The organism is Bradyrhizobium sp. LMG 9283, assembly GCF_045571415.1.
In the GTDB taxonomy this organism is placed as follows: Bacteria; Pseudomonadota; Alphaproteobacteria; order Rhizobiales; family Xanthobacteraceae; genus Bradyrhizobium.
In genome coordinates this window covers 5,710,946-5,826,288 of sequence record NZ_CP120691.1, presented here as the reverse complement: position 1 = coordinate 5,826,288, position 115,343 = coordinate 5,710,946, and the positions used below count along the sequence as shown (strand labels likewise).

At 63.3% G+C, this 115,343-nt stretch carries 96 protein-coding genes and 4 pseudogenes (1 of these 100 cut by a window edge); 68 read left to right on the top strand and 32 right to left on the bottom strand.

Annotation, left to right across the window (positions count from 1 at the left end):
* The 3 genes from P6U29_RS27600 to P6U29_RS27590 form a co-directional block, all read right to left on the bottom strand.
* Positions 1–207 carry the 5' portion of a tripartite tricarboxylate transporter TctB family protein gene (locus tag P6U29_RS27600; RefSeq protein WP_407113295.1) on the bottom strand. It extends 291 nt beyond the left edge of the window, so 207 of the gene's 498 nt are visible here — the first part of the coding sequence; the start codon lies at positions 205–207; its stop codon lies off the left edge, out of view.
* A 96-nt stretch (positions 208–303) separates the two neighbouring features.
* Positions 304–1,308, bottom strand: coding sequence for a Bug family tripartite tricarboxylate transporter substrate binding protein (locus P6U29_RS27595; protein ID WP_407113293.1), 1,005 nt, complete (start codon positions 1,306–1,308; stop codon positions 304–306).
* A 457-nt stretch (positions 1,309–1,765) separates the two neighbouring features.
* Positions 1,766–1,903 carry a hypothetical protein gene (locus tag P6U29_RS27590; RefSeq protein ID WP_407113292.1) on the bottom strand — a complete coding sequence of 46 codons (138 nt, stop codon included), beginning with the start codon at positions 1,901–1,903 and terminating at the stop codon, positions 1,766–1,768.
* A 349-nt stretch (positions 1,904–2,252) separates the two neighbouring features.
* Here P6U29_RS27590 and P6U29_RS27585 point away from each other — a divergent pair, with 349 nt between their 5' ends.
* The gene (locus tag P6U29_RS27585; RefSeq protein ID WP_407113291.1) at positions 2,253–3,584 is read left to right on the top strand and encodes an Hsp70 family protein; all 1,332 of its coding nucleotides are present in this window, start codon (positions 2,253–2,255) and stop codon (positions 3,582–3,584) included.
* A 386-nt stretch (positions 3,585–3,970) separates the two neighbouring features.
* Here the strand turns inward: P6U29_RS27585 and P6U29_RS27580 are convergent.
* Together P6U29_RS27580 and P6U29_RS27575 are read right to left on the bottom strand one after the other, a co-directional pair.
* A pseudogene (locus P6U29_RS27580) lies at positions 3,971–5,001 on the bottom strand (IS110 family transposase).
* A 248-nt stretch (positions 5,002–5,249) separates the two neighbouring features.
* Positions 5,250–5,693 (bottom strand): SRPBCC family protein, encoded by a 444-nt coding sequence (locus P6U29_RS27575; protein ID WP_407113289.1) that lies wholly within the window; start codon positions 5,691–5,693, stop codon positions 5,250–5,252.
* 675 nt (positions 5,694–6,368) lie between these two features.
* On the opposite strand from P6U29_RS27575, the gene P6U29_RS27570 reads away from it, so the two are divergent.
* The 6 genes and pseudogenes from P6U29_RS27570 to P6U29_RS27545 form a co-directional block, all read left to right on the top strand.
* Positions 6,369–7,343: an alpha/beta hydrolase family protein gene (locus tag P6U29_RS27570; RefSeq protein ID WP_407113287.1), complete on the top strand. Its 975-nt coding sequence runs from the start codon at positions 6,369–6,371 to the stop codon at positions 7,341–7,343.
* Between the two features lie 549 nt (positions 7,344–7,892).
* Entirely contained in the window at positions 7,893–9,815 is a 1,923-nt protein-coding gene (locus P6U29_RS27565) for a PQQ-dependent sugar dehydrogenase (RefSeq protein WP_407113285.1), read from the top strand.
* 138 nt (positions 9,816–9,953) lie between these two features.
* A complete protein-coding gene (locus P6U29_RS27560) occupies positions 9,954–11,633 on the top strand; it encodes a type I secretion system permease/ATPase (protein ID WP_407119434.1) in 1,680 nt (559 codons plus the stop codon).
* The gene (locus tag P6U29_RS27555) at positions 11,630–12,940 is read left to right on the top strand and encodes an HlyD family type I secretion periplasmic adaptor subunit (RefSeq protein WP_407113284.1); all 1,311 of its coding nucleotides are present in this window, start codon (positions 11,630–11,632) and stop codon (positions 12,938–12,940) included. Before P6U29_RS27560 ends, P6U29_RS27555 begins: the two co-directional genes overlap by 4 nt.
* A 380-nt stretch (positions 12,941–13,320) precedes the next feature.
* The gene (locus tag P6U29_RS27550; RefSeq protein ID WP_407113282.1) at positions 13,321–15,063 is read left to right on the top strand and encodes a peptidoglycan D,D-transpeptidase FtsI family protein; all 1,743 of its coding nucleotides are present in this window, start codon (positions 13,321–13,323) and stop codon (positions 15,061–15,063) included.
* A 78-nt stretch (positions 15,064–15,141) separates the two neighbouring features.
* Positions 15,142–15,543, top strand: a pseudogene (locus P6U29_RS27545) (IS5 family transposase); the annotation flags it as partial.
* Between the two features lie 70 nt (positions 15,544–15,613).
* Here P6U29_RS27545 and P6U29_RS27540 read toward each other — a convergent pair.
* Positions 15,614–17,122 (bottom strand): amidohydrolase family protein, encoded by a 1,509-nt coding sequence (locus P6U29_RS27540; RefSeq protein WP_407113280.1) that lies wholly within the window; start codon positions 17,120–17,122, stop codon positions 15,614–15,616.
* A 482-nt stretch (positions 17,123–17,604) separates the two neighbouring features.
* On the bottom strand, positions 17,605–18,195 hold the full coding sequence (locus P6U29_RS27535; RefSeq protein ID WP_407113278.1) for a GNAT family N-acetyltransferase: 591 nt from the start codon (positions 18,193–18,195) through the stop codon (positions 17,605–17,607).
* An 862-nt stretch (positions 18,196–19,057) separates the two neighbouring features.
* Here P6U29_RS27535 and ltrA point away from each other — a divergent pair.
* Positions 19,058–20,458 carry a group II intron reverse transcriptase/maturase gene (ltrA, locus tag P6U29_RS27530; protein WP_407112384.1) on the top strand — a complete coding sequence of 467 codons (1,401 nt, stop codon included), beginning with the start codon at positions 19,058–19,060 and terminating at the stop codon, positions 20,456–20,458.
* 88 nt (positions 20,459–20,546) lie between these two features.
* Here ltrA and frc read toward each other — a convergent pair whose 3' ends face one another.
* From frc to P6U29_RS27515, 3 genes are all read right to left on the bottom strand, one after another.
* On the bottom strand, positions 20,547–21,824 hold the full coding sequence (gene frc, locus P6U29_RS27525) for a formyl-CoA transferase (RefSeq protein ID WP_407113276.1): 1,278 nt from the start codon (positions 21,822–21,824) through the stop codon (positions 20,547–20,549).
* A gap of 63 nt (positions 21,825–21,887) precedes the next feature.
* A complete protein-coding gene (oxc, locus tag P6U29_RS27520) occupies positions 21,888–23,621 on the bottom strand; it encodes an oxalyl-CoA decarboxylase (RefSeq protein WP_407113274.1) in 1,734 nt (577 codons plus the stop codon).
* 63 nt (positions 23,622–23,684) lie between these two features.
* Entirely contained in the window at positions 23,685–24,380 is a 696-nt protein-coding gene (locus tag P6U29_RS27515; protein WP_407119433.1) for a GntR family transcriptional regulator, read from the bottom strand.
* A gap of 352 nt (positions 24,381–24,732) precedes the next feature.
* On the opposite strand from P6U29_RS27515, the gene P6U29_RS27510 reads away from it, so the two are divergent.
* The 6 genes from P6U29_RS27510 (at position 24,733) to P6U29_RS27485 (ending at position 31,868) form a co-directional block, all read left to right on the top strand.
* On the top strand, positions 24,733–26,862 hold the full coding sequence (locus tag P6U29_RS27510; protein WP_407113273.1) for an acetate--CoA ligase family protein: 2,130 nt from the start codon (positions 24,733–24,735) through the stop codon (positions 26,860–26,862).
* Positions 26,863–27,059: 197 nt separating this feature from the next.
* Positions 27,060–27,902: an IclR family transcriptional regulator gene (locus P6U29_RS27505; RefSeq protein WP_407119432.1), complete on the top strand. Its 843-nt coding sequence runs from the start codon at positions 27,060–27,062 to the stop codon at positions 27,900–27,902.
* Between the two features lie 106 nt (positions 27,903–28,008).
* Entirely contained in the window at positions 28,009–28,977 is a 969-nt protein-coding gene (locus P6U29_RS27500) for a Bug family tripartite tricarboxylate transporter substrate binding protein (protein WP_407113272.1), read from the top strand.
* On the top strand, positions 28,974–29,456 hold the full coding sequence (locus P6U29_RS27495) for a tripartite tricarboxylate transporter TctB family protein (protein WP_407113271.1): 483 nt from the start codon (positions 28,974–28,976) through the stop codon (positions 29,454–29,456). The genes P6U29_RS27500 and P6U29_RS27495 overlap by 4 nt, the downstream gene beginning before the upstream one ends.
* Positions 29,456–30,955 carry a tripartite tricarboxylate transporter permease gene (locus P6U29_RS27490; protein WP_407113269.1) on the top strand — a complete coding sequence of 500 codons (1,500 nt, stop codon included), beginning with the start codon at positions 29,456–29,458 and terminating at the stop codon, positions 30,953–30,955. Before P6U29_RS27495 ends, P6U29_RS27490 begins: the two co-directional genes overlap by 1 nt.
* A gap of 166 nt (positions 30,956–31,121) precedes the next feature.
* Positions 31,122–31,868 carry an alpha/beta hydrolase family protein gene (locus P6U29_RS27485; RefSeq protein WP_407113267.1) on the top strand — a complete coding sequence of 249 codons (747 nt, stop codon included), beginning with the start codon at positions 31,122–31,124 and terminating at the stop codon, positions 31,866–31,868.
* A gap of 534 nt (positions 31,869–32,402) precedes the next feature.
* Here P6U29_RS27485 and P6U29_RS27480 read toward each other — a convergent pair.
* Both P6U29_RS27480 and P6U29_RS27475 read right to left on the bottom strand, forming a co-directional pair.
* Positions 32,403–34,193 carry an adenylate/guanylate cyclase domain-containing protein gene (locus tag P6U29_RS27480; RefSeq protein ID WP_407113265.1) on the bottom strand — a complete coding sequence of 597 codons (1,791 nt, stop codon included), beginning with the start codon at positions 34,191–34,193 and terminating at the stop codon, positions 32,403–32,405.
* 717 nt (positions 34,194–34,910) lie between these two features.
* A complete protein-coding gene (locus P6U29_RS27475) occupies positions 34,911–35,600 on the bottom strand; it encodes a DUF1326 domain-containing protein (RefSeq protein WP_407113263.1) in 690 nt (229 codons plus the stop codon).
* A 687-nt stretch (positions 35,601–36,287) separates the two neighbouring features.
* Here P6U29_RS27475 and P6U29_RS27470 point away from each other — a divergent pair.
* The 6 genes and pseudogenes from P6U29_RS27470 (at position 36,288) to P6U29_RS27445 (ending at position 43,701) form a co-directional block, all read left to right on the top strand.
* Complete coding sequence (locus P6U29_RS27470) at positions 36,288–37,289, top strand: ABC transporter substrate-binding protein (RefSeq protein WP_407113262.1); 1,002 nt, start codon at positions 36,288–36,290, stop codon at positions 37,287–37,289.
* 267 nt (positions 37,290–37,556) lie between these two features.
* Positions 37,557–39,358 (top strand): annotated as a pseudogene (locus P6U29_RS27465) (adenine deaminase C-terminal domain-containing protein).
* 152 nt (positions 39,359–39,510) lie between these two features.
* Complete coding sequence (gcl, locus tag P6U29_RS27460; protein WP_407113260.1) at positions 39,511–41,301, top strand: glyoxylate carboligase; 1,791 nt, start codon at positions 39,511–39,513, stop codon at positions 41,299–41,301.
* An 11-nt stretch (positions 41,302–41,312) separates the two neighbouring features.
* Positions 41,313–42,098, top strand: coding sequence for a hydroxypyruvate isomerase (gene hyi, locus P6U29_RS27455; RefSeq protein ID WP_407113258.1), 786 nt, complete (start codon positions 41,313–41,315; stop codon positions 42,096–42,098).
* A 214-nt stretch (positions 42,099–42,312) separates the two neighbouring features.
* Positions 42,313–43,200, top strand: a complete 888-nt coding sequence (locus P6U29_RS27450; RefSeq protein WP_407113256.1) for a 2-hydroxy-3-oxopropionate reductase — start codon at positions 42,313–42,315, stop codon at positions 43,198–43,200.
* 117 nt (positions 43,201–43,317) lie between these two features.
* Complete coding sequence (locus P6U29_RS27445) at positions 43,318–43,701, top strand: DUF1236 domain-containing protein (RefSeq protein ID WP_164936828.1); 384 nt, start codon at positions 43,318–43,320, stop codon at positions 43,699–43,701.
* Between the two features lie 42 nt (positions 43,702–43,743).
* On the opposite strand, the gene P6U29_RS27440 is transcribed toward P6U29_RS27445, so the two are convergent.
* From P6U29_RS27440 to P6U29_RS27430, 3 genes are all read right to left on the bottom strand, one after another.
* Complete coding sequence (locus P6U29_RS27440) at positions 43,744–44,121, bottom strand: VanZ family protein (RefSeq protein WP_407113254.1); 378 nt, start codon at positions 44,119–44,121, stop codon at positions 43,744–43,746.
* Between the two features lie 76 nt (positions 44,122–44,197).
* Entirely contained in the window at positions 44,198–44,794 is a 597-nt protein-coding gene (locus P6U29_RS27435) for a thiamine pyrophosphate-dependent enzyme (protein ID WP_407113252.1), read from the bottom strand.
* Between the two features lie 8 nt (positions 44,795–44,802).
* A complete protein-coding gene (locus tag P6U29_RS27430) occupies positions 44,803–45,369 on the bottom strand; it encodes a thiamine pyrophosphate-binding protein (protein ID WP_407113250.1) in 567 nt (188 codons plus the stop codon).
* 239 nt (positions 45,370–45,608) lie between these two features.
* Here P6U29_RS27430 and P6U29_RS27425 point away from each other — a divergent pair, with 239 nt between their 5' ends.
* Together P6U29_RS27425 and P6U29_RS27420 are read left to right on the top strand one after the other, a co-directional pair.
* Positions 45,609–46,658 (top strand): hydroxyacid dehydrogenase, encoded by a 1,050-nt coding sequence (locus P6U29_RS27425; RefSeq protein ID WP_407113248.1) that lies wholly within the window; start codon positions 45,609–45,611, stop codon positions 46,656–46,658.
* A 180-nt stretch (positions 46,659–46,838) separates the two neighbouring features.
* Complete coding sequence (locus P6U29_RS27420) at positions 46,839–47,051, top strand: hypothetical protein (protein ID WP_122404053.1); 213 nt, start codon at positions 46,839–46,841, stop codon at positions 47,049–47,051.
* 3 nt (positions 47,052–47,054) lie between these two features.
* On the opposite strand, the gene P6U29_RS27415 is transcribed toward P6U29_RS27420, so the two are convergent.
* From P6U29_RS27415 to P6U29_RS27390, 6 genes are all read right to left on the bottom strand, one after another.
* Entirely contained in the window at positions 47,055–47,630 is a 576-nt protein-coding gene (locus P6U29_RS27415) for a GNAT family N-acetyltransferase (RefSeq protein WP_407113246.1), read from the bottom strand.
* 6 nt (positions 47,631–47,636) lie between these two features.
* Entirely contained in the window at positions 47,637–49,994 is a 2,358-nt protein-coding gene (locus P6U29_RS27410; protein ID WP_407113244.1) for an Orn/Lys/Arg decarboxylase N-terminal domain-containing protein, read from the bottom strand.
* A gap of 97 nt (positions 49,995–50,091) precedes the next feature.
* Positions 50,092–52,287: a xanthine dehydrogenase family protein molybdopterin-binding subunit gene (locus tag P6U29_RS27405; protein WP_407113243.1), complete on the bottom strand. Its 2,196-nt coding sequence runs from the start codon at positions 52,285–52,287 to the stop codon at positions 50,092–50,094.
* 7 nt (positions 52,288–52,294) lie between these two features.
* Positions 52,295–53,311: an FAD binding domain-containing protein gene (locus P6U29_RS27400; protein WP_407113241.1), complete on the bottom strand. Its 1,017-nt coding sequence runs from the start codon at positions 53,309–53,311 to the stop codon at positions 52,295–52,297.
* On the bottom strand, positions 53,308–53,799 hold the full coding sequence (locus P6U29_RS27395; RefSeq protein WP_407113240.1) for a (2Fe-2S)-binding protein: 492 nt from the start codon (positions 53,797–53,799) through the stop codon (positions 53,308–53,310). The genes P6U29_RS27400 and P6U29_RS27395 overlap by 4 nt, the downstream gene beginning before the upstream one ends.
* 132 nt (positions 53,800–53,931) lie before the next feature.
* A complete protein-coding gene (locus tag P6U29_RS27390; RefSeq protein WP_407113238.1) occupies positions 53,932–54,411 on the bottom strand; it encodes an Lrp/AsnC family transcriptional regulator in 480 nt (159 codons plus the stop codon).
* A 143-nt stretch (positions 54,412–54,554) separates the two neighbouring features.
* On the opposite strand from P6U29_RS27390, the gene ald reads away from it, so the two are divergent.
* A complete protein-coding gene (gene ald, locus P6U29_RS27385) occupies positions 54,555–55,670 on the top strand; it encodes an alanine dehydrogenase (RefSeq protein WP_407113236.1) in 1,116 nt (371 codons plus the stop codon).
* Positions 55,671–55,745: 75 nt separating this feature from the next.
* Here ald and P6U29_RS27380 read toward each other — a convergent pair whose 3' ends face one another.
* The 3 genes from P6U29_RS27380 to P6U29_RS27370 are packed head-to-tail and all read right to left on the bottom strand — an operon-like array spanning position 55,746 to position 59,784.
* The gene (locus P6U29_RS27380; protein ID WP_407113235.1) at positions 55,746–57,656 is read right to left on the bottom strand and encodes a flavin-containing monooxygenase; all 1,911 of its coding nucleotides are present in this window, start codon (positions 57,654–57,656) and stop codon (positions 55,746–55,748) included.
* Positions 57,653–58,294, bottom strand: a complete 642-nt coding sequence (locus tag P6U29_RS27375; RefSeq protein WP_407113233.1) for a TetR/AcrR family transcriptional regulator — start codon at positions 58,292–58,294, stop codon at positions 57,653–57,655. The genes P6U29_RS27380 and P6U29_RS27375 overlap by 4 nt, the downstream gene beginning before the upstream one ends.
* Positions 58,291–59,784 (bottom strand): AMP-binding protein, encoded by a 1,494-nt coding sequence (locus P6U29_RS27370; RefSeq protein ID WP_407113231.1) that lies wholly within the window; start codon positions 59,782–59,784, stop codon positions 58,291–58,293. Before P6U29_RS27370 ends, P6U29_RS27375 begins: the two co-directional genes overlap by 4 nt.
* A 171-nt stretch (positions 59,785–59,955) precedes the next feature.
* On the opposite strand from P6U29_RS27370, the gene P6U29_RS27365 reads away from it, so the two are divergent.
* The 7 genes from P6U29_RS27365 to P6U29_RS27335 all read left to right on the top strand — a co-directional run bounded on the left by P6U29_RS27365 (position 59,956) and on the right by P6U29_RS27335 (position 66,262).
* Positions 59,956–61,215, top strand: coding sequence for an ABC transporter substrate-binding protein (locus tag P6U29_RS27365; RefSeq protein ID WP_407113230.1), 1,260 nt, complete (start codon positions 59,956–59,958; stop codon positions 61,213–61,215).
* Positions 61,216–61,304: 89 nt separating this feature from the next.
* Positions 61,305–62,207, top strand: a complete 903-nt coding sequence (locus P6U29_RS27360; RefSeq protein WP_407113228.1) for a branched-chain amino acid ABC transporter permease — start codon at positions 61,305–61,307, stop codon at positions 62,205–62,207.
* Positions 62,204–63,223: a branched-chain amino acid ABC transporter permease gene (locus P6U29_RS27355; RefSeq protein ID WP_407113226.1), complete on the top strand. Its 1,020-nt coding sequence runs from the start codon at positions 62,204–62,206 to the stop codon at positions 63,221–63,223. The genes P6U29_RS27360 and P6U29_RS27355 overlap by 4 nt, the downstream gene beginning before the upstream one ends.
* Positions 63,224–63,225: 2 nt before the next feature.
* Positions 63,226–63,981, top strand: coding sequence for an ABC transporter ATP-binding protein (locus P6U29_RS27350; protein ID WP_407113225.1), 756 nt, complete (start codon positions 63,226–63,228; stop codon positions 63,979–63,981).
* Positions 63,978–64,691, top strand: coding sequence for an ABC transporter ATP-binding protein (locus P6U29_RS27345; protein ID WP_407113223.1), 714 nt, complete (start codon positions 63,978–63,980; stop codon positions 64,689–64,691). Before P6U29_RS27350 ends, P6U29_RS27345 begins: the two co-directional genes overlap by 4 nt.
* 163 nt (positions 64,692–64,854) lie before the next feature.
* Positions 64,855–65,073, top strand: a complete 219-nt coding sequence (locus tag P6U29_RS27340) for a hypothetical protein (protein WP_407113221.1) — start codon at positions 64,855–64,857, stop codon at positions 65,071–65,073.
* Between the two features lie 130 nt (positions 65,074–65,203).
* Positions 65,204–66,262: a YeiH family protein gene (locus tag P6U29_RS27335; RefSeq protein WP_407113220.1), complete on the top strand. Its 1,059-nt coding sequence runs from the start codon at positions 65,204–65,206 to the stop codon at positions 66,260–66,262.
* Positions 66,263–66,312: 50 nt separating this feature from the next.
* Here P6U29_RS27335 and P6U29_RS27330 read toward each other — a convergent pair whose 3' ends face one another.
* The 4 genes from P6U29_RS27330 to P6U29_RS27315 all read right to left on the bottom strand — a co-directional run bounded on the left by P6U29_RS27330 (position 66,313) and on the right by P6U29_RS27315 (position 70,457).
* Positions 66,313–67,185, bottom strand: a complete 873-nt coding sequence (locus P6U29_RS27330; protein ID WP_407113218.1) for an ABC transporter ATP-binding protein — start codon at positions 67,183–67,185, stop codon at positions 66,313–66,315.
* Entirely contained in the window at positions 67,182–68,084 is a 903-nt protein-coding gene (locus tag P6U29_RS27325; RefSeq protein WP_407113216.1) for an ABC transporter permease, read from the bottom strand. The genes P6U29_RS27330 and P6U29_RS27325 overlap by 4 nt, the downstream gene beginning before the upstream one ends.
* Positions 68,081–69,502, bottom strand: a complete 1,422-nt coding sequence (locus P6U29_RS27320) for an ABC transporter substrate-binding protein (protein ID WP_407113214.1) — start codon at positions 69,500–69,502, stop codon at positions 68,081–68,083. The genes P6U29_RS27325 and P6U29_RS27320 overlap by 4 nt, the downstream gene beginning before the upstream one ends.
* A 181-nt stretch (positions 69,503–69,683) precedes the next feature.
* Positions 69,684–70,457 (bottom strand): Crp/Fnr family transcriptional regulator, encoded by a 774-nt coding sequence (locus tag P6U29_RS27315; protein WP_407113213.1) that lies wholly within the window; start codon positions 70,455–70,457, stop codon positions 69,684–69,686.
* Positions 70,458–70,801: 344 nt separating this feature from the next.
* Between P6U29_RS27315 and P6U29_RS27310 the strand changes: the two genes are divergently transcribed.
* The 4 genes from P6U29_RS27310 to P6U29_RS27295 all read left to right on the top strand — a co-directional run bounded on the left by P6U29_RS27310 (position 70,802) and on the right by P6U29_RS27295 (position 73,799).
* Positions 70,802–70,945, top strand: coding sequence for a hypothetical protein (locus P6U29_RS27310; RefSeq protein WP_407113211.1), 144 nt, complete (start codon positions 70,802–70,804; stop codon positions 70,943–70,945).
* Between the two features lie 55 nt (positions 70,946–71,000).
* Entirely contained in the window at positions 71,001–72,188 is a 1,188-nt protein-coding gene (locus P6U29_RS27305) for a patatin-like phospholipase family protein (protein WP_407113209.1), read from the top strand.
* Between the two features lie 9 nt (positions 72,189–72,197).
* Positions 72,198–72,764 carry a hypothetical protein gene (locus P6U29_RS27300; RefSeq protein ID WP_407113207.1) on the top strand — a complete coding sequence of 189 codons (567 nt, stop codon included), beginning with the start codon at positions 72,198–72,200 and terminating at the stop codon, positions 72,762–72,764.
* 75 nt (positions 72,765–72,839) lie between these two features.
* Positions 72,840–73,799: a hypothetical protein gene (locus P6U29_RS27295; RefSeq protein ID WP_407113206.1), complete on the top strand. Its 960-nt coding sequence runs from the start codon at positions 72,840–72,842 to the stop codon at positions 73,797–73,799.
* A 33-nt stretch (positions 73,800–73,832) separates the two neighbouring features.
* On the opposite strand, the gene P6U29_RS27290 is transcribed toward P6U29_RS27295, so the two are convergent.
* Positions 73,833–74,138: a gamma-butyrobetaine hydroxylase-like domain-containing protein gene (locus P6U29_RS27290; protein WP_407113204.1), complete on the bottom strand. Its 306-nt coding sequence runs from the start codon at positions 74,136–74,138 to the stop codon at positions 73,833–73,835.
* Positions 74,139–74,346: 208 nt separating this feature from the next.
* Here P6U29_RS27290 and P6U29_RS27285 point away from each other — a divergent pair, with 208 nt between their 5' ends.
* The 16 genes from P6U29_RS27285 (at position 74,347) to mmsB (ending at position 92,333) form a co-directional block, all read left to right on the top strand.
* Positions 74,347–75,120, top strand: coding sequence for a ferredoxin--NADP reductase (locus P6U29_RS27285; protein WP_407113202.1), 774 nt, complete (start codon positions 74,347–74,349; stop codon positions 75,118–75,120).
* Positions 75,121–75,222: 102 nt separating this feature from the next.
* The gene (locus tag P6U29_RS27280) at positions 75,223–76,965 is read left to right on the top strand and encodes a fumarate reductase/succinate dehydrogenase flavoprotein subunit (protein ID WP_407113201.1); all 1,743 of its coding nucleotides are present in this window, start codon (positions 75,223–75,225) and stop codon (positions 76,963–76,965) included.
* Positions 76,966–76,996: 31 nt separating this feature from the next.
* Complete coding sequence (locus P6U29_RS27275) at positions 76,997–77,230, top strand: ferredoxin family protein (RefSeq protein WP_011085981.1); 234 nt, start codon at positions 76,997–76,999, stop codon at positions 77,228–77,230.
* Positions 77,231–77,232: 2 nt separating this feature from the next.
* Positions 77,233–78,210: a HEAT repeat domain-containing protein gene (locus tag P6U29_RS27270; RefSeq protein WP_407113199.1), complete on the top strand. Its 978-nt coding sequence runs from the start codon at positions 77,233–77,235 to the stop codon at positions 78,208–78,210.
* A 133-nt stretch (positions 78,211–78,343) separates the two neighbouring features.
* A complete protein-coding gene (locus P6U29_RS27265) occupies positions 78,344–79,516 on the top strand; it encodes a fumarylacetoacetate hydrolase family protein (RefSeq protein ID WP_407113197.1) in 1,173 nt (390 codons plus the stop codon).
* Positions 79,517–79,941: 425 nt separating this feature from the next.
* Entirely contained in the window at positions 79,942–80,907 is a 966-nt protein-coding gene (gene ytfQ / locus P6U29_RS27260) for a galactofuranose ABC transporter, galactofuranose-binding protein YtfQ (RefSeq protein ID WP_407113195.1), read from the top strand.
* Between the two features lie 113 nt (positions 80,908–81,020).
* Positions 81,021–82,562 (top strand): sugar ABC transporter ATP-binding protein, encoded by a 1,542-nt coding sequence (locus P6U29_RS27255; protein WP_407113193.1) that lies wholly within the window; start codon positions 81,021–81,023, stop codon positions 82,560–82,562.
* The gene (locus tag P6U29_RS27250; protein WP_018647699.1) at positions 82,559–83,551 is read left to right on the top strand and encodes an ABC transporter permease; all 993 of its coding nucleotides are present in this window, start codon (positions 82,559–82,561) and stop codon (positions 83,549–83,551) included. The genes P6U29_RS27255 and P6U29_RS27250 overlap by 4 nt, the downstream gene beginning before the upstream one ends.
* Entirely contained in the window at positions 83,548–84,528 is a 981-nt protein-coding gene (yjfF, locus tag P6U29_RS27245; protein WP_407113191.1) for a galactofuranose ABC transporter, permease protein YjfF, read from the top strand. Before P6U29_RS27250 ends, yjfF begins: the two co-directional genes overlap by 4 nt.
* Positions 84,525–85,301 carry a FadR/GntR family transcriptional regulator gene (locus P6U29_RS27240; protein ID WP_407113189.1) on the top strand — a complete coding sequence of 259 codons (777 nt, stop codon included), beginning with the start codon at positions 84,525–84,527 and terminating at the stop codon, positions 85,299–85,301. Before yjfF ends, P6U29_RS27240 begins: the two co-directional genes overlap by 4 nt.
* Positions 85,298–86,224: a Gfo/Idh/MocA family protein gene (locus P6U29_RS27235; RefSeq protein ID WP_407113187.1), complete on the top strand. Its 927-nt coding sequence runs from the start codon at positions 85,298–85,300 to the stop codon at positions 86,222–86,224. The genes P6U29_RS27240 and P6U29_RS27235 overlap by 4 nt, the downstream gene beginning before the upstream one ends.
* Before the next feature lie 2 nt (positions 86,225–86,226).
* Positions 86,227–87,303: an aldose epimerase family protein gene (locus tag P6U29_RS27230; protein ID WP_407113185.1), complete on the top strand. Its 1,077-nt coding sequence runs from the start codon at positions 86,227–86,229 to the stop codon at positions 87,301–87,303.
* Positions 87,303–88,181: an SMP-30/gluconolactonase/LRE family protein gene (locus P6U29_RS27225; protein ID WP_407119431.1), complete on the top strand. Its 879-nt coding sequence runs from the start codon at positions 87,303–87,305 to the stop codon at positions 88,179–88,181. The genes P6U29_RS27230 and P6U29_RS27225 overlap by 1 nt, the downstream gene beginning before the upstream one ends.
* 73 nt (positions 88,182–88,254) lie before the next feature.
* Positions 88,255–89,325, top strand: a complete 1,071-nt coding sequence (gene chvE, locus P6U29_RS27220) for a multiple monosaccharide ABC transporter substrate-binding protein (RefSeq protein WP_407113183.1) — start codon at positions 88,255–88,257, stop codon at positions 89,323–89,325.
* 243 nt (positions 89,326–89,568) lie between these two features.
* Positions 89,569–91,146 carry a multiple monosaccharide ABC transporter ATP-binding protein gene (gene mmsA / locus P6U29_RS27215; protein ID WP_407113182.1) on the top strand — a complete coding sequence of 526 codons (1,578 nt, stop codon included), beginning with the start codon at positions 89,569–89,571 and terminating at the stop codon, positions 91,144–91,146.
* The gene (gene mmsB, locus P6U29_RS27210; protein ID WP_407113180.1) at positions 91,143–92,333 is read left to right on the top strand and encodes a multiple monosaccharide ABC transporter permease; all 1,191 of its coding nucleotides are present in this window, start codon (positions 91,143–91,145) and stop codon (positions 92,331–92,333) included. Before mmsA ends, mmsB begins: the two co-directional genes overlap by 4 nt.
* A 72-nt stretch (positions 92,334–92,405) precedes the next feature.
* Here mmsB and P6U29_RS27205 read toward each other — a convergent pair whose 3' ends face one another.
* The gene (locus tag P6U29_RS27205; protein ID WP_407113178.1) at positions 92,406–92,831 is read right to left on the bottom strand and encodes a cupin domain-containing protein; all 426 of its coding nucleotides are present in this window, start codon (positions 92,829–92,831) and stop codon (positions 92,406–92,408) included.
* A gap of 210 nt (positions 92,832–93,041) precedes the next feature.
* On the opposite strand from P6U29_RS27205, the gene P6U29_RS27200 reads away from it, so the two are divergent.
* From P6U29_RS27200 to P6U29_RS27160, 9 genes are all read left to right on the top strand, one after another.
* Positions 93,042–93,704 (top strand): HAD family hydrolase, encoded by a 663-nt coding sequence (locus tag P6U29_RS27200; RefSeq protein WP_407113176.1) that lies wholly within the window; start codon positions 93,042–93,044, stop codon positions 93,702–93,704.
* Positions 93,705–93,710: 6 nt separating this feature from the next.
* The gene (locus P6U29_RS27195; protein WP_407113174.1) at positions 93,711–94,661 is read left to right on the top strand and encodes a sugar-binding transcriptional regulator; all 951 of its coding nucleotides are present in this window, start codon (positions 93,711–93,713) and stop codon (positions 94,659–94,661) included.
* A 335-nt stretch (positions 94,662–94,996) separates the two neighbouring features.
* Positions 94,997–96,310: an ABC transporter substrate-binding protein gene (locus P6U29_RS27190; RefSeq protein ID WP_407113172.1), complete on the top strand. Its 1,314-nt coding sequence runs from the start codon at positions 94,997–94,999 to the stop codon at positions 96,308–96,310.
* A gap of 89 nt (positions 96,311–96,399) precedes the next feature.
* Entirely contained in the window at positions 96,400–97,272 is an 873-nt protein-coding gene (locus P6U29_RS27185; RefSeq protein ID WP_128922629.1) for a carbohydrate ABC transporter permease, read from the top strand.
* 1 nt (position 97,273) lies between these two features.
* The gene (locus P6U29_RS27180) at positions 97,274–98,104 is read left to right on the top strand and encodes a carbohydrate ABC transporter permease (protein ID WP_407113171.1); all 831 of its coding nucleotides are present in this window, start codon (positions 97,274–97,276) and stop codon (positions 98,102–98,104) included.
* 8 nt (positions 98,105–98,112) lie between these two features.
* Entirely contained in the window at positions 98,113–99,120 is a 1,008-nt protein-coding gene (locus P6U29_RS27175; RefSeq protein WP_407113169.1) for an ABC transporter ATP-binding protein, read from the top strand.
* A 31-nt stretch (positions 99,121–99,151) separates the two neighbouring features.
* Positions 99,152–99,925 carry an SDR family NAD(P)-dependent oxidoreductase gene (locus P6U29_RS27170; RefSeq protein ID WP_407113167.1) on the top strand — a complete coding sequence of 258 codons (774 nt, stop codon included), beginning with the start codon at positions 99,152–99,154 and terminating at the stop codon, positions 99,923–99,925.
* Between the two features lie 37 nt (positions 99,926–99,962).
* A complete protein-coding gene (locus P6U29_RS27165; RefSeq protein WP_407113165.1) occupies positions 99,963–101,609 on the top strand; it encodes an FGGY-family carbohydrate kinase in 1,647 nt (548 codons plus the stop codon).
* A gap of 5 nt (positions 101,610–101,614) precedes the next feature.
* Positions 101,615–102,547: a carbohydrate kinase family protein gene (locus P6U29_RS27160; protein WP_407113163.1), complete on the top strand. Its 933-nt coding sequence runs from the start codon at positions 101,615–101,617 to the stop codon at positions 102,545–102,547.
* Positions 102,548–102,554: 7 nt separating this feature from the next.
* Here the strand turns inward: P6U29_RS27160 and P6U29_RS27155 are convergent, their stop codons facing one another.
* A complete protein-coding gene (locus P6U29_RS27155) occupies positions 102,555–103,442 on the bottom strand; it encodes a LysR family transcriptional regulator (protein WP_407113161.1) in 888 nt (295 codons plus the stop codon).
* Between the two features lie 126 nt (positions 103,443–103,568).
* Between P6U29_RS27155 and P6U29_RS27150 the strand changes: the two genes are divergently transcribed.
* The 9 genes and pseudogenes from P6U29_RS27150 (at position 103,569) to P6U29_RS27110 (ending at position 114,573) form a co-directional block, all read left to right on the top strand.
* Positions 103,569–104,990, top strand: coding sequence for an amidase (locus P6U29_RS27150; RefSeq protein ID WP_407113160.1), 1,422 nt, complete (start codon positions 103,569–103,571; stop codon positions 104,988–104,990).
* 84 nt (positions 104,991–105,074) lie between these two features.
* Entirely contained in the window at positions 105,075–106,025 is a 951-nt protein-coding gene (locus P6U29_RS27145) for an ABC transporter permease (RefSeq protein WP_407113158.1), read from the top strand.
* A complete protein-coding gene (locus P6U29_RS27140) occupies positions 106,022–106,918 on the top strand; it encodes an ABC transporter permease (protein ID WP_407113156.1) in 897 nt (298 codons plus the stop codon). Before P6U29_RS27145 ends, P6U29_RS27140 begins: the two co-directional genes overlap by 4 nt.
* A 2-nt stretch (positions 106,919–106,920) precedes the next feature.
* A complete protein-coding gene (locus P6U29_RS27135) occupies positions 106,921–107,934 on the top strand; it encodes an ABC transporter ATP-binding protein (protein ID WP_407113154.1) in 1,014 nt (337 codons plus the stop codon).
* Positions 107,931–108,932, top strand: a pseudogene (locus P6U29_RS27130) (ABC transporter ATP-binding protein). The gene P6U29_RS27135 and the pseudogene P6U29_RS27130 overlap by 4 nt, the downstream one beginning before the upstream one ends.
* 55 nt (positions 108,933–108,987) lie before the next feature.
* Positions 108,988–110,484 (top strand): ABC transporter substrate-binding protein, encoded by a 1,497-nt coding sequence (locus P6U29_RS27125; RefSeq protein ID WP_407113152.1) that lies wholly within the window; start codon positions 108,988–108,990, stop codon positions 110,482–110,484.
* A 211-nt stretch (positions 110,485–110,695) separates the two neighbouring features.
* Positions 110,696–112,354, top strand: a complete 1,659-nt coding sequence (locus P6U29_RS27120; RefSeq protein WP_407113150.1) for an IS1182 family transposase — start codon at positions 110,696–110,698, stop codon at positions 112,352–112,354.
* Between the two features lie 51 nt (positions 112,355–112,405).
* Positions 112,406–114,097 carry an amidase family protein gene (locus tag P6U29_RS27115; RefSeq protein WP_407113149.1) on the top strand — a complete coding sequence of 564 codons (1,692 nt, stop codon included), beginning with the start codon at positions 112,406–112,408 and terminating at the stop codon, positions 114,095–114,097.
* Positions 114,058–114,573, top strand: a complete 516-nt coding sequence (locus P6U29_RS27110) for a hypothetical protein (RefSeq protein WP_407113147.1) — start codon at positions 114,058–114,060, stop codon at positions 114,571–114,573. Before P6U29_RS27115 ends, P6U29_RS27110 begins: the two co-directional genes overlap by 40 nt.
* 416 nt (positions 114,574–114,989) lie before the next feature.
* Here P6U29_RS27110 and P6U29_RS27105 read toward each other — a convergent pair whose 3' ends face one another.
* Positions 114,990–115,289, bottom strand: coding sequence for a hypothetical protein (locus P6U29_RS27105; RefSeq protein ID WP_407113146.1), 300 nt, complete (start codon positions 115,287–115,289; stop codon positions 114,990–114,992).
* Positions 115,290–115,343 lie beyond the last annotated feature (54 nt).

Genomic DNA, 115,343 nt, shown 5'->3' with positions numbered 1-115,343 from the left:
CCAGAGGTTGATGGCGCTCGCGCCGACGATGGCGGTGCCGATGTAGAAGGGGAAGAAGCCGGCACGCGGGCCCTCCGCGCCCCAATTGATGCCGGCTTTCAGGCTGCCGAAGATCACGACAAGGCCGAAGACGCCGATCAATAACGCCACCCCGGTTTCGAGCGCCTTGTGTGCAGGGCCGGATTCGGATCCGGATTGTTCAGTCATGAGACCTCCAGGCGGAATCGCAGTATTGCGCGGTCGAAAAGACGGGAGGGCGATCAGCGTCCTCAGCCGTCATCGATGTCGCAGGGCAATCTCGGCTCAATTTCCCGCGAGGAAGCCGGCTTCCTTCATCAATCCTTCGTGGCGCTTCTCCTCGGCCTCGACCCACTTTGCGTATTCGGCTCCGGTCAGAAATGTTGTGTTGAAGGCGCCGCTCTTCATGAAATCCTGCCATTCCGGCGTGGCGCGCACCTTCTTGAACAGCTCGACGTAATATTCGACCTGGTCCTTCGTGGCCTTGGGCGACATGAAGATGCCGCGCAGCATGAGATATTCCATCGCAAGGCCCTGCGACTTGCAGGTCGGGATATCCTTCCAGGCCTTGCCGTCCGCGATCGGCTCGTTATAGGCCATCGGCTGGGCGTCGAAGACGCAGAGCGGACGGAGCTTGCCGCCGCGCCATTGCGCCACCGCCTCGATCGGATTGTTGACAGTCGAATCGACGTGATTGCCGACGAGCTGGACGGCGACTTCGCCGCCGCCCTTGTAGGGAATGTAGGTGAACTTCGTATCGATCGCCTTCTCGATGCCGACCGTGATGATCTGGTCTTCCTGCTTGGAGCCGGTCCCGCCCATCTTGAAGGAGCCGCTTGGCGACTTCTTCACGGCGTCGATGTAGTCCTTGACGGTGCTGTACGGCTTCTCGGCATTCACCCAGAGCACGAATTCATCGAGCGCCAGCATCGCGACCGGAGTCAAATCCTTCCAGTTGAACGGAATCCCGGTCGCCAGCGGCGTCGTGAACAGATTTGAGAGCGTGATGATGATCTTGTGGGGATTGCCCGACGACGTCTTCACATCCAGGAAGCCCTCGCCACCGGCGCCGCCGGCCTTGTTGATCACGACCAGCGGCTGCTTCATTAGATTGTGCTTGGTGACGATGCCCTGGATGGTGCGTGCCATTTGATCGGCGCCGCCACCGGTGCCCGCGGGCACGATGAACTCGACCGGACGGACCGGCTCCCAGGCGGCCCGGCTTGCGGTGCTGCTCGCGCACGACATCGCGATTGCCGCCAAAGCGACATTCAGGACGAATGGTTTCATCTTGTTTCTCTCCCTGTCGAACCTCGAACGCAGCCGCTCTTTGTCGGCTTGCGTCAGCCCATCTTGCGTCACATGCTTGGGGTCACCCTTGCGGTCGATTCTCCCATGGCAGTCCCGGTGGAAACTCTATGAGCAGGGACAACGCGCGACATCCGCTCCTTTCGGCTAAGGTTCCGCCAAGGTTCACAGCACACGTGCTCCCTCGGCTGTTCCCGTGCTGCGCTAGGCCCGCCAATCTTGATTGCGCAATTGTTGTCGGTTTGGCGAATGGTATGCGAGATGCCAGCGGGCAAACAATCGCATCGGCGGGTCACTTCCGCGGACCAATCGTCGCAGTTGTGGTCGCGAGCCGGGCAAGAACGCCAAAAGAAATGACCCCGACAAGCGGGGCCATTTCGAACAAACTTGCGTCTATTGGGACCTACCGGCCTGCCGTTCGGCCAGCGGGGTGCCTCCCTTACAGGCCGAAACGCGGCAGGTCGCCGTTGTGGTTCGAAATCTCGGCGCTCGCCATCAGAAGGCGATCGACCGCGGCCATGAACCGGGCGAACAGCGAGGAGGACGGGGCGAGAGCGACGGCAGCGATCTTGGACATCGGAAATCCCTTTCTTGAAACAGTCAGTCTTGCTGTCTCATTCCGAGGGCAAATTATGTATACCAGATGCCAGTGTCCACGCTGTTGTTTGCATAGCAGCATGCAATCTCTCGCATTGCAGCATAATGTAGATTTGGGGGTATTTCGGACATAAAATTGCCGGTGCGCAGCGACGGCGGATCTGTTCGTCGCTGAAGGGCGCGAAAAGCGGGCCGAATGGTCAGGTCGAGGCGGAATCTCATAGAAGGAACAACCTAAGTTCCGGTCGCAATGCGACGGTGGGCCTTGGCACCGCCAGGCAAAGCAGCTAGTGGTCCGCCCCCTTATCCATCAACCGTCAGAGTACTTCATGTCGAGCGCCTCGCCCGCCGTCTCGATCGGCATCGATTTTGGCACCAGCAACACGGTCGTCGCGCTTGCGGCGGACGACCGCCGGGTCGAAGCCATCCGCTTCGACCACGGCGGACGACGCCACAGCGTCTATGTGTCGGCCCTGTGCTTCTGGGAGGATCGGCCCGGCGCCGGCGCCCAGGCGGAAGGGGGCCCGTGGGCGATCGAGCAGTTCCTCGAAGGGCGCCACGTCTACCGCTTCCTGCAGTCGTTCAAGACGTTTGCGGCGAGCAGCAGCTTCAACACCACGCAGGTCTTCCGGCAACGCTACAAGTTCGAGGATGTTCTGGCGGCGTTCCTGCGCACGCTGGCGCGCCACGGCGGCGACAGGTTCGGCTTCGAGACCTCCAACATCACGGTCGGCCGTCCGGTGCGCTTTGCCGGCGGCAATCCCGACGAGGTGCTGGCGATGCAGCGCTACCGGGCCGCGTTCGAGCGGCTCGGTGCCGGCCACGCGCGCTATGTCTACGAGCCCGTGGGCGCGGCGTTCTCCTTCGCCCGCAGGCTGGAGCGCGATGCCACCGTGCTGGTTGCCGATTTCGGCGGCGGCACCAGCGACTTCTCGGTGATGCGGTTTTCCCGCGCGGGTGGCACGCTTCGCGCCGAGCCGCTGGGACACGCCGGTATCGGCATTGCCGGCGACACGTTCGACTATCGCATTGTCGACCACGTCGTCTCGCCGCGGCTCGGCAAGGGCTCGAGCTTCCGCTCGTTCGACAAGGTGCTGCCCGTGCCCAGCGGCCATTACACCAACCTCGCGCGCTGGCATCAGCTCGCGATGATGAAGAGCAACGGCGACCTCCGCGAGCTCCGCGAGCTCGCGCGCACCGCGCTGAAGCCGGAGCTGCTCGAGGATTTCATCACCATCGTCGATCTCGATCTCGGCTTTTCGCTCTATCGCGCGGTGTCCGACGCCAAGGTCGCGCTGTCGGCGCAGGATCAGACGGAATTCCGTTTCAAAGGCGGCGGCGTGGACATCGGCGCGACCATCACCCGCAAGAATTTCGAAGCCTGGATTGCCGACGATATCGCCCGGTTGGGTGCGACCGTCGACAAGGTGCTGACTGAAGCCGGCATCACCGCGCGCGAGGTGGAGAAGGTGTTCCTGACCGGCGGCACGTCCTTCGTGCCCGCCGTCCGGCGGTTGTTCGCCGAGCGCTTCGGCAACGAGCGGCTGATGTCCGGCGACCAATTCGAGTCGATCGCCTATGGCCTCGCACTGATCGGGCACAGTCCGGAACCGGACCGCTGGACTGCAAGCGGCGGACTCAAGTCGAAGACCAGCTCGTAACCCATTGTTCGGCATCGGCGGGGCGACCTGCTTCGGCGGCAGCCCCAGTTCAATGAGGTTCTGCAGCAAGCTGCAGACTCGATGTGAATTGTTCTCTTGGAGAGGTCCTCATTAACCGTCATGTATGGACGGCCCCCTCTCGGCAAGGGCTTTTTGGTGCTTCAGCAAATGAATCGGGGAGCGGTCATGTATACGGCCTCGAGAAGCGGCCATTGACCGCGGGCCCTGATGGAGATCGCTGATCGAATTCCAATCATTGCGGCGCGCTGTGACGCGCGATGACGATGCGGAGTGTTTCGATCCCGTTTTCCAGACCATTTGCCATCACACCTTTAGTGCCCTTCCGATAGGCGTGGAGCGCGAGCGCGGCGGCTGTTGCCCCTCAACTAGGCCGCAGCCGGCGCGCTCGCGCGGTCTCGGTAGGTTTCTCCTTTGACCAGCATGGCCCAGATGATCCGGGCGGTTTTGGCCGCGAAGGCCACCATGGCGACCTTATAAGGCCGCCGCGCCAGCAGATCACGCAGCCACGGATCGGTGACGCCGCGCGCCTTCTGTTGCCGCAGATAGGCGCTGGCACCGCTGATCAACAGCGCTCGCAGCACACGGTCTCCCTGTTTGGAGATCCTCCCGGGGCGATGCTTGCCTCCGGTGCCGTGGTCCTTGCCGGTGATCCCGATCCAGGCTGCGAAGTCGCGACCGGAGCGGAACACTTTTGCGTCGGGCACTTTGGCCAGGACCGTACTGGCGATGATCGGGCCGACGCTTGGGACCTCCATGAGCCGCTTGGCGTCGCGATCGCCACGGGCAGCCTTGGCGAGCTGCCGTTCAAGCACCCGTTCGTCGGCATCGAGTGCCTGCCAGTGCTTGGCCAGCATCAACAGGGCGCTGCGCATCATCTCCGGATCTCCTCACTCGGCTCTTCGAGCCGGGCCATCAGCCCGCGCAGCCCCTGATATCCTTGCGCTGCCACGATCCCGAGCTCACTCAGCGCTGCTCGCAAGGCGTTCGCCACCATGGTCCGCTGCCGAACCAGCAAGGCACGCGCGCTATGAACCGCCAGCGTTGCCTGTTGCGCGATGCTCTTCACCGGAACAAACCGCATCGTCGGTCGGGTCACAGCCTCGCAGACCCCTTCGGCATCGCGGCCATCGTTCTTGTTGCGCTTGACGTAGGGCTTCACATAAGCCGGCGGCATCAACCGCACCTGGTGGTCATACCGGCCGATCACGCGCGCCCAATGATGAGCGCTGCCGCAAGCCTCCATGCCCACCAGGCACGGCGGCAACTGCGCGAAAAACTTCTCGACCGAGGCTCGCTTGAGCTGGCGCCTCACCACCACAGCTCCCGACGCGTCAATCGCGTGGACTTGAAAAACGTTCTTCGCCAGATCAACCCCAATCGTGCTAATCTTCGTCATGGACGGCTCCCTTTGTCTGGTTCGACTCAACATCACCAGTCTGGCACACCGATGCCGTTCGGGGGCCGTCCACCCCATCATTGCGAGCGCAGCTAAGCAATCCAGGATCGTTCTGCGGAGGGACTCTGGATTGCTTCGCCACACTCGCAATGACGAGGTGGCTAGATCCGCGCATCTGATCGAACAGATCGACCCGCGAATGGCCGCTTTCAGCCGGATCGAACCTGATGGTGCGATCCGGCTTGCTGCTACTGGTTGATCTCCGGCTCGACCAGCCGTGCCAGATTGCGCAGCGATTCCTGCCAGCCGAGATAGCAGGCCTCGACGGGAATGACGTCGGGCAGGCCGGACTGCGTGATCTCGACCTCGGTGCCGACCGAGACCTTCTTCAAGATCACGGTCACCTCGATCACGCCCGGCAGATTGGGATCGTCGAACTTGTCGGTGTAGCGCAGGCGTTCGCCCGGCACGAGCTCGACATATTCGCCGCCGAACGAATGGCCGTTGCCCGTGGTGAAATTCCGGAACGACATCTTGAACGTGCCCCCGACCTTGGGCTCGAGATGATGCACAGTGCAGGTGAAGCCATTCGGCGGAAGCCATTTCGCCATCGCATCGGCCTCCAGGAAGGCGCGATAGATCTTCTCCGGGCTGGTGGCGAGAACGCGGTGCAGGCGGACGGTATTGGGCATGGTTGTTATCCCTTGATTGGTGGGCCCGAGTTTGGCGTCTATGGCCCATTCATGTCACGAGGACGACGGGGAAGCCGCCGATCCGACAGGCGTCTTGCTTTTTTTGTTCGAGCCTTCTTCGGCCGGGTTGCGATTGCATGATGGGGTAAGGCTTGATCGCCGCAACGACGGAGGTGCTTCGCCTCTCCCGCTTGCGGGAGAGGCTGACGCGCCCCGGGCGATGCGAAGCATCGTCCCGAGCGCGGCGGGTGAGGGCTCTCGCCACCCAGGGACAGCCTCCGCATTTCTCGACAATCCCGCCGCGGCGATACCCCCACCCGGCCCTCCCTCGCAAGCGCAGGGGCTATCGCATATGACTGATGGCGGCGGCCTGCACGCACGCCTCGTCCCTCGAGACGGCGCTTACACGCCTCCTCAGAGATGAGGCTAATCGGCATCATTGCTCGTTGAAACTGCTGCCGCGGACTCCGTCCTCATCCCGAGGAGCCCGCCAAAAGCGGGTGTCTCGAAGGATGGCCGCAGGGAAAAGCGCTCATATGCGATAGCCCTCCCTTCTTGCGGGCAGTTTGCCTCAACCCCAATGGGGCGGCAAGGTGTGCCCGCTTGACAAGCCGAAGCCACAATTCCGCTATCGTTTTCTCGTTCAACTCCTGCGGGAAATCAGGGGGGCTTCCGTTGCGCAGCACGCTTTGGGCTTTCGCCGTCACGCTGCTTTGTCTTGGCTCGCCGGCCGAGGCTGCCGGCATTCAGCTGCTCGATGCCGATCCGGCGCTGTCAGGCGCGATCTGGTATCCTTGCGCGGCGGAGCCGACGCATGTGGCGCTTGGTCGTCTTTCAGTCGGTGTCGATTTCGACCTGAAGGGCGCCAGGGATTGTCCCGTCACGGGCGCAAAGCTGCCGCTGGTGATCTTCTCGCACGGCCGGGGCGGGTGGTTCGGCCAGCACCATGACACAGTGGTGGCGCTGGCCGATGCCGGCTTCGTCGTCGCTGCCATCAATCATCCTGGTGACACATACAGCGACTCCTCGCGGCGCGATACGCTGTCGCTGTGGGGATCGCGTCCGGCTGACATAGTTCGTTTGCTCGATTTCCTGCTGAACGACTGGAAGGACAAGGCGGCGATCGATCCCGCCCGGGTCGGCTTCTTCGGCTTCTCGATCGGCGCTTCCACCGGCCTCGTGCTGATGGGGACCAAGCCGGACTTTGCGAGGGTCGCGAGCCTCTGCAAGGAGACGACCGGCGCTTGCGCTCAGCTTCACAGTGGCGAGACGCCGCCCAGTCCGACACAGGATGCGCGTATCCGTACTGCTGTGATCGTCGACCCGCCGCCGACTGTCCTGACGCGGGAGAATCTCGCTTCCGTTAAGGTGTCTTTCCAGTTCTGGCGGTCGCAGTTTGGCGGCCCTGGTGTCGGCGACGGTTCAGGCACGGCGCGCGTTGCGGAGGCATTGCCGGGCAAGCCCGATGTCCACGTCGTGCCGGCCGGCCACTATGCATTCCTGGCGCCGTGCTCGCCGGAGCTGGCGGCGGCCGTCCCGCGCATCTGCACTGACACGCCGGCGGGATTCGATCGGGCGGCCTTTCACCGCGAGTTCAACGCGGCCGTGGTGAAGTTCTTCAGTGAGCAGCTTGCCGGCGGTTTGCGGTGAGCGCTCGATAGCGCGGCATCCCGCGACACTCGCCGCCAATAGCTCCAGCTAGGCCGATCCAACTCGGCTCATCCTGCATGAGAATAGCGTCGACTGAGGCGAGGGGCAAACGGCCGCGATTGACCTTAGGGGACCTACGTGCTCGCGCGCGCGACGTGTGCGAGTGAGCCAACACGTACCTCTACATCCGTCAATCGGACCTGCACCGTACCGGCAGAACTTTTGCCCCTGACTTCGGTTGCCGGCATACCATTGCGCTCGGAGTGAGAGGCACTCGCGTTCACAGCGGAGTGTTCAGGCAATCGCGATGCATGGCAGCGATAAGGCCGGGCTGTAGGTCGGGCATTATCTCAGCTCACCGAGGAAACCATTGCGACAACCGCGCCCACAAGGGTCAGGACCTATGCCCGGCTTCTTTGAAAAATAAGCTGTAATTGAAAACATATGTGAAAGACTCTTGGCTCAGATGCCGATATCCAGCCACCTACTCTCGAGCGCGTTTGTTGCTTGTTTTTGGTTAGCCAAGTTCTGTTCGCGAAGGAGGCTACTATGCAAGCGATTAACGATGCCGGTTTTCATGCTGCCCTTGACGGAATTTTGGCGCGCTTTGGCGATCCTCAATTGAGCGCCCTCGAATTCGCCGCTTCCGTCCGATCTGAAATCGCCAATCACAACGGGTCCCATTTCACTCCTCCATTGCTTGCCCTACTGGATGGAATGGCAGAACGATTTGCTCAAAATCAATCGAATGGGGTCGTACCCGATAGGCAGATTACCAACAATAACGAGCCTCGCTCAGATGACCAAGCTTGCCCGCCAAACGGCAAGACCGACGATAACAACGAGGATCACGAGAACGACGGTCAATTGACCCCTGAGAACGTGGTCGTCCCAGACGGCTACTCGCTGCAGGCTTTTGCGACGGGGTTGACTTTTCCGACTGCGATCACGTTTTCCGATGGCCATGTCTGGGTGAGCGAGTCAGGTGCCACCCCAAATACGGTGCCCGAGATTGTGGAGATCGGACCGGATGGGCAGCCCATCCCGGTGCTCTCCAGCGACCAACTCCCCGCGGGGATGTTGGCGGGGCCGATCACAGACATCACTTTCCACGATGGCGAGATCTGGGTTGCACACCGGCAGGTCGGCGCCAACGATTGGCTGGTCGGCGCTATCTCGAAGTTCGACCCTACCGATCCGGTCGGCAGCTTTACGACCGTGTTGACGAACCTACCTTCAACTGGCGATCACTACGCTGAAGAGATCGCCTTCGACGCTTCAGGTCGCCTGTATTTCTCGCAGGGGAGCGCCACGAATTCGAGTGTTGTCGGACCGGACAACGAGCTCGTGGGCGGCTGGCTCACGCAATTTCCTGATTTCCACGATTTCGCGCCGCGCGACATCGTGTTGAACGGCACCGAATTTCACGCGCCCATTGCTGTGCCCGGGCTCAACCCAGAGAACCAGGTTACGGCGCCGTTCATGCCGTTTGGTTCGGGCCCGATCGCGCCAGGCACGGTGATACCCGCGGCCACGCCGGACTCGCCGCAGGAAGGAATGATTGCAGGTAACGCTGCAATCTATTCCTTTGATCCGACCGCGGATGACCCTGCGTCTACGCTGCGGCTCGAGGGTTGGGGATTCCGCAATCCGTTCGGCATCGGCTTTGACCCGCTCAACCCCGATTTGCTGTTTGCGACCAACAACGGCGCTGATATTCGGTCTGCTCCGCTGGATGGGCTGCAGGTGGTCGAGTCGCGGCCGATCGCGAACGATTTCGACGATCTGTTCGTCTTGAACCCGGGCGGGACAACGGAGTTTTTCGGATGGCCGGATTTCTTCCATGATCCGAATACGGGGGCTGTGCTGCCCGTCACCGATCCTCTGTTCGCGCAAGGCGAGCTTCCAATCCCGCCTCCTGGGTTTGTCCTGGATGAGGACTTCCGGAACACGCTGCAGGTCGAACCTGGCGTTGCCCAGTTCGAGTATCACTCATCGGCCAACAAATTCGACTTCTCGTCGAACGCTCAGTTCGGTTCGGTCGGAGATCTGTTCGTCGCCGAAACCGGTTCGTTCGTGCCGGTCACCGGGGCGCAGGACCTGGTCGGCTACAAGGTGGTCCAGGTGGATCCGACCACCGGATCCGTGACCGATTTCATCACGCACACGAGCAACACGGTGGAGGACATCTTCGACCCCAACGGATTCAATAAACCCATCGATGTGAAATTCCTGGACGGCACGATGTTCATCGTGGATTTCGGTGTGTTCGAGCCGGGGCTCAACCTGGCAGAACCCGGGACTGGAAAGGTGTGGATCCTCTCGCCGACCACCACCGATCCAAACGATCCGGCTCATCACCACGACGGTGCGAAGGTGCGCTGTTGGAACGGCGCCGCGAGGCAGCAGGCCATTGGCGGCGGAGCGACATTCTTGGACGGAATTGAGGCTGCAGCCGGCCCGTCGGAATAGAGACGGACGGGCTGACCGCAGGGTTGGCGATGGATAGCTAGCCAGAGGAGGTGGGAATTGCCCCGCTCGCTCTCCAGCTCCATTTCGCCCGATCTGGACGGGGACTCCGCGTCCGCATGGCGCGCGTGCCGCGGAGCCATGCTCGGGGTGGCGGTCATCAGCGCGTTGGTCAACGTGCTCTATCTCACCGGCTCCTTCTTCATGCTGCAGGTCTACGACCGAGTCCTGCCGAGTCGCAGCATTCCGACACTCCTCGGTCTCGCCGTACTGGCCCTTGGCCTCTACGCATTCCAGGGTATCCTGGACGTCGTGCGCGCCCGCGTGCTGGTCCGGCTCGGCGGTTGGCTGGACGAGGTGCTACGCTCGCGGGTTTACGACGTCATAATCCGATGGCCGCTCGAGGCCGTGTCATCAGGCGGGGATGGCTTGCAGCCGCTGCGCGATCTCGATCAGATGCGCGCCTTTCTCTCCGGCCCCGGTCTGATCGCGCTGTTCGACCTGCCATGGATACCTGTCTATCTCGGGATCTGCTACCTCTTTCACCCGTTAATCGGCGGGACGGCGCTCGCGGGCGCGCTGGTCCTAATTACCCTGACAGTTCTGGCCGACGTGCTGACGCGATCGCCCGCCCGGCAGGCTGAAACAAATACGGCCAAGCGCAACGCGCTCGCAGAAGCGAGCCGGCGCAATGCCGAGGTGCTGCGCGCGATGGGCATGGGCGTGCCTCTCTCACGATTGTGGGACCAAGCGAGCGCAGCCTGTTTGGCAAGCCAGCAACGCGCCGCCGACATCGGAAGCAGCCTCAGCGCGATCTCGAGGGTGCTCCGATTGATGCTGCAATCGGCGGTGCTCGGGGTGGGCGCCTATCTGGTGATCCATCAGGAGGCAACTGCCGGGATCATCATCGCAGGGTCGATCCTGACCGCACGAGCACTGGCGCCGGTCGAACTCGCGGTCGCGCATTGGAAAGGATTGGTGACGGCCCGACAAGGTCTGAAGCGGTTCAAACAATGGTCGACTTTTTTCACGGAGCGAGACCGGCCGACCGCACTTCCGCGGCCCTGCAAAGCGCTCGCGGTCGAGTCCGTTTCGGTGCTGCCCCCGGGCGAGCGTCGGTTCGTTGTTCAGGAGGTGTCATTTGCCCTGAAGGCGGGCCAGGCGCTCGGCATTATCGGCCCCAGCGCCTCCGGTAAGTCCTCGCTCGTGCGTGCGATTGTCGGTGTCTGGTCGCCTGCGCAAGGTACCGTACGGCTCGACGGTGCCGCGATCCAGCACTGGAGACCTGAATCGCTTGGTCGCCACGTCGGCTATCTGCCGCAGGATGTCGAGCTGTTTGCAGGTACCGTGGCCCAGAACATTGCTCGTTTCGAATCGGAGCCCGATCCCGCGGCCATTATCGAGGCAGCCGAGGCCGCCAACATCCATGAGCTCATTCTCCGCCTGCCCGACGGCTATGACACGCGGATCGGCGAGGGGGGCATATATCTGTCGGCCGGCCAGCGCCAGAGAGTGGCTTTGGCGCGAGCCCTGTACCGCAATCCGTTCTTGGTTGTGCTTGATGAGCCCAGCTCCAATCTTGACGGCGAAGGAGACCAGGCCCTCACTCGCGCAATCATGGCAGTTCGTGAGCGGGGTGGCATCGCCATTGTCGTCGCACACCGTGCGGGCGCGCTCGCAACCGTCGATCAACTGCTGGTCATGGCGGAAGGGCGCATGCGAGCGGTGGGAGCAAGGGACCAGATCGCACGAAGGCTCTTTGCGCCGAAGCCAGTACAGCCCGTATCTCTCGAAAGCCCCGCTGAGGAGGCCACTCAATGAGTGCTGCGCTCACAAGCCAGGCGCTGCCCGCGATCCGCCGTCAGCTTCGCATTGGGATCGCAGCGGCCATCGTTCTGGTTGGAGGCCTCGGTAGTTGGGCGGCGACAACCGAACTCGCGGGCGCCGTTGTTGCGCCTGGCAGCATTGTAGTCGACTCGAACGTAAAGAAGGTGCAACACCCGACTGGGGGCGTCGTCGGTGAGCTGCGTGTGCGTGAGGGGCATGCCGTCAAAGCCGGTGACATCCTGGTACGTCTTGATGAAACCGTCACGCGCGCTAACTTGGCTGTTGTCGTCAAGAACCTAACCGAACTCACGGCTCGTCGAGCCCGTTTCGAGGCGGAACGGGACGGCAGCGAAGCTGTGACATTCGCGGATGAGCTCGAAGAACGGTCTTCCGACCCGGTCGTCGCGGCCGTCCTGAAAGGGGAGCGCACCCAATTTGAAGTTCGCCGCGCTGCCCGCGCGGGGCAGAAGGCGCAGCTTCATGAGCGCGTTGGCCAAGTGCAGGAGCAGATCCGTGGGATGAGCGAGCAGGTCACCGCCAAGCACCGTGAGATCGAGCTCATCAACCAGGAGCTCGATGGCGTTCGACAGCTGTGGCGCAGCAAGCTTGTGCCCATCACCCGGGTCACGGCATTGGAACGCGACGCAGCACGGCTGCACGGCGAGCGAGGCGCGCTGATGTCCTCCATCGCGGAGGCGAAAGGCAAGATCAGTGAGACGGCGCTGCAGATACTCCAGATCGACCAGGACCTGCGCAGCGAGGTTGGAAAAGAACTCGGCGAGATCCGGGCCAAGATCTCGGAGCTGGTGGAAAAGCGGATCGCGGCCGAGGACCAGCTGATGCGCATCGATATTCGCGCGCCACAAGATGGCCGCGTGCACCAGCTTTCCGTGCACACGCTGGGCGGTGTGATCAACCCGGGCGATGCCATCATGTTGATCGTGCCCGAGAGCGAGCCGTTGCTCGTCGAAGCCAGAATTGCGCCGCAAGACATCGACCAGATTCGGGTCGGTCAGCGCGCGCTGCTCCGTTTCGCAGCATTCAATCTACGCAAGACGCCCGAGCTGAATGGTACGGTGGTTGAGGTTGCGGCCGACGTCACGCAGGACTCAAAAACTGGAGCGGGCTACTACACCATACGAGTCAGTCTGCCAAATGACGAGATGGCGGGGCTCTACGGCCTCAAGCTCGTGCCAGGAATGCCGGTCGAGGCGTTCATCCAGACCGGCGAGCGCACGGCGCTATCATACCTCGTCAAGCCGATTTCGGATCAGATCATGAAAGCATGGCGCGAGCGATAGGGCTCTGCCCGGAGGCTCACGATATCTCTCGCCCCGCTTTAGGTATCAGCACAGTAGTTCCGCTATGCACACTAGTTCCGCTGTTCGTTCCTAGCCGGCGCGAACGTAGCCGTAGCGCAGGTTCGAAGGTTGCTTCGAAGCTTGCGTGTACTCGTTCTTGAGCGCCGCGAGGCGGTCCTCGGAAAAGACCGGCATCATGAGCCAGCAGCGTTCCCCCGCGGACGGAGGAAGGGACAAAAGCGAAGACATCAAAAAAGATGTTCGGCGCAATATTTCTATCAAAGGTTTCTTAATCATACGCCCATTACTGAGTGGTAAACGGCCTGCCCACAGAAGCCTCCGATCGTGGCAGACCACCAATTTCCAGCAAACAAGCGGTAATGAGCGCCATACCCCGGCCAAAACAACCTGAACGGTGGCGGCACAAACTCATCCGCAATCTGCTCTACGGGCGCAATGTCGATCGCGCCGCGAAGGCACGCGCGCGTGTTGGCCTCGCAATGCTGGCCTTTGCTGCGGTCTACGCTATGATCGGCGGGCGGCTCGTGATGTTCGCGATCGGCGCCGACGCCCACAGTGCGCGTCGCGCGGCCTCGCAGGAGGTGGTTGCGACCGCGCGGCCCGACATCGTCGACCGCAACGGTGAGATCCTCGCCACCGACGTCAAGGCCGGCAGCTTGTTCGGCGAGCCGCGCCGCATCATCGACAAGGATGAGGCGATCGAGCTTTTGACCGGCACCGTGCCCGACCTCGACGAAGCCGAGGTGCGCGAGCGCCTGTCGTCGCGCAAGGGCTTCGTCTGGCTGAAGCGCGAGATCACGGCGAAGCAGCAGCAGGACATCCACAAGCTCGGCCTGCCCGGCATCGGATTCCTGCGCGAGAACAAGCGCGTTTACCCGACCGGCAACGAGGTCGCCCACCTCATTGGTCTGGTCAACATCGACAACCAGGGCATCGCCGGCATGGAGAAGTGGCTCGACAATCAGGGCCTCGCCGATCTCCACCGCGCCGGCTTTGCCATCGACCGGTTGCAGGAGCCGATCGAGCTGTCGGTCGATTTGCGCGTCGAGCACGCGCTGCGCGACGAGCTGCTCAAGGCCAAGGAGAAGTTCCACACCAAGGCGGCCTCCGGCCTCGTGACCAATGTGAACACCGGCGAAATCATTGCGATGGTGTCGGTGCCGGATTTCGACCCGAACAATCCGAAGGAAGCCCATGATCCCGATCGCATCAACCGCCTGACCACCGGCGTCTACGAGATGGGCTCGACCTTCAAGGCGTTCACGCTCGCGATGGCGCTCGACACCGGAAAATACGGCCTCGATTCGCTGTGGGATGCACGCGGACCGCTGCACTATGGCAAGTTCGCGATCCATGACGACGAGCCGAAGGGGCGCTTCCTCAACATGAAAGAGGTGTTCACCTTCTCCTCCAACGTCGGCGCGGCGCGCATCGCGCTGTCGCAGGGCGTGGAGGCGCACAAGGCGTTCCTCCGCAAGATGGGGCAGCTCGAGCGGCTACGCACCGAGCTGCCGGAAAGCGCCTCGCCGATCCTGCCGCGGCGTTGGAGCGAGCTGAATACCATCACCATCGCATTCGGTCACGGCATGGCGGTCGCGCCGTTGCAGGCCGTGATGGGCGTGAGCGCGCTCGCGAATGGCGGCCTTCTGATTCCTCCGACCTTCCTCAAGCGCTCCGAGGAGGAGGCGCGGGCGATCGCAAAGCGCGTGATCAAGTCCGAGACCTCGGACAAGATGCGGTTCCTGATGCGGCTAAACGCAGAGATCGGCACCGCCAAGAGGGCGAATGTTTCCGGTTACTACATTGGCGGCAAGACCGGCACTGCGGAAAAGGTGGTCAACGGCCGCTATGCCAAGAAGCGGGTGCTGACGGCGTTCACTGCCATCCTGCCGGCGGACAAGCCGAAATACCAGCTCCTGATCATGCTCGACGAGCCGCAGCCGCTGAAGGAGACTTACGGCCAGATCGCGTCGGGCTGGAACGCCGTTCCGACCGCGGGCAATGTCATCGCCCGTATCGGACCGCTTCTCGGAATCGAGCCACGGTTCGACCTACCGCCTGCGGACCGCCTTATTCTTGCAGCTTCAACAGCGCGCCAGTAGGAAAAGAACGCGGCAGCGGCGCATTGATGAGTCCGCAGTACTGGCGATTGTGCTCGCTAACAAGCTCGCCCGGATCGCCTGCGGCTGGCGCTGAGCCCTGGTGAGGCTCATGACGTTAGACTTGCTGAAAAACTACTATCTCGTTTGAAATCCGGGTCAATGCTGCTTGCCGACCGTGGCTATGACGCCGATTGGATTAGGGAGCTTGCCATGAAGAAGGGCGCGTGGGCCAGCATCCCGCCGAAAAGTAATCGCAGCGATCCGATCTGCTTCAGCCCGTATCTCTACCGCGCTCGCAACCGGGTCGAGCGGTTCTTCAACAGGATCAAACAATGCCGTCGGGTCGCAACGCGCTATGACAAACTGGCAGCGAACTATCTCGCTTTCGTTCAGCTTGCCTCGATCAGGCTATGGCTTCGTGTTAATGAGTCCACGTCCTCTAGACTAGAATTTCATTCTTCAGTTTGTCGTCTAAGTTGAGGGCGCTTGCGAGGCTCACGATACCTCTCGCCCCGCTTAGGTCCCAGCACACTAGTTCCGCTGTTCGTTCCTAGCCGGCGCGAACGTAGCCGTAGCGCAGGTTCGAAGGTTGCTTCGAAGCTTGCGTGTACTCGTTTTTGAGCGCCGCGAGGCGGTCCTCGGAAAAGGCCGGCATCCTGGTATTCTCGGCCGCCTTCAGCTTGATCTTGTAGAATCTGGTTGCGTTGCCCGCGAAGATCATCTGCTTGGTAGCGCTGTTGGCATCGCCAAGCGCCGCAAAGCCGTATTTCTTCTGCATATCCTCGGGGATTTCGAGCCGGCGCAGCGCCTCGATTTGCCACTGTGGTGAACCGTACCAGACCGAGTCGGTGCCCCACATGACGTGGTCAACACCCATCCCCTTTATCAGCGTGCCGATCAGTGCGGCGCAGAACTTCGGATGCGCCACCGCCGAGTTGGCAAAGGACGTGCCGAGCTCGGCATAGACGTTGGCGACGCCGAACTTCTGCGGGATTTCCGCGAGATCGGTGGCCCACTGGATACGGCCGGTCTGCTCGAAATCCGCCCACGCCTTGTCCGGCAGCTCGAGGAACGGCCGCAGCGCCGAGTGATAGATCACGAAGTTCATCTGCGGCCAATCCTTCGCGGCTTTTCCGATGTCCCACGCCGTTGCATATTCCCAGACGCCTGCGAACGACTTCTCATAATCGGGCGGCAGCAACCCCTTGTGGATGCACAGCGTGTTGATGCCGGCTTTCACTGCTTTCTCGTAGAACGGATACATCACCTGCTCGTCGTCGAGCCGCCACGGGAACTTCGAGGGCGCCAGCGGATCGCCAATCGTGTAGGATTTCCAGGAATCCGGTTTGTAGACCTCGATCGCTTTGTCCACCTCGTCCATCCAGCCGGGTTGCTTGGGCGTGATGACGCTATGCGCCAGCAGGCGGCGCGAACCGGCGAAGTCGTTGATCAGTTCTCGCGCTTTGACGATCTGCTCATTGGACAGCAACCACCAGCTCGGGTCGTCGAAGGGCGCGCCACTCAGGAGCGCCATGTTGGTATCGCTGTCGTAGTAGATCTCTTTCACATAATTCTGGAACTTGTAGCGGGCGAGCGAAGAGACGCCTTCCTCCTTCATCTTCGGATTCCAGTGCTGGCTCGCAAAGTCCGCCAGCCCCAACAGCTCCTTATGATCGAAGTCGTCCCGCACGAAATGAGTCTGGACGTCGAAAATGAATTGGCCTGCGAGGCTCTGCGCGCGGGCCAGCATCAGCTCGGGCTCCCGGGCTTCAGCGGGCGCGACCTGGAAAACATTGCCGTAGATGTCGTTCATGGCGAGGAACGCTGCCGCCATGCCGCAGCTCGTATGCAAGAACTGCCTGCGGCTCAAGCCGAGGTGCCTGCCGTTAACATCAGCGAGCTCGTTGATCCGTGCCTCGACTTTCTTTTGCGTATCGCTCTGCGGGGGCGGGAGATACTCGCCATTGGAGACAATCTGGGTCGGGATAGGCGTTGCCGCCGATGCCGCCTCCGCGCCTGCGACGAGACGCTGTTCTCGCTCACTAAGCCAGGTGCTCATTGTTCTCCTCCCGTTTGTTGGCCGTCGAACGTACTAAGCGCGCATGAGGCGCGTGTGGCTACTCCCAATCAGTTGGCAGGACCGACTAGCGTACCTCTCCGGTTCAGCTACGCATGAAGCCATCACGCGCCCCAAGCCTAGGCGAAACTCTGCATCGCTTCATCCTGCTAGAGCGGCAGGCATACCGATAAGCCATTTGCAGTTGTGGGTATCCGCGCTGATTCAATGCTCAAACTTCCATTCGCGCAAGCGATGTGATCCGACAGTCACGCTGTCCCAACGCCGCATCATCATTATTTCATCTGATCGATTTCAGCCGAAGGGAAAGGCTCGTTGCTCAAAATGGACTGCGTCGGCTCATGCCGTCGAGCCGAACACCGCAGCAGCGGCTGCCATCGCGATGCCAAGAGAGCTCAGTCCGCTTTCCCCTACGGCGACCAAGTTGGTGCGGCAGTCGGATGCGCCAAGAGCGGATGGGCGCATCAGAGCTGTTTGGTGAAATGATAACGCCGAATACCACCGCCCAGAGATTTGTTGCTGGTTGCCACGGCCATTTCTTCGCGAACCAATTGATATCCGGAGGCCCTGTAAAGTGATAGTGCGTCGCGCTGCAGCTCGGACGTGCTGAGATCCATCCGGGGACGATTGCGTTTGCGGCACTCGTCTTCCGCAAACCTCAACATCCGTCGTGCGATGCCGCGGCGTCGGGCATCCGGATGGACGTACATGCGACGCAATTCCATCGCCCCCGGCGATGAAGGTTCAAGTCCAAACATCCCAATGACTTTTTCGCCGCCAACCGCGACCCAAAAACCGCCTTGCCGACATTCGTAATACTGGCTGATCTGACCAATTTCCTCATTCAATGACGTTGCAATGTACGCTTCAAACGCTTCCGCCATGTGGGCAGGCGCGAGCAGTCGATTTACGATAACGAATAGGAGTCGGACCTGCTCCGCGTCCTCTTCAGTGAAAGGGCGAATGATGATCGAGGGCTCCAGCTGATTACCCCTCATGCTCGTCGTATTCGCGGGCAGGATCGGACCGCCGCTCGACACTATCAATTCAGCCAATCCCCGGCAATTTCTGCAAATCTGGCCGTTTAGCCGCCGAGCCCACCGCGTTCGAAGCCCGGCGGCAACCCGACGCGCGTCGCGGGTTCAGCCCCAAGATGCAGCAGCTGGTCGGCGGAGCCGTTCTGGACATTCGCAGTGTCGTTGCAGACAAGGACGAAAGGCTGGTGAGGGCGGCAAGCTCCTTGCCGAGCCCGACATCCGTATCTTTGGACGCTGGCATAATACCCCTGTTTTGCCCGACGCGTCAAACTAGCTTCGAAAAATACGAAGTGCATTTGGAGTCAAAGGGTTGGCTACTGTGCATGGGGTTGTTTTTCAGTTTTTTAGTTGGCGCCTGTGATTGCATGGCGTTCGCAAGCAAAAGGGCCGCCCTTTCGGGCGGCCCTTTCTTCTCTTGTGCGCCAGGCACGGCGCGGAGCGCCGTGACTGGCGCGATTTGATTGGAGTGGTGTCCGATCGATGACTTGGAGGTGAGAGTCCTCTACGGACCCTGGTGATGGGAACCGTTAGCCGAACAGCAAGGGCGTCGTCGCGAGGCGGGGTCTGAAGGAAGCTGTAAGCAAAGTGCCGGCCTGACGAACAGGAAGCGCATAGGAGGCGTCCGCATCCGGGCGAGGGAGCAAGAATTCCCGAAGCCCAATATCACCCGGAGGATGCGGCCGTAGATGCGACAGGTACATGGCACGAAGGTCACGCGACTAACCCTGGGAGATCTGTCGTCCTGCCCCCGGCAACGGGTGTGCTACCGGCGCCGCAAGGCGTCGGGATGGGGCGGCAGAAGTCAGCAGAGGCCGTAGTAGCCGGCAGACCAAGCCGGTGAAGGGCCGAACGTCGAGTACCGGAGGAGGCCGGTCTGTCGATGGTGGAAGCAGATGCAGACGATGGCGCTGAGATGCGTCATGCCCGCTCCGAGGGCAGCGGCCGGAAGCCGCCAGAGCAGGAGGCGGGTGCATCAAACATCGCGGCAAGATCGCAACCTTCCCCTCCGGAGGTGGAAGTGCGGCTGATAGAGAAGATCGTCAGCCGAGCGAACATGATGGCGGCTTACCATCGGGTGGTGGCGAACAAGGGCGCCGCGGGCATCGATCGGATGACTGTGGAGCAGTTGCAGCCGTATCTGAAGGAGCATTGGCTGCGCATCAAGGAAGAACTGCTGGAAGGCCGCTATCGGCCGCAGCCGGTGCGCGGGGTGGAAATCCCCAAGCCCGGTGGAGGGATGCGCCAATTGGGCATCCCGACGGTGGTGGATCGGTTGATCCAGCAGGCGATGCATCAGGTGCTGATGCCGCTGTTCGATCCAGGCTTCTCCAAGGCTTCGTACGGCTTCCGTCCGGGGCGCAGCGCGCACGATGCGGTGCGTGCCGCGCGAACGCACGTGGCCGAGGGCCGACGCTTCGTCGTCGACCTTGATCTGGAGAAGTTCTTCGACCGGGTGAACCATGATGTGCTGATGGCACGAGTGGCCCGCCGGGTCGCGGACAGGCGGGTGCTGCGGGTGATCCGCCGCTACCTGCAGGCTGGATTGATGACGGGTGGGATCACGACGGCACGGAGCGAAGGCACGCCGCAAGGCGGTCCTCTGTCACCGCTGCTGTCGAACATCCTGCTCGATGACCTGGACAAGGAGCTCGAGCGACGAGGCCACGCCTTCTGCCGTTACGCCGACGACTGCAACATCTATGTGCGGACGCGGCGGGCCGGCGAGCGGGTGATGGCGTCGATCACGCGCTTCCTGACCGAGCAGCTGCGGCTCAAGGTCAACGCAGCAAAGAGTGCTGTTGACCATCCCTGGGCGCGTACCTTCCTCGGTTACACCATGACCGCTCACAAGCAACCGCGCCTGCGGGTCGCGGCCAAGAGTGTGCAGCGGTTGCGGAGCAAGCTGAGGACGACGTTGCGCCAAGGGCGCGGACGAACCCTGGCATCGACTGTCAGAGCCCTAACCCCCATCCTGCGCGGCTGGCTGCAATACTTCCGGCTGGCGGAGGCCAAAGGGGTGTTCGAGGAGCTCGACGGCTGGATGCGGCGCAAATTGCGCTGCGTCCTCTGGCGCCAGTGGAAGCGACCGCGGACACGCCGCAAGCGCTTGATGCAACGCGGGCTCGATCCGGAGCGGGCATGGCGGTCGGCCTCCAACGGCCGAGGCCCCTGGTGGAACGCCGGGGCCAGCCACATGAACGATGCCTATCGCGCCGCCTTCTTCACGCAACTCGGCTTGCCGTCTCTCATCGAACTGCACCGCCATCTCAATCGTGCTTGACGAACCGCCGTATACGGAACCGTACGTACGGTGGTGTGGGAGGGGGAAGCCGCGAGGCTTCCTCCTACCCGATTCAAGGCGGCGTCGCTTACTCCGCGGCCTGCTTCTGCGGCGGATCGAGCGCGCCGGACTTGTGGATGTCGGCGACCTGATGATCGCTGAAGCCGAGCACCGAGCGCAGGATCTCGTCGGTGTGCTCGCCGAGCAGCGGCGAGCGGGTCACTTCGGCCGGGCTATCCGACAGCTTGATCGGGTTGCCGACGGAGATGTACTTGCCGCGGGTGGGGTGATCGACCTCGACGACGGTGCCGGTCGCGCGCAGCGACTGGTCTTCCGCGATCTCCTTCATCGACAGGATCGGACCGCAGGGGATGTCGTCCTTGTTGAGGATCTCCATCGCCTCGAACTTGGTCTTCGTCATCGTCCACTGTTCGATGCGGGCGAAGATCTCGTTGAGCCGCGGCAGGCGGGCGACAGGCTTGGCGTAGTTCGGATCGGTCTTCCAGGAGGGCTCGCCGATGACGTCGCAGATCTTCTCCCAGACCGGAGCCTGGGTGATGAAGTAGATGTAGGCATTGGGATCGGTCTCCCAGCCCTTGCACTTCAGGATGCGGCCGGGCTGGCCGCCGCCGGAATCGTTGCCGGCGCGCGGCACGGCATCGCCGAACGGCACGCCTTCGCCGAACTGGCTGTATTCCTTGAGCGGACCATGAGCGAGGCGCTGCTGGTCGCGCAGCTTGACGCGGCAGAGGTTGAGCACGCCGTCCTGCATCGCGGCGGTGACGCGCTGGCCCTTGCCCGAATGCGTGCGCTGATAGAGCGCGGTGACGATGCCGAGTGCGAGGTGCAGGCCGGTGCCGCTATCGCCGATCTGCGCGCCGGTGACGAGCGGCAGGCCGTCGCGGAAGCCGGTGGTGGAGGCGGCGCCGCCGGTGCACTGCGCGACGTTCTCGTAGACCTTGCAGTCTTCGTAAGGGCCAGGGCCAAAGCCCTTGATCGAGGCGACGATCATCTTCGGGTTGATCTGCTGGATCTTCTCCCAGGGGAAGCCCATGCGGTCGAGCACGCCGGGGCCGAAATTCTCGACCAGCACGTCGCACTTCTTGATCAACTCGGTGAGGACTTCCTTGCCCTTGGGGTTCTTGGTGTCGAGCGTGATCGAGCGCTTGTTGTGGTTGAGCATGGTGAAATACAGGCTGTCCACGTTCGGGATGTCCTGTAGCTGGCCGCGGGTGATGTCACCCACGCCCGGACGTTCCACCTTGATCACGTCGGCGCCGAACCAGGCCAGCAGCTGCGTGCAGGTCGGTCCGGACTGGACGTGGGTGAAGTCGAGAATGCGAACGCCCGTGAGCGCCTTGGTCATCGTGTTGCTCCGTACTCTGTCTGCCCCTGCTAACCACAGGGAATAAGGGTTGAAGGGGTGGACTTACTTCTTCTTCTGCAGAACGCTCTGCGGATTGAGGTTGCCGATGCGGCCGCTCTCGGAGCCCGCAGCGGGATCGATCACGGCGTTGATGAGTGTCGGCTTGCCGGATTTCATCGCCTCATTGACGGCGCGCTTGAGTTCATCCGGCGAGGTCGCGTTCACGCCGACGCCGCCGAAGGCTTCCATCATCTTGTCGTAGCGCGCGCCCTTCACGAACACGGTGGTCGCCGGATCGGAATTGGCGCCGTTGACATCGGTGCCGCGATAGATGCCGTCGTTATTGAAGATCACGACGCAGATCGGCAGGTTGTAGCGGCAGATCGTCTCGACCTCCATGCCGGAGAAGCCGAACGCCGAGTCGCCTTCCACCGCTAGCACGGGGTTGCCGGTCTCGAGCGCGGCCGCGATCGCCTGGCCCATGCCGATGCCCATCACGCCCCAGGTGCCGACGTCGAGACGCTTGCGCGGGCGGTACATGTCGATGACGCCACGGGCGAGGTCGAGCGTGTTGGCGCCTTCGTTGACGAGGATCGCCTCGGGGTACTCCTTGATGACGTTCTTCAAGACGCCGAGCGCGCCGTGATAGTCCATCGGCGACTTGTTGTTCATGAGCTTCGGCGCCATCTTGGCGACGTTCTCTTCGCGCTTGGTCGAGATGGCCTTGGTCCAGTCGGCCGGCGGCGCAGTCCAGCTCGAGCCCATCGCCTGGTTGAAGGCGGAGACCACCGAGCCGATGTCGCCGACGACGGGCGCGACGATCTCGACGTTGGAGTCCATTTCCTTCGGCTCGATGTCGACCTGGATGAATTTCTTCGGCGCTTCGCCCCAGCTCTTGCCCTTGCCGTGCGAGAGCAGCCAGTTCAGCCGCGCGCCGATCAGCATGACGACGTCGGACTCCTTCAGCACGGTCGAGCGGGCCGCACCGGCGCACTGCGGATGGGTGTCGGGGAGCAGGCCTTTGGCCATGCTCATCGGCAGGAAGGGCACGCCGCTCTTCTCGACGAAGTTTTTGATCTCTTCATCGGCCTGCGCGTAGGCGGCGCCCTTGCCGAGGATGATGAGCGGACGCTTCGCGCTCTTCAGAACATCAAGCGCACGCTTCACGGAAGCGGGCGAGGGGATTTGCGCGGGCGCCGCGTCGATCACCTTGACCAGCGACTTCTGGCCGGCTTCGGCGTTCATCACCTGGCCGAACAGCTTTGCCGGCAGGTCGAGATAGACGCCGCCCGGACGGCCCGAAACCGCGGCGCGAATGGCGCGGGCGAAGCCGATGCCGATGTCCTGGGCGTGCAGCACGCGATAGGCCGCCTTGCACAGCGGCTTCGCGATCGCGAGCTGGTCCATCTCCTCGTAGTCGCCCTGCTGGAGGTCGACGATCTCGCGCTCGGAGGAGCCCGAGATCAGGATCATCGGATAGCAGTTGGTGGTCGCGTGTGCGAGCGCGGTGAGACCGTTGAGGAAGCCCGGCGCGGAGACTGTGAGGCAGACGCCGGGTTTCTTGGTGAGATAGCCGGCGATGCCGGCGGCGTAGCCGGCGTTCTGCTCGTGGCGGAAGGAGATCACGCGAATACCTGCGGCCTGCGCCATGCGGCCCAAATCCGTGATCGGGATGCCCGGCACGTTATAGATGGTGTTGATGCCGTTCAGCTTGAGCGCGTCGATGACGAGATGGAAGCCATCCGTCAGTTCCTGCTCGGTGCCCGGTGCTTCGGACTTGGTCGCGGTATTCAGCATGGGCCTTGTCTCCCTGGTCTCAAGGTCGTTGGGGCGAATTGTTCGCCCTTCTGGTGAACGTTGCTAGGTAAAGAGTTCCTGGCCGTGCGCTTCGACGTAAGCGGCAAGGCCGAGGGTGTGATCGCGGGCGCGCTTCTCGGCGAGCTCGGTGTCGCGCGCTTCCAGCGCTTCGATGATGCCGAGATGTTCGGGCAGCGAGGTCGCGGTGCGGTCCTTGCGACCGATGGTCAGCTGGCGATAGCCGCGCACGTGCAAGAGGAGGTCGTTGGTGAGATCGACCAGCACGGGGGATTCCGACAGCGAGATCAGCGCCTGGTGGAAGGCGATGTTGGCCTTGGAGTATTCCTCGACATGATCCTCGGGCCGGCGGTCCTTGCCGAAATCCTTGAAGAAGTCGCGCAGCGCGGTGATGTCCTTCTTGCGTGCGGTGGTGGTGATGAGGCGAGCGGCCATGCTCTCCAGCGCCGCCCAGGCGCGGATCATGTCGACGATCTCGCTCTTGGTCCTGCGCACCACCATGATGCCGCGGCGCGGCACCGTCTTCACGAAACCGTCCTGCTCGAGCATCGCGATGGCTTCGCGGATCGGCGTGCGGCTGACGCCGAGGCGTTCGGACAGCGCGCGCTCGTCGAGCATCACCGGCTCGGGCGTCGAGTAGATGTCCATCTTGAGGATGGCTTCCTTCAAGGCGTCATACGCCTTGTTCTTGAAGCTGCTCTCCGGGGCAATACGAACGATTGCGATGTCTGCCTCGGCCATGTTCGGCAACGCCTTGGTTGGTTTCCGTAGTGACACGACGAATCTCCTCCAGTGGGAGTCGTCTTTTACAGGAATATTAACGGGAAAGTTTTTGGCATACCACATGCCAGAATGTCAAGCTGCCTATTTTTTGCGGCGTTCCAGGGCACGCACCAGCTTGACAAGTTGGCTTCTGGCATACCAAATGCCATCGCCAGCCATTTTTGATCCAAGCCGGCGGAGTAGTCTTGGGCTTTATGCCCCTCCGTTCCGTCGCATGGAACAGAGCGCGGCGAATGGCAAGCATCCACAGGCAGCCGCTAACCACGCGCGCGCTTTGCAACGAACGAACTCAGGTCAAGGGAGAAGCCACATGTCCAATTCCAAAGATGCCGTCCGCAAGGTGCTTGACCAGGTCAAGGCGGACAACCGCACCAGCCTGACGGCGCCGGAAGGCAAGCTGGTCTGCGACGCCTACGGCATTCCGGTGCCGAAGGAGGGCGTGGCGAAGTCGGCGGGCGAAGCCGGGAAGATGGCGGCCGCGATGGGCTTCCCCGTCGTGATGAAGATCGTCTCGCCGGACATTCTCCACAAGACCGAAGCCGGCGGCGTTATCGTCGGCCTCAAGACGGCCGAGGAAGCCGAGAAGGCCTACGAGACCATTCTCGGGAACGCGAAGAAATACAAGGCCGATGCCAAGATCGAGGGCGTCCAGGTGCAGCAGATGCTGGCCGGCGGCACCGAGGTCATCGTCGGTTCGATCACCGACGGTTCGTTCGGCAAGCTGGTGGCGTTCGGGCTCGGTGGGGTGCTGGTCGAAGTCTTGAAAGATATCACGTTCCGCCTCGCGCCTGCCACAAAGGACGACGCGCTCTCGATGCTCGACGGCATCCAGGCGCACGAGATCCTGAAGGGTGTGCGCGGCAGCGAGCCGGTGAACCGCAACGCTCTCGCCGACGTCATCGTCAAGGTCTCGCAGCTCGTCACCGATTTCCCTGAGATCGTCGAGCTCGACCTCAACCCTGTGTTCGCGACCCCGAAGGGCGCAACTGCCGCGGACGTGCGCATCGTCGTCGATTTCGCTTACAAGCCGAAGCCGAAACCGCGTCCGACCGAAGAGATCGTCGCGGCGATGAACCGCATCATGCAGCCGAAGGCGGTCGCCGTGGTCGGCGCCTCCGCCGAGGACGGCAAGATCGGCAACTCCGTGATGAAGAACCTCATCAACGGCGGCTACAAGGGCGAGATCTATCCGATCCATCCCAAGGCCGCCGAGATCCTCGGCTACAAGGCGTACAAGAGCGTCAAGGACGTGCCGGGCGTGATCGACGTCGCGGTGTTCGCGATCCCCGCGAAGTTTGTGGCGGCAGCTCTCACCGAATGCGGCGAGAAGAAGATTCCGGGCGCGGTGCTGATTCCCTCGGGCTTTGCCGAAGCCGGCGCGCCGGAGCTGCAGGCAGAGATCGTGGAGGTCGGCAAAAAGTACGACATCCGCTTGATGGGGCCGAACATCTACGGCTTCTACTACACCCCGGCCAATCTCTGCGCGACCTTCTGCACGGCCTATGACGTCAAGGGCCACGCGGCGCTGTCGTCGCAGTCGGGCGGCATCGGCATGGCCATCATCGGCTTCTCGCGCTCGGCCAAGATGGGCGTCTCGGCGATCGTCGGCCTCGGCAACAAGTCCGATATCGACGAGGACGATCTGCTCGCCTTCTTCGAGCAGGACCCGAACACTAATCTGATCGCGCAGCACTGCGAAGACCTCAAGGACGGCCGCGCCTTCGCGGAAGCCGCCAAGCGCGTCTCCAAGAAGAAGCCGGTCGTCGTGCTCAAGGCCGGCCGTACCTCGGCCGGTGCGAAAGCGGCGTCCTCGCACACCGGCGCGCTCGCCGGCAATGACCGCATCTATGAGGACGTGTTCAAGCAGTCCGGTGTGATCCGTGCGCGCTCCTTGCGTCAGCTGCTCGAATTCGCTCGCGGCGTGCCGGTGCTGCCGACGCCGAAGGGCGAGAACGTGCTGATCATCACCGGCGCCGGTGGCTCGGGCGTGCTGCTGTCGGACTCCTGCGTCGACAACGGTCTGTCGCTGATGTCGATGCCGCCGGATCTCGATGCGGCCTTCCGCAAGTTCATCCCGCCGTTTGGCGCGGCCGGAAATCCTGTGGATATCACCGGCGGCGAGCCGCCGATCACCTATGTCAACACGGTGAAGCTCGGCCTGTCGGATGAGCGTATCCACGCGCTGATCCTCGGCTACTGGCACACCATCGTCACCCCGCCGATGGTGTTCGCCCGCAACATGGTCGAGGTGAAGAAGGAGATGGAGGCCGAGGGCTTTGTGAAGCCGATGGTCGCCTCGCTCGCCGGCGACGTCGAGGTCGAGGAAGCCGCCGAATATCTCTACCAGCACGGCATCCCGGCCTACGCCTATTCGACCGAGCTGCCGGTCGAGGTCCTCGGCGCCAAGTACAAGTGGGCGCGCGGGGCAGGGCTGCTCTAACGCTGGTTTCGCCTCTCCCCGCCTGCGGGGAGAGGCCGGAATTTGCGCAGCAAATTCCGGGTGAGGGGGACTCTCCGCGAGTCCATCTCTCACCGTCTTTGCGGAGATGGCCCCTCACCCCGACCCTCTCCCCGTAAGAACGGGGAGAGGGAGAAGAGGCGGCGCGCGTCTTGTCTGATTGGCAAATGCAGGTCGCGATGAGCAAGAACGTGATCCGGCGCAAATCGCTCGAACCCAGATCGCCGGCGGAGGCTGATCAAGAGGGCCGCGACGGTGGCGTGCAGTCCGTCGACCGCGCGCTGTCGATCATCGAGACGCTGGCCGAGGACGACGAAGGTTATCGCCTCAGCGATCTCGCGATCCGTACCGGCCTGTCGGCTTCCACCGTGCACCGACTGCTCGCAACGCTCGAAAGTCGCCGCTTCGTGCAGTTCGACCGTGGCGAATCGAAATGGCATGTCGGCGTGCGCAGCTTCACAGTTGGCGCCAGCTTTGCCCGGAGGCGTAATTTCTCCGCGCAGGCGATCCCCTACTTGCGCAAGCTGCGCGATCTCACCCGCGAGACCGCCAATCTCGCCGTTGTCGACGATGAGTTCATCATCGTGCTGACCCGCATGGAGAGCCGTGAGATCATGCGCTCGCTGACCAAGGTCGGCGGCCGCGTCCCCATGGTGACCTCCGGCGTCGGCAAAGCGGTGCTCGCAACCTATTCGGACGAGGACGTCGGCGCCGTGATCCGCCATCACGGCATGCCGCGGCTGACCGAGAAGTCGATCGTGCGGCCGAGTGACCTGTTCAAGGAGCTCGAAAAAATCCGCAAGCAGGGCTTTGCGGTCGACGATGAGGAGGCGCAGATCGGCCTGCGCTGCGTAGCCGCGGTGGTATATAACGCTTTGGCCGAACCGCTTGCCGCGATTTCCGTATCCGGCATGACCAGCCGCGTCACTGACGAACGGTTGCCGGAGATTGGCCACATCGTCCGGGATGTCGCTGCCGAATTGACGGCCGCGCTTGGCGGGGTGATCCCGGCGCCCCGCTAGCCAAAAACCCTGGGGGGATCTCACTGGACAGCATCGGCCGTTTTGGTTGATATGCGACCAAACGACACAATGCGGCGAACGTCCGCAAGAGCCTGGAGATGCCCCCATGTTTCGATTTCCCGTGCGCCTTGTCGGCGCAGCCGTCGCGCTGACCCTGGCGGCAGCCAATCCGGCCTTTGCCCAGCAGCTCGAGCTCAAGCTGATGGCGCCGGCGGCGCCGGGCGGGGGATGGGACCAGACGGCGCGCTCGATGCAGCAGGCGCTGGTGGCCTCCGGCGTCGCCCGCAGCGTACAGGTCACCAACGTTCCCGGTGCAGGCGGCAGCGTCGGCATCGCGCAGTTCGTCAACGGCGCCAAGGGCGACGGCAACCAGATGATGGTCAACGGCTTCGTCATGGTGGGCGCGCTCGCCATGAACAAATCGCCGGTGACGCTCGAGCAGGTCACGCCGATCGCGCGTCTCACCGAGGAAATCCAGGTGATCGTGGTGCCCGCGAATTCGCCGATCAAGACGGCGCAGGACCTTGCCACCGCGGTGAAGGCGGATATCGCCAAGGTGACCTTCGCCGGCGGCTCGGCCGGTGGCGTCGACCACGTGATGGCCGCGCTGTTCGCCGGCGCCGTCGGCGCCGACGCCAAGAAGATCAATTACATCCCGTTCTCCGGTGGCGGCGAGTCGCTCGCCGCGATCCTCGGCGGCAAGGTCACCGCAGGCATTTCGGGGCTCAGCGAGTATGAGGGGCAGATCAAGTCCGGCAAGCTGCGCGCGATCGGCGTGACCTCGGAGAAGCGCATCGCAGGCAGCGACATCCCGACCTTCAAGGAGCAGGGCATCGACCTCGTGATCGCCAACTGGCGCTCGGTGGTCGCGCCTCCCGGCATCACGTCGGAGCAGCGCAAGACCTTGAGCGATGCGGTCGAGAAGATGGTGAAGTCGGACGCCTGGAAGGAAATCCTCAAACAGAAGGGCTGGGAGGATGCCTATCTCGGCGGCGACGCCTTCGCCGACTTCCTGAAGACGGAAACGGCCCGCGTCACCGACGTGCTGAAATCGGTCGGTCTCGTCAAGTCATGACGTCACATGATTCTGCCCAGCCGCGGCGTGTCGATCGCGCCGGCATCGTCATCGCTGCATTGCTGGCGGCGCTCGCCGTCGTGCTGGTCTGGGACGCGCGCGGCCTGCAATCCGCCGCGATGTACGGCATGGGACCGGAGGCGATGCCGGTCGTGGTCGCGAGCGGGCTCGCCTTGCTCGCGATCGGCAATTTCATCGATGCGCTGCGCGGCAATCTGCCGCCGCGTGAGAGCACCGATCCCGTGCCAGTCTTTCTGATCCTCGTCGGCCTCGCGCTGCTGATTGCGATCATCGGCTTCGGCGGCGGCTTCATCCTGGCGACCTCGGCGCTGTTCGTGACAACGTCGGCTGCCTTCGGGCGCCGCGCCATCCTCATCGACGCCATCATCGCTCTCGTGATGTCGACACTCATCTATCTCGCGTTCGACCGATTGTTGACGCTGAGCCTGCCTGCGGGCCCGCTGGAGCGATTGCTGTAATGGATACCTTTGCCGCGCTGGCGCATGGCATGGCGGTCGCCGTCCAGCCGATGAACCTGCTTTACGCGCTGATCGGCGTGTTCCTTGGCACGGCTGTGGGCGTGCTGCCCGGCATCGGCCCGGCCCTGACGGTCGCGCTGCTGCTGCCGGTGACGTACAAGCTCGATCCCGGCGGCTCGCTGATCATGTTCGCCGGGATCTATTATGGCGGCATGTATGGCGGGTCGACCACCGCGATCCTCATCAACACGCCCGGCGAAAGCGCCTCGATGGCGACCGCGCTCGAGGGCAACAAGATGGCCAAGGCCGGCCGCGGCGGGCCGGCGCTTGCGATCTCCGCGATCGGCTCCTTCGTCGCCGGCACCATCGCCACCATTGGTCTCGCGTTCCTCGCGCCATGGCTGGTCGATTTCGCCGTAGGCTTCGGCCCCGAGGATTATTTTGCGCTGATGTGCGTCGCTTTCGTCACGGTGTCGGCGACCTTCGGCGATTCCCCGGTGCGCGGCCTGACCAGCCTGTTCATCGGCCTTACGCTCGGCCTCGTCGGCATCGACAAGCTGACCGGGCAGGCGCGACTTGCGTTCGGCGTCCCTGAATTGCTCGATGGCGTCGAAGTGACGACGCTCGCCGTCGGCCTGTTCGCGGTGGGCGAGGCGCTCTACGTCGCATCGCGCCGCCACCACACCGAGGAGAAACTCGAGCCGGTCCGCGGCTCGCTCTGGATGACGAAGGAAGACTGGAAGCGCTCGTGGAAGCCGTGGTTGCGCGGCACCATGTTCGGCTTCCCGATCGGTGCACTGCCCGCCGGCGGCGCTGAGATCCCGACCTTTTTGTCCTATTCGACCGAGAAGCGGCTGACCAAACATCCCGAAGAATTTGGCAAGGGCGCGATCGAAGGGGTCGCCGGACCAGAGGCCGCCAACAACGCTTCGGCCGCCGGCACGCTGGTGCCGCTGTTGACGCTGGGACTGCCGACCTCGGCGACCGCAGCGATGATGCTGGCGGGCTTCCAGCAATACGGCCTCAACCCAGGCCCGCTGCTGTTCGCCGAGCGGCCTGACCTCGTCTGGGGCCTGATCGCGAGCTTGTTCATCGCCAACATGATGCTGCTTGTGCTCAACCTGCCGCTGGTCGGCCTGTGGGTGCGGCTGCTCGCCATCCCGCAGCCCTGGCTCTATGCCGGCATCCTCGTGTTCGCGACCATGGGCACCATCGCGGCCAAGCCGTCTGTCGTGGAATTGTCGATGCTGGCCGGTTTCGGTGTGCTCGGCTTCCTGATGCGCCGGTTCGATTTTCCGATCGCGCCGGTCGTCGTCGGCCTGATCCTCGGCCCGATCGCCGAGAGCCAGTTGCGCCGTGCACTCGCGATCAGTCTCGGCGATCCCATGACGCTGCTGCAGAGCCCGATCTCGGCGACGTTACTCGGTGTCGCGCTGATCGCGCTGTTGGCGCCCTTCGTGCTGAAGGGGCTCGGGCGGTTCAAGGCGAACGAGGACTAGGGCGTAGTGTCGGCTCCTGAGGGCCGAGCGGAAATCTTCTGATCGGCCAGAGCATTACCGCTAGTGGACCCATCTCCGACATCGGCGCTGCAAGAATACACGATAATTCCGTCACAATCTTATGGCGAGCCTGTTCTTAGCTTCATCTAACAGTTGGGAGGGATCTTTGGGGCCCAAGACATGGTTGGCTTATTCCCTATTACTTTGTTGTTTGGCATATCCCGCGCGGGGCGCGGGTATCCAGCTGCTTGAGACGCCAACGCTCGCGGGTGCTATTTGGTATCCATGCGCGGCGAAGCCTCAGAGTGTGCCGCTTGGCAGCCTCGCGGTGCCCTTCGATTCTTTTGACGGTGTGAAGGATTGCCCTGTCGCTGGCGCGAAGCTACCTCTGGTGGTCTTCTCCCACGGTCGCAGTGGCTCGTTCGGTCTCCATCATGACACCGCAGAGGCCTTGGCTGATGCAGGCTTTGTCGTTGCAGCCATCAATCACCCGGGTGACAACGGGAACGACAGCTCGCAGAGCGAAACCCTTTCGAATTGGGCTTCCCGGCCGGCCGATATGATTCACCTCATTGATTTCATGCTGAAGGATTGGAAGGACCGAGACGCAATCGACTCGTCCAAAATCGGGTTCTTCGGCTTTTCGAAAGGCGGTTACACTGGGCTGGTGCTCGCAGGTGCCACTCTCGATTTCCAGAGGACGGCGTCTTACTGCAAAAACAGCTCCAGCTTTTGCGAACAGGTACGGAGCGGCGATGTGCCAAAGAACCTGCCGCGAGACACCAGGATCAAGGCTGCCGTCATTGCCGATCCTGCGCTGACCGTGGCATTCACAAAGAGTACGTTGTCACCCATCGACATCCCATTGCAGGTCTGGCGATCTGAATCCGGAGCCAAAGACCGGGGGCGTTGATCCAGAGGGCGTCGCACGTGTGCTAAATGCTTTGCCGGGCCAACCCGAACTTCATATCGTGCCGGCTGGCCACTTCGCGTTTCTCCCGCCCTGCGCTACGGACCTCGCCGCCAACCTGCCGCGCTTCTGCACCGATGCGGAGGGCTTCGATAGGGCAGCCTTTCACCGCGACTTCGATGCAGCGGTCGTACGGTTCTTTAGGGAGCAACTGTGAGCGAGAACTTGCGAAGGCCCGGGGCGGCATCTTTACGAGGACCGCCTTCTGCCCCATCAGCGAAGTGGCGGGCCATCCAATTGAAGTCCGCTGAGCGAGGTATTCCGGACTAGCTTTGCTCGGATTGAGTTCTTCGCGCTTTGACCCTGGCTGTGTGAAAACGCGAAGGATCGAAACGCGACTAGAATTTCATTCTTCAGTTTGTCGTCTAAGTTGAGAGCGCTTGCGAACTTGCGCGCTAGAGCGGTCTTGGATGAATAACTTCTTCCATCGTGTTCAAGCGTCTTGGCGTTTTCATACAACCAAGACCGTAGCCGACATCACCCCTCCGGCACCCCGGCCATCAGCATGCCATCGCGGATACGGTTGCTTCCGGCACGAAATGTTGGATCGTTGCTTAGTATGAGCCCTCGCGTCCGGCGTATGGTGAAGGCCGGATCTAGCGCAAGTCCCGCGCGCACAGCGGCCCGCGCCTCATCCAGCGCCCCCACGAGCGCCAGGGCGGCAGCGAGCTGAAAATGTACGATGGGGTAATTCCGATTAGCTTCAAGGGACCGGCGCAGCCAATCGACCGCCTCGGCGTCGGCGCCGAGGATCAATTTGGTGACGCCAAGGCAGTGCATCCACCGGTACGCACTGCTGTCGCGGGGAGAAAGCCGGAACGCTTGCTGGAAGTGAGGTTCGCTTTCCGCGCCTCGACCAATAAAGACCTTCGCAAATCCGATCATCGCATGGGCAGTGGCGAGATTGCGATCATGCGCCAGCGCCTGCTCAAATTCTCCAATCGCTTGCTCTGCGCGCCTTGTGAACAATTGCACCAAGCCAAATAACCCATGAGCCCGTGCATGACGCGGAGCTATCGACAATATCTTGTTCAACGTCACCTCCGCCGCCGCAAAGCGCGCGTCGCGGTCATCGACCATGAAGGCGGTAGCGGTTGTTAGATCGATGACCGCTTTCCCAACCAGCGCTTCGACGTTCTCCGGATCGAGCGCTAAGGCTCGTTCAAAAAAACAGTGAGCTTGTGCCAAGTTTTCGGGCATACGTCCCTTGTTCAACGAATGGCGCCCTTGGAAACACAAATCCATGGCGTCTGGATGCGTTGAGCGCTCGGCTCGCCGTGCCTCGGCAGCAATGAGTTCGGCATCGAGCGCGTTGGCGAGCCTCGATACGATTTCGTCCTGCATGTCAAAAAGATCCGCAACGGGCTTATCAAATCGCTCGGCCCAAAGGTGGTTGCCGCTTTCGGCATCAATCAACTGCACGTTCACGCGCAGGCGGTTGCCAGCACGCTGTACCGAGCCCTCCAGCACGTAGCGGACATTCAGCTCACGTCCGAGCTTCTTTATGTCAACGGCTTTGCTCTCGAAGGTAAACGCGGTGTTGCGCGCGATCACGAACGCGCCATTGATGCGCGACAAGTCCGTGGTCAGGCTCTCGGTCACCCCATCCACGAAGTACTCTTGCTCGGGGTCGCCGCTGAGGTTGGCGAAAGGCAGCACAACGATGGAAAGACGAGAGGGTGAAAGCGAGCCTAGCCTCGCCCCGTCAGCCTGTGTTGCCGCGCTGGACCCATCCCGAACCACTGCATAGGCCCGCACGGGGCGGTCGATATTCTTGAGGGTCTGCTCGCCCAGATCAGCGAACTCAACGCCAACTTTGCCCAGGACATGATCGTAGGCGGAAGAAGAAATGCAGATACCGCCAGGTTCTGCAATGCCCTCAAGCCGCGCCGCAATATTTACGCCGTCGCCAAAGATGTCATGCGGCTCAACAATTACGTCGCCGATATTGATCCCCACGCGGAACGCAATGCGCCTGTCTTGCACATCGCCGGTACCAATTTCGTTGATGCGGCTCTGGAATTGTACGGCGGCGCGAACCGCTTCGACCGCGCTTGGAAACTCGGCTAAGAACCCGTCGCCGGTATATTTGACAATACGGCCGCCGTGTTCGGCTATTGCCGGGGCCACAGCATCCGTCAGGAGCGCTGTCACTTTGGAATGCGTAGCCTCTTCGTCATTGTGCATCAGCCGTGAGTAGCCAGCCACGTCGGCGGCCAATATGGCCGACAACCTGCGCTCGACCCGGACTGGCCGCTCCTGCACCATGGCCCGCAATCCAACCTGTCGCATATTCTGTACGATCAGACCAGGGGCCAACGGGTTTCGACGATGCCCAATCCTGATGTCGGTTATTGGTCCATCGCTGCCCAGCGGAATGCTCGTTGGGGCGTCGGCTGTCAGGTGTGGAGCGGAAACTGATTGCAGCGGTCTGGACCGCCGATTTTGACCCATTGCCTACATCATTCGTGTCCGACATATTGGCCGCATGCCCACGGATGAGAGATATCTTGAGAGAATTGCTGGTCTTGCACCTCAATTGAAAGAGGTGCTCGCTAAGCTAAAGGCCGAATGGTCGCCCGAAGTGGTGCCTGTAACCCTCGTGGGTACCGCATTAGCAGAGGCTCTTGTCGAGCATTTCAATCGACTACCAAACAGCACAATACACTCAGTCTTTGAACTCTGCGAACGAGCGCTCGAAAATGGCTCTGCTCGAGAACGTGCCGCTTTATCAACCGGCTTTCTTGAGTCCCTACAGCATGCAGATAGCACAAAGGCATTCGATTTCAGGTCGGTGATAGGCTTCCTGGGGCCGAAGTCCAGAGAGCATTGCTCAGCGATGGATAGGTTTTGGAGAGCCACCACGATCGGCTTGTAGAGATCCCCATTAGCGAAATAACGCCCCACCCGACGCAGGTCCGCTCGTTGGGGCCTGGCGGACTAAATTTGCTCATCCTGAGTTCTTCGCATTTTGACCCAAAGCCGTCATTCACGGGAACGCGGACTCATGCCTCCAAGCCATGCTGTGAGCCTCGATCTTTCTCGAACCAAGCCATCCTGATTGAAGTGGTGAACACAAAAGTGCGCCCATGAATCTTCGAACGCCATTTCCATGTCACCCGTGACCGATGTGGTACCTAGCCCGATTTCTGCGTAGGTAAATTCGAAACTGCCACTAGGACGCGCCAGCGCAATGTGGAATGGTTGACCAGTAAACTCGTTGATCATCGGCCCGCCGCTACTCCGCATGACGCCGGGTATTTCTACTCTTGCGGTTCTGAGTTCCAAGTCCGCTTCGAGATTGATCGGCAGGAACAACGTCTCGCAAAATTCTGAGCATGTGGACGCGAATACGGCGAAAAGATTGCTCAACGGTTCGCATGCCTGGCCTGAGATGATCGTTTCAAGCGCGATCCGTTGAGCTTCATCCGCACGCTCGTCGATAACGATCTGGCGCCGGCCTTTTCCATCCTTGATTTCGCCGGGCCACTTGTACAGCGCCGCCCAGTTCAAGCCTGAGAACGGCCTGTCGTTGAAGTGGCCTCCGACGATGGTGCCGACGAAGGCCGACTGACAATAGCCGTGGGTACTCGGCAAGTTGAACTGGCAACCACAATTCATAGCGCAATTGCAGTTATCATAAGTCTCGCTCTTGAATAGCCATTGATCAGCCATCGCGCCGATCCTCCCTTTAGCCTCTGTCATTCGCAATTGCGCTTAGGAGCGCCGATACTTTAGGGATGCCGCCATCCCAAGCAGCGCGAAGATGACGATGGCCAGGTGCTAAATCCCCGTCACCACCATCATCCTGGTCGACATTGTGCTCATGTCCATCAGCGGGATTGCTCTTGCTGGGCGAGGCCGACGAAGGCGAAGAAGGTCGATACCGCAATGATGGTAACGGCGCCCAACAGGATGTGCCTGATATTAGGCATAATTTCCTCCCTCCAGTGGACGTACGACTGATGTAAACGCAGCGTCGGTCGACGGAGTTCCTCCGAACCCGATCTTGGCGGCGGCAGCATTACCGTGCGATTGGAAACACGTCGTAGTAATTGGTGCGAAAACTGGAAGGCCGGCTTGCCGTTGGGCCTGCAAACTTGGCGCACGCAGGTGTTAGGAAACGAGCCGCGTGCCACTGTGCACGGCTCGATTGTCTGCTCTTGGCCCGACGCTGACCTTGGCGTGAGCGACCATGGCGTCCGGTCTGCGGGGTAGACCGGACCAGCCCCAATGCAGGTGCGAAGTCGCCGTTTGACCAACTGAGGCATCGAGCCTGATAAATGTCTAAAGCCAGTTGGGTGCCATTTCTCACTCGCGGCCAATTCTCAAAGTGCTAGGCTTTAAGCACTGGACGAGTTCATGTCTTCGCACATGCAGCGGCGCGAGTTCATCACGCTTCTAGGCGGCACGGTGGCGACGTGGCCGTTGGCCGTGCGTGCGCAGCAACCGGCAGGGCGGGTCTACCGGGTGGGTTTCCTCGGGATCGCTTCCCGTCAGCGAGCGCTCCCTTTCATCGAAGCATTCGAAGATGGCCTGCGAAGGTTGGGCTACCGCGTTGGCGAGAACGTCACCATCGAGTACCGCTTCGCCAACGGCGAGATGGACCGGCTGCCTGCGCTTGCAGCGGACCTGGTCCGGCTCGGCGTGGACGTCATCTTCGCTGCGTTCAATCCGGCCACGGTTGCTACCATGACGGCGACCAGGACCCTCCCGATCATCATGGTCGCCACAATCGAGCCTGTCGGTACCAGGCTGGTCGCCAGTCTGGCGCGTCCCGGAGGTAATGTCACCGGACTAGCCGCCGATGCGGGCGGCGAGATTTTGGGCAAGCGGTTTGAGTTGTTGAAGGAAGTGATACCGAACCTGTCGCGTCTAGGCATCATGTGGAATCCGGACGTTGCGGTCAATCGAAGCCGGCAGGCGGCGATGACGGAGACCGCTCGGACGCTCGGGCTGACCACAATTCCGGTTGAAGTACGTGGAGTGGACACACTTGAGCAGGCGTTCGCGACAATGACGAAGGAGGACGCGCAGGCGTTCGTCGTGCAGGGAGATAGCGTACTGCATGAGTACCGCGGCGAGATTGCAGAAATGGCTGCAAGGAATCGGCTGCCATCCGCAGCGGTCGCGAAAGATTTGGCGGCGGCGGGTTTCCTTCTAAGCTACGGAGCAGATCTTCTCGATCTATATCGTCGCGCCGCGAGCTTTGCTGATAAGATTTTCAAGGGTGCGAATCCTGCCGACCTGCCGGTCGAACAACCAATCAAGTTCGAACTGGTGGTGAACCTCAAGACCGCCAAGGCACTCGGCCTCACGGTGCCGCCGACGCTGCTCGCCCGCGCCGACGAGGTGATTGAATAGAGACGCTGTTTGCTGCGGTGCATGAGTCCGGAGATGGCCCGTCGGCGACCTTCATTGATGTCTGCGGTTTGTGCCATGTTGTGGGACGAGCGGACATCTGGAGCGCCCAAACTAAGCGCATGATTTATAAGGATATGCCTTAGCGGAAATTAGAAGGCGAGGCGCGTCTGCCCAATGCGTAAGCACGGGTGCCGTATTATTTGAATTGCCCCCGAGGCCATCGGCGGCAACCATCGACGGGCTGTCCATTCCCACGCGAGAGCCCCGATGACCAAGCTCAACCGTTTCTCCGTCGCGCCGCTGCACAGCATGACGCGACGTCTCGCCGATGTCGCATCCGCACGCGCCGCGCCGGATCTGGTCGTCACCGGCGCACGGGTGCTCTCGACCTATTCGGAGCGCATCCATCCGGGGCGAGAGGTCTGGATCACGGGCGGCCGCATCGCGGCGGTGAAGCCGTCCGGAACAGCCCGGAAGGCATGGAGCGAGGTCGCGACTTACGACGCCGCCGGCGGCATCATCGCGCCGGGGCTGGTCGATCCGCACATCCATATTGAGTCCTCGATGGTCACGGCCTGCGCCTATGCCGAGGCCGCGCTGCTGAACGGCACCACGACGATCTTCTGCGACAGCCACGAGATCGGCAACGTCATGGATGTCGCCGGCGTCGAGGCGATGCTGGAGGACGCGCGCGAGGCGCCGCTCTCGATTTTCCTGACGGTGCCGAGCACGGTGCCAGCCACGTCGGCCGAGCTGGAAACGGCGGGCGGCGATCTCACGCCGGACAAGATTGCCGGCCTGTTCGATCGCTGGCCCGAAGCGGTGGCACTTGGCGAGAAGATGGATTTCGTGCCTGTCACGATGGGCGACGAGCGCAGCCACGCCATCCTCGCGGCCGCCTTGAAGAGAGGACGTCCGGTGTCCGGTCACGTGTATGGCCGCGAATTCGTCGCGGCTTATGCGGCATCCGGCGTCACCGACACGCATGAGGCGATCGACCGCGACATTGCCGATGATCTGCTCGATGCCGGCGTCTGGGTGTTCTTGCGCGGCGGCCCGCCGACCACGCCCTGGCATTCACTACCGCAAGCGATCCGGACGATCACAGAACTCGGCGCCTCGCACAAGCGCACGGCGGTGTGCACCGACGACCGCGACGCCGACGATCTGCTGCTGTTCGGCCTCGACTGGGTGGTCCGCGAGGCGGTGAAGGCGGGGATGTCGCCGGAGCAGGCGTGGTCGATGGGCTCGCTGCATGGCGCGACGCGCTTCGGTATGGAGGGCGATATCGGCGGCCTCGGCGGCGGCCGCCGCGCCGATCTCGTGTTGATGGACGATCAGCTCAAGCCGCAATGCACCTGGTATGGCGGCGAGCTCGTGGTCGAGCATGGCAAGATCACGCCGCGTCTCGATCAAGCACTGTCGCAGCGCTATCAATATCCGAAAGCGGCTTATGCGACAGTGAAGCTGCCGGAGAAGATGAAGTTGACGCCGGAACTGCCCGCGAAGGCCTGCACCATCAACGCCATCAAGACGGCGTTGCCCGGCATCACCTTGATCCACGAGAAGGTGGCGATCGAACCCGCAAAGGATTGGCCGTCGCTGTTCGCGCGCTACGGCCTCTGCTTCGTCACGGTGGTCGAGCGCCATGGCAAATCGGCGGGCAACGTCGCCTATGGCCTGCTGAAGGATTTCGGCCTGAAGCGCGGCGCGGTTGCCTCCAGTGTCGGGCACGACAGCCACAACATCATCGTCGCCGGCACCAACGAGGGCGACATGCAGGTGGCCATCGCCGCGCTCAAGGAGCGGCAGGGTGGCGTCTGTGTCGTGGCCGACGGCAAGCTGAGGGCGCTCGTGCCGCTGCCGATCGCAGGGCTCCTGTCCGACAAGCGCGTCACGGAAGTTGCCGAGGAAGTCAAGGCGCTGAAGACGGAATGGGCCGAGGCCGGCTGCACCATCCCTTACATGGCTTCAATTTGATTCCCCTATCGGTCATTCCGGAAATTCGCATCACCGACAAGGGCCTCGTGCTGGTGCCGCAAATGGAACTGACCTCGCTGTTCGAGTGAAGCGGCTTTCACGCATATCTCGATCTAACCGATTGAGACACCCACGATTTTTCCACGGCTGCCACATCGTGGAAAATAAAATCGATCTCGTTGAGATCGGCTTCCGCGCATTTGATGATCTCGCTCACTAACGCAACCGAGCGAGGTCCGATATGGCGAAGATGCGAGCTGTCGATGCGGCCGTGCGTATCCTGGAGAAGGAAGGCATTTCGACCGCCTTCGGTGTTCCCGGGGCCGCGATCAATCCGCTCTATTCGGCGCTGAAGAAGCGCGGCTCGATCCGCCACATCCTGGCGCGGCATGTCGAGGGCGCCTCGCACATGGCCGAGGGCTATACGCGGGCGAAGGCCGGAAATATCGGCGTCTGTATCGGCACGTCGGGGCCGGCCGGCACCGACATGATCACCGGGCTCTATTCGGCGATCGCCGATTCCATTCCGATCCTTTGCATCACCGGTCAGGCGCCGCGCGCGCGGCTCTACAAGGAAGACTTCCAGGCCGTCGACATCGAGTCGATCGCAAAGCCCGTGACCAAATGGGCGGTGACGGTGCGTGAGCCGGCGCTGGTGCCGCGGGTGTTCAGCCAGGCCTTCCATGTCATGCGCTCTGGCCGCCCTGGCCCGGTGTTGATCGACATGCCGCTCGACGTGCAGCTTGCCGAGATCGAGTTCGACGACGAGACCTATGAGCCGCTGCCGGTCTACAAGCCGACCGCGACGCGCAAGCAGGTCGAGAAGGCGCTGGAGATGCTCAACGCCGCCGAGCGGCCGCTGATCGTTGCGGGCGGTGGCATCATCAACGCCGATGCCTCCGACCTTCTGGTCGAATTCGCCGAGATCGCCAACGTGCCTGTTGTCCCGACGCTGATGGGATGGGGCGCGATCCCCGACGACCACGTGCTGATGGCCGGCATGGTCGGGCTCCAGACCAGCCACCGCTACGGCAATGCCACGCTGCTCGAATCCGACTTCGTGCTCGGCATCGGCAACCGCTGGGCCAACCGTCACACCGGCTCGGTCGAGACCTACACCAAGGGCCGCAAATTCGTTCACGTGGACATCGAGCCAACCCAGATCGGGCGTGTGTTCAATCCCGATCTCGGCATCGTCTCGGATGCGAAGGCGGCGCTCGAGCTTTTCGTTGCCGTCGCCAGGGAGTGGCGCCGGTCAGGCAGGCTCCGCGAGCGCCAGGCGTGGCCCGCGGCCTGCCGCGATCGCAAGAAGACGATGCTGCGCAAGAGCCACTTCGACAACGTCCCGATCAAGCCGCAGCGCGTCTATGAGGAAATGAACAAGGCGTTCGGCCGCGACACGACCTATGTCACCGTGATCGGCCTGTCGCAAATCGCCGGCGCGCAATTCCTCGGCGTCTACAAGCCGCGCAACTGGATCAATGCGGGGCAGGCTGGCCCGCTCGGCTGGACGCTGCCGGCGGCGCTCGGCGTGCGTGCGGCGTGCCCGGAGCGCGAGATCGTCGCGCTCTCCGGCGACTATGACTTCCAGTTCCTGATCGAGGAGCTCGCGGTCGGCGCGCAGTTCAATCTGCCCTACATCCACGTCGTCGTGAACAATTCCTATCTCGGTCTGATCCGCCAGGCCCAGCGCGGCTTCGACATGGACTATCACGTCCAGCTCTCCTTCGAGAACATCAACGCGCCCGAGATCGGCGTTTACGGCGTCGACCACGTCGCGGTGGCCGAAGGTCTCGGCTGCAAGGCGATCCGCGTCACCGATCCCAAGGACACCCAGGCGGCCTTCGCCGCCGCGCGCGAATTGATGGCGAAGCACCGTGTGCCCGTGGTGGTCGAGTTCATCCTCGAGCGCGTCACCAATATCGCGATGGGCACCGAGATCGACAACATCGTCGAGTTCGAGGAGGTGCTGGACCTGCCGCTCGACGAGGTTGGGACCAAGCGGCCCGGCGTGCTGCAGCCGGCGGAATAGGGGAGAGCATCATGCTGAAATTCGCCGCCAACCTCACCATGCTCTTCAACGAGATGCCGTTCCTCGATCGCTTTGCAGCAGCGAAGGCGGCGGGCTTTGCCGGGGTCGAATATCTCTTCCCCTATGACTTCGACAAGGCCCAGCTGCGTGAGCAACTCGAGGCGCACGGGCTGACCCAGGTGCTCCACAATTTGCCGGCCGGCAATTGGGCCGGCGGCGAGCGCGGCATCGCGATCCTGCCCGATCGCACCGCCGAATTCCGCGATGGCGTGTTCCGCGCTATCGATTATGCCAAGGCGCTCGACTGCGACCAGCTCAACTGCCTCGTCGGCATCGCACCTGTCGACGCCGATCCGCGCGAGCTTCAGGAGACACTGGTCGGAAACCTGCGCTTCGCCGCCTCGACGCTGGCGCGGGAAAATATCAAGCTGCTGGTCGAGCCGATCAACACGCTCGACATTCCCAGCTTCTACCTCAATGGCACCCGGCAGGCGGTGCAGCTGATCTCGGAAGTGCGGTCGAATAACCTCTTCATCCAGTACGACATCTACCACATGCAGATCATGGAGGGCGATCTCGCCCGCACCATGCAGGAGTATCTGCCGCAGATTGCGCACATCCAACTCGCCGACAATCCCGGCCGGCATGAGCCGGGCACCGGCGAGATCAACTATCCCTTCCTGTTCCGCCATCTCGACGCGATCGGCTATCGTGGCTGGATCGGCTGCGAATACAAGCCGCGCACCACGACGCTGGAAGGCCTTTCGTGGCATGCGGCGCAGACGTTTGAGACGTAGCATCTAGCCCAGGCGAAGGTGCACTCCTTCTCCCGCTTGCGGGAGAGGGCTGGGGAGAGGGTTCTCTCCGCGATGGGACTCTTGCGGAGGCAATCCCAACGCTGAAAGAGCCCTCACCCGGCACTGCGTGCCGACCTCTCCCGCAAGCGGAAGAGGTGCACACCGAGCACGTGGATGGACTTACCCGGAACTGTTGCAGAGGAAAACGACTGACATGACCAACATCGGCTTCATCGGACTTGGCACCATGGGACGGCCGATGGCCGGCCATCTTCTGGCTGCGGGCCATCGCGTTCTCCTGCATGATGTCGCGCCGATCGCGCCGGAGCTGATTTCCGCCGGCGGCATCGCCTGTAAATCGGCCAAGCAGGTCGCCGAGGGGGCGGATGCCGTCATCATCATGGTGCCGGATACGCCACATGTCGAAGCCGTGCTGTTCGGCAAGGACGGGGTCGCGAGCGGTATTTCCAAGGACAAGATCGTGGTCGACATGAGCTCGATTTCGCCGCTGGCCACGAAGGAGTTCGCGAAGAAGATCGAGGCGCTCGGTGCGGACTATCTCGATGCGCCTGTCTCGGGCGGGGAGGTCGGGGCGAAAGCTGCGAGCCTCACTATCATGGTCGGCGGGCCGGAGCGGGCGTTTGGCACCATGAAGCCGATCTTCGACAAGATGGGCAAGAACGTCACGCATGTCGGTGCCAATGGCGACGGGCAGACGACGAAGGTCGCCAACCAGATCATCGTCGCGCTGACGATCGAGGCGGTGAGCGAAGCGCTTCTGTTCGCATCCAAGGCTGGTGCGAACCCCGCGCTGGTGCGCAAGGCGCTGATGGGCGGCTTCGCCTCGTCGCGGATTCTCGAAGTTCATGGCGAGCGCATGGTGAAGCGCAATTTCGATCCGGGATTTCGCATCGAGCTGCACCAGAAGGATCTCAACCTTGCGCTCGAAGGCGCGCGGACGCTCGGCCTCTCACTGCCGAGCACTGCAGTGGCGCAGCAATTGTTCTCGTCCTGCAGCGCCCATGGCGGCAAGGCCTGGGATCATTCGGCGATGGTGCGCGCGTTGGAACTGATGGCAGGCCACGAGATCGCTGCTATCTGATCTGTTACTCGGTAACGCTCTCCAGATGCGTGATGCATCTTTCGTCGCGGGGGAACCGGAACAATGCTCCGGCCCCGCGGGTTGAAGCTGCATAACAATCACTGGAGGCGTAAGAACATGAAAACCCGTCTTGCGATTACGTTGGCTGCTGCGTCGCTGCTGGCGTCGAGCGCAGCCTTTGCTCAATCGACCACCGCCCAAGGCGCTGCGGAAGGCGCGCGTGCGGGCGGCGACATCGGCGGCCCGGTCGGCGCGATGGTCGGCGGCACCGTCGGTGCGGCCGTTGGCGCAGGTTTGGAAATTCCGAATGCGATTCTGGGCGGAATCCCGCGCGATGATTCCGTGGTGATCCGCGAGCGCGTGGTGGTTGGCGAACCGTTGCCGCCCACCGTGGTGCTGCGCCCGGTGCCGAACTACACCCAGTATCGCTACGCGGTCGTGAACGATCGTCGCGTGATCGTCGAACCTCGCACGCGCCGCGTCGTCAGGATCATCGACTGATCTGCGCAAGCCAGACGCTGATAAATTGAGCCCTGCGGAGTGTCACTCCGCAGGGCCTTCGCTCGTCAGGACCGAATCGGCGCGAATCCAGGCGACGGCCCAATCTGCGGCGGCCGCGAGCACGAAGCCGAGGCAAGCGGTGAGCGCGTCGACCAGAAAATCCTCGAGCCGCGCATGGCGGCCGGGTGCCCAAAATTGCATCAGTTCGAGCACGCCGATCAGGACCACTGCAGCCGCTGCGGTCAGCAGGCGCCGCCGCCGGTAGGCAAGGCCGAAGGCCAGTCCCACCAGGATGAAGGCGAGCGCATGTTCACCGTCCTGACCGAGGTCGGAATGGGGCCGCAGGCCCGGTGGACCGAGGGTTGCGAATGTGACGGCGGCCGCGAGCAGCCAGGCAAAGGAACGAACCAAAAGGGACATGCGGCTCGCTTAGCACAGATTTGCAACGCGCCGAATAGTCCCGCCATCAGATCGATGTGTAGTTAATGACAAAATGTTAAAGTGGCTCGCGTACGCCGAGACCATGCATGAAGCGCTCCCGGATCTGCACGGGATCGCGGCGGGTGGTACCCACGCCCGGCTTATCGTCGATCCTGACGGCGATCAGGCTGGGCTCGGAGGCAGCCATCGCATCGTCGACCAGCCGCTCGAAATCCTCCTCGTCCGCGGCCCAGGCGCTGTTGGTGAGACCGGAGCCAATGGCGATCGCGACGATGTCAGCGACGTTCGCTGCTGGCGTCGGCTGCGCGCCGGTGATTTGGTAGATGCCATTGTCCATCACGATCATCGTGAGATTTTTCGGCTTCAGGGCTGCAATCGTCGAGAGTGCGCCGAGTTGCATCAGCAGTGAGCCGTCGCCTTCGAGCGCGAAGACGCGGCGGTCGGGCTGCGCCAGCGCCACGCCGAGTCCGATCGGGAAGGCGAGACCCATGCTGCCAAGCATGTAGAAATTCTGCGGGCGGTGACCGGCGGCCCAGAGATCGAAATTGGTGTTGCCGATGCCGCCAATGACGGCCTCTTCGTGCTGGAGCTTTGCGATCAGGCGCGAAGTCACATCGAAGCGGTTCATTATCTTGGTGTTGCGTGTGCTCATGGCCGGCCTCACTTGTCGAAGACCTTGCCGCCCGTGAGCAGCGGGTTGAGGATCAGCGCCACCGGCGCCTGCGTGGTGACGGCCTGCTTGATCGAGCGGTCGGCAATGAATTCGAGCTCGTCGAGCCGGGTGATGGTGTGGTGCTCCAGCGCCAGCGAGTCCAGCACCGGGCGCATGGTGCGGCAGACCAATGACTGGCCGTAATTGAACTCGCCGAGGGTGCCGCGCTCGGACACGAACATGATCAGCGGGATCTGGTAGGGCACTGCAAGGGAGGCGAGCACGTTGGCGAGCGTGGCAAAGCCGGAGGTCTGCATCAGCACCGCGCCGCGCCGTCCGCCCATCCAGGCGCCCGAGACGATGCCGACAGCCTCTTCCTCGCGGGCGGTAGCGAACGTGGTGAAGAAGGGATCGGCGTGCAGGCTCTTGATCAGCGGCGTCAGCACGCGATCGGGCACGTAGGGGATGAGGCTGACCGCGTTCCGCTTCAGCGTTTGCAGGACGATGCCGTGCCAGCTTCTGTCGTTGGCTCCCTGTGTCGCCTGGGGCGAGGTCTGTTGCTCCGCAATCGCCATTGCGTTCTCCCTAGGGCCGCGCATGCTTCTTGTTTGGCCGTCGCGGCAGTCTGCCGAACTTGACGCGGCGGGCGGGATTGTCAACATGTTCGGGCCGGTACCGTGATCTGCGCCAGATGGCCTGCCGCGACCGGCGCCGCCATGGCATAAGCGGTCTAACCAGAAAACGGGAGGGGCACGGACGGACGCGCGTCGCGCTGACCTTGCGGATCTCTCTCGAAAGAGCCGGAAGGGTCCTGATGTCCGTCAACAGCAAGCGCGTCGTCTACTCCAATTACTTGGCCAATCCGATCTATATCGAGATCCTGAAGGCGCGGCCTGACGTCCGGCTCGATCGCATCGAGAACAGCAGCCCCGAAGACGTCTATGCGCCGCTCCTCGGCGCCACTCATGTCTACCAAGTCGGCGCCGCCCGTGACGAGCTTGCCCCGCATTTCCACGTCGATGCCGCCTTCCTGAAGCGCACGCCGAATTTGCTGCTCGTTTCCAGCAACGGTGCCGGCTTCGACCCGGTCGACGTCGAGGCCTGCACGGCCGCCGGCATCGTGGTCGTCAACCAGTCCGGCGGCAACGCCCATTCCGTCGCCGAGCATGCGCTGGCGATGATGCTGACGCTGTCCAAGCGCATCATCCAGTCGGATCGCCGCCTGCGCCGCGAGCGCGACGTCAACCGTAACGAGCTCGTCGGCAACGAGGTCGAGCACAAGACCGTCGGCATTATCGGCCTCGGCAATGTCGGCCGCCGCATCGCCGCACTGTGCAAGGGCCTGCTCGGCATGAAGGTGCTGGCGTACGACCCGTATTTGTCGGCCGAGGTGATGGCCGAGCGGGGCGGGGAGAAGGTCGAGCTCGACGAGCTCCTGCGCCGCGCCGATTTCGTCTCGATCTCCTGCCCGCTGAACAAGAGCAGCCGCAACATGATCAGCGTGCGCGAATTTGCGCTGATGCAGCCGCATGCCTACTTCATCACGACGGCGCGCGGCTTCATTCACGATGAGGACGCGTTGCTCCAGGCGCTGCGCGACAAGCGCATTGCGGGGGCCGGCCTCGACGTCTGGTCCAAGGAGCCGCCGCCGCCGGAGCATCCTCTGCTCCAGTTCGATAACGTGCTGGCGAGCCCGCACACGGCAGGCGTCACCATCGAAGCGCGCCAGAACATGGGCCGCATCGCTGCCGAACAGGTGCTGGACGTGCTCGACGGCAAGCGCCCGCCGCGCATCATCAATCCCGAAGTCTGGCCGCGCTATGCGGAACGCTTCAAGCAGGCATTCGGGGTGACGCCGGGATAGGGAAGTGCGAAGAATCGAACCCGGAATCTCGAGATTCCGGGTTCGGCCCTGCGAGCCCCCGAAACGAGGGTGCGAAGAAAAACCGCGTCCCGACCTTGATCCGCGTCAAAATCTCCTTCCCCAGACCGGCCTAAATGGGATTAGAGTGCCGCCGGGGCTGACGGGGGCGTAGGAGGTCCCATGTCAACTTATGTCGTCAGGTTCATGAAGGACGTGCTCGGCGACTATGGCCGGCAGATCGAGGTGTGTCAGGGCACGCTCGAGATCGACGCCTCCGATGAGGACGAAGCCAGAGAGCGGGCCAAGGCGAAGTTTTGCAAGGATCAAGCCTTGCATCACTGGTCCCTGCATGCCGACCGCATCCAGGTGAGACCGGCTGACTTTCCGTCGTGAAGCCTATCGGCCGGGCGCCGTGATGGGCGGAGGCGCCGTCGTCCCCGCGCCGAGCGAGCGTTGCACCATGACCGTGTCGGCCCAGCGGCCGTGGCGATAGGCAACGCCGTAAAGCAGGCCGGCGCGCGCGAAGCCGAATTTCTCGTGCAGCGCCAGCGAGGGCGCGTTGTCGGCGTCGATGTAGCCGATCAACTGGCGGAAGCCGGCCGCCGCGCAGGCGTCAATCAATTCCTGGAGCAACAGCCGTCCGACTCCGCGGCCGAGATGGGCGTGGTGGACGTAGATCGAGTGCTTGGCCGTGTAGCGATAGGCCGGGCGCTTGCGGAACAGCACGGCATAGGCATAGCCGACGACCTCGCCGCGATAGGTCGCGACCAGATGCGGCAGCCGGGTCTGCTTCAGGTTCTTGCGCCGATCGCGCAGATCGTCCGGCTCCGGCGCACCGGTTCCCTCGATATCGCGCGGCACACCATTACGGACATGATGGCGATAGATCGCCAGCATCGCCTCGACATCGCTTTCGCGTGACGACCTGACCAGAACCGGTTCATCACTCGCGCGCGCAGCTGTTTCGTTCATCGGCACCTACTCTGCAACGACGTAAGTGTAGAGCCCGATGCGTCCGTTCGCATCGACCTCCTTGTAGACGCCCTGGATCTCGACGTCGAAGCCCGGGAACGTGTTGAAGCAGGTCTCGAACATCTTGAGATAGTCGATCATGGGCTTGGCCCGTTCCGTCAGCCGCTCGCCGGGCACAATGGTGGCGATGCCAGGCGGATAGACGACGAAGGGCGTGGTGGCGACGCGGCCGGCGATCGCCTCGATGGGCAGATAGTCGACATCATTCCGGAACAGATAGCGCGCGGCATCGCGGGGCGACATCGCGATCTCAGGCATGTGCTCGGGCATGAACTGCCGCGCCTGGAGTGCGCTGACATCGGCGGCACGGAAGAAGCGGTGCATGTCGCCGCAGAGGTCGCGCAGGCGCACACCGGCATAGCGCGCCTGCCGCCGCTGATAAAATTCCGGGATCGCGTCGGCCAGCAGCGCATTGTCGTCATGCAGCCGCTTGAACGCAACGAGGCCCGAGATCAGCGTGCCCGCCTTGCTCGCCTCGACGCCGGGCGTGAGCAGGAAGAGCAGGGAGTTGAGGTCGTTCTTCTCGGGGACAATGCGGTTTTCGCGCAGATATTGCGCGACGACCGGCGCGGGGATGCCGTGCTCGGCATAGGCGCCGGTCGCACGATCGAACCCGGGCGTGAGCAAGGTCAGCTTGTTCGGATCTGTCATGGCAAAGGCTTCCGCGAGATCGGGGAAGCCGTGCCAGTTGGCATCAGGAGAGAGCTGCCATAGCGCGGGATTGGTGGCGAGTTCGTCGGTGGACAGCGTTTCCCAAGCGACGTTGTGCGCGGCGCCGGGGCGGCTGACATCGGGAATGGCGATACGGTCGGGAACAAAGGGTTCGAAGAACCAGCGCCGGTCCGGATTCTGCTCCTTCTCCTCGAATTCCCGGCGCATCGCACGGACCTTCTTGCGCAGCTCGATTCCAAGCCGGATCGTGTCGTCCCACAGCACTTCGCCGGAGCGGCCCTTCATCATCTGCGCGCCGACGTCGAGCGAGGCGAACAGCGGATAGAAGGGGGACGTCGAGGCATGCTGCATGAAGCTCTCGTTGAAGCGGCGGTGCTCGACGCGTCGCTTCTGGCCGCGGATGTGACGGTCTTTGATGTGGATCTGGGAGGCCTGCGAGAAGCTCGCGAGTTGCTTGTGAGTCGACTGCGTCGCGATGATGCCAGGCGCCTCAGGGGCAAGGTTCGCAAGACCCATGGCGAAGCGGCCCGTATACAGCGGGTGAAACTTCATGAAGCCGGCCCAGGCTTCGTCGAACAGAATGTAGTCGCAGAGATGGCCGATGCGTTTGATGATCATATCGGCGCTATGGATCGAGCCATCATAGGTGCACTGCTCGATGACGGCGACGCGGAACGGCCGCTCCTTGCGCCAAGCATCGCGATCCTTCACGAGAGGATGGTTGCGGATCGCCTCGCGCAAGGCCTTTTCTTCGAGCGCATCCCAGCGCATCGGACCGATCAGGCCCCAGGCATTGCGGACCGTCGGGACGTAGACCGGAATGCCGCCATTTATCATCAGTGCGCCGTGATGGGCCGCCTTGTGGTTGTTGCGATCGAACAGCACGAGATCGCCGTCGGTGACCAGCGCCCCGAGCGCCACCTTGTTGGATGTCGATGTGCCGTCGAGGACGAAATAGGTTTTTTCCGCGCCGAAGATCTGGGCGGCCTCCTTCTGCGCCCTCAGCGCCGGACCCTCATGGGTGAGGAGGTCGCCGAGATCGAGCACGGAGTTGTCGAGGTCGTCGCGGAACACGGATTCGCCGAGATGCTCGACGAACACGCGCCCGATCGGGCTGCGGTTGTAGAACACGCCGCCATTGTGGCCCGGACAGGTCCAGAGCTGGTTGCCTTCCTCTGCGTAGTCGACCAGCGCGCCGAAGAACGGCGTCTTCAGCGTCTCGGCATATTGCTTCAGCCGGCTGATCAAGTTCTTGGCGATGAATGGAGGCGTCTCTTCGGACAGGAAGACATAGCCATCGATGAAATCGAGAACTTCGACCGGCAGATCCTCGAACCGCTTGCGCCGGATCAGCAGGATGATCGGGAAGTCGAGGCCCCGGCGGCGCATCAGATTGATCAGCGATGAGGTTTTGCCCTCCAGCCCCTTCTTGCCCCAGTCCACCACCATGCAGCCGATCGCGGCATCGGTCTGCACCGCCATCTCGGCATCCTCGAGCTTGCGGGCCCGGACCACCTCGAAGCCGGAGCGCTGGATCTCTTCGATGATCTGGTTGAAGCGGACGCCTTCGAGATCGTCGGCGTCGAACACAGGTGCGGCGAACAGGAAGTTGAAGCGCTTGAAATAGTCCATGTCGGATCCCGAATGTGCGAGAGGTACAGCTCTCGGCACATTCGATGACAGCTGGATGACAGGCCAGAGCCGCGGGAAGGTTCGCGTGCCTGCGGCTTCAGCCCAGCAGCTTGTCCAGCGTGATCGGGAAGCGACGGATGCGCTTGCCCGTGGCATGATAAACAGCGTTCGCTATCGCAGCAGGCACGCCGACGATGCCGATCTCGCCCAGCCCCTTGACGCCCAGCCTGTTGATCTGGTCGTCGGGCTCGTCGACGAAGATGACGTCGATGTCGTGCACGTCGGCATTCACGGGAATGTGGTACTCGGCGATGTTCGCGTTCATGATGCGGCCGAAGCGGTGATCCATCACCGTCTCCTCGTGCAGCGCCATTCCGATGCCCCAGACCACGCCGCCCATGATCTGGCTGCGGCCGGTCTTGGTGTTCAGGATGCGTCCGGCCGCGACCGCGCTCACGACCCGCGTGACGCGGATCACCCCGAGCTCCTCGTCGACCTTCACTTCGGCGAAGACGGCCGAATGCGTGTTGCGGGCGTGCGATTTGTCTTCTACGAACTGGTTGAGCTTCTGCTTTTCGATCCGCTCGAGCTTGCTCTGGCGCATGACATCCGCAATCGAGACGGCGGCTCCGTTGCCGGCGACCATGCCGTCGATCAGGGTGACGTTAGCGGCATCGACGTCAGCGAGTGGCGAGCCTGGCATCGCCTTGGCGAGCCGTGCCAGCTCCTGGCGAATGTCTTCGGCCGCTCCCAACACCGCGTGCGCGCTGGAGGCCGCCATCCAGGAGCCGCCCTCGACGGGTGCTTGCGGCAAGGTCGAATCGGCGAGCCGGACGCTGATGTTCTCGATTGGCAGCCCGAGGGCATCGGCCGCTACCTGTGCCACGATGGTGTAGGTGCCGGTGCCGATGTCGGATGCGGCGCAGGAAACCTCGGCATGGCCGTTGGCGGTCAGCACGATGCGGACGGCGACCGGCATCTGCAGCGCCTCCCACACCCCTGTCGCCATGCCCCAGCCGACCAGCTCCTTGCCGTCGCGCATGGAGCGCGGCGCGGGATTGCGTCGGTTCCAGCCGAAGGCTTCCGCGCCCTTGGCGTAGCATTGACGCAGCTGCTTGCTGGTGTAGGGCAGGTCTTCGCTTTGGTCGCGATCCGAGTAGCACTTCAGCCGCAGCTCGATCGGGTCGAGCTTGAGCGCGACGGCCAATTCGTCCATGGCGCATTCGAGCGCGCAGACGCCCGATGCCGCACCCGGCGCGCGCATGTCGCAGGGGGTGGCGAGGTCGAGGTGGACGAGCTTGTGGGAGAGGCGGCTGTTAGGGCTCTTGTACAGCTGCTCCCCCCAACCGGTATCGTTGCGCGCGAAATCCTCAAAGCGCGAGGTGACAGCAATGGCTTCGTGGGTGACGGCATCGAGCGTGCCGTCGGGCTTTGCGCCGAGCGCAACGTGCTCGATGGTCATTGGCCGGTAGCCCAGGCTGTACATCTGCTGTCGTGTCAGGACGACTCGGACAGACCGTTTCAGCGCAAGCGCGCCAAGCGTTGCCAAGACGACCTGGTGCTGCGGCCGCAAGCCTGAGCCGAACGCGCCTCCGACATAGGGCGAGAGCACGCGGATGTCGTCCGGCTTCTTTCCCAAGACGCTGCAGAGAAACTTCTGGACGTTCTGGACGCCCTGCGTCTTGTCATAGACGGTAAGCTTGCCGTTGCCGTCCCAGACGGCCGTCGTCGCATACAACTCCATCGGGTTGTGATGCTCGCTCGGAATGACATAGTCCGCCTCGTGATGGATGGCCGCCCGCGTCAGCGCTCCTGCCGCGTCACCGCGCGACTTGTGCGGCTGATCCACTTTGGCAGCTCTGCCGCGCTCGGATTCGAGATCGGTCGCAAACGCCTCCTGGTCGTATTCAACGCGAACACGGGTTGCGGCGAACTTGGCGGTTTCCCAATCCTCCGCCACCACCAGCGCGATCGGCTGGCCGTTGAACTTGATACTGTCGTCATAGAGCGGGCGGAACGGCGTGCCCTTCTCCGGCGCCACCTCGTCTTTCCAGGCTTCGTCCTTGTCGGCGAGGGGCGGGCGATGCGCGTGGGTGAGCACGTCGACCACGCCCTTCACCTTCAGCGCGTCGCTGGTGTCGAGGCGGGTGATGCGCCCGCGCGGAATGGTGGCCGCGACGACGAAGCCATGGAGGAGGTAGTCTGCTGCGAATTCGCCGGCATATTTGGCGGCCCCGGTGACTTTGGCCCGTCCGTCGACGCGCGACGTTGGTGTTCCGACATAGGCGTTCATCGGGCCCTCATGCGATCTTCTTGTGAGCTTGTGATTGTGGCGTGGCGCTTGTGGCCTGCATCAGCGTACGCACGACGGCGCGGCGCGCGAGCTCTATCTTGAAGCCGTTCTGCGAACGAGCGGTTGCTCCCTGCAGCAGCAGGTCGGCAGCGCGCCCAAAATGATCCGGCGTTGATGCCTGGCCGCGCAAAGCCGCTTCGGCCTCGAGGCTGCGCCAGGGCTTGTGAGCCACGCCGCCGAGCGCCAGGCGCGCTTCGCTGATTGCGTTGCCCTCCAGTTCGAGCGCGGCCGCGACCGAAACCAAGGCAAAGGCATAGGACAGCCGGTCGCGGATCTTCAGATAGCTGTAGTTCCGGGCAAAGCCGCGCGGCGGCAGCTCGATTGCGGTAATGATCTCGCCGCTACCGAGATTTGTATCGAGATGGGGCTTGTCGTCCGGCAGCCGATGGAAATCGGTCAGCGCGATGGTGCGCTGACCGTTGGCGCCTGCGATGTGCACGAGCGCTCCGAGCGCGGCCAGCGCCACGCTCATGTCGGACGGGTTGGTCGCGATGCAGGATTTGCTGGTGCCGAGGATTGCGTGGTTACGGTTGAGGCCATCGAGGGCCGAGCAGCCGGTGCCGGGGCTTCGCTTGTTGCAGGGCGTCGCCGTGTCATAGAAATAGGAGCAGCGCGTTCGTTGCATCAGGTTGCCGCCGACCGAGGCCATGTTGCGCAGTTGCGCGGAGGCGCCGGCCAGGATGGCGCTGGCGAGCAGGGGATAGCGCTGCTCGATTAGCGGATGGTAGGCGAGGTCCGAATTCGGCACCAAGGCTCCGATGCGCAGGCCGCCGTCCGCGGTCTCCTCGACGTCGCGGAGCGGCAGGCGGGAAATGTCGATCAGCCGGGAGGGCCGTTCGACATTCTCCTTCATCAGGTCGATCAGGTTGGTGCCGCCGGCAATCAGTTTTGCGCCTGGATCGGTGGCGAGCAGGCGGATGGCGTCGGGCACGTCGCTTGCGCGGGAATATTGGACGTTGTTCATGACCGGCTCATTGCCTGCTCGATCGCAGCCACGATGTTGGGGTAAGCGCCGCAGCGGCAGAGATTTCCGCTCATCAGCTCCCGGATCTCGTCGGCATCCCGCGCACGACCTTCGGCCAACAGGCCCGCGGCAGAGCAAATCTGTCCGGGCGTGCAATAGCCGCACTGAAAGGCATCATGCTCGATGAAGGCCTGTTGCAGGGGATGCAGCGTGCCGTCCTTGGCCAAACCTTCGATCGTCGTGATCTCAGCGCCATCCTTCATGACGGCGAGGGTCAGGCAGGAATTGACCCGTCTTCCGTCGACCAGCACGGTGCAGGCGCCGCATTGGCCGTGATCGCAGCCCTTCTTGGTGCCGGTCAACTCCAGACGGTCACGCAGGGCATCCAGCAGTGTGGTCCACGGCGCGACCTCGAGCGTGCGACTTGCGCCATTGACGACGAGACTGATCGGAATGCGTTCGGGGATTTGATCCGTGAGATCGGCCATGTTCTGTTCCCTGCAGAGAGGCCGAGCTGGGCAAGGATGCTGACGCGAGGATGGGTTGCCGCCGCTGGCCAATAGCGCCCAACGGATGACGGGATGCTTGGTTCCCGGCCGGGTCTCGCGGTCCCGACGAGGTCAGCGCTTCGCCTCGCCGAACACCACGGTCGGGACGGCACGGTTGACGATCTCGCGCAGCGCGAAGCTCGACTGCACCCGCGCGACGCGGGGCAGGCGGGACAGCTCGGTCCGGTGGATGCGCTCGAAATCCTGGATGTCGCGGGCGAGCACGATCAAGATGTAGTCGTCGGTCCCCGACATCAGGAAGCAGCGCACGACGGACGGACACTTCACCACCTCCGCCTCGAACGCCTTCAGTGCATCGTCGCTCTGGCTCTCCAGCGCAATGCGAACCAGCACGGTAGTGGTGAGACCAAACTGGGCGAGGTCGAGCGCGGCCTGGTAGGACTGGATGTAGCCGTCGTCCTCCAGCGCCTTCTGCCGCCGCGCTAGCGCCGTGCTCGACAGGCCGACCTTGTTGGCAAGGTCGGTGTGGCTGGCTCGCGCATTGGTCGTGAGTTCCGCGAGGATGGCAAGGTCTTTCCGGTCGAGGGCCAAGGTTTCGTTTCCAGCGTCAAAGGACGTTTCCGCGCCGGAAACCGGCGCGGGCGCAGCCAAACTAGCGGATATTTGCACGAAACCAAACCGACCCTCTCGCTACGATCAACAATGGAATCAACGCATTGGCGAGGGAGATCAAGATGCGCGTCGGTGTGCCCAAGGAGATCAAGGTGCAGGAATATCGCGTCGGGCTCACCCCGGGCGCCGTCCGCGAATATGTCGCCGCCGGGCACCAGGTGACGGTCGAGACCGGTGCCGGCAGTGGCATCGGCGCGTCTGACGAGGTGTATCGGCGGGCGGGGGCGTCCATCGCCGAGACCGCCCGCGAGATCTTTGCCAAGTCCGATATGATCGTAAAGGTGAAGGAGCCGCAGAAGAGCGAATGGGCCCAGCTCCGCGAAAACCAGATCCTGTTCACCTATCTTCATCTTGCGCCGGATCCGGACCAGGCCAAGGGCCTGATCGCTTCCGGTTGTACGGCGATTGCCTATGAAACCGTCACCGATGCGGCCGGCCACCTCCCCCTGCTCGCGCCGATGAGCGAAGTCGCCGGCCGCCTCGCCATCGAGGCCGCCGGCGCCGCGCTCAGGCGTTCGGCCGGAGGCCGCGGTGTGCTGCTTGGAGGCGTGCCCGGCGTGCAGCCGGCACGCGTCGTCGTGCTCGGCGGGGGCGTGGTCGGAACGCAGGCTGCGCGCATGGCCGCGGGCCTCGGTGCCGAAGTCACCGTGATCGACCGCTCGCTTCCGCGCTTGCGCGAGCTGGACGATCTCTTTGCCGGACGCGTGCGCACCCGTTTCTCGACCATCGAGTCGGTCGAGGAAGAGGTGTTCGCCGCCGACGTGGTGATCGGTGCAGTGCTGGTGCCCGGCGCCAGTGCGCCGAAGCTTGTCACGCGCGCCATGCTGAAATCGATGCGGCCGGGGGCCGTCCTGGTCGACGTCGCGATCGACCAGGGCGGCTGCTTCGAGACCTCTCATCCGACCACGCACGCTGAGCCAACCTACGAGGTTGACGGCGTCGTGCATTATTGCGTCGCCAACATGCCGGGCGCCGTGCCGGTGACCTCGAGCCAGGCGCTGAACAATGCGACGCTGCCGTTCGGCCTAATGCTCGCGAACAAGGGTTTTGCGGCGGTGCTGGAAAATCCTCACTTGCGCAACGGGCTCAACGTGCACCGCGGGCGGATTACGAACAAGGCGGTGGCGGAGAGTCTAGGGCTGGAGTTCGCACCGGTGGGGAGCGGGCTGGCGGCGTAAGAAAGACTGACCTTGGCGTCCGCGGAGCACGCTTTCTTCCCTTTCTCCCTTTGTCATCGCGGCGCCATCAATGCCTCACCCCTTCGTCAGCCTGTACTGCCCCAGATCCGGATCGTGCGTCATCCGCCAATAATCCACGAACCGCCACGGCATCGCCGAGAACACGCGGCCGCTTGAATTGCGGTAATACGTTGTCATGCCCGGATGGGTCCAGATCATGGCCTCGTGCTCGGCATCGACCTTGCGGACATAGTCATCGAGCACGTCCTGGCGGACGTCGATCGCGGCGACGTTCTGCTCGATCATGCTGGCGAGACACGCCGAGATGTAGCGGCTCTGGCATTCCGACTGGAAGATGACGCTGCCGCCATGCGCGGGCCCCGAGTTCGGGCCGAGCATGCAGAAGAAATTTGGAAAGCCCGGCACGGTGAGGCCGAGGAACGCGGTCGGGTTGTCGTTGCGCCAGGCTTGGCGCAAATCCTTGCCATCGCGGCCGCATATGTTGAGGCGCGCCGCCATCTCGGTGACCTTGAATCCGGTGGCGACAACGATAATGTCGGCCGGGCGCTGCTTGCCGTCGGCGGTGACGATGCCGCTTGCGTCGAAACGATCGATCGTGTCGGTGACGAGCTCGACGTTCGGCCGTGTCAAGGTCTTGAACCAGTTGTTGTCGAGCAGGATCCGTTTGCCATAAGGCGGATAGGTCGGCACGCATTTCTCGATCAGGTCCGGTCGGCCCTGCAGCTCCGAGAGGATGAAGTCCGTCAGCTCCTGCCGATGCCGGTCGTTGCCCTTGTTGACAGCGCGCTCCGGGTGCGGCCAGGCCGGGTCCTTGCGCAGGAACGGCAGCAGGCCGTCGCCATAGCGCCAGAACATGTTGAAGCGGTACCACTGCACATAGAACGGCAGATGCGCGAGCAGCCAACGCGCGCCCTCGCTGATCGGATCGGAATAGCCTTTCACCGGTCGTGCCCATTGCGCGCTGCGCTGATAGACCGTGACGGAGGCGACGCGACCGACGATCGAGGGCACCAGTTGCATCGAGGTCGCGCCGGTGCCGATCACGGCGACATGCTTGCCGTCGACGTTGATGCCGTCCGACCAAAGTGCCGAATGCAGTATCGTTCCTTCGAACTTCTCCTCGCCTTTAAAGCGCGCGCGGGAGGGATCGTTGAGCTGGCCGATGGCTGAGACCAGCGCGGTGGATTCGAAGGTCTCTTCGCCGTCCCCGGTCTTCAGCGTCGAAATCCAGCGCCGCTTGCCCTCGTCCCAGCGTGACGAGGTCAGCTCGGTGTTGACGCGCAGATGCTTGCGGATGCCGTATTCGTCCGCGACCTTCAGCAAATAGCCGAGCAGCTCCTCACGCTGGCAGAAGTAGCGCGTCCACGCATTGCGCGAGCCGAACGAATAGGAATAGGAATGGTTCGGCGTATCGACGCCGCAGCCGGGATAGCGGTTGATCCACCAGGTACCGCCGAGCTCGGCGTTCTTCTCGACGATGGTGTAGGGGATGCCGAGATGGCCGAGTGCCACGCCGAGCGCGATGGCGCAGACGCCGGCGCCGACGATCAGCACGTGCTGTTCTGCAACCTTCTCGTCGGAAGGGCGCGTCGTCCAGCGCGCCTCGCGCGGCACAAAGCCCATCTCCTCGCGCATCAGGGGCGCGTATTCAGGCGCGACGTTCTCGCCGAGGCAGGCGCGCATCATCTTGAGCAGCAATTCCGCGCCAGGGTCGGTGATGACAGGCTTTGGCGTGCCGTCGGCAAACAGCTCGACCACGGCGGCGCGGATTTCGTCCTGGATCGCCTTTGGCACGCCGGCCTCGGGATCGGGAATGAGGCGGATGTCGCGCTTGGGCAAATACGGCGGCTCGAGCCATTTTTCGTCACCCGTCATGTGCACCAGCACCATCAGCAGGCAGCGGATATCGCCCTCGGCGATAGCAGAGGCGAGGTCGAGCGGCTTGTGCGGAGATTCGATGTTCATGGCGTATCCTGATCTCCGGGTGAGCTGAAGAGGCCGCGCGTCATCAGCTTGCGATAGGCGGAGATGACGTGATCGGGGACGGCCGTGACGCCGCCTTGCGAATAGGAATAGCGGCGACTGAGATAGCCGCGCGCGCCCATCAGCATGTGGACGATCGCCTCGAATTCCTCATCGCTGTAATCCTCGATCGCGCCGGCAAGACGAGCCCGGCGCAGGATGCGGACATAGGCGACCGAGATGTTGTCGAGATGCTTCTGGTAACCGATCGGTGCAAAGAACTCGGCCTCGTTGAGGATGCGCAGGAATTCCGGAACCTCGCGGATGAAGTCGAAGAAGGCGGAGAAGCGCTCGATCTCCTGCCGCGCCGCGTGCGCATTGCCGGTGCGGGCGCGGATGAACGCGACCATGCCGAGGCCGATCTTGGGCAGCAGCTGATCGAGCAGCTCCTGGCGGTTCTCGAAATGATTGTAGAAGGTGCCTTGCGCGACACCGGCCTGCTCGGTGATGCGGGCCACGGAGGCTTCGGCATAGCCATATTTGCCGACGACTTTCGTCGCGGCGTCGAAGATCTTCTGCTTGGTCCAGGCGTTGCGCTCGACCCGGTTGAGCTTTGTCACCTTGGCGTTCACTTGCGTCATTCAGACGTCTCCAGCTCGGCGCGCAGCACGCGCTTGAGAATCTTTCCGCTTGGGTTGCGCGGCAGGCTGTCGCGAATGATCAGCTGTTTCGGCACCTTGAAGCTCGCCAGCCGCGTGCGGCAGTGCTCCGTGAGGGCAGGGAGCTCGAGGCTTGCGCCTTCGGCGAGCACAACGATCGCGACCGGGCGCTCGCCCCAGTACGCATCGGAGAGGCCAATCACCGCAACCTCGCGTACCTCAGGCAGATCGTAGATGACGCGTTCGACCTCGGAGGATGCGATGTTCTCGCCGCCGGAGATGATCATGTCCTTCTTGCGGTCGGTCAGGTAGAGAAAACCCTCGTCGTCGAGATAGCCGACGTCGCCGCTGCGAAACCAGTCGCCGAAGAACGCAGAAGCCGTCTTTTCCGGATCCTTCCAATAGCCGCGCGTGATCTTTGGTCCGCGCAGGCAGATCTCGCCATTGACGTTCGGCGGCAGCGTCCTGCCGTCCTCGTCGCGGATTTCGATTTCGACATGGGCAATGGCGCGGCCCGTGGAGCCGATCTTCTCGATCTCGCGGCCGGCCTCCATGAAAGTGTCGCCGCCGACGGTCTCGGTGAGGCCATAGGCGTCGATGTAACGCGCGTTGCGGAAGTATTCGGAGAAGGCGCGAATGCGTACCTCCGGTGTCTTCTCGCCGCCGCCGATCGCCCATTTCAGGCTGGAGACGTCGTAGCGATCGCGGGTGGGGCAGGTCAGCATCGCCGTGGTCATGACCGGAGCGAACCAGGCGGCGTTGAGCTTATCCTCGGCGATCGCCGCGAGCGCCGTCTCAGCCTCGAAATTGCGTTCGATGCGGATGAAGCCGCCTTGCCAGAGCACGGCGATGCCGGGCAGGTCGAGCGCGCCGACATGATAGAGGGGGCCGACGACGAGAAGCCGCGTCTCGGCAGTGAGGCCCAGCGCGATCGTCTGGTCGGCCGACTTCCAGTAGAAATTATCGTAAGAGAGCATCACGCCTTTGGGACGGTCGGTCGTGCCCGATGTGTACATCAGCCGCATCAGGTCTGCTGGCTGGCGCACATGCATCGGTGCGGGCGCAGCATTGCCCGCGAGACGCGTGACGCTTTGCTGCGCGGCTTCGTCGAGCACGACGATCCTCGCGCCCGCGGCATTTGCCGCCAATTCCTCATCGACGATCAGCAGGCGCGCGCCGGCATTGCCGACGATGTAGTCGACCTCGTCGCGCGAGAGGCGGAAGTTGATCGGCAGGAACACCGCGCCGAGATGGCTTGTCGCGAAGAGGAGCTCAAGAAAGGCCGCGCTGTTCTTCATCAGCACGGCCACGACATTACCGGCACCGATGTCTTGGGCGGCGAGCCGTCCGGCGACCTTGCGGACGCGTGCATCAAGGACGGCGTAGGGAATCTCCTCGCCGCGATATTTCAGCGCGGGCCGCGCCGGGGTGCGCCGGGCGTGAAAGGAGATGAAGCTCGACAGATTGATCATTTTCGCTGGTTTCGGGCCGATCGCCGCTTGTTTGCTCTGCTATGAATTCTGACTCATAATTCATTTTTGGCTTGACGTCACCCCCTGCGTCTGAAATCCTTGGGAATACGGAGACGGGACGATCTCCGGCAAGGGACCAGGAAAACGCCGACCCGAAAGAGGGAGGGGAAAATGAAGAGAACCCGCACGCCGGGCATCAGCCGCCGTTCAACACTGGCGCTGATGGGCGCCGGTGCGATGACATTTGCCGCGCCCTGGGTGGCGCGCGCCCAGGCCAAAACCATCAAGATCGGCATGCCGACGATTCTGTCGGGCCGCGTCGCGCAGCTCGGCACATCCTCGCGCAATGCGGTGATGCTCGAGGTCGAGAAGGTCAACGCCGCCGGCGGTCTCGCCGGCCGGCAGATCGAGATGGTGATCCGCGACTCCAAGGGCCAGCCGCAGGAAGCCGCCCGCGTCGCGCGCGAGCTCGTCAACACCGATGGCTGCGAGCTGATGATCGATGCCGAGGCCTCCTCCGGCGCCTTCGCGGTGCATGAGGTCGCGCGCGATCTCGGCGTATTCTGCATCCACACCAATTCGGAGACCTCGGCGCTGACCGCGGATCCCAAGCAGCACATCCCCAACGCGTTCCGTACCGCGCGACAGGGCGTGCACGACTCGATCGTCGGCGGCAGCTATGCCGCGGCGATCGCCAAGGCGAAGGGCCTAAAGAAATGGGCAACCTGCTCGCCCGACTATGCCTATGGGCGCGACACCACGGCGGAGTTCACGCTGTACCTCAAGCGTTTTGCGCCCGAGGTCGAGATCATCAGCGAGTCCTGGCCGAAGCTGTTTCAGCCTGACTACACCGAAGTGGTCACCAAGATCCTGCAGGCCAAACCGCAAGCGCTCTATTCCTGCCTGTGGGGCGGCGATCTCACGTCCTACATCGATCAGGCCAACATCTACGCGATGTTCGGCCAGATGGAAGTGTTCGCGGTCAATATGGCCGACTACACCGCGCTCACCGTGGTGAAGAACCTGCCCAAGGGCATCCACTCCGGCAACCGCTACATCAAGACCTTCCCCATGACGCCGGAGAATGCCGCCTGGGGCGATGCCTACAAGGCCAAGTATAATGAATATCCGACCAACTGGTCGTGGGAGAACGCCACCGCCATCATGCTGATGGCGGAAGCCGCGAAGAGGGCGAACTCAGCCGACGGCAAGAAGATCGCAGAGGCGCTGAAGGGCCTCACCATCAAGTGCCCGTTCGGCGCCGACGGCACCGTGACGATGCGCGGCGACGATCACACGCTGGTCGGCTACGCCATCGGCTGGGGCACCACGATCCCCCAGGAGCCTTATGTCCCCGAGGTCAAGGCCGGCGACTGGAAGACCATCTTCGAGCTCGAAGCCGAGTGGAAGAAGAGCAAGGGCTACACCTGATCTGATGCGCGGCGGAGGCGGACGACCGTTTCCGCCGTTTTCGTTTGGCCTTCGCGCCACATCAGGCGCGCTGCAATGAAAGTGCTCCCGTGGATCTCGACGCGCTCGCCGGCTGTCTTGCCAGTTCCGCCTGCCTGGTGACGCAGACCACCAGCGGCCTCATCATCGGCATGCTGCTGTTTCTGGTCGCGGTCGGGCTGACACTGATCTTCGGCGTGCTCAAGGTGGTCAATTTCAGCCACGGCGCCTTCTACATGTTCGGCGCCTATTTTGCGATGACCGCCTATCAGCTCACCGGCAGTTTTGCGCTGGCGATGCTCGTGGGCGCGGTCGGTACCGCGATCCTCGGCCTGGTTTTCGAACGTGTCTTCATGAGCCGCGTCTACGGTGCCGACGTGTTGATGCAGCTTCTCGTCTGCTACGCCTTCGTGCTGATCTTCGATGACCTGGTGCGCATCATCTGGGGACCCGAGTTCAAGGCGATGGGCATGCCGTCTGCGTTCCAGGTGATGCCGCTGTTCATCGCCGGCGGCGTGGTGCCGCCTTATTATCTGTTGCTGATCGGCGTCGCGCTGGTCGCGGCCATCGTGCTCGGCATCGGCCTGTCGCGCAGCCGGATCGGCAAGGTGATCCGTGCTGCCGCGCATAATCCCGGCATGGTGTCGGCGCTCGGCATCAACACCGGCCTGATCTATGGCGGCGTGTTTGCGCTCGGCGGCATGCTGGCGGGCCTGGCCGGCGCGCTCGCCGCCCCGGTGCGGTCGCTCACTCCCGGTATGGGATTTTCCGTGCTGATTGAATCCTTCATCGTCACCGTGATCGGCGGTATGGGCTCAATCCTGGGCGCGTTGATCGGCGCGCTGCTGCTCGGCCTCATCAGGTCGTTCGGCTCGCTCGGCTTTCCACTGTTCACGGAAGGGCTGATGTATCTGTTCATGGTGATCGTGCTGGTCTCCAAACCCACCGGCCTGTTCGGCAAGGAGGCGGCATGACCGAGCTTGAGGCCGGCCGCGCGCAAACCCTCGTGCCGGTGCGGAGCGGCGCCGTGCTGCAACGTTATCGCGACGTCCTGATCGCGCTGATCGCCTTCGCCGTGCTGGCGAGCCTGCCACTGTTCACAGGCAGCAAGGCTCTGCTGGATTTCGTTATTCGCTGCTCGGCCTACGGCCTGTTCGCGACCTCGCTCAACCTGCTGGTCGGCTACACCGGCCTGACCTCGTTCGGGCACGGCATGTTCTTTGGCCTTGGCGCCTACAGCTTCGGCCTGATCATGCAGAAGCTCGGTGTGCCGATTCCGGTGGCCTTCGTCGCGACGCTCGCGATCACGGCGGTGGTCGCGGCCGTCATCGGCGCGATCTGCGTGCGGCTCAAGGAGATCTATTTCGCTTTCGTCACGCTCGCCTTCCAGATGCTGATCCACTCGACCATTTTGTCTTGGGCCTCCTTCACCGGCGGAGACCAGGGCCTGCGCGGCGGCATTCCGCGCCCGGCGTTCCTCGGCATCGACCTGTCCAATCACGTCCATCTCTACGTCGCGAGTTGTGCGCTGCTGATCCTCGGTCTACTTGCGATGCGCCAGATCGCGCAATCGCCGTTCGGCTATACGCTGCGCATGATCCGCGACAACGCCGCGCGCGCGAGCTTCCTCGGCATCGATGTCTGGCGGGCAAAACTCACTTTGTTCGTGCTGGCGGCGCTGTTCGCGTCGATGGGCGGCATGGTGATGGCGCTGTTCGTCTCCGGCGCCTATCCGGAATTCGCCTATTGGACCATCTCGGGCGAAGCCATCTTCATCAATATGCTCGGCGGCGTCTCGACCTTCCTCGGCCCGATGGTCGGCACCGTGCTGCTGCTCCTGCTCAACGACACCGTGACGCGCTTTACCGAGTATCACGGTATCGTGCTCGGTGTCGTCATCCTGTTCTTCGCGCTGGGTCTGCGCAAAGGCCTGCTCGATTTCTTTGCCGAATGGTACGCGCACCGGCGCGAGACAGGCGAGGAGCGCTAGTCATGCTCGAGATCCGCAACCTCGCAAAATCCTTCGGCGGCGTGAAGGCGACCAACGACGTCACACTGGATTTTCCTGACGGCTCGCTCACGGCCGTGATCGGTCCGAATGGCGCCGGCAAGAGCACGTTCTTCAACCTGATCACCGGCGCCTTGAGGGCGGATTCCGGACAGGTGCTGCTCGATGGCGTCGATCTCGCCGGCCGCTCGCCGCCGGAGATCGTGCGTCACGGCATCGGCCGCGCCTTCCAGGTCGCCAGCATCTTCAAGTCGCTGACGGTGCAGGAGACCATGCTGGCCGCGGTGAGCGCGGACCAGCGCACCTCCGCGGTCCTGCACAAGCGCTTTCCATTGCCAGAGGCGCGCGATCGCGCCGAGCATGTGATGGAGCTGCTGGGCCTCGCCGGCAAGCGTCATCGCACCGCCGCCACTCTCTCCCATGGCGACCAAAAGCTGCTCGATATCGCGCTGGCACTCGTGCTCGAACCGAAGGTGCTGCTGCTGGACGAGCCGACCGCCGGCATGGGGCCGGAGGAGCGCTGGCGTATGATCGACAAGGTGCGCGAGCTCTGGGAGAGCCAGAGGATCACCGTCGTCTTCATCGAGCACGACATGGATATCGTGTTCAAGATCGCCCCGAAGATCGTCGTGCTTTGCTACGGCCGCATCCTCGCGACCGGCACGCCCGACGAGATCCGCAACAACAGCGCCGTGATCGACGCCTATCTCGGCACCGAACATGCGGGAGCCGCCGCATGAGCGCCGCCGTCATCGAAGTTGCCGATCTCGACGTCTATTACGGCACCAGCCAGATCCTGTTCGGCGTCGGCCTTTCGGTGCGGCAGGGCGAGACCATGGCGTTGCTCGGCCGCAATGGCGCCGGCAAGTCGACGACCATGAAGGCGATCATGGGCCTCGCGCCGCCGCGACGCGGCACAGTCAGCCTGCGCGGCGCGGTGATCTCCGGCCAGAAGCCGCACACCATCGCGCGCGCGGGTCTCGGCTTTGTGCCGGAGGATCGCCAGATCTTTCCGGAGCACACGGTCGAGGACAATCTCGTCATCGGTCGCAAGAAGGGACCGGAGGGCCAGGATGAATGGCCGGTCAAGCGCATCTATGAGGTCTTCCCGCTCTTGGAGCCGCTATGCTATCGCATTGCGGGGCGCCTCTCCGGCGGCGAGCAGCAGATGCTGGCGATCGCGCGCACGCTGATGGGCAATCCGGCGCTGCTACTGCTGGACGAGCCGAGTGAGGGGCTGGCGCCGATCATCGTGCAGCGGATCGGTGAACTGTTGCGGCAGCTCCGCCAGCTCGGCTCGACCGTGTTGATCGCCGAGCAGAACATGCATTTCTGCCTGGGCCTCGCCAGCCACGCCACCGTCATCGACAAGGGCCAAATTGTCTATGCCGCCGGGATCGACGAGCTGAAGGCCAACGACGCCATCCGCCGCCGTTATCTCGCCCTGTAAGCCGAGCGCCGGTGCCCAAATAGGGCTGAAGAAGAAAACTATTGCCGTGGCGCTGCCGCGAGGAAGGAGTTTCCCTTCCGGAGGGCAAAAACGCCAATCGCTTCCATTGCTGTTTGGGGCCGAAACGACGACATTTCTGCCAGAAATTGATGGATCGGCAGCTATGGAACGCACCGCATTTGAGCCCTTTGGCGAGCAGCTGGTGTCCGCAACGGACGCCCAGCCGAAATCGCGCGCCTCCAAGGTTCTGCTGCGGGCCGGTACCACGCTGTTCTGGTCGCTGGTCGCGGGCATCGTGCTGGCGCGTGCGGCCTTCTTCGAGCCGGGCATCTATGACGGCTTCAGCCGGGTCGCCTCGCTCGCCAAGAATCTGATCTTCTAAGGCCCGCCTGATCTTCCAAGCCTGATTATTCCAGGCCGAGGACAGAACTTCCCTCGGCCCTGATATGTCGAAAACATATTTCCCAATCGGGTCGCGCTGCGTATAAATCCTTCTCCTCCGGGAGAAATTTGTGTCGCAGAATCAAGCATCCAGCCCGGCCGATTCCAAGCCGGCCAGCGCCGTCAGCCGCATTGCGGCGCTGATTCCGGGCATCCTCCTCTGCATTCTCGTCGCCGGCGTCTCGGCCCTGCTGGAGCGGGCGGAACTGGGCGTGTTCGAGCATCCCTATGTCGAGGCGCTCGTGATGGCGATCCTGCTCGGCATGGCGCTGCGCAGCTTCTGGAAGCCGGCCCCGCGCTGGCAGGCCGGCATCGCTTTCAGCGCCAAGCAGCTCCTTGAAGTCGCGGTCATGCTGCTCGGCGCCTCTATCAGCTTTGCCGCCATCGCCGCCTCGGGCATCGCCCTGCTGGCTTCGATCGCGGCCGTCGTCGTGGTCGCGCTCTGCGTCTCCTTCGGCGTCAGCCGGCTGCTCGGCCTGTCGACGCGTCTCTCGATCCTGATCGCCTGTGGCAACTCGATCTGCGGCAATTCCGCGATTGCGGCCGTGGCGCCGATCATCGGCGCCAACAATGACGAGATCGCATCCTCGATTTCCTTCACGGCGATCCTCGGCGTGATGATGGTGCTGGGCCTGCCGCTGCTGATCCCGCTGCTGCAGCTGTCCGCCACGCAATACGGCATCCTCGCCGGTCTCACCGTTTACGCCGTGCCACAGGTGCTTGCGGCGACGGTGCCGGCCGGACTCGTCTCGACCCAGATCGGCACGCTGGTGAAGCTGATGCGTGTCCTGATGCTCGGCCCGGTCGTCGTCGGCCTCTCGCTGGTCGCCTCGCGCTGGCAGGCCGATGCCAAGAAGACCAATGTCGGCTTCTTTCGCTTAGTGCCGTGGTTCATCCTCGGCTTCCTCGCGCTCGCGACCTTGCGCTCGCTCGAGATCGTGCCGCCCACGGTGGTCGGACCGGTGACGAAGATCACAGGCTTCCTCACCGTGGTGTCGATGGCCGCCCTCGGACTCGGCGTCGACGTGCGCGTGCTGGCCAATGTTGGCGGGCGGGTGACCGCGGCCGTGACGCTGTCGCTGATGCTGCTGCTCGGGATCAGCATCGCATTGGTGCACTGGTTCAAGTGACGGAAACGAAGCTCGCGCACTCCCTCTCCCCGCAAGCGGGGCGCGGTAAGTCAAATCACATCCGCCAGCGAGTGTCCGTGCAGCTCGATGTTGAGCCCCTGCATGCCCATGTCGTTGATCTCGCCGCCCATCGCCTTGAGGCTTTCCTCGCGGATCAGCGACATCAGCCCGCGGCGCAGCGCCAGGAATTCCGACGACATCATCATGGATTGCTGCCGCGGCCGCTCCAGTGGAATCGGAATCTCCGCCTTGATCGAGCCGGGACGGGCGGTCATGCAGTAAACGCGGTCGGACAGGAAAATGGCTTCATCGATGTCGTGGGTGACGAACAGCACCGAGATCTTCAGCCGTTGCCACATATTGGTGAGGATCTGCTGCATGATGACCCGCGTCTGCGCGTCGAGCGCGCCGAAGGGCTCGTCCAGCAGCAGCACCTTCGGTCCCGTCGCCAGCGCGCGGACGATCCCGACACGCTGCTTCATGCCGCCGGAGAGTTTTTCCGGATAATGCTTCTCGAAGGCCTCCAGCCCCGCCAGCCCGAGCAGGGTGCGCGCGGCGCGCTCGCGCTGGGAGCGCGGCATGCCGCGCATCTTTAGGCCGAACTCGACATTCTCCCGCACGGTCTTCCAGGGAAACAGCGAAGATTGCTGGAACACCATGCCGCGCTCGGCGCTGGGGCCGTTGACACGTTCGCCATCGACGGTGACGATGCCCGTCGTCGGCTTGAGGAAGCCGGCGACGGCGTTGAGCAGCGTCGATTTTCCGCAACCGGAGGGGCCGACGATCGAGACGAACTCGCCGGGCTTCACATGGATTTGCGTATCGATGACGGCCTGAACCGATCCCTCGATGGTCTCGTAGGCGAGGGAGAAGTTCTTGACTTCGATATGGCCCTTCGACGTGTTCGCAAGCATCTCGCTCATGTCGACCTCCACGGCATCACCAATTGTCCGGCGCCGCGGATCAACAGGCTCGATCCGAGGCCGAGCACGCCGATCGCGATCATGCCGAGCGCGATGTCGGCGTATTGGACCAGCGAATAGGCCTCCCAGGTGAAATAGCCGATGCCGTACTGGCCCGAGATCATCTCGGCGGCGATCAGCGACACCCAGGCGACGCCCATGCCGACGGTGAGGCCGGTGAAGATGTGCGGCAGCGAGGCGGGGAAATACACCTCGCGGAAGATCGAGCGCTCGCGCGCGCCGAGACATTGCGCCGCGCGCACCAGCACCGGATCGACCAGCGACATGCCGTGCAGCGTGTTGACCAGGATCGGGAAGAACGAGCCGAGGAAGGTGATGAAGACGATGCTCTGCTCGTTGGTCGGCCACAGCATGATCGCCATCGGCACCCAGGCGATCGCCGGGATCGGCCGCAGCACCTCGGCGACCGGGAAGATCACCTCATGCACCAGCTTGAAGCGTCCCATGATGAGGCCAAGCGGCACCCCGATGATCGCGGCCAGCGAGAAACCGATGAGGATGCGCCGGCAGCTGAGCAGGATATGTATCAGGAATTTGGGATCGTGCATCGCCTTGGTGAAGCTCGCATAGACCGCGAGCGGCGAGGGCACGTTGGTGAAGCGCACGAAGAACACGACGCGATAGGTCGTGAGCAGATGCCAGACCAGGAGGAAGGCGAGCAGCGAAATCAGACCGATCGCGGTCGCGCGCAGCCGGCCCTGGTTCAGCCGGTACCAGCGCAACGCGAGCGTGCCGAAGGAGGGCGGTGTTGCGGGCGGCGTGACGACGCGCACAGGGCCTGCCTCTGCAATGGCTGGCATGCTGTCCTCGGGATGTCTGAGGATGGCGGGATTGCTCACGTCTTGCCTCCGCTGACTGCCGCCTTCACCGCTTCGTCGAAGCCGAGCACCTTGCCGCCGATTTTGGCCGCGTAGGCTTCGGCGTCCTTCTTCAGCAGGAACGGTGCGACATCGCCATTGCCGACCGCGAAGAAGGCCTGGTTGGCGAACAGCTTGATACCGCGGGTGGTGTCGAAGACGTAGGCGATGTTGATTTTCTTGCCCTTGGTCTTGAAGTCGGCGTACGCGCCGAGGGTGCAGGCGGCGGACGAGAAGGGCATGATGCCGGCGTCATCCACCCAGACCTCGCCGGCCTTGCGTGGATCGGCGATCGGCTTCTTGCAGAAGGCATCTTCGCCGGAGATCTCGTAATTCTTCGTGCTTGCAAGCTGCGCGTCGTAGTCGAGCTTCATCTCGGCATAGGCCTTGCGGATGTAGCTGTCGTCGACCCATTTCTTCGGATCGAACTCCTTCATACGGCCGAGATTTTGCAGCACCTTCACGTCGGCGGCGGCGGCATCGATCAGCGCCGGCTTGATCGTGGGATCGGTGGTCATGTTGCCGCTGGGGCCGAGGAAGATGTAGACCACTTCCTTGCTGATGCCGGTCCATTCCTGGATTTTTTCCGCAGCCAGCTTCGGATCGTCGCGCAGCCACTGGTTGGCGGCGATCAGCGCCTTGAAATAGGCGACGACGACCTCCGGGTATTTTTCGGCGAAATCGGTGCGGACCACAATGCCGTGGAAGGTCGGCAAGTTCGTCTCGACGCCGTCGAAGATCTTTCGCGCAAAGCCGCGGAACGGCAGCAGCTCGGCGAAGGGGACGAAGTCGGCGTGGGCATCGATCTTCTTCTCCTGGAGATTGGTCGAGCCGACCTCCGGGCTCTGGCTCACGAGCTGGAAAAAATCGGATGCATAGCCGCGGTCCTGCATCGCCTTCAGCACCATGCCGTGCGCGGCAGAGCCGAAGGGCACGCTGACGAGCTTGCCCTTGAGATCGGCGAGGTCGTAATAGGGCGAGTCCTTGTGGACGACGAGGCCGTTGCCGGAGCCTGCGAGGCTGTAGGCGGCGACGCCGATCAGACGGCTCTTGCTCTCCGGGTTGCTCTCGAAGGTGAAGCCGTTCACGATCAGCGGATAGTCGCCCATCATGCCGATCTGCAGCTTGTTCGCCATCATCGCGTTGGTGACGGGCGGCCCGGAGGTGAAATTCTGCCACTCCAGCTCGAACTTGATGTTGGCGTATTTGCCGTCCTTCGGCAGGTACTTTTCGAGCAGATGCAACTGGCGGATGACGACGCCCGCGGTCACCGTGTTGGTCGTGGTGTCCTGCGTTCCAATGCCGAGCGTGACGGTCTCCGCCGAAGCCGGCTGCGTGACGAGTAGCGCCAGCGACGTCACCGACATCGCGATCGAGAGCGTGGGAAGATGGCGGACCATTCTCATCCTCATTCGGTTGGATGTGCTGTGGTTGCCATGATTGGGTGAGGGCGCAGGCAGGGCAAATCCGGAGTGGCCGCCGCAGTCGATTAGTTGCCGGGAAAAGCTGATTGCATACTCCTTGAGCAGTCCTGCACTATAAAGCCGCTCGGCTGTGCATCGGCCATCGTCGCTGCCGTCCTTAGTCCGACGCCTGGCCGCGCATTTCCTCCAGAACGTCGGTCCGGCACACCACGATCTGCGACCGCTTGGTCAGGACGATTCCCTTCTCCTGCATCCGCTTCAGGCTGATCGTGACCCATTGCCTGGTCGCGCCGACCATGTGGGCGATGTCGGCATGGGTGAAGGCCGCCGCGATCACAGTGCCGTCGGCATCCTCGACGCCGTAGAGCTCGACGAGATGCAGCAAGAGATGCGCAAGGCGCTGTGTGATCGAGCGCGTTCCCAGCATCTGGGCCAGTGCCGAATAGCATTTGCCCTTGAAGGTTAGGCCTTCGATCAGGCCGATCGCAAGGTTCGGGATCTCTGCGGCAAGGATGCGCAGTTCCTTTCCGGGCAGGTGCACGACGCTGCAATTGCTGGACGCAACGCCGGACCATTGGTGCACGGTGCCCTCGAACACTTCGGGACCGCCGACGAAATTGCCGACATGCCAGTAGGCCAATGTGATCTCGCGCCCGAGCGGCGAGGTGTAGAACACGCGGATGCGGCCGCTCTCGATCAGCCAGATGCCGTCATGCTTGCCGCCCTGGCTGAACAGTGTCTGGCCGCGGTTAAGCACTTTTCGCCGGCCCTGCTTCAGCACCAACTCCCGCTCGCGCGGCGAGAGCTTGTCCATCAACGGTGGTGGACCGCCGATCCATTGCTGGTTCTCGGTGAGCAGCAGCGAGGAGCTGCCGGCAGGCCGCATCGCTGCTGGAACAGCCCCGCGAACCGCATTCGCCGCCTGCAACATCACCTGCCTCCGGAACGTTCAAATCGTTCTAAAGAGGAGCAATGTCCGTGCCAGATGGGGCATACCGTGAGGGTGGCGGGAAGGGCGGCCGGACGCCCGCCGAACCCGCGATCGTGACAGCGCGCGGCACATCTAGAGCTTGCGTTCACGTGGGATACACGTCAGCATGTTGGGTGTCGAACGCGATCCATATTTCAGTCGTTGGCCAGTCGTTTCTGATCAGGTTTTTGCTCTGAACCGAACGATTGGGAATGGCGCCAGGTCGGGCGCACAATTTTGATTGAAGCAGCCCTTCCTCGCGCGACCAGGATAGCCGTCAGATTGCTACCGCCGCGGAGATGGACATGGCGGAACCTTCGATTTTCATCGATCATCGTTACGAAGATCGCGTCGGCACGATCATTGAGGGGCCATCTGCAGTTTCTCGGCTCCAAACCACCGAACGTGCTGATGCTGGCGATTTAGGACGAATACAAAGAGCACGTTGAAAAGCTGCGGCCGAAGCAGAATTGAAGTTCAATTTTAAGGAAACGGAGGGAATTTATGGCCAATTTAGTCGAAACAAAATTGACGTCTGCCGGACCAAAACGAATCCTTGCCTGCGACGGCGGCGGCATTCTCGGGCTGATGAGCGTGGAAATTCTCGCCAAGCTCGAAAGAGACCTGCGATCAGCGTCCGGCAACGACAAGCTCGTTCTCGCCGACTATTTCGATTTCGTCTGCGGCACGAGCACCGGTGCGATCATCGCGACCTGCATCTCACTCGGCATGTCCACGGAGAAGATCCGCGAGTTCTATGTGGGCAGCGGTGAGCTGATGTTCGAGAAGGCCAGCATTCTCAAGCGCGCGCAGTACGCTTACAACGACGAACCGTTGGCAAAGATGCTTCGCGAGACGATCAACAAAGAGCTTGGATACGGCGCCGCTGACCCGCCTGCGGAGCTCGGCGACGCAAATCTGAAGACCCTCCTCATGGTCGTGATGCGCAATCACACGACAGATTCGCCCTGGCCGGTCAGTAACAACCCGCGCGCCCACTACAACGACCGCAGCCGTCCCGACTGCAATCTCGGTCTACCGCTGTGGCAGCTCGTCCGTGCCAGCACAGCTGCGCCGACCTTCTTTCCCCCCGAGGTGGTGGTATTCGCGCAGGGGACAGCCAAGGAATACAGCTTCATCTTCGTCGACGGCGGCGTGACCACCTACAATAATCCGGCGTTTCTGGCCTTTCAGATGGCGACCGCACGAGCTTACCAGATGAACTGGGCCACCGGGCGCGACCAGCTCCTGATCGTGTCCGTCGGTACCGGCAATGCGCCACGCGAGCGGCCGGACTTGAAGGCAGGTGATCTTTGGCTGCTCGACCACGCCCGTAACATTCCGTCCGCGCTGATGAATGCGGCCAGTGCCGGCTGGGACATGGCCTGTCGGACCGTCGGCGATTGCCGATATGGCGCGCCGATTGACCGCGAGTTCGGTCACGCGATGCATATCGACCCCAAAGATCCACTGCCTTCGACCCTTCCATCCCAGTTCACCTATGTCAGGTATGATCCGGACGTCACCGCGACGGGGTTGGCGGATCTGGGTCTCGCCAAGATTTCGCCCGCTGATGTGCAGGTGATGGACTCGGTCAAGCACATCAAACAGATCGGCGAGGTGGGTGCGGCTTACGCCGAAAAATACGTCCTTCCCTCTACGCATTTCCCAAACTTCGCACCCCCGCCTTAAGGAGCAGTGATGCCGCAGGACCAACAGCAGAAGGCCGTGATCGCCCTGGCGGGCCGCCGCATCGACGCACCGGACGCGGAGGCAAAGCGCTTTCCGCTGGGCGCGGTGCCGTTGGTCCGCCAGCGGCTCGCCGATGTATTTAGGCAGGAGCAGGCTGAGGCTTTGGTCTGCTCGGCGGCATGCGGGGCCGATCTCATTGCGCTTGAGGAGGCCGGGCGCATGGGTATCCGGCGCCGGATCGTGCTGCCTTTCGCGCCAGCCCGATTCCGCGAGACGTCGGTGACCGATCGCCCGGGCGACTGGGGCGGACTATTCGATCGCGTGATGGGCGAGGTGGGGCAGGCGGGCGACGTCGTCGTGCTCGATGCCGGAGACGGCGACGCGGCCTACGCGGCGGCGAATGATGCGATCGTGAGGGAAGCGCTCGCGCTGTGCCGTGCCGAGGCGCCGCCATGCCGGCCCGTTGCAGTCATCGTCAACGAAGGCAGCTCCCGCGGCGCGGGCGATGCCACCGAGCAATTTCGCGTCCTCGGATTGGCGGCGGGATTTGTGGAGCGGTCGGTCAGGACGAACTGAGATTTATATCATCCGGCCTGAACCAAGGCCGGCACGGAGGGGGAAGCATGACACGCGTCTTCGTGATCCGGCCATTTGGAAGAATGGGAAGCGTCGTTTCCGAGCAATGATGAGGCTTCATACTACCGCGAGAAGCTCCGTCAGTCCGTCGACCAGCTCAGCGCGCTCTTGCCGCTGGTCATCGATGCCGCCTTGGAGCGTTTGCCGGAAGGGCACAAGGATCGCGTTTGGGCTGAAATGGGCCCGGCCGATCTGGCTTTTTTGGTGGAGCCGAACGCCTCCCGTGTCGCTCGGCTTTATCGCGATAGCGTTTCGGAATCCCACCTCTTTGCCTGGGACGCTGCCAAGGGGCAGATGAAACTGTTTGACGGCCTTGGCTTCCGCCCGAAGCTGGCCGACGCGGTGATCGCGGCCGTCGAGGCGCATCTGTGCCGGCCCGCCGAGAAGGAAGAGTATGAGATGGTCATTTTCTCCGGGCACTTGATCGACGAGCCGGGCCGTCTCGAGCCTCGCTTCCCTCCCGACCGGGTCGATAAGGCCCGACAGCTCATCAAAGACCGACTTCTGAGCCTTCAAAAGGAGGGAAGGAAGCTTCGCGTATTAGCATCGGCTGCGCCGGGCAGCGATATCATCTGTCACGAGGTTTGCGGAGAGATCAATGTCGACAGCACGCTGTGCCTTCCGATGCCCCGGAACATCTATGCCAGCCAGGTTTTCACTGATGGATTTGATGCGTGGCGAACCCGGTATTTCAATCTGCTCGAGAAGCGGCCGGTGCTCGAACTGAGCGACCGTGCAGGGTTGCCGAATTGGCTGAGCAACAAGCCGGGAGTCGATGCCTGGGAGCGCGGCAACGAATGGGTGCTGAGAATGGCGTTGTCCAGCTCGGCGAAAAAAATCATGCTGCTTGCCCTGTGGAACCAGCATGAGGAACCCGGACGTGCCGGTGGGACCGGACACAGCGTACGAATCGCACGCGGTTCTGGCAGTGTCGATGTTCACATCATCGACGCGCAGGAGCTGCTCGCGAACTGAGCCGACCGGCAGGTTGAAGAGCGAGCGCCGGCTTCACTGCCCCGCCAAGCTCAGCAAATACGGCTTCGGGTAAATCCCCCTGTCATGCCCGTCCGAGAACGAGATATTCAGCCCGTAGCCGAGATCGCCGATCGCGGTGATCGCGATCCCCGGAAATGCTTCCGGGAAGCGGCCGTCGAAGCGGGCGCGGGTGCAGTGGGCGCATTTGCAGGAGAGGCGGAGTGTTTCGGCAGTGACGCTCAACGTATCGTCCTGCCTGGTGCGGACGAGGAGCGCCGCCAGATCGGCGCTGGCTTCATAGTCCCCTACGATCGGTGCCACCAATGCGGTCATGGTCATGACGAACCTCCGACTTCTCTCTACGTCAGCGCGGGCGCCCACGAATAGCAACTAATTGCCGGTGCGGACGCGTGGCGCTGACTTCGCTGCCTCGTCTTCGGTCATCGCTCGCGAAATGTGAAACTAATCGACCGGGAATTTCACTTCCGAATTGCCGGACTCTCCTCTCTCGGAAACCTTGGACGTCACCGATGGCGAAGGAGAGATCATGAGCGCATTTCAGAACGAAACGGTTTTGTCGGTCAGGCACTGGACCGATTCCCTGTTCAGCTTCACCGCGACGCGAGATCCCGGCTTCCGCTTCCAGAACGGCCAGTTCGCCATGATCGGGCTCGAGATCGAAGGCAAGCCGTTGATGCGGGCCTACAGCATGGCCAGTGCCAATCACGAGGAGGCGCTCGAATTCTTCTCGATCAAGGTGCAGGACGGACCGCTGACCTCGCGCCTGCAGAAGATCAGAGAAGGAGACGTCATCCTGGTCGGCCGCAAGGCGACGGGCACGCTGATCACCGGCAATCTCATTCCCGGCAAGCGCCTGTTACTGCTCTCGACCGGCACGGGACTCGCGCCCTTCGCCAGCCTGATCAAAGACCCCGACGTCTACGAGAATTACGAGTCCATCGTGCTCGCCCATGGCTGCCGCCAGATTTCGGAACTCGCCTATGGCGAGCATCTCGTCGCGGGCCTGCGCAGCCACGAATTCTTCGGCCCGTTGATCCACGACAAGCTGGTCTATTACCCGACCGTCACCCGCGAGCCGTTCCGGAACCGCGGCCGCATTACCGACCTGATCGCCTCAAACCAGTTGTTCGACGACATCGGGCAGGCAGGCCTTGATATCGAGACCGACCGCATCATGCTGTGCGGCAGCCCCGCGATGCTGGAGGAGCTGCACGCGATGTTCGCCGCACGCGGCTTCGTCGAGGGCAATCACAGCCAGCCCGGCCATTTCGTCATCGAAAAGGCCTTCGTCGAGCGCTGAGGCGCAAATCGCATCCCGGCGACAACTAATTGCTATCGCCGGACATCCACCTGAACAAATCTGATGCAAAGGCGCCGGGCATCGGCGAACCAGGAGCAAGTGATGGCACTAGATCAGATTGTCGATGGACTTTCGGAAGTTTCCTGCGATGTGCTGGTGATCGGCGGCGGCACGGCCGGGCCGATGGCGGCGCTGAAGGCGAAGCTGAAGAACCCGAAGGCCAATGTCGTCCTGCTCGAAAAGGCCAACGTCAAACGCTCCGGCGCGATCTCAATGGGCATGGATGGATTGAACAACGCCGTCATCCCCGGCTATGCGACGCCGGAGCAATACACCAAGGAAATCACCATCGCCAACGACGGCATCGTCGACCAGAAGGCGGTCTATAAATACGCGCAGAACTGTTACAAAATCATCGAAGAGCTCGACAGTTTCGGCATCCGCTTCCTCAAGAACGAGAACGGCGACTACGCCGTCAAGAAGGTGCACCATATCGGCACCTACGTCCTGCCGATGCCGAACGGCGAGACCGTGAAGAAGGCGCTGTATCGCCAGCTTCGCCGCGCCCGCATCTTGATCTCAAACCGCTACATGGCGACGCGGCTGCTGAAGTCATCTGATGGCCGCATCGCCGGTGCGATCAGCGTCAATACCCGCACGGCGGAGATGCTGGTGATCAAGGCCAAGGCCGTGATCCTTTGCATGGGCGCGGCCGGCCGGCTCGGTTTGCCGACCTCCGGCTACATGTTCGGCACCTATGAGAACGCCGCCAATTCCGGCGACGGCTACGCCATGGCCTATCACTCCGGCGCGGCGCTCGCGAACCTCGAATGCTTCCAGATCAATCCGCTGATCAAGGACTATAATGGCCCGGCCTGCGCTTATGTCGCCGGTCCCTTCGGCGCCTACACAGCGAACAACGAAGGATCGCGCTTCATCGAATGCGACTACTGGTCAGGTCAGATGATGCTTGAGTTCTACAACGAGCTCTTGTCAGGCAAGGGGCCGGTGTTCCTCCAGCTCAAGCATCTGCATCCCGACACCATCTCCGAGATCGAGTCCACGCTGCACAAAGTTGAGCGTCCGACGCGCGGCCTGTTCCAGCAGGGGCGCGGCGTCGACTACCGAAGCGATTCGATCGAAATGCACATCTCCGAGATCGGCCTCTGCTCCGGCCACAGCGCCTCCGGCGTGTTCGTCGACGACAATGCACGCACCACCGTTCCCGGTCTTTACGCAGCCGGCGACATGGCGAGCGTGCCGCACAATTACATGCTGGGCGCCTTCACCAATGGTTCGGTCGCCGGCATCGACGCGATGGAGTTCGCCGACAGCCACGATTTTGCGGAGCTCGACGCTGCCGATGTCGCGCTGGAGCGCGACCGCGTGATGGCGCCGACCCAGCGCGAGGACGGCATTCCGCCGAACCAGATCGAGTACAAGACCCGCCGCCTGGTCAATGACTATCTCCAGCCGCCGAAAGTCACGCGCAAATACGAGCTCGGCATGCGCCGCCTCGCGGAAGCGCGGGAGGACATGCAGGAGCGCATGATCGCGCGCAACGCGCACGAGCTGCTCCGCGCCCTCGAAGTGCAGTCGATCATGGATTGCGCTGATATGGCCGCTCACGCCTCGCTCTACCGCGAGGAGAGCCGCTGGGGCCTCTATCACTGGCGCACGGATTTCCCGGAGAAGGACAACGAGAACTGGTTCTGCCACACGCTGCTGAGCAAGCGCGACGGCAAGATGACCAGCGAGAAGCGCGCAGTCGAACCGTACGTCGTGCCGATCTCCGACGACGAGAAGGACCTCTATGACAAGCAGCGCATCCGCGCGACTGCCTGATCCACCAGAACACAGCAACAGGAGACATCAAATGCCTCTCGCGTCCTATCAGACATCGGTTCCGGTGGTCGTCGACGACGCCAAATGCATCGCGGACAAGGGCTGCACCGTCTGCGTCGACGTCTGCCCGCTCGACGTGCTGCGCATCAGCGAGATGACCAACAAGGCTTACATGGCCTATGACGAGTGCTGGTACTGCATGCCCTGCGAGGCCGATTGCCCGACCGGCGCCGTCACCGTCAACATTCCCTATCTGTTGAGGTGATCATGTCGAGCCCGTTCGAATCCTACGACGACTTGGAGGACGCCGATGAGCGGCTTCAGGCTGCCGATCCCGCCGAGCGCCGTGTCGCGATCATCGCCCTCGGCCATTCCGGCGATCCGGCCGCGGTCGCGCATCTCGCCAACATGGTCGCCGATCCCGATGCCGGCGTGCGCCAGCAGGTCGCGATGGCGCTCGGCGAGTTCGACGGGTCGGAGGCCGCGAGCGCACTGGTCAAGCTGCTTGTCGACCCCGAAAGGATCGTTGCGGCAGCCGCGGCCGACAGCATGGCCGAGTTCAAGGATCCGGCCTGCGCCGGGATCATCCTGCCGCTGGTGAAGCATGCCCACGCCTTCGTCCGCATGGGCGCGCTGCGTGCGCTCAAGGAATTGCGCTGCAAGGACACGCTCAAGCCGGCGCTGGAAGCGCTCCAGGACGCTGACGCCGCCGTGCGCGTGCAGGCGATCGGCGTGATCGGCTTCCTCAAGCTGGAAGAATCCATTCCCGCGCTGACAGCGCTGATCAACGATCCGGACGCCCACGTGCGCCGTGCCGCCGTGAGCGCGCTGTCGTTCTCGCAGATGAAACCTGCGGCCGAGACCATCACGCGCGCGCTGAACGATATCAACTGGATGGTGCGCGAGATGGCGGCTGAAACGCTGGGCCTCAACGTCAACGGTTCGCTCGCCGCCGATCAACTGATCGCATGCCTCGCCGACGAATTCTGGCAGGTGCGGCTGAAGGCGATCCGCAGCCTCGGCAAGATGAAGGTCGAGCGCGCCGTGCGGCCGATCGGCCATTGCGTCAACCACGATCAGGCGAATTTACGGAAAGAGGCCGCTGCGGCGTTGGGCGAGATCGCCAATCCCGACGGCGAGGCGTTCCTGGCGGTGATTGCGGACGATCCCGATCCCGACGTGCGCAAGAACGCGCGGTGGGCGCTGCAGCAGATCGCGGCGCGCAAGGCGCGAGCAGGGGCATAAGAGGCGCGGGCGGCGGCATAGCGGCTTCTCGCTGCCGCTCTGGACTTCCCCCGCCAGACGTTTATTGGTCTTCGCCAATGGGATCGGCCGCTGCAAATGCGGCCGATCCTGAGAAACAGCGAGGACGCCGGCCATGACGACATTGACTGTGAAAGACCTTCTCCCCGAGGACGGCACGCGGGGGACATTGGCCGGCCGCGTCTGGCTGCCGCAGGTGAATGGTCCGGCCGTGGTCGCCGTCCGGGGCGACGGCGTCTTCGACGTTACCGCACGATTTCCGACCATCAGCGCGCTGTGCGAGGAGGACGATCCGGCCAAGGCGCTCGCTGCGACCAAGGGCGAACGCATCGGCGATCTCGAAGCCATTGTGGCCAATACGGCGCCCGATGGTCGCGATTCCAAGAAGCCGTGGCTGCTCGCGCCGGTCGATCTCCAGACCTTGAAAGCTGCCGGCGTCACCTTCGCGATCTCGATGTTGGAACGCGTCATCGAGGAGCGCGCCAAGGGTAATCCGGCCTCGGCCGAGGCGATCCGCAAAGAGGTGACGCGGTTGATCGGCGACGATCTGTCAAAACTCAAGCCGGGCTCGGACCAGGCGATGCACCTGAAGCAGGTGCTGATCGATCAGAACGCCTGGAGCCAGTATCTCGAAGTCGGTATCGGCCCGGATGCCGAAGTCTTCACCAAGGCGCCGACCCTGTCCTCGGTCGGCACCGGCATGGATGCCGGGCTGCATCCGAAATCGACCTGGAACAATCCTGAGCCCGAGCTCGTGCTGTTCGTCTCGAGCCGCGGCAAGATCGTCGGCGGTGCGCTCGGCAATGACGTGAATCTGCGCGACTTCGAAGGCCGTTCGGCGCTGCTGCTCTCGAAGGCCAAGGACAACAATGCGTCCTGCTCCATCGGTCCGCTGCTGCGTCTGTTCGACGACACCTTCAAGCTCGACGACGCGCGCAAGCTCGACATCAGCCTGAACGTGACCGGCACGGACGGTTTCGTCCTCGACGGCCATTCCTCGATCAGCAAGATCAGCCGCGATCCGACCGATCTCGTCGCGCAGACCATCGGTAAGGTGCATCAATATCCTGACGGCTTCGTGCTATTCCTCGGCACCATGTTCGCACCCGTGAAGGATCGCGACGCGCCGGGGCAGGGCTTCACCCACAAGCGCGACGACATCGTCACGATAGCAGCGCCCGAGCTCGGCAAGCTCGTCAACCGCATGCGCACCAGCGACGAGTGCGAGCCCTGGACCTTCGGCATCGGCGCGCTGATGAAGAACCTGGCGCAGCGGAAGCTGATTTAGCCGCTGGCTTCACCTCGCCCCGCTTGCGGGGAGAGGTCGAATTAGATCGAAGATCGAATTCGGGTGAGGGGGACTCTCCGCGAGTCTCTCTCTCTCACCATCTTTGCGGAAGCAGCCCCTCACCCCAAGCTCTCCCCGTAAGAACGGGATGAGGGAGCGCACCATTGTTGCGACGGCTGCTAACTGCGCCTGCATCGCCGCAAAATTTCCTTCATCCCCGCGTTGCATTTGCGGAACAAAATCGCGCTGAGCGTGTCATAGAACGGCGCGCGATCGCTTTCGGGCGTTTCCCCCGAATAGTCAAATAATATGACTAGTCGGAACCCAGCTTCCGTGAAATAGTGCCTTCCGTCGGCTCAAAGGCCGGCCTGAGGGTGCCATGCTACCAATCGGCGCCCCGGATAACATCTTGGGAGACACGCCTGATGACCCCTAAAGTCCTCGTTGCGGCCAGCGCCATGACCGCCTTGCTGCTCGCGCTGCCGGCCAGTGCCGGCCAGCTCACCATCGGCTTCTCGCAGATCGGATCGGAATCCGGTTGGCGGGCGGCTGAGACTTCGGTCTCCAAGCAGGAAGCAGCCAAGCGCCAGGTCAATCTCAAGATCGCCGACGCCCAGCAGAAGCAGGAGAACCAGATCAAGGCGATCCGCTCCTTCATCGCGCAGAATGTCGATGCGATCTTCCTCGCACCCGTCGTCTCGACGGGGTGGGATTCGGTGCTGAAGGAAGCCAAGGAGGCCAAGATCCCGGTCGTGCTGCTCGACCGCGACATCGATCCCTCCGGCAAGGACCTCTATCTCACCGCCGTCACCTCCGACAGCGTGCACGAGGGCGAGGTGGCCGGCGACTGGCTGGCGAAGACGGTCGGCAACAAGGCCTGTAACATCGTCGAATTGCAGGGCACGGTCGGCGCCAGCGTCGCCGCGAACCGCAAGAAGGGCTTTGACACTGCGATTGCCAAGCATGCGAATCTGAAGGTGGTGCGCAGCCAGACCGGCGACTTCACCCGCGCCAAGGGCAAGGAGGTGATGGAGAGCTTCATCAAGGCCGAAGGCGGCGGCAAGTCGATCTGCGCCGTCTACGCGCACAATGACGACATGATGGTCGGCGCGATCCAGGCGATGAAGGAAGCCGGCCTTAAGCCCGGCAAGGAGATCCTCACCGTCTCGATCGACGCGGTGCCCGACATCTTCAAGGCGATGGCCGCCGGCGAAGCCAACGCCACCGTCGAGCTGACGCCGAACATGGCCGGGCCTGCGCTCGATGCCATCGCGGCGTTCAAGGACAAGGGTACGGTACCGCCGAAATGGATCCAGACCGAGTCCAAGCTCTATACCGCCGCCGACGATCCGCAGAAGATCTACGACAGCAAGAAAGGCCTCGGTTACTGAGGCGGGCTTCGCCAGCCCGCGGCCTGCGGTCCGGCCCCCCTTCGAAACCGCTGCGGGAACGAATAGGCTGGGTGTCCGCTTCAGTGGCGGGCGCCGGTGGGAGTGACGTCGCGATGGAAAACAGCTTTGATCCTGCTTCGCCGCTGCTGGAGGTGCGCGGGATCAGCAAGAGTTTTGGTGCGGTGCGTGCGCTGCAGGAGGTCGACTTCACACTGCGTGCCGGTGAGATCCATGCGCTGCTCGGCGAGAACGGCGCCGGCAAGTCCACGCTGATCAAGGTCGTCACCGGCGTATTCCCGCGCGATGCCGGCATTGTCCGGCTCGGCGGTGAAGAGGTCGCGCCGCGCTCGGCCAAAGCGGCGCTTGGCGTCGGCATTGCCACCGTCTACCAGGAGGTTAACCTGCTGCCGAACCTCTCGGTGGCCCAGAACCTATTCCTTGATCGCCAGCCGATGCGCTTCGGCATCGTGCGAGAAGGCGAGATGCGCCGCCGCGCCAAGGCGTTGCTTGCAGATTTCGGCCTCGATATCGACGTCGCCGCGCCGCTCGGCAATTATTCGGTGGCCATCCAGCACGTCGCCGCGATTGCCCGCGCGGTGGATCTCTCCGCGCGCGTGCTGATCCTGGACGAGCCGACCGCGAGCCTCGACCGTCACGAGGTCGAGGTCCTCTTTGGCATCATGCGGCAGCTGGCGAAGCGTGGCATCGGCATCGTCTTCGTCAGCCACTTCCTCGACCAGGTCTACGAGATCTCCGACCGCATCACCGTGCTGCGCAACGGCCGCCTCGTCGGCGAGCGCGAGACCGCCTCGCTGCCGCGGCTGGAATTGATCCGGATGATGCTTGGCCGCGAGCTGGCCGAGACCACCAGCGTGCGGGCTTCCGCCACCGAGCACGCGGCGCGCGAGATCTGCGCGAGCTTCGAGGGTTACGGCAAGGCCGGCTATATCGCGCCGTTCAATCTCGAGCTGCGCCACGGCGAGGTCGTCGGCCTGGCCGGCCTGCTCGGTTCGGGTCGCACCGAGACGGCGCGGCTGGTGTTCGGTGCCGAGCGCGCTGACGGCGGACAGGCGAGGGTGGAAGGCGCGACGGTGCGGTTGCAGTCGCCGCGCGACGGCGTCCGCCATGGTTTCGGCTATTGCCCGGAGGAGCGCAAGACCGACGGCATCGTTGCCGAGCTCAGCGTGCGCGAGAACATCGTGCTCGCTCTCCAGGCCAAGCGCGGCCTGCATCGCCCGCTCTCACGCCGCGAACAGGACGAGATCGCGCTCCGCTACGTCAAGATGCTCGACATCCGCCCGTCAGATCCGGAACGCCCGGTGGGGCTCCTCTCCGGCGGCAACCAGCAAAAGGTGCTGCTGGCGCGCTGGCTCGCGACATCACCGCGGCTCCTCGTGCTGGATGAACCTACGCGCGGCATCGATGTCGGCGCGCATGCCGAAATCATCCGCCTGATCCGCGAGCTCTGCCACGATGGGCTTTCACTGCTCGTGATCTCATCGGAGCTCGATGAGATCGTGACCTATTCGGATCGCGTCGTCGTGCTGCGCGACCGCGCCCATGTCGAGGAGCTCGCGGGCGAGGCGATCGACGTCGGCAACATTCTCGCCGCCATCGCCGCCGACGGCGCCGCGATGCAGGAGGCCCGGGCATGACAGCGCTGCTGCCGCGCCGCGGCCTCGCCCAGATCCTCGCGCTGATCGTCATCCTCGCAGTCGATCGCGTGGTGTCGCCGCAGTTTTTCGACCTGCGCCTCCAGGACGGCCGTCTGTTCGGCAGCCTGATCGACGTGCTCAACCGCGGCACGCCAGTGGCGCTGCTCTCGCTCGGCATGGTGCTGGTGATCGCAACGCGTGGCATTGACCTCTCGGTTGGCGCGGTCATGGCGATCTGCGGTGCGATCGCGGCGAGCCTTGCCGACAGTCACGGCCTTCCGGTGGTGCTGGCGGCCGCGCTCGGCGCAGGCCTCGTCTGCGGCCTCTGGAACGGCTTTCTCGTCGCGGTGCTCGGCATGCAGCCCATCGTTGCCACGCTCATCCTGATGGTCGCGGGGCGCGGCATCGCCCAGCTCATCACCGAAGGGCGGATCGTGACGTTCTCCTCGCCAGATCTGGTCTGGCTCGGCAATGGCTCGGTGCTCGGCCTGCCAGTGCCGGTCGTGATTGCCTTGGGCATGCTGATCCTCACCGGTGCAGTCGTGCGCGGCTCGGCGCTCGGGCTGCTGATCGAGGCGACCGGCGGCAATGCGCGGGCGAGCGAGCTCGCCGGTGTCGGCACCCGCGCGATGATCCTGGCCGTCTATGTCTGGTGCGGCGTCTGCGCCGCGCTCGCCGGCGTGATCGCGGCGGCCGATATCATGGGAGCGGATGCCAACAATGCCGGCCTCTGGCTCGAGCTCGATGCCATCCTCGCCGTGGTGATCGGCGGCACCTCGCTGTTCGGCGGCCGCTTCAGTCTCGTGCTCGCAGTGCTGGGCGCGCTGATCATCCAGACCATGAACACCGGCATCCTGTTGTCGGGCTATCCGCCGGAGTTCAACCTGCTGGTCAAGGCGGTGGTGGTGCTCGCGGTGCTGCTGCTGCAATCGCCGAAATTCTCAGGTCTCGCCGGGATCGCCGCGCGGCTGCGGAGAACCAAGGCATGAAAGGCCTGCCGCCCGTCCTCATCACCACCATCGTGCTCGTCGCTGGCTTCGCAGCTTGCGCCGTGCAATTCCCCAACATCGCCTCTACTCGTGTTGTCGGCAATCTTCTTACCGACAATGCCTTTCTCGGCATCGTCGCGACCGGCATGACATTCGTCATCATCTCCGGCGGGATCGATCTCTCGGTCGGCTCGGTGATCGGTTTCACCACCGTGTTCGTTGCGCTGGCGATCGAGCGCTGGGGCGTGCCGCCGCTGGCCGCCTTCGTGGCCATCCTCGCGCTATCAGCGTCTTTTGGCGCTGCGATGGGCGCAGTCATCCATGTCTTCGACCTGCCGCCCTTCATCGTGACGCTGGCCGGCATGTTCCTCGCCCGCGGCGCAAGCTTCCTGCTGTCGACGGAATCGGTGCCGATCACCGCGCCGGTGTATTCCACCGTATCGGACTTCGCGCTGCGGATGCCCGGCGGTGGCCGATTGACGGCGATCGCAATCATCATGCTCGTGATCGTGATCGGCGGCGCCATGCTGCTGCATCTCACGCGGTTCGGCGCCAACGTCTATGCGCTCGGCGGTAGCCGCACGACCGCAAGCCTGATGGGCGTTGCCGTCGGCAAAATGACGATCAAGATTTACATGCTGTCGGGCTTGCTCGCAGGGATCGCCGGCATCGTCTTCTCCTTCTACACCAGTGCCGGCTACTCGCTCTCCGCCGTCGGCGTCGAGCTCGACACCATTGCCGCCGTCGTGATCGGCGGCACGCTGCTCACGGGCGGGCAGGGCTCGGTGATCGGCACCTTCCTCGGCGTGCTGATCCAGGGTTTGATCCAGACCTACATCAATTTCGACGGGACGCTGTCGAGCTGGTGGACCAAGATCGCGACCGGCGTGCTGCTGTTCGCCTTCATCGCCTTGCAGCAGGGGCTGGTCGCGCTTGCACGCCGGCCGGTGAGGAAGAGTGCAGGAGCAGCCACATGACCTCGCGCATCGTCGTCATCCCGACGCGGCGGGCCCACTCGAACCATGCGGAGGTGGCCCGCTCGATCGGCGTCGACATCATCGCCGGCCGCTACGCGGAAGGCACGCGCCTGCCCGGTGATGCCGAGATGATCGCGATGTTCGGCGTGTCGCGGCCGGTGCTGCGCGAGAGCGTCAAGACGCTGGTTGCCAAGGGGCTGCTCACCACCAAGGCGCGCGTCGGCACGGTGGTGCGCGAACGCGGCGCCTGGAACATGTTCGATGCCGACGTGCTGGCCTGGCACCTGGACGCCGGAATCGACAAGCGCTTCCTCAACGACCTTGCCGAGATCCGTCTCGCGGTCGAGCCACGTGCGGCCATGCTCGCAGCGGCGCAGCGGTCCGAGGAGGATCTGGCCGAGCTCCGCCGCAGCATGGAGCGCATGCGGCATGAGGCGTCCGACTCGGTGGGCTTTGCCGATGCCGATCTCGCGCTTCATGTGGCCGTGGCGCGCGCCTCCGGCAATCTGTTCATGCGCTCGATCGGGCATGTCATCGAGGCCGCGCTGCGCGCCTCGTTCCTGCTCAGCGCCCCGGTCGAGGCGGAGGACCGCGACACCGTGCTGCTCTGGCATCAAAAAATCGTCGATGCGATCGCGGCTGGTGATGCCGACGCCGCCTCGGAGGCGATGGTCTATGTCATTCACAACGGCATGCGGCGCCACGAGGGTGCGGTGATCGAAACTGCGCCGGCCGAGCCGTTGTCATCTGCGAAATCCGGAGAGAGATCGTGACTGAGCTTCGCATCGCCATCGTCGGCTTCGGCAAGATCGCGCGCGACCAGCACCTCAGTGCAATCGCCGCGACACCGGGTGCGACGCTCGCCGCTGTCGCCAGCCGCAATGCTTCGCTGCCGAACCTGCCGCATTTCGCGACGATCGAGGAGCTGCTGGAAAAAGGTCCGCCGATCGACGCGGTGTCGCTCTGCACGCCGCCGCAGGTGCGCCGCGCCCAGGCGGCAGCCGCGCTCGCCGCCGGCAAGCATGTCATGCTGGAAAAGCCACCCGGCGCCGGTGTTGCCGAGCTTGATCCGCTGATCGCGATGGCGGCGGGTGCGAAGCGGACACTGTTTGCGACCTGGCATTCGCGCTATGCGCCGGCGGTCGAGCCGGCGCGGCAATGGCTTGCCGAGCGCCGCATCGCCTCCGTGCACATCAGCTGGAAGGAAGACGTCCGTGTCTGGCATCCCGGGCAGAGCTGGATCTGGGAGCCAGGCGGTCTCGGCGTGTTCGATCCCGGCATCAACGCGCTGTCGATCCTGACCAGGATTCTGCCGAAGCCGGTGTTCGTCACCGCGGCCGAGCTGGCCTTTCCAGCCAATTGCCAGGCGCCGATCGCGGCGAACCTGATACTGACGGATATCAGCGGTCTGCCTGTGACCGCCGAGTTCGATTTCCGCCAGACCGGGCCGCAGAGCTGGGATATCGTTGTCGAAACCGATCAGGGCCGGCTGACTCTGTCCAACGGCGGCGCGCGCATGGCCGTCGATGGCAAGCTGCTTGCCGAGGCGCCGGATGAGGAATATCGCGGACTCTACCGGCGCTTCGTCGAGCTCGCGGCGACCGGCGCAAGTGACGTCGATCTGACGCCGCTCCGTCTCGTCGCCGACGCCTTCCTGCTGGGCAAGCGCACGATCGTCGAACCGTTTGTGGATTGAGCATGGCCGCATCAAAAGTCACAAGAGACGTTTTCGGGACGTTGCCGGATGGCCGCAAGGTCGAGCGCGTCGTGTTGCGCGGGGAGGGCAGCTTCGAGGCGCGCATCGTCAGCTACGGCGCGGTGCTGCAAGCGCTGATCGCGCCGGATGCCAAAGGCGGATACGACGACGTCGTACTCGGCCATGACGCGTTCGCGGGCTACCTCGCCGAACGAAAGTTCTTTGGCGCCACGGTCGGCCGCTACGCCAACCGCATCGCCAAGGGACAGTTTTCGCTTCATGGCGAGACGGTGCAGCTTCCCGTCAACAACGGCCCGAACGCGCTGCATGGCGGCCTCGATGGTTTTGACCGCAAGCTCTGGGACATTGCCGCGATCGAGGAGGGCGCTGAGTCCGCGGTGACGCTCACTTATACGAGCCCGCATGGCGAAGAGAACTATCCCGGCCGGCTCGACGTGCGCGTGACCTATCGCGTCACCGGTCCGGCCGAACTGTCGCTCGTCATGGAGGCGCGGACGGACCGGACGACCATCGTCAACCTGACCAACCACAGCTTCTTCAACCTGGAGGGCGCGACGTCGGGTCGGTCCATTCTCGATCACGAGCTGACGGTCGCCGCAGACCATTTCCTGGCCATCGATGCCACGGCCATTCCGCTGCCGGAGCCGCCCCGCGCGGTTGCCGGCACGCCGTTCGACTTCCGCCGGGCCCGGCCGGTCGGTGAGCGGATCCGTGAGAGCGATCAGCAATTGCGAAACGGCAGGGGCTACGATCACACCTACTGCCTCGGGCGCGATGGCAAGCTTGCGCTCGCGGCGCGGCTCGAGGCGCCGCGCTCCGGGCGCATCATGGAGCTGTTCACCGATCAGCCTGGACTCCAGATCTATTCCGGCAACTATCTCGACGGCACTATTTCGGGCAAGGACGGCAAGCTCATCCGTCAATCGGACGCCATGTGCCTGGAGCCACACATCTGGCCTGACGCGCCGAATCGGCCGGACTTCCCAAGCCCACTCCTTGATCCCGGCGAGGTGTATCGCCATCACACGGTCTATCGCTTTTCGGCGAGGTCGCCATGATGGATCAGGTGCCAACGACTGTCCTGTCGGACCATCCTTGCCACCTCGGCGAAGGTCCGACCTATGACGTGACCACCGATACGGCCTGGTGGTTCGACATCCGCGAAGCGCTGCTGTTCGAGGCGCGGCTCGGCAGCGGCGGCATTCGCATCCACGCACTCGGCCGGATGGCGAGCGCGCTCGGGCGCATCGATGCCGAACGGCAGTTGATCGTGGCCGAGGATGGGCTCTACGTCCGCACGCTCGCCGACGGCGCGATGACGCTGTTCTGTCCGCTCGAAGCGGACAATCCGGCGACGCGCTCAAACGATTGCCGCGTGCATCAATCGGGCACGTTCTGGATCGGCACCATGGGCAAGAGGGCTGAGCCGCAGGCGGGCGCGATCTACGCGCTCCATCGGGGGAAACTCTCGACGTTGTTTCCGGGCATCAGCATTCCCAATTCGATCTGCTTCTCGCCTGACGGCGCCATCGGCTATTTCACCGACACTCCGCGCGACGTGCTCTATGCCGTGCCGCTCAACCCCGCGACCGGCCTGCCGCGCGGCGAGCCGGAGGTGCTACTGCGCCACACCGGCATCGGCGGTCTTGATGGCTCGGTGTGCGATGCCGATGGAAGGATCTGGAATGCTTGCTGGGGTGCCGGCCGTATCGATGTCTATTCTCCGCAAGGCGAGCGCCTTCGCTCGCTGAGCGTGCCGGCAAAGCAGGGGAGCTGTCCCGCCTTCGTCGGCCCCGATCTGTCGCGCCTGCTCGTCACCTCGGCCTGGCAGGACATGGACGCGGCCGCGCGCGCCGCCGATCCGCAAGCCGGTTGCACTTTTCTACTGGAGGCATCCGCGCGCGGACGCGCGGAACCCGACGTCAAGCTTGCATAGGAGACCAGAGGCAGCCGACCACCACCTTCTCGACGCTACGAAGAAAACAGTCTGAAACCCAAGGGAGTGAAACATGCTGAAACTGAAGACGACATTCCTGGCGCTGGCGCTGGCCGGCGCTGCTACGATGGCCACAGGAGTCACCGCCTCCGCCCAGAAGGCGACCGTCGGCATCGCCATGCCGACCAAATCCTCTGCGCGCTGGATCGACGACGGCAACAACATGGTCAAAGTGCTGAAGGAGCGCGGCTACAACACCGATTTGCAATATGCCGAGGACGACATCCCGAACCAGCTCTCGCAGGTCGAGAACATGGTGACAAAAGGCGCGAAGGTGCTGGTGATCGCCGCGATCGACGGCACCACCCTGTCCGACGTGCTCAAGCAGGCCAAGTCCAAGGGCGCCACCGTGATCGCCTATGACCGCCTGATCCGCGGCACGCCGAACGTCGACTATTACGCGACCTTCGACAATTTCCAGGTCGGCGTGCTCCAGGCGCAATCGATCGAAAAGGGGCTCGGCCTCAAGGAAGGCAAGGGTCCGTTCAACATCGAGCTGTTCGGCGGCTCGCCCGACGACAACAACGCCTACTTCTTCTACAACGGCGCGATGAGCGTGCTGAAGCCGTATATCGACAGCGGCAAGCTCGTCGTCGTCTCCGGCCAGATGGGCATGGACAAGGTCGCAACCCTGCGCTGGGACGGCGCCACCGCGCAGGCCCGCATGGACAACCTGCTCAGCGCCTACTACGGAAACAAGAAGATCAATGCCGTGCTGTCGCCTTATGACGGCATCTCGATCGGCATCATCTCCTCGCTCAAGGGCGTCGGCTACGGCAGCGCCGATCAGCCGATGCCTGTTATCTCGGGCCAGGACGCCGAAGTGCCCTCGATCAAGGCCATGCTGCGCGGCGACCAGTATTCGACCATTTTTAAGGACACCCGCGACCTCGCCAAGGTGACCGCCGATATGGTCGACGCCGCGCTCGCCGGCAAAGAGGTCACCGTCAACGACACCAAGACCTATGAGAACGGCGTCAAGACCGTACCGTCCTATCTGCTCAAGCCGGTGGTGGTCTACAAGGACAATTGGGAGAAGGTGCTGGTCGACAGCGGCTACTACAAGAAGTCGCAGTTCCAGTAAGCTTCTCACTTCTCCCTCTCCCCGTTCTTACGGGGAGAGGGTCGGGGTGAGGGGCTCTCTCCACACGGGCGGCGGTTGCTATGCACTCCGTCATTGCGAGCGCAGCGAGGCAATCCAGTCTGCCACCGAGGAGAGAGTCTGGATTGCTTCGCTACGCTCGCAATGACGATGTGGTGGCCGCGATATCATCCGGCCTCTCCCCGCAGGCGGGGAGAGGCGAAGTAACGCAAGGGACACGATCCAATGACAGCCATGCTGGAGATGCGCAACGTCAGCAAGAGCTTTGCCGGTGTGCAGGCGCTGCGCGACGTCAACTTCTCAGTTCACGCAGGCCAGATCCACGCCCTCGTCGGCGAGAACGGCGCCGGCAAGTCGACGCTAATGAAGGTGCTGAGCGGGGTCTATCCGCATGGCAGCTACGAGGGCACCATTGTCTTCGAGGGCGAGGAGCGCCGCTTCCGCGACATCAACGATTCCGAGGCGCTCGGCATCATCATCATCCACCAGGAACTGGCGCTGATCCCGCTGATGTCGATCGCGGAAAACATCTTCCTGTCGCATCCGCCGTCGAAGCTCGGCGTGATCGATCGTGACGAAGTGTACCGGCGCACGCGCGAGCTGCTGGCGCAGGTCGGCCTAAGGGAATCGCCTGATACGCTGATCACCGATCTCGGCGTCGGCAAGCAGCAGCTCGTCGAGATCGCCAAAGCACTGTCCAAGCGCGTGCGGATGCTGATCCTGGACGAGCCGACCGCGAGTCTCAATGAGGCCGACAGCGCCGCGCTGCTCGAACGCCTGCTGTCGTTCCGCGAGCAGGGCATCGGCTCGATCCTGATCTCGCACAAGCTGAACGAGGTCGCCAAGGTCGCCGACCACATCACCGTACTGCGCGACGGCCGCACCGTCGATAGCATCGACTGCCATGCGGAGCCGATCCAGGAAGACCGCATCATCCGCAGCATGGTGAACCGCGATATGGCGCATCGTTTCCCCGAGCGCAGCGTGAAGATCGGCGAGCCCGTGCTCGGCGTCGCGAACTGGTCGGTCTATCACCCCATCCATCCCGAGCGGCAGGTGATCAAGAACGTCAATTTCAGTGTCAGGCGCGGCGAGGTCGTCGGCATCGCCGGCCTGATGGGCGCCGGCCGTACCGAATTCGCGATGAGCCTGTTCGGCCGTTCCTGGGGCACCAATATCAGCGGCAGCCTCCAGCTCGAGGGCAGGGAGATGGCGCTGCTGAGCGTCGCGGATGCGATCGATGCCGGCCTCGCCTATGTCACCGAGGACCGCAAGCAGCTCGGCCTGATCCTCGCCGACGATGTCCGCAAGAACATCACGCTGGCGAGCCTCGACCAGGTCGCGCCCGGCCGCGTGATCGACGACATCGCCGAGCTGAAGGTCGCCAGCGACTACCGCAGCAGGATGCGGATCCGCTGCTCCGACGTCTACCAGGAGACCGGCCAGCTCTCCGGCGGCAATCAGCAGAAGGTGGTGCTGTCGAAATGGCTCATGACCGACCCCAAGGTTCTCATCCTGGACGAGCCGACAAGGGGCATCGACGTCGGTGCCAAATACGAGATTTACTGTATCATCAACGAGCTGGCGGAGGCCGGCCGCGGCGTCGTGGTGATCTCCTCGGAAATGCCCGAGCTGCTCGGCATCTGCGACCGCATCTGCGTCATGAACAACGGCGCCTTTGTCGGGGAGTTCAGGGGGCAGGAGGCGACGCAGGAGAAGATCATGCGCGCCATCATGCGCAACGAACGAAGCATTGGGAACGCCGCGCCCGCGGCCGCGGAGATGGGAGGATCGCAGCCATGACCGACAAGACGGTGTCGCTGCCCGAGGAGCGCCGGCACGGCAGCTTCATCAAGAACAATTTGCGCAACTACGGCATGCTGATGTCGCTGGTCGCGATCATGCTGTTCTTCCAGGTCGTGACCGGCGGCACGCTGCTGCAGCCGCTCAACCTCACCAACCTGGTGCTGCAGAACAGCTATATCGTCATCATGGCGCTCGGCATGCTGCTGGTGATCGTCACCGGCCATATCGATCTCTCGGTCGGCTCGGTCGCGGGCTTCATCGGCGCTGTCGCCGCTGTTCTCATGGTGACCTACAAGGTCGATTACACGCTTGCCTTCATTGCCTGCCTCCTGGTCGGTGCAGCCATCGGCGCCGCACAGGGCTATTGGGTGGCCTATTTCAAGATCCCGTCCTTCATCGTCACCCTGGCGGGGATGCTGGTGTTCAAGGGGCTGGCGCTGGCGGTGTTGCAGGGCCAGTCGCTAGGCCCGTTCCCGCCAACCTTCCAGAAATTGTCCTCCGGCTTCATTCCGGAGCTGCTGCCAGAGGCCGGCACGCTGCATCCGACGTCCATGCTGATCGGCGCCGTGCTCGCGCTCGGTCTCGTCTACGCCAGCGCCAAGGGCAGGTCGCGCGAGCAATCGCACGGCATTGAGGTCGAGCCCTACGCTTTCTTCCTCGGCAAGAGCATCCTGCTGGCCTGCGCCGTGCTCTATTTCACCTATCTGATCGCCTCGCATCGCGGCCTGCCGAACGTCTTGGTGATCATGACCGCGCTGATCGCACTCTACGGTTTCGTGACCCGTCGCACCGTGATCGGCCGGCAGATCTATGCGGTCGGCGGCAACGCCAAGGCGGCAAGCCTGTCGGGCATCAAGACCGAGCGGCTGACCTTCCTGACCTTCGTCAACATGGGCGTGCTCGCCGCGCTCGCCGGCCTCGTCTTCGCCGCGCGCCTCAACACCGCGACGCCCAAAGCGGGTCTCGGCTTTGAGCTCGACGTCATTGCCGCCTGCTTCATCGGCGGTGCCTCGGCCTATGGCGGGGTGGGGCGGGTCGGCGGCGCCGTGGTCGGCGCCATGATCATGGGCGTGATGAACAACGGCATGTCCATCCTCGGCATCGGCATCGACTATCAACAGGTCATCAAGGGCCTGGTGCTGCTCGGTGCGGTGTGCATCGACGTGTATAACCAGCGGCGGTGAGCTTGCGACGAAAAGCGTGGGGGGGGGGGCAGATGGTGTCACAGCGCCAGTGCCCACCAATTCTCGTGTCGCTTAGGACTGCAGCACCGGTACCAATCCGTAACGTAGCATCGTCTCCTTCATCCTTGCCGGATCGGGCGTGCCGGCTGCTAGTAGGACAGCCATTTCCTTGAAATATTGCGGGCCAAGCGCGCCGGGGGTGAGCATGCAGAGGCAAGTCGCCGGCCGGGGTGAACGGTTGGTGAAGCCGTGCACCACGCCGCGCTTGATGAACGCGGTCTCGCCCGGCGCCACGTCGACGTCCGTTCCTTCGATCCGCCAGGTTGAGATGCCGCTGAGTCCATAGATCGTTTCGTCCCAACGATCGTGATAGTGAGGGATCGGCATGCGCGCGTTCGGCTGGAGGGTCATCTCGAACAGATCGAGGCTGCCGGCGGTGTCGTCCTTGCTCCGCAGAAACGTCAGCTGCAGCGCACCAAGATTGATGATCTCAGGCATGGTGAACTCATTGGGTCGTGTGCGGTAACGAACTTTACCGCGTTAGGGAAACGAGCCAAAGCGCTCTATTAGCGGATTGGGCTGCGACGCTTCGCGGCGCTGGGCGCTGCCCGGGATCTACCGGCAGGTGGCGCATTGAGGCGCGAAAGGTCGCAAGGTCCCCGCGGTTGGGCTATTGCTCATGCAATGGGTATATGATCGAATGTTCGGATGGACCCGGAACGGCCAGAATTCGATCTCATCATCTTCGACTGCGACGGCGTGCTCGTCGACAGCGAGCCCCTGAGCTGTCGCTGCCTGTCCGAGGTGCTGGCCGAGTTCGGTTTCGCGCTCAGCGAGGAGCAGGCGCTTGAGCTGTTTCTCGGACGCAGCACCAAGGCGATCGAGCAGCACTACCGCGATCTCGGCCAGATCGTGCCGGATGGCTTCTTGCCGCGATTGAAGTCACATGTGCTGGAGACGTTTGCCGCCTCGCTCGAGCCGATCCCCGGGGTAGAGGCTGTGATCTCCGGTCTCGCCGAGCCGTTTTGTGTGGCCTCGTCCAGCGACATTGACCGCGTGTCGCTCTCGCTCGATGTCACCGGTCTTCGCGCACATTTCGGCGATCGGCTCTACACCGCGCAGATGGTCCGGCACGGCAAGCCGGCGCCCGATCTCTTTCTCCATGCGGCCGAGAACATGCGCACGCCGCCCTCACGCACGCTGGTGATCGAGGACAGCGTCAGCGGTGTGCAGGCGGGCAAGGCGGCCGGCATGACTGTCTGGGGATTTGTCGGCGGCGGTCATTATCGCACCCGCGACGGCCACGCTATATTGTCCGCCGCCGGAGCCGATCGGGTCTTCGCGCGCATGAGCGATTTCTGGGAGGTGTGAGCCCGCATGGCGGCCGAGAACGACAAGTCGAGACTCGACGACGCTGCGCGCGCCGGCTGGCTCTATTTCATTGCCGGCCACACCCAGGACGAAATCGCAAAAATGCTGCAGGTTTCGCGCGCCTCGGCGCAGCGGCTGGTCTCGCTGTGCCTTGCCGAACGTCTCATCACCTTCCGGCTCGAACATCCCATCGCCGCCTGCATGGAGCTGGCGGCGCGGCTGAAGGAACGGTTCAAGCTCGTTCATTGCGAGGTGGTGCCGGCAGATCCTGCCGCGCCGCAGGCCACAGCAGGGATTGCCGAGCGCTGCGCCAATCTGCTCGATTCTACGCTACGCTCGGAGACACCGGTCATCGTCGCGCTCGGCACCGGCCGTGCCGTGCGCGCCGCGGTCGAGCGCGTCACGCCGATCGACCGGCCCAATCACCAGATCGTCTCGCTGGTCGGCAACATCTCGGCCGACGGCTCGGCGAGCTTCTACGATACCGTCGGCCGGCTCGCCGACCGCACCGGCGCGCGGCACTATCCGATGCCGCTGCCATTCCTGATGTCGTCTGAGGACGAGCGCAACAGGATGGTGCGCATCGAGCCGATCGCGAAGGTGAAGGCAGTCGCGGCCAAGGCGGATTTGCGCCTCGTCGGCATCGGTCAGATGGACCAGAAGGCACAGGTGCATATCGACGGTTTCGTCACCCGCGACGAATTGTTCGAGATGATGCGGCTCGGTGCGATCGGCGAGATCACCGGCTGGGCTTATGATGCCAAGGGCCGCCTGCTCAAGGCCGGCACCAACAAGCGCCTCACCAGCATTCCGCCGGAAGTGCCCGCGAAGACCACGACGATCGGCGCCGCGGTCGGCGCAGCCAAGGTCCCGGCGATTGCGGCCGCGCTGAGCGGCGGCCTGATCAACGGGCTGATTACGGACGAGGCCACCGCAAGGGCGATCCTGGAGCGGTAGGGGCGGGCGGTCTCGCCACTTGTTCCGCTGTCATCATCCGCGAAAGCGGATGATCCAGTACGCCACGCCCCCCTCTTGGGGCAAATCACTTACTGCACGGAGCACTGGATGCCCCGCCTGCCGCCTAGGCTAAAGCTTCGGCGCCCCTCGATCTCAACCCCGACGAAGTCTTGGCGTAGCCGGGTCGCGGAGCATGATGGGGAGGTTTGCCGCACCGCAGCACTCATAAGTTGCGCGGACACCTTCGCGCCTGCTTGACAAGCGCCGCGCCTCCGTTGAACATACGCCCAACGCGTGGGCATATGCTCAAAAGCGCGAGTCCAAGGGAGGTCACCGTGAAACACGTCCTGGGCGCCGTCTGCGGCGCGTCTTGCCTGCTGCTGGCCGTCCCCGCGATGGCCGAAACGACCCTGACCATCGCCACCGTCAACAATGGCGACATGATCCGCATGCAGGGGCTGACGGGGGAATTCACCAAGAAGAATCCTGATATCACCGTGAAATGGGTGACGCTGGAGGAGAACGTGCTGCGCCAGCGCGTCACCACCGACATCGCCACCAAGGGCGGCCAGTTCGACGTGCTCACCATCGGTACCTATGAGGTGCCGATCTGGGCCAAGAAGGGCTGGCTGGTGCCGCTGGCCAATCTCGGCGCCGATTACGATGTCGCCGACCTCCTGCCGAAGATCAAGGATGCGGTCTCCTTCGACGGCAAGCTCTACGCCGCGCCGTTCTACGGCGAGAGCTCGATGGTGATGTACCGCACCGATCTGTTCGAGAAGGCCGGCCTGAAGATGCCGGAGAAGCCGACCTGGGACTTCGTCATCGACGCGGCCAAGAAGCTGACGGATAAGAGCGCCGGCACCTACGGCATCTGCCTGCGCGGCAAGGCCGGCTGGGGCGAGAACATGGCGTTCCTCTCAGCGATGGCCAATTCCTACGGCGCGCGCTGGTTCGACGAGAAGTGGGAGCCGCAGTTCAACACGCCGGAATGGAAGGCGACGCTCACGACTTACGTCAATCTCATGAAGGAAGCCGGCCCTCCCGGTGCGAGCTCCAACGGCTTCAACGAGAATCTGGCGCTGTTCAACGCCGGCAAATGCGCGATGTGGATCGACGCCACGGTCGCGGCGTCCTTCGTCACCAATCCGAAGGATTCCAAGGTCGCCGACAAGGTCGGCTTCGCGCTTGCGCCCAACACCGGGCTTGGCAAGAACGCCAATTGGCTGTGGGCCTGGAATCTGGCGGTACCCGCCGGCTCGAAGAAGACGGAAGCCGCCGAGAAGTTCATCGCCTGGGCGACCAGCAAGGACTACACCAAGCTCGTCGCGTCGAAGGAGGGCTGGGCCAACGTGCCGCCGGGCACGCGGACCTCGCTCTACCAGAACCCTGACTATCTGAAGGTCGCGCCCTTCGCCAAGCTGACGCTGGCCTCGATCGACGCCGCTGATCCCAACAAGCCGACTGTGAAACCGGTGCCCTACGTCGGCGTGCAATATGCCGCGATCCCCGAATTCCAGGGCATCGGCACGCAGGTGGGCCAGCAATTCTCCGCGGCGCTTGCGGGCTCCACCACCGTCGATGCGGCGCTTTCCGCCGCGCAATCCGCAACCGAGCGCGAAATGAAGCGCGCCGGCTACATCAAATGAACCCGAGCTCTTCCTCCTGAGCTCAGACTCGCGGCCATCCGCCCATCCCTGGATGGATGGCCGCCTTCTTCCCAAAAGGAGAAGTCAGGATGGCAACCCGGCAGACGCAGTTTCTTGCGCGCTCGCTGCTGACACCTGCGGTCGGGCTGCTCTTCATTTGGATGATCGTTCCGCTCGCGCTGACGATCTACTTCTCGACGCTGCATTACAGCCTGCTCGATCCCGGCTCGGAATCGTTCGTCGGCCTGGAAAACTTCCGCTACTTCCTCACCGATCCCGCTTTCCTGGCCTCGCTCCAGAATACGCTGGTGCTCGTTGGCTCCGTGCTGGCGCTGACCATCCTGCTTGGCATTCCCCTGGCTCTGCTGATGGACCAGCCCGTGATCGGGCGCAATTTCGTGCGGCTGATGGTGATCGCCCCGTTCTTCGTGATGCCGACGGTGAGCGCGCTGGTCTGGAAGAACCTGCTGATGCATCCGGTGTCGGGCCTGTTCGCCTGGCTCGCTTCGCTGTTCGGCCTCACGCCGATCGATTGGTTCAACGATGTCCCGCTGCTTGCCGTCATCCTGATCGTGACGTGGCAGTGGCTACCGTTCGCGACTCTCATCCTGCTGACCGCGCTGCAATCGCTCGACGAGGAGCAGAAGGAGGCCGCAGAGATGGACGGCGCCAGCGCGGTGTCGACCTTCATCTACATTACGCTGCCGCACCTCGCGCGGCCCATCACGGTGGTGATCCTGATCGAGACCATCTTCCTGCTGACCGTGTTCGCCGAGATCTTCGTCACCACCGGCGGCGGGCCGGGCTTGCAGACCACCAACATCGCGTTCCTGATCTATTCGCAGGCGCTGATCCAGTTCGACGTCGGCAGCGCCTCCGCGGGCGGCCTCGTTGCGGTGGTGATCGCGAACGTCGTCGCCTTCTTCCTGGTCCGCATCGTCGGCCGCAATTTGGAGGCCTGACATGGCACGGATGGCGACGACGCGGCAGGTGGCGATATCGACGGCGGCGGCTTGGCTGTTCGGCTTCCTGATCTTCTTCCCGATCCTGTGGATGGGGCTGGCGAGCTTCAAGACTGAGCTCGAGGCATTCGCGGTACCGCCATCCTTCCTGTTCTTCCACTGGACCACGGAAAACTACGCGACCGTGCAGGAGCGCAGCGACTATCTTCATCACGCGATGAACTCGATCATCATCGCCGGCGGCTCGACGTTGATTGCGCTGTTGATCGCCGTTCCTGCGGCCTGGTCGATGGCGTTCTCGCCGACCAAGCGCACCAAGGACATCCTGCTCTGGATGCTCTCGACCAAGATGATGCCGCCGGTTGGCGTGCTGGTGCCGATCTACCTGATCTACAAATCCTTCGGCCTCCTCGATTCGCGCATCGGCCTCGTCTTTATCCTGTGCCTCGGAAACCTGCCGATCGTCATCTGGATGCTGTTCACCTATTTCAAGGAGATTCCGCGCGACATTCTGGAGGCCGCACGCATGGACGGCGCCACCATCGGCCGCGAGCTGATCTACGTGCTGACCCCGATGGCGATCCCGGGGCTCGCCTCAACCTTGCTGCTGAACCTCATCCTGGCCTGGAACGAGGCGTTCTGGACGCTCAATCTGTCGACCTCGAGCGCCGCGCCACTCACCACGTTCATCGCCTCCTATTCGAGCCCGGAAGGGCTGTTCTGGGCCAAGCTGTCGGCGGCATCGACGCTGGCGATCGCGCCCATTCTCGTCCTCGGTTGGTTCAGTCAGAAGCAGCTCGTGCGCGGGCTCACCTTCGGCGCGGTGAAGTAGAGGGGATCATGGGTCAGATCACACTTCAGGGCGTGCAAAAATCCTTCGGCCCGGTGCACATCATCAAGGGCGCTGACCTCGATATCGCCGACGGCTCCTTCGTGGTGTTCGTCGGCCCCTCCGGTTGCGGCAAGACCACACTGCTGCGGCTGATCGCTGGCCTCGAAGACGTCAGCGGCGGCAAGATCCTGATCGACGGCAAGAACGTCGTCGACACGCCGCCCGCCAAACGCGGGCTGTCGATGGTGTTCCAGTCCTACGCGCTCTATCCGCATATGAGCGTGCGCGGCAATATCGGCTTCGGCCTGAAGATGGCGGGCCTTGCCAAGGACGAGATCAACCGCAAGGTCGAGGCGGCCGCTGCGACGCTCAACCTCACGCCCTATCTCGATCGCAAGCCACGCGAGCTGTCCGGCGGCCAGCGCCAGCGCGTCGCGATCGGCCGCGCCATCGTGCGCGAGCCCAAGGCGTTCCTGTTCGACGAACCGCTCTCAAATCTCGATGCTGCGCTGCGTGTGCAGATGCGCATCGAGGTGACGCGGCTGCAGAAGCAACTCGGCACCACCGCGATCTACGTCACCCACGACCAGGTCGAAGCCATGACCATGGCCGACAAGATCGTCGTGCTCAACGGTGGCAAGATTGAGCAATATGGCTCACCGTTGGAGCTTTACGAGCGGCCCGCCAATCTCTTCGTCGCCGGCTTCATCGGCTCGCCCAAGATGAATTTCGTCACCGGCGAGCCCGCTTTGCAGAAGGGGGCAGCGACGATCGGCGTCCGGCCGGAGCACCTGAAGATCGAGCGCGACGGCGCCGGCGGCTGGCAGGGCACCATTGCAGTGGCCGAGCATCTCGGCAGCGATACCTTCCTTTACGTCGATGCCGGCGCGTTCGGCATGCTGACGGCGCGCTACATCGGCGAATTGAGCCTGCACGCCGGCGACCGCGTGTCGCTGGTGCCGGATTCCGCACGCATCCACCGCTTCGACGAGAGCGGCAACGCTCTTCGGAGCTGACAAGAAACGGCAAGAAAACGGAAAGACGATCATGTACCTGGAAAAATTCAAGCTGAACGGCAAGACCGCGTTCATCACCGGCGGCGGGCAGGGCATCGGCCTTGGCTGCGCCGAGGCGCTGGCCGAGGCCGGCGCCCGGGTCATCATCGGCGATCGTGACGGCAAGGTCGCTGACAGCGGGAAAGCAAGCCTGAAGGCAAAGGGCCTTGACGTGGAGACCGCGGTCATGGACGTCACCGACACTAAACGTGTGGCCGAAATCGCGAACGACCTCGTCGCCCGCCATGGCAAGGTCGACATCCTCGTCAACAATGCCGGCATCGCCCGTAGCGAGACGCCCGCGGAGACCGTCACCGACGAGCACTGGCTCAACGTCATCGACGTCAATCTCAACGGCACGTTCTGGTGCTGCCGCGAATTCGGCAAGCACATGCTGAAGGCTGGAAGCGGCGCCATCGTCAATGTCGGCTCGATGTCGGGCTTCATCGTCAACAAGCCGCAGGAGCAGTGCTTCTACAACGCTTCCAAGGCCGCCGTGCATCATCTGACCAAGTCGCTCGCCGCCGAATGGGGCGCGCGCGGCATCCGCGTCAATGCGGTGGCCCCGACCTATATCGAGACGCCGCTCAACGCTTTCGTGAAGAGCAATCCCAAAATGTACGACGCCTGGATCGGCGGAACCCCGATGGCGCGGATGGGGCAGGTCGAGGAGATCGCTTCCGTCGTGCTGTTCCTCTCATCGGAGGCCGCGAGCCTGATGACCGGCAGCATCGTGCTGGTGGATGGCGGCTACACTTGCTGGTAGGCTCGCGTCAAGACTGACGAAGCGACCGGGAGCGACAATGCCGCGAGCGTATATCGGCGTCGATGTAGGGACCACAAGCACGCGGGCAGGGGTATTTGATGAGGCGGGCACGCTGCTCGCGATGGCGCGTCATCCGATCCGGGTCTGGCACGAGGCCGACGATATCGTCGAGCAGTCGTCCCAGGACATTTGGGAGGCCTGCGCGGTATCGGTACGCGCGGCGATGGCGGAGGCTGGCATTGCGCCCGATAGCGTCGACGGTATCGGCTTCGATGCCACCTGTTCTTTGGTTGTCCTCGATCGGCATGGCGAGCCGCTCACCGTCAGTGGATCCGGCGACAGGCAGCGCAACGTCATCGTTTGGATGGACCATCGCGCCATCGCCGAGGCGCGGCTGATCAACGAGACCGAGGATGCGGTGCTGCGCTATGTCGGCGGCTCGATCTCACCCGAGATGGAGATGCCGAAGCTGCTATGGCTGAAGCGGCATCTGCGCACGAGTTTTGACGCTGCAGGTCATTTCTTTGATCTGGCGGACTATCTGACCTGGCGCGCGACCGGCTCGCTGCAGCGCTCGACCTGCACCGTCACTTGCAAATGGAACTACCTTGCCCATGAGCGCGGCGGCTGGAGCGCGCCATTCTTCAAGCGTATTGGTCTGTCCGACTTTGTCGCCGAGAATTACGCGCGCATCGGCATCGAGATCGTCGCTCCCGGCACGCGGCTTGGGGCGGGGCTGACCCGAACTGCCGCGGCTGAACTTGGCCTGTCACCGGGCACGCCGGTCGGCGCCTCGCTGATCGATGCCCACGCCGGCGGTATCGGTGCGATCGGCGGACGCGATGGGACGGGCGAGGTGACCGACGTCTGCGATCGTCTCGCCTACATCATGGGAACGTCGGCCTGCATCATGGCGACGACGAAGGAGCCATGCTTCGTCCCCGGTGTGTGGGGCCCTTATTACTCCGGCATGGTCCCGGACTTCTGGCTCAACGAGGGCGGCCAGTCGGCTGCGGGCGCAGCGATAGACCATCTGCTCAAGTCGCACCCCGGTTTCGGCGAGGTGAGCGCGGCCGCGCGCAGCGAGGGCCTCGATCTCATCGACTTCCTCGAGCGTCGTATCATCGCGCGCGCAGGCGATGCCAGTCGCGCTGCGCTGCTGGCGCGTGACGTCCACGTCCTGCCGGAATTCATCGGCAACCGCTCGCCCTATGCCGACCCGGACACGCGGGCGGTGATCGCCGGCCTCGATCTCGACACCGACATCGGTTCGATGGAGCGGCTGTTCGTCGCCGGCCTCTGCGGTCTTGCCTACGGGCTCGCCGAGGTGATCGAGGCTTTTGCCGCTCATGACGTGCGCTCGAACATCATGATCATGGGCGGCGGCGCCAGCCGGAGTCCGCTGGTGCGGCAGATCATGGCCGACACGACCGGCCTCACCGTCGCGCTGCCGCAGACCAAGGAGCCGGTACTGCTCGGCGCCGCCATGCTCGGCGCCGTCGCCGGAGGAGCCTATGCCACCATCGGCGAGACCATGGCCAAAATGTCGGCGCTAGGACGCAAGAGCGAGCCGACCGTGCCCGAGATGGCCGCGTTTCACGCCCGCAAGCGCGAGGTCTACAAGCTGCTGCGCGAGGTCGACCAGCGAAGCCGCGCGGCGATGCGCAGCATCGCGAGAGGTTGAGAGACATGCTGATTGCCTGCGGCGATGCGCTGATCGATTTCGTGCCGACGCGAAATGAAGGTCGCGAGGCCGTGATGCCCGCTATCGGCGGCTCCTGTCTCAACGTCGCGATCGGTATGGCGCGGCTCGGCGCGCCGGCCGGTTTCGTTGGCGGCATCTCGACCGACCTGTTCGGGCAGATGATCGCCGATCACGCCACCATCTCCAACGTAGACCTCAGTCTCGCTACCCGCAGCGATCACCAGACCACGCTCGCCTTCGTCCGCATCGTCGCGGGCGAGTCGCACTACGCGTTCTACGATGCCGAGACGGCGACGCGGAACTGGACGTACCGACGCGGGACAATTCCGCTCGACACGGTTGAAGCTCTCCATGTCGGCTCGACCACGCTGGTCAACGACCGGGGCGCGGCGGAGACGACAGCGCTGATTGCGGATGCGCGCGCGTTCTCGACGATCTCCTTCGATCCGAACTGCCGACCGAACCTCGTCAAGGACAAGCCGGCCTATCTCGCCCGCATGGCGGAGCTCGCTGGCCACGCCGATCTCATCAAGATGTCGGACGTCGATTTCGCCTATCTCTTTGGCGACGAGCCCTATCAGCAGCGCGCGAGCGAGCTGCTCGCGCAGGGCACGAGCCTCGTCGTCGTCACCCGGGGCAACCATGGCGCCGTCGCGTGGCATGCGGGGGCAGGGCAGATCGAAGTCGTCGCGCCCAATGTCGAGGTCGCCGACACCATCGGCGCCGGCGACAGCTTTCAGGCCGCATTGCTGTTCGCTCTGCACAAGCAAGGGCGCATTGCCCGGCAAGCCTTGAAGGACACCGGTGCCGACGAGCTTCGCCGCGCGCTGTCCTTCGCTGCCAATTGCGCCGGCCTCACTTGCACCCGTCCGGGCGCCGATCCGCCCTGGAGTCACGAGATCAGTTGGAGCCTCTAACGTCGCTTCACATCCGCGCGACGGCCTTCTCAGCGCATTTGAGAAAGGTTCCGATCAGCGGACTGTGGGAATCCCGCCGCCAGCAGACTGCGATGTCGAGGGAATCGGTGACGTCACGCAGGGGCCTGAATACGATGCCGCGTGGCGCGCCGAGCTGTGCGCAGGCCGGCAGGATGGCGAGACCTTCGCCGGCCAGAACCAGGCTCATCGCTGAATGCACCGTCTCCACCCGGCTGGCGATCGGCATCACCACTTGATGCCGACGCAATAAGGGGACGACCGCGGAGGAGGCGGGCCCATGGTCCGGATGCGGGAGTGCGATCAGCGGACGGCCCTGCAGCCGGGCCATCGGCACGGAGCTCAAGCGGGCGAGCGGCGAGCGGATCGGCATGGCCAGCATGAAAGGCTGTGCACCGATCCTTGCCACCTGGATTTCGGGATGATTGATTGCAGGCATGCACAGCGCGACCGTGACGCTGCGGTCGAGCACCCGGGCCTCGCGCGTCGAGGCGCTGAGCTCGGCGAAGCCGAGGTCGACGCCAGGAACTGCGCGGCGCAGCTCAGGGATGAGCCGCGGCAGCATCGCATTCGCCAGCACGAACATGTAGCCCACCGACAGCCGCCCGCGCCGTCCCGAGGCAACCGCGCGCGCGGCTTCGGCGCCGTCGGCGGCAAGTGCGAGCGCTTCGCTGGCGCGCGCCAGCAGCGCCTGACCCGCCTCGGTCAGATCCATGCCACGGGTGCCGCGGCGGAACAGCGGTGCGCCGATCTCGGCCTCGAGCTTGCGGATCTGGACCGAGAGCGGTGGCTGCGCCATCCGGAGCCGCTCGGCGGCCTTGCCGATGCTACGCGCCTCGGCGACGGCGACGAAATAGCGGAGCCGGCGAAGATCCATTGGCATACCGAAGGCATATGGGTTGGCATCAAAAATCGTATTGGACGGCGAGTTAACAAAACTGTCATTCTCGCTGTCAATGTCTTCGGGCCAATGGCGGCCCGCTTCGGAGCGTGTGATGTGACGATGAACGGCGATCCCTGTCTTTTGTCCGCAATCGAGCTGCGCGGTCTCATCGCTGGAAAGCGGATTTCGCCAGTCGAGCTCACACGCGCCGTGCTTGCCCGCGCCGAGGCGCTCCAGCCCGAATTGAACTGCTTTATCACCCTGTGCGGTGATGAGGCGATCGCGGCGGCGCGCGAAGCCGAGCGCAAGGTGATGGCGGGCGAGGAGCTCGGCCTGTTGCATGGCATTCCCGTCACCGTCAAGGACATCGTCAATACCAAGGGGGTGAAGACCACCTTTGGCGCCGTTCCCTTCAAGGACAACGTGCCGACCGAGGATGCAGTTGCCGTTGCGCGGCTGCGCAGCGAGGGCGCGATCCTGATCGGAAAGACCACGACGCCGGAGTTCGGCAGCAAGTGCCTCACCGATTCACCTTTGTTCGGCTGCACTCGCAATGCCTGGGACGCCCGCCGTTCCTCCGGCGGCTCCAGCGGCGGCGCGGCGGTGGCGGTGGCCAGCGGCATCGCGCCGCTGGCGATTGCGACCGATGGCGGCGGCTCGACGCGAATTCCGGCGGCCTGCAACGGTGTGGTCGGGCTGAAGCAGAGCAACGGCGTGATCCCGCACAGCCAGGCCCTCGACGTCTTCGGCAACCAGACCTATGTCACGCCGACCACCCGCACCGTCGCCGATACCGCGCTGATGATGCAGGCGATGGCGGGCGAAGATCCTGTCGATCCCTGGTCGATCGGCGTGCCCGTGCCTGACTTCATCGGCACCGCGACCTCGCGCGGCGACCTGCGCGGCTTGAGGATCCTGTACTGCCTGTCGCCGCCGGGCCGTCCGGTGTCCACCGAGGTCGCCGCCAGTTTCAGGGCGAGCCTCGATCGGCTGGCGAGCTTAGGTGCCGAGCTCGAGGAATTCTCCGGCGATGGTTTCGACATCGAGCCGATCTGGCGTGCCATCAACCACACGGTCTGGCGGACGCGCTTTGCAAAACTGGCGACTGAACACAAGGACGAGCTGAGCGAGGCCTTCCTCAAGCAGCTCGCGCTCGCGGCCGAAGTCAGCGGCGTCGACTACCAGGAGGCGATGTTCGCGCGCACCGCGTTGTTCCGTCGCGTGCAATCGCTGTTTGCGCGCGGACACTTTCTGGCGATGCCGACGCTCACCCGCACCGCGCTGCCGATCAAGCAGGACCTCTTCGGCAGCATCGAGATCGATGGTCGGCACTACGACAGCGTCCGGCCGCACTGGTTCCCGTGGACCATGCCGTTCAACATGACCGGCCATCCCGCGATCAGCCTCCCCTGCGGCTTTGCCCGTGACGGGCTGCCGATCGGGCTTCAGCTCGTCGGCCGCTTCCGGGCGGACGCAGAATTGCTGCGCGTGAGCGCAATGTTCGAGGCGTCAGGCGATCTTCTGTCCCGCTGGCCGGCCTGAGGAGGTGGGCATGCAGCAAAGAGCTTGCCTCCGGCGCCCAGACATGTTGATCGTGCCGCGGGTGAGCCCTGAAGCCGAGCACGCATGAGCGTCTTTGTCCTCCGACGTCTGTTGACCTTGCTGGCGACGCTGGTCGGCGCATCGCTGATCATCTTCCTGGTGCTGGATGCTCTTCCCGGCAATGCCGCACAGATGCTGATGGGCGCCGACGCCTCGCCGGACGCGGTTCGCGCGCTCACCATCAAGCTCGGGCTCGACCAGCCACTGGCGGTTCGTTATCTGCAATGGATCGAGGGCCTCGCCGTCGGCGATCTCGGCAACTCCTACGTCTACGGCACCCCGGTCGCCAGCCTGATCGCGGAACGGCTGGTGCTGACCATTCCGCTCGCGATCATGGCGATGGCGATCACCGTGACGCTGGCGCTCTCCGCCGGCATCTACACCGCCGCCAACCACAACAAACTCGGCGATGTCGGCGTGATGTCGCTGACCCAGGTCGGCATCGCGCTGCCAAACTTCTGGTTCGCGATCCTGCTGGTGCTGTTGTTTGCGGTGCGGCTGCAGTGGCTCTCGGCGGGCGGTTTTGCCGGCTGGGAGGACGGCATCTGGCCCGGAATCAAGTCACTGCTGCTGCCGGCGGTCTCGCTTGCCGTGGTGCAGGCCGCGATCCTCGCGCGCGTCACGCGATCGGCCGTGCTCGAAGTGCTGCGCGAGGACTTCGTCCGTACCGCCCGCGCGAAGGGGCTCGGCAAGCGCGAGGTGCTGTGGAGCCACGTGCTGCGCAACGCCATGATCCCCGTCATGACGGTGATGGGGCTGCAATTCGCCAATCTGCTCGCCGGCACCATCGTGATCGAGAACGTGTTCTACCTGCCGGGCCTCGGCCGGCTGATCTTCCAGTCGATCGCCAACCGCGACCTCATCGTGGTGCGCAATTGCGTGATGCTGCTCGCGGCCATGGTCGTCATCGTCAACTTCGTGGTCGATGTCCTCTATGCCTTCATCGATCCCCGCATCAAGGTTCACGACCTGTGAGTGATCCGCTCGCCACCGCAGTTGGATTGCCGACAGCCGCTGCGCCGACGCGCCCCGCCACCGGCTTTTGGCGGAGGGCGCTGCGGCATCGCAGCTTCGTGCTCGGTGGCGTGTTGGTGCTTGCGGTGATCGGTTCCGCGCTGCTCTCCCTGGTCTGGACGCCCTGGTCGCCCTACGAGATCGACATCGCATCGAAGCTCCGGCCGCCCTCGGCGGCGCATTGGCTCGGCACCGATTCCTTCGGCCGCGACATCGCCTCGCTGCTGCTTGCGGGGGCCCGCTCCACCATCATGGTCGGAATCATCGCCGTGAGCATCGGTCTCACCTTCGGCGTCACGCTGGGCCTGATCGCTTCGGCCCAGCGGGGCTGGACCGAAGAGGTCATCATGCGCTTCTCCGACTTCACCTTCGCCTTTCCCGCCGTGCTCTCGGCGATCATGCTCGCCGCGGTCGTCGGCCCCGGCATGGTGACCTCGATCATTGCGATCGGCATCTTCCAGATCCCGACGCTGACGCGGCTGACTCGTGGCTCGGCCAACGCGATCTGGGCCCGCGAATTCGTGCTGGCCGCGCGCGCGGCGGGCAAGGGGCGCTTCCGCATCACCATCGAGCACGTGCTGCCGAACATCCTGTCGATCCTGATCGTGCAGGTCACGATCCAGTTTGCACTCGCCGTTCTCGCCGAGGCCGCGCTGTCCTATCTCGGTCTCGGCACGCAGCCGCCGCAGCCGTCCTGGGGCCGCATGCTGAACGACGCGCAGACGCTGCTGTTCCAGTCGCCCATGCTCGCGGTCTATCCGGGCGCTGCGATCGCCATCGCGGTGCTCGGTCTCAATCTCCTTGGTGACGGGTTGCGCGACCTGCTCGATCCCCGACTGGCGCGGGAGCGGTGACCATGGGCGAGCGCTTCAACATGCCGCTGATCGAAGTCGAAAATCTCGGCGTCCGCCTCAACACCAGCCGCGGGCCGGCACAGGCGGTGCGCGGCGTCAGCTTCGCTCTCAAGCGCGGCGAGACGCTCGGCCTCGTCGGCGAATCCGGCTGCGGCAAGTCGGTCACGGCGTTGTCGTTGATGGGGCTGCTGCCGGACAGCGCGGCCGTCACCGGCAGCATCAAGCTGGACGGTGACGAGCTCGTCGGACTCTCGGATGCCGATTATTGCCGCCTGCGCGGCAACCGCATCAGCATGATCTTTCAGGAGCCGATGACCGCGCTCAATCCGATGCACACGATCGGCCATCAGGTCGCCGAGCCGCTGCGCCGTCACAAGAAATATTCGGCGGCACAGGCGCGCAAAGAGGCGGTCGCCTTGCTCGACCGCGTCGGGCTGCCCGATGCTATCAGGCGCGTCGACGCCTATCCGCACCAATTCTCGGGCGGCCAGCGCCAGCGCATCACCATCGCGATGGCGCTTGCCTGCGAGCCGGACCTCTTGATCGCGGACGAACCGACCACCGCGCTCGATGTCACCATCCAGGGCCAGATCCTCGACCTCATCGCCGATCTCGTCGAGGAGCGCGGCATGTCGATGATCCTGATCTCGCACGATCTCGGCGTCATTGCCGAGAACGTGCAGCGCATGATGGTGATGTATGGCGGCACCGTCGTCGAGAGCGGGCCGACCGACGAGGTGTTCCGCCGGATGGGCCATCCCTACACGCAAGGCCTGTTCCGCGCACGGCCGAAGCTCGGCGCGCGCAAGGGCACGCGGCTGAAGACGATCTCAGGCACGGTGCCGGAGCTCGCCGATCTGCCGTCCGGCTGCACCTTCTCCGATCGCTGTCCGCTGGTGATCGATCAATGCCGCGCCGCGCTGCCGCCGATGTTGGATGTCGGCCCGGGCCATTTCGTGCGCTGCATCCGGACGGATGTCTCAATGGCTGAGCCTGTCGGAGCGCTGACCGCATGAGCACCGCGCCGCTTCTCGATGTCAGGGATCTCGAACAGCGCTACATGCTGCCGCGCGAAAGCCTGTTCCGACCGCCAGGGCAGGTGCGTGCGCTCAACGGCGTCAGCGTGCAGGTCAAGGCCGGCAGGAGCCTCGGCATTGTCGGCGAATCCGGCTCCGGCAAGTCCACCTTCGCGCGCGTTGTGATGGCGCTGGAGCGGCCGACCTCGGGGCAGGTCGTGATGCTCGGACGTGATCTCAACCGCCTGCCGGCCGACGAGCTGCGCCGTGCCAGGCGTGATTTCCAGATGGTGTTCCAGGACCCCTATGGCTCGCTCGACCCGCGCCAGACCATCGCGCGGATCGTCGCCGAGCCGCTGACCGTGCTGGAGGGCGCCGACCGCACCACGTTCCGCGAACGCGTTGCCGCGGTGCTGCGGCAAGTGGGTTTGCGCGATGCCGACATGGACAAATATCCGCACGAATTCTCCGGCGGCCAGCGCCAGCGCATCGCCATTGCGCGTGCGCTGATCACGCAGCCGAAGCTGATCGTCGCCGACGAGCCGGTCTCCGCGCTCGACGTCTCCGTGCAGGCGCAAGTGCTGAACCTGATGCAGGACCTCCAGGAGCAGTTCGGCCTGAGCTATATCCTGATCAGCCACGACCTCGCAGTCGTCGACTATCTCTGCGACGAGGTCGCCGTGATGTATCTCGGCCGCATCGTCGAGCAGGGGCGCCCCGTAGATCTGTTCGAGCGCTGCGCCCATCCGTAAACGCGGGCGCTCTTGGATGCGGTGCCGCGGGCGCGCGCTGGCGGCCGGCGGCGGCGCGGGGCCCAGGCGATCGCCTCGCAATCGGCGGCGGCGACGGGATGCCCCTATGTCTCGCGCTGCGCTTTTGCCGACCAGCATTGCCGCGAGGTTCTGCCTGAGTTACGCAAGGTGGGCGAGGGGCACCTTGCCGCCTGCCACAAGGCGGAAGCGGTGATGGCGTTGCCGCAGGCGGCCATGGAAGGTTAGTGTCCGGAGCAGGATTGGCGTAGGCTTGAGAACAGAACAGGCTGGGGAGTTGCGCATGTTGAGGAAACTATCGATCGTCGCATTTGCTGCTGCGCTCGTCATGGCGCCTTTGCCGGCGCTGGCGCAGAGCAAGAAGGACAGCGTCGTCATGGCGATGGCGCTGGAGCCGCCGGGCCTCGATCCCACCAACGCCGCCGCCGCCGCGATCGCCGAGGTCACGCTCTACAACATCTATGAGACCCTGACCAAGATCAACGAGGACGGCTCGGTCTCGCCGTTGCTGGCCGAGAGCTGGACCGCTTCGCCCGATTTGAAGACCTATACGTTCAAGCTGCGCAAGGGCGTCAAATTCCAGAACGGCGAGCCGTTCAATTCCGCGGCCGTGAAATTCTCGTTCGAGCGCAACGCCGCGCCGACCAGCACCAACAAGGACAAGAGCCTCTACCAGGCTTTTGAGAAGGTCGACGCACCGGATGCCGACACGATCGTGATCACGGTGAAATATTCCGAGCCGAACCTGCCGTTCCTGCTCGGGCAGGCGGGCGGCTCGATCGTCGAGCCGAAGAGCGCAGCCACCAACGTGACGCAGCCGGTCGGCACCGGGCCTTATCAGCTTGGCGGCTGGGCGAAGGGTTCTTCGATCACGCTGACCAAATGGGCCGACTACCGCAACGCCTCCGCGATCAAGCTGTCCAAGGTGACGATCCGCTTCATCTCCGATCCGGCGGCGCAGGTGGCGGCGCTGCTGTCGGGCGACGTCGATGCATTCCCGCGCGTCGCCGCGGCGCGCGCCTTGGCGCAGTTCAAGGCAGATCCGCGCTTCACCGTGCTGGTCGGCGGCTCCAGGGCCAAGACCATCCTCGCCATCAACCACCGCAAGAAGCCGCTGGACGATGTCCGCGTTCGCCGCGCCATCCTTGCCGCGATCGACCGCAAGGCGATGATCGACGGCGCCGTCGACGGCTTCGGCACGCCGATCGGCAGCTTCTACGTGCCGGGCGCGCTCGGCTATGTCGACACCACCGGCATCAATCCGTACGACCCGGAGAAGGCGAAGAAGCTGCTCACTGAAGCCGGCGTCACCACGCCGCTCGAATTGTCGCTGAAGCTGCCGCCGCCGTCCTATGCGCGGCAGGGCGGCGAGATCGCTGCAGCCCAGCTCGCCAAGGTCGGCATCGTCGCCAAGATCGAGAACGTCGAATGGGCGCAGTGGCTGTCGCAGGTGTTCGCCGGCAATGGTCCGCACAATTTCGATCTGACCATCGTCAGCCATGTCGAGCCGTTCGACCTCGTCAAGATCACCGAGCCGGACTACTATCTCGGTTACAACAACGAGAAGTTCAACGCGCTCTACAAGCAGATCGTCTCGACACCGGACGAGGCCGCCCGCGCAAAACTGCTCGGCGATGCCCAGCGCATGCTCGCGACGGATGCCGTCTCCGCCTACCTGTACCAGCCGCAGCTCATCACCATCACCAACAAGAAGCTGAAGGGCGTCTGGAAGGACGTCCCGCAATACGAGAACGATTTCTCGACGTGGTATTGGGAGTAGGAGCGGCTTAGATCGGTGTGTCCTTTCCCCTGTGGGAGAGGGCAGCTCCAAACAAAAATGAAAAAACAACCCCATGCACAGTAGCCGGGCGTAATCATTTCAATGGCTTGCGCGTTGCGTGATTGATGGTCGACGCGATGCACCGAGAAGTTGACCCGTCGAGACTGAGCAAGAACTCGGCATTTTGGTGAGTTGATGTACGATTCTGTTCATGACGAATCGCACATTCAAGACCGGCGAGAGCCGCGACCAGGCCAGCCTGCTTCCTGCTCGGATTGAGGACTATGTCGGACCGGACAACCCCGTCCGGGCGATTGAGAGCTTCGTTCGTGTCCTCGACCTTGCCAAGCTCGGCTTTCGCCATGCGGATCGCAAGGCTGAAGAGGTCGGCCAGCCGCCATACGATCCAGCCGATCTGCTGAAGCTCTACCTTTACGGCTACATCAACCAAATCAGGTCGTCGCGTCGGTTGGAGCGGGAGGCCGGCCGCAATCTGGAACTGATCTGGCTGCTGAGGAATCTGAAGCCGGGTTATCGGACGATCGGCAATTTCCGCAAAGAGAACTGGGCGGCGCTGAAGGCAGCCAACCGCAGCTTCGTGCTGCTGATGCGCGAGCTTGGTCTTGTCGGCGGCAGCGTTGTTGCAATTGACGGCTCGTTCTTCCATGGCGACGCCAGCAAGGCCAGCATCTTTACGCGCAAACGGCTTGCCGATCAGATCATCAAGCTGGACCAAGAGATCGAGGCTTACGGCAAGTGCCTTGAGGACAATGATGCCGCGGAAGCCAAGAAGCCGGGCAAGGATGGGCCCGATGGCGGCGGCGGAGGTGGCGGCGACATCGGTGCGAAGATCGCGGCGCTGCTGGCGAAGCGCTTGCGCGCACAAGGCGACCTTGCTCGGCTGGAAGAGAATGGCGCGACGCAGCTATCCCTGACTGATCCGGATGCCCGGCTTCTGGTCAAGAGCGGCCAGGGCGTCGCAGGCTACAATGTGCAGACCGCCGTCGATGACAAGCACAAGCTCATTGTCGCCAGCGAGGTGGTGAACGACAGCAGCGATGTCGGCCAGCTACATGCGATGGCCATGGCGGCAAAAGAGGCTCTCGAGGTCGGGGCCCTGCAGGCGCTGGCAGATGAGGGCTATTACAGCAGTCGCGAACTGAAGGCCTGTGAAGACGATGGCATCACGCCCTATGTGCCGGTGCCGGAGGGCAACGCCCGGCTCGAGAAGCAAGGCCGCTTTGCCCTCAAGGACTTCAACTATGATGGCGCAACCGACACCTACCGTTGTCCTGCCGGCCAACCGCTACATCCGATGAAGAGCAGGCAAAAGAACACCAGCGGCCGCATCGAGATCCGCTATGCGGCGCGCGGAGCGATCTGCAGGACCTGCCCGCTCAAGGTCCAGTGTCTCTCGTCGAACGCGGCCTACCGGACGATCGGTCGCTGGGAGCATGAAGGCGTTCTTGAACGTCATCGCGCGCGGATGCAGGGTGCAGGCGAGCTGATGCGCCGTCGTTTTGCCATCGTCGAGCATCCGTTTGGCACGCTCAAATGCCGCGCCGGCTATCGTCATTTCCTGGTCCGCGGCTTCGATAAGGTCCGCGGTGAGTGGAACCTGATGGCGCTCTGCTACAACTTTACCCGCGTGCTCAACATTCTTGGCTTAGACGTGTTTCTGGCCGCCCTCGCAAAGACGCTCGCTCCTGGCCGAGGCACCCTCGCAGCCCTCCTGCAGGGCATCCAGCTTGCTCCAGAGGCCTTCTGGATCAATCACCCGCCTCCGATCGCAATCGGTCGCCCACACCGGCCTGACTCCGCCAAAACCAGTAATTCTTGCTCAGTCTCGTCGGGCAAAACACTGGCATGATGCCATCGTCGCGGTCTCATGGTCAGGGACGCGCCGTCAGGCGAGGCAGCCGTGCAGAAGCCATCCCGCCGCGATGCCGGCACCGACGTGGCGGCCGTCAGGGCCGAGGCGCCGATTTCCCTAGAGCTCGATCATGCGTCGATGAGCGATATCGCTCATGCTCTGGCCAGTCGGCATGTCACGGCCACAGCGCTGGTCAAAGCCTATCTCGCGCGCATTGAGGCCTACGACCGCGATGGGCCCAAGCTCAACGCGGTACGCGCGCTCAATCCCGCTGCGCTCGCGATCGCGGGCGAACTCGACGGCATGAAACCGTCGGCGAAGCGGCCGCTCGCGGGCATCCCGATCCTGGTGAAGGACAACATCGCGACGGGCGACAAGCAGCCGACCACGGCGGGCTCGCTAGCGCTGGAAAGCGCGCATGCGCGGGCCGACGCCACAATCGTCAAGCTGTTGCGGGACGCCGGCGCGGTGATCCTCGGCAAGGCGAACCTGACCGAGTTTTCCAACATGCTCGCGATCGACATGCCCCACGGCTACTCGTCGCTGGGCGGTCAAGTGAAGAACCCCTACGCGCCGGCGCTGGTCGACGATCACGGCAACCCGGTCGTGTCGCCGGGGGGCTCGAGCGCGGGTTCGGCAGTCGCGGTGGCGGCAGGTCTGTGTGCGGCCTCGATCGGCACGGAGACCTCGGGCTCGCTGCTGTTCCCCGCCAGCCAGAATGGCCTCGTCACCGTGAAGCCGACGGTCGGGCTGATCAGCCGTGCCGGCATCGTGCCGATCGCGCATAGCCTGGACACAGCGGGGCCGATGACGCGCAACGTGCGCGATGCGGCGCTGCTCCTCAACGTGCTGGCGGCCAAGGACCCGCTCGACCCGGCGACGCAAAAGCAGCGGCGGCCAGTCGACTACACTGCCGACCTCACGCACGACGCCATGAAGGGCGCGCGCATCGGCGTTCCGAGCGATCCCGCCGACCCGCTGAACGATCCGTTCTATGGCAAGCTGCCACCCAAAGGAGCGGAGGTGATGGCGGAGGCGATCAAGGTGCTGGAGGATCTCGGCGCCGTGATCGTGCGCGCCAGCATGCCGACGGCCGGCTGGATGAGCGGACCAGGTACGATCATGGCCGTGCTCAACCGCAATCCGCTGAGCCCTAACAGGGGCAATGCAGTCTCGCAGCGGATCGTCTTCCTCTACGAACTGAAGCGAGATCTCAACCTCTACCTGAGGGATTGGGCGACCAACACCGCCATCAAGACCATGACCGACATCGTGACCTTCAACGAGGCGAATGCAGGCAAGGCGCTGCGTTTCGGCCAGGACAACTTCCTCGCCGCCGACCTCACCCGAGGCGACCTAAGCGAACGCGAGTACAAGGCGGCACTTGCCATGGACCTGCTCAGCGCCAGGATCCGCGGCATGGATGCCTACATGAACCAGCACGAACTCGACGCCGTGCTGTTCCCCGGCAGCGCAGGCGCCGCGATCGCCGCCAGGGCAGGCTATCCCAGCGTCATGGTGCCGTGCGGCTTCGTCGCCGGGTTCGACGGCAAGGATACGCCCGACTATCCGATCGGCGTCACCTTCGCAGGCCGTGCCTGGAGCGAGCACAAGCTGCTGCGTCTGGCCTACGCCTATGAGCAGGCTTCCGACATGCGCAAGCCGCCGCCCGGCTTGCCCGCGCCTCCGGCAGCCGGGGCTTGGGACCTGACGGCGTCTGCTCGGATCCCAGCCAGCTGACTTGGGCGCGGCGCCGGGCCGACGATGCGTATGCGGCTCTGGACTGGCTCATCGAGCAAAAGATCGCCGATCCCAAACAGGTTTATGTCCTCGGCCGGAGCAACGATGCGACCACGACTTTGATTATCATGAACCGTGCGATCGGCGATCTCCACGAGCACATGTTCGCGGGTGGCTTCGCGATGCAGCCGTCCTGTTATTTGATGAAGAACGTCGAGTTCTATGCTCCGGTGCACCTTTTCCTGGCAGAGAAGGACGAGGCCACCAGTCCCGTCCTCTGCGGCCAGATGGTCGAGAGCAAGCGTTCGATCCCCGTCAAGTCGGTGCTGTGGAAGGGGGCTAACCACAGCTTCGAAGATCACGAGCCGATCCACGTGTTCCATGGCTATCATGTCGGATACAATGCCGCGGCTGCGGAAGGCACCATTAAGGCCATCATCAGTGTGTTGAGCGAGGCTAAGAGGGCGCAGAACTGATCACACAGAGCTGCACAGCCTATTGGCTTGCGATGACGGCCGAGCCGACGCGATTGACCATTGCGGACTTTCGAAGCCAGTCGGATATGGTTCGGTACAGACGAAGAGATCGTTCTCCGGAACACGACTGTGTCGGTCCGTTCAATATCGACTTGTCCCTGCGTAGATCCAGGACGTGGACCTATAAATCCGGCCGCGTGATGCGATGAAGCTTAGGTACGCTATGCCCCCAATAGCGACCAAATTTGTGCAGTAGCGCAATATGTCGCGATAGGCCAGAAGCGGACTATTTTAATGCTCTGCATTTCGAGGTTGCGGCGCCAGCGGACGTTCAAGCCGATATGATCTAACCGCAAAGGAAGACAGACTCGACTTGGCCACGCGCATTCCAATAGGCTCCTGCTTTCCAATTACAATTAGCGGGGAGCGAAATGGCCGAAAGAATCGATGTCGAGGTTACCGGCAAATCGCAGTTTGAAGTCGCCTACGACATGGCGAGATTCATTCTCATCAATATGGAAGGTCGTCCGGTGAAAAGCATAAAGCGGAAAGAGTTCTTGCATTTGGTGGCTGATTGCATCGAGACCTTGCGCGGCATCAAGGTCAAGGAGATTATCAGCTAAAGGCTTGCACTCCTGCAGCGACCGTCCACCCGCATTTTGCAAGGCCCGCCGCAAAATTTCGTGGGCGGCCTTGGAGAGCTCGCTTTCGGCCAAGACAGCTATGGGTCAATCGCGTCTGTCGCGCGCTAGGTGAGCCGCTTCCGCTCT

Coding starts and splice junctions, on each gene's coding strand:
- P6U29_RS27595 (WP_407113293.1), bottom strand. CDS start 1,308: ATGAAACCATTCGTCCTGAATGTCGCTTTGGCGGCAATCGCGATGTCG.
- P6U29_RS27590 (WP_407113292.1), bottom strand. CDS start 1,903: ATGTCCAAGATCGCTGCCGTCGCTCTCGCCCCGTCCTCCTCGCTGTTC.
- P6U29_RS27585 (WP_407113291.1), top strand. CDS start 2,253: ATGTCGAGCGCCTCGCCCGCCGTCTCGATCGGCATCGATTTTGGCACC.
- P6U29_RS27575 (WP_407113289.1), bottom strand. CDS start 5,693: ATGCCCAATACCGTCCGCCTGCACCGCGTTCTCGCCACCAGCCCGGAG.
- P6U29_RS27565 (WP_407113285.1), top strand. CDS start 7,893: ATGCAAGCGATTAACGATGCCGGTTTTCATGCTGCCCTTGACGGAATT.
- P6U29_RS27560 (WP_407119434.1), top strand. CDS start 9,954: ATGCTCGGGGTGGCGGTCATCAGCGCGTTGGTCAACGTGCTCTATCTC.
- P6U29_RS27555 (WP_407113284.1), top strand. CDS start 11,630: ATGAGTGCTGCGCTCACAAGCCAGGCGCTGCCCGCGATCCGCCGTCAG.
- P6U29_RS27550 (WP_407113282.1), top strand. CDS start 13,321: ATGAGCGCCATACCCCGGCCAAAACAACCTGAACGGTGGCGGCACAAA.
- P6U29_RS27540 (WP_407113280.1), bottom strand. CDS start 17,122: ATGAGCACCTGGCTTAGTGAGCGAGAACAGCGTCTCGTCGCAGGCGCG.
- ltrA (WP_407112384.1), top strand. CDS start 19,058: ATGGTGGAAGCAGATGCAGACGATGGCGCTGAGATGCGTCATGCCCGC.
- frc (WP_407113276.1), bottom strand. CDS start 21,824: ATGACCAAGGCGCTCACGGGCGTTCGCATTCTCGACTTCACCCACGTC.
- oxc (WP_407113274.1), bottom strand. CDS start 23,621: ATGCTGAATACCGCGACCAAGTCCGAAGCACCGGGCACCGAGCAGGAA.
- P6U29_RS27515 (WP_407119433.1), bottom strand. CDS start 24,380: ATGGCCGAGGCAGACATCGCAATCGTTCGTATTGCCCCGGAGAGCAGC.
- P6U29_RS27510 (WP_407113273.1), top strand. CDS start 24,733: ATGTCCAATTCCAAAGATGCCGTCCGCAAGGTGCTTGACCAGGTCAAG.
- P6U29_RS27505 (WP_407119432.1), top strand. CDS start 27,060: ATGAGCAAGAACGTGATCCGGCGCAAATCGCTCGAACCCAGATCGCCG.
- P6U29_RS27500 (WP_407113272.1), top strand. CDS start 28,009: ATGTTTCGATTTCCCGTGCGCCTTGTCGGCGCAGCCGTCGCGCTGACC.
- P6U29_RS27495 (WP_407113271.1), top strand. CDS start 28,974: ATGACGTCACATGATTCTGCCCAGCCGCGGCGTGTCGATCGCGCCGGC.
- P6U29_RS27490 (WP_407113269.1), top strand. CDS start 29,456: ATGGATACCTTTGCCGCGCTGGCGCATGGCATGGCGGTCGCCGTCCAG.
- P6U29_RS27480 (WP_407113265.1), bottom strand. CDS start 34,193: ATGGTGCAGGAGCGGCCAGTCCGGGTCGAGCGCAGGTTGTCGGCCATA.
- P6U29_RS27475 (WP_407113263.1), bottom strand. CDS start 35,600: ATGGCTGATCAATGGCTATTCAAGAGCGAGACTTATGATAACTGCAAT.
- P6U29_RS27470 (WP_407113262.1), top strand. CDS start 36,288: ATGTCTTCGCACATGCAGCGGCGCGAGTTCATCACGCTTCTAGGCGGC.
- gcl (WP_407113260.1), top strand. CDS start 39,511: ATGGCGAAGATGCGAGCTGTCGATGCGGCCGTGCGTATCCTGGAGAAG.
- hyi (WP_407113258.1), top strand. CDS start 41,313: ATGCTGAAATTCGCCGCCAACCTCACCATGCTCTTCAACGAGATGCCG.
- P6U29_RS27450 (WP_407113256.1), top strand. CDS start 42,313: ATGACCAACATCGGCTTCATCGGACTTGGCACCATGGGACGGCCGATG.
- P6U29_RS27445 (WP_164936828.1), top strand. CDS start 43,318: ATGAAAACCCGTCTTGCGATTACGTTGGCTGCTGCGTCGCTGCTGGCG.
- P6U29_RS27440 (WP_407113254.1), bottom strand. CDS start 44,121: ATGTCCCTTTTGGTTCGTTCCTTTGCCTGGCTGCTCGCGGCCGCCGTC.
- P6U29_RS27435 (WP_407113252.1), bottom strand. CDS start 44,794: ATGAGCACACGCAACACCAAGATAATGAACCGCTTCGATGTGACTTCG.
- P6U29_RS27430 (WP_407113250.1), bottom strand. CDS start 45,369: ATGGCGATTGCGGAGCAACAGACCTCGCCCCAGGCGACACAGGGAGCC.
- P6U29_RS27425 (WP_407113248.1), top strand. CDS start 45,609: ATGTCCGTCAACAGCAAGCGCGTCGTCTACTCCAATTACTTGGCCAAT.
- P6U29_RS27420 (WP_122404053.1), top strand. CDS start 46,839: ATGTCAACTTATGTCGTCAGGTTCATGAAGGACGTGCTCGGCGACTAT.
- P6U29_RS27415 (WP_407113246.1), bottom strand. CDS start 47,630: ATGAACGAAACAGCTGCGCGCGCGAGTGATGAACCGGTTCTGGTCAGG.
- P6U29_RS27410 (WP_407113244.1), bottom strand. CDS start 49,994: ATGGACTATTTCAAGCGCTTCAACTTCCTGTTCGCCGCACCTGTGTTC.
- P6U29_RS27405 (WP_407113243.1), bottom strand. CDS start 52,287: ATGAACGCCTATGTCGGAACACCAACGTCGCGCGTCGACGGACGGGCC.
- P6U29_RS27400 (WP_407113241.1), bottom strand. CDS start 53,311: ATGAACAACGTCCAATATTCCCGCGCAAGCGACGTGCCCGACGCCATC.
- P6U29_RS27395 (WP_407113240.1), bottom strand. CDS start 53,799: ATGGCCGATCTCACGGATCAAATCCCCGAACGCATTCCGATCAGTCTC.
- ald (WP_407113236.1), top strand. CDS start 54,555: ATGCGCGTCGGTGTGCCCAAGGAGATCAAGGTGCAGGAATATCGCGTC.
- P6U29_RS27380 (WP_407113235.1), bottom strand. CDS start 57,656: ATGAACATCGAATCTCCGCACAAGCCGCTCGACCTCGCCTCTGCTATC.
- P6U29_RS27375 (WP_407113233.1), bottom strand. CDS start 58,294: ATGACGCAAGTGAACGCCAAGGTGACAAAGCTCAACCGGGTCGAGCGC.
- P6U29_RS27370 (WP_407113231.1), bottom strand. CDS start 59,784: ATGATCAATCTGTCGAGCTTCATCTCCTTTCACGCCCGGCGCACCCCG.
- P6U29_RS27365 (WP_407113230.1), top strand. CDS start 59,956: ATGAAGAGAACCCGCACGCCGGGCATCAGCCGCCGTTCAACACTGGCG.
- P6U29_RS27355 (WP_407113226.1), top strand. CDS start 62,204: ATGACCGAGCTTGAGGCCGGCCGCGCGCAAACCCTCGTGCCGGTGCGG.
- P6U29_RS27350 (WP_407113225.1), top strand. CDS start 63,226: ATGCTCGAGATCCGCAACCTCGCAAAATCCTTCGGCGGCGTGAAGGCG.
- P6U29_RS27345 (WP_407113223.1), top strand. CDS start 63,978: ATGAGCGCCGCCGTCATCGAAGTTGCCGATCTCGACGTCTATTACGGC.
- P6U29_RS27340 (WP_407113221.1), top strand. CDS start 64,855: ATGGAACGCACCGCATTTGAGCCCTTTGGCGAGCAGCTGGTGTCCGCA.
- P6U29_RS27330 (WP_407113218.1), bottom strand. CDS start 67,185: ATGAGCGAGATGCTTGCGAACACGTCGAAGGGCCATATCGAAGTCAAG.
- P6U29_RS27320 (WP_407113214.1), bottom strand. CDS start 69,502: ATGGTCCGCCATCTTCCCACGCTCTCGATCGCGATGTCGGTGACGTCG.
- P6U29_RS27315 (WP_407113213.1), bottom strand. CDS start 70,457: ATGTTGCAGGCGGCGAATGCGGTTCGCGGGGCTGTTCCAGCAGCGATG.
- P6U29_RS27310 (WP_407113211.1), top strand. CDS start 70,802: ATGGCGGAACCTTCGATTTTCATCGATCATCGTTACGAAGATCGCGTC.
- P6U29_RS27305 (WP_407113209.1), top strand. CDS start 71,001: ATGGCCAATTTAGTCGAAACAAAATTGACGTCTGCCGGACCAAAACGA.
- P6U29_RS27300 (WP_407113207.1), top strand. CDS start 72,198: ATGCCGCAGGACCAACAGCAGAAGGCCGTGATCGCCCTGGCGGGCCGC.
- P6U29_RS27290 (WP_407113204.1), bottom strand. CDS start 74,138: ATGACCATGACCGCATTGGTGGCACCGATCGTAGGGGACTATGAAGCC.
- P6U29_RS27285 (WP_407113202.1), top strand. CDS start 74,347: ATGAGCGCATTTCAGAACGAAACGGTTTTGTCGGTCAGGCACTGGACC.
- P6U29_RS27280 (WP_407113201.1), top strand. CDS start 75,223: ATGGCACTAGATCAGATTGTCGATGGACTTTCGGAAGTTTCCTGCGAT.
- P6U29_RS27275 (WP_011085981.1), top strand. CDS start 76,997: ATGCCTCTCGCGTCCTATCAGACATCGGTTCCGGTGGTCGTCGACGAC.
- P6U29_RS27270 (WP_407113199.1), top strand. CDS start 77,233: ATGTCGAGCCCGTTCGAATCCTACGACGACTTGGAGGACGCCGATGAG.
- P6U29_RS27265 (WP_407113197.1), top strand. CDS start 78,344: ATGACGACATTGACTGTGAAAGACCTTCTCCCCGAGGACGGCACGCGG.
- ytfQ (WP_407113195.1), top strand. CDS start 79,942: ATGACCCCTAAAGTCCTCGTTGCGGCCAGCGCCATGACCGCCTTGCTG.
- P6U29_RS27255 (WP_407113193.1), top strand. CDS start 81,021: ATGGAAAACAGCTTTGATCCTGCTTCGCCGCTGCTGGAGGTGCGCGGG.
- P6U29_RS27250 (WP_018647699.1), top strand. CDS start 82,559: ATGACAGCGCTGCTGCCGCGCCGCGGCCTCGCCCAGATCCTCGCGCTG.
- yjfF (WP_407113191.1), top strand. CDS start 83,548: ATGAAAGGCCTGCCGCCCGTCCTCATCACCACCATCGTGCTCGTCGCT.
- P6U29_RS27240 (WP_407113189.1), top strand. CDS start 84,525: ATGACCTCGCGCATCGTCGTCATCCCGACGCGGCGGGCCCACTCGAAC.
- P6U29_RS27230 (WP_407113185.1), top strand. CDS start 86,227: ATGGCCGCATCAAAAGTCACAAGAGACGTTTTCGGGACGTTGCCGGAT.
- P6U29_RS27225 (WP_407119431.1), top strand. CDS start 87,303: ATGGATCAGGTGCCAACGACTGTCCTGTCGGACCATCCTTGCCACCTC.
- chvE (WP_407113183.1), top strand. CDS start 88,255: ATGCTGAAACTGAAGACGACATTCCTGGCGCTGGCGCTGGCCGGCGCT.
- mmsA (WP_407113182.1), top strand. CDS start 89,569: ATGACAGCCATGCTGGAGATGCGCAACGTCAGCAAGAGCTTTGCCGGT.
- mmsB (WP_407113180.1), top strand. CDS start 91,143: ATGACCGACAAGACGGTGTCGCTGCCCGAGGAGCGCCGGCACGGCAGC.
- P6U29_RS27205 (WP_407113178.1), bottom strand. CDS start 92,831: ATGCCTGAGATCATCAATCTTGGTGCGCTGCAGCTGACGTTTCTGCGG.
- P6U29_RS27200 (WP_407113176.1), top strand. CDS start 93,042: ATGGACCCGGAACGGCCAGAATTCGATCTCATCATCTTCGACTGCGAC.
- P6U29_RS27195 (WP_407113174.1), top strand. CDS start 93,711: ATGGCGGCCGAGAACGACAAGTCGAGACTCGACGACGCTGCGCGCGCC.
- P6U29_RS27185 (WP_128922629.1), top strand. CDS start 96,400: ATGGCAACCCGGCAGACGCAGTTTCTTGCGCGCTCGCTGCTGACACCT.
- P6U29_RS27180 (WP_407113171.1), top strand. CDS start 97,274: ATGGCACGGATGGCGACGACGCGGCAGGTGGCGATATCGACGGCGGCG.
- P6U29_RS27175 (WP_407113169.1), top strand. CDS start 98,113: ATGGGTCAGATCACACTTCAGGGCGTGCAAAAATCCTTCGGCCCGGTG.
- P6U29_RS27170 (WP_407113167.1), top strand. CDS start 99,152: ATGTACCTGGAAAAATTCAAGCTGAACGGCAAGACCGCGTTCATCACC.
- P6U29_RS27165 (WP_407113165.1), top strand. CDS start 99,963: ATGCCGCGAGCGTATATCGGCGTCGATGTAGGGACCACAAGCACGCGG.
- P6U29_RS27160 (WP_407113163.1), top strand. CDS start 101,615: ATGCTGATTGCCTGCGGCGATGCGCTGATCGATTTCGTGCCGACGCGA.
- P6U29_RS27155 (WP_407113161.1), bottom strand. CDS start 103,442: ATGGATCTTCGCCGGCTCCGCTATTTCGTCGCCGTCGCCGAGGCGCGT.
- P6U29_RS27150 (WP_407113160.1), top strand. CDS start 103,569: ATGAACGGCGATCCCTGTCTTTTGTCCGCAATCGAGCTGCGCGGTCTC.
- P6U29_RS27145 (WP_407113158.1), top strand. CDS start 105,075: ATGAGCGTCTTTGTCCTCCGACGTCTGTTGACCTTGCTGGCGACGCTG.
- P6U29_RS27135 (WP_407113154.1), top strand. CDS start 106,921: ATGGGCGAGCGCTTCAACATGCCGCTGATCGAAGTCGAAAATCTCGGC.
- P6U29_RS27125 (WP_407113152.1), top strand. CDS start 108,988: ATGTTGAGGAAACTATCGATCGTCGCATTTGCTGCTGCGCTCGTCATG.
- P6U29_RS27120 (WP_407113150.1), top strand. CDS start 110,696: ATGACGAATCGCACATTCAAGACCGGCGAGAGCCGCGACCAGGCCAGC.